Origin of the sequence: Kluyvera sichuanensis, from assembly GCF_014218705.1 — a bacterium.
GTDB lineage: Bacteria > Pseudomonadota > Gammaproteobacteria > Enterobacterales > Enterobacteriaceae > Kluyvera > Kluyvera sichuanensis.
In genome coordinates this window covers 57,672-171,447 of record NZ_JABBJF010000004.1, presented here as the reverse complement: position 1 = coordinate 171,447, position 113,776 = coordinate 57,672, and the positions used below count along the sequence as shown (strand labels likewise).

General features: G+C 55.4%; 110 protein-coding genes, 1 other RNA gene and 1 other annotated feature (2 of these 112 only partly in view). Of the genes, 62 read left to right on the top strand and 49 right to left on the bottom strand.

The annotated features are described in order from the left end of the window. Nucleotides 1-419 carry the 3' end of an amidohydrolase gene (locus HII27_RS06815; protein WP_185667179.1) on the top strand. It extends 1,450 nt beyond the left edge of the window, so the window shows 419 of its 1,869 coding nt (coding positions 1,451-1,869); its start codon lies beyond the left edge, outside the window; it ends in the stop codon at nt 417-419. Between the two features lie 75 nt (nt 420-494). On the opposite strand, the gene HII27_RS06810 is transcribed toward HII27_RS06815, so the two are convergent. Further along, a complete protein-coding gene (locus HII27_RS06810; RefSeq protein ID WP_064547849.1) occupies nt 495-1,097 on the bottom strand; it encodes a peroxiredoxin in 603 nt (200 codons plus the stop codon). Nucleotides 1,098-1,266: 169 nt separating this feature from the next. Then, entirely contained in the window at nt 1,267-1,848 is a 582-nt protein-coding gene (gene acpH, locus HII27_RS06805; protein ID WP_185667178.1) for an ACP phosphodiesterase, read from the bottom strand. A gap of 91 nt (nt 1,849-1,939) precedes the next feature. Here acpH and queA point away from each other — a divergent pair, with 91 nt between their 5' ends. The 7 genes from queA to HII27_RS06770 all read left to right on the top strand — a co-directional run bounded on the left by queA (nt 1,940) and on the right by HII27_RS06770 (nt 8,263). Continuing rightward, nucleotides 1,940-3,010 (top strand): tRNA preQ1(34) S-adenosylmethionine ribosyltransferase-isomerase QueA, encoded by a 1,071-nt coding sequence (gene queA / locus HII27_RS06800; protein ID WP_185667177.1) that lies wholly within the window; start codon nt 1,940-1,942, stop codon nt 3,008-3,010. A gap of 53 nt (nt 3,011-3,063) precedes the next feature. After that, entirely contained in the window at nt 3,064-4,191 is a 1,128-nt protein-coding gene (gene tgt / locus HII27_RS06795) for a tRNA guanosine(34) transglycosylase Tgt (RefSeq protein WP_123649993.1), read from the top strand. 22 nt (nt 4,192-4,213) lie between these two features. Continuing rightward, nucleotides 4,214-4,546 carry a preprotein translocase subunit YajC gene (gene yajC / locus HII27_RS06790; RefSeq protein ID WP_123649994.1) on the top strand — a complete coding sequence of 111 codons (333 nt, stop codon included), beginning with the start codon at nt 4,214-4,216 and terminating at the stop codon, nt 4,544-4,546. Nucleotides 4,547-4,573: 27 nt separating this feature from the next. Beyond that, the gene (secD, locus tag HII27_RS06785) at nt 4,574-6,421 is read left to right on the top strand and encodes a protein translocase subunit SecD (RefSeq protein WP_185667176.1); all 1,848 of its coding nucleotides are present in this window, start codon (nt 4,574-4,576) and stop codon (nt 6,419-6,421) included. Between the two features lie 10 nt (nt 6,422-6,431). Then, entirely contained in the window at nt 6,432-7,403 is a 972-nt protein-coding gene (secF, locus tag HII27_RS06780; protein ID WP_185667175.1) for a protein translocase subunit SecF, read from the top strand. A 116-nt stretch (nt 7,404-7,519) separates the two neighbouring features. After that, a complete protein-coding gene (yajD, locus tag HII27_RS06775; RefSeq protein ID WP_035895149.1) occupies nt 7,520-7,867 on the top strand; it encodes an HNH nuclease YajD in 348 nt (115 codons plus the stop codon). A gap of 288 nt (nt 7,868-8,155) precedes the next feature. Then, a complete protein-coding gene (locus HII27_RS06770) occupies nt 8,156-8,263 on the top strand; it encodes a type I toxin-antitoxin system toxin Ldr family protein (protein ID WP_035895150.1) in 108 nt (35 codons plus the stop codon). A gap of 89 nt (nt 8,264-8,352) precedes the next feature. On the opposite strand, the gene HII27_RS06765 is transcribed toward HII27_RS06770, so the two are convergent. Together HII27_RS06765 and HII27_RS06760 are read right to left on the bottom strand one after the other, a co-directional pair. Next, on the bottom strand, nt 8,353-9,216 hold the full coding sequence (locus HII27_RS06765; RefSeq protein ID WP_185667174.1) for a nucleoside-specific channel-forming protein Tsx: 864 nt from the start codon (nt 9,214-9,216) through the stop codon (nt 8,353-8,355). Between the two features lie 298 nt (nt 9,217-9,514). Further along, nucleotides 9,515-10,057 carry a SadB/YajI family lipoprotein gene (locus tag HII27_RS06760; RefSeq protein ID WP_185667173.1) on the bottom strand — a complete coding sequence of 181 codons (543 nt, stop codon included), beginning with the start codon at nt 10,055-10,057 and terminating at the stop codon, nt 9,515-9,517. A gap of 151 nt (nt 10,058-10,208) precedes the next feature. Between HII27_RS06760 and nrdR the strand changes: the two genes are divergently transcribed. From nrdR to pgpA, 6 genes are all read left to right on the top strand, one after another. Further along, complete coding sequence (gene nrdR / locus HII27_RS06755) at nt 10,209-10,658, top strand: transcriptional regulator NrdR (protein ID WP_052283888.1); 450 nt, start codon at nt 10,209-10,211, stop codon at nt 10,656-10,658. A gap of 3 nt (nt 10,659-10,661) precedes the next feature. Beyond that, on the top strand, nt 10,662-11,765 hold the full coding sequence (gene ribD / locus HII27_RS06750; protein WP_185667172.1) for a bifunctional diaminohydroxyphosphoribosylaminopyrimidine deaminase/5-amino-6-(5-phosphoribosylamino)uracil reductase RibD: 1,104 nt from the start codon (nt 10,662-10,664) through the stop codon (nt 11,763-11,765). Nucleotides 11,766-11,850: 85 nt separating this feature from the next. Further along, nucleotides 11,851-12,321 carry a 6,7-dimethyl-8-ribityllumazine synthase gene (gene ribH / locus HII27_RS06745; protein WP_001021161.1) on the top strand — a complete coding sequence of 157 codons (471 nt, stop codon included), beginning with the start codon at nt 11,851-11,853 and terminating at the stop codon, nt 12,319-12,321. A gap of 19 nt (nt 12,322-12,340) precedes the next feature. Next, nucleotides 12,341-12,760, top strand: coding sequence for a transcription antitermination factor NusB (gene nusB / locus HII27_RS06740; RefSeq protein WP_185667171.1), 420 nt, complete (start codon nt 12,341-12,343; stop codon nt 12,758-12,760). Between the two features lie 76 nt (nt 12,761-12,836). Further along, nucleotides 12,837-13,808 (top strand): thiamine-phosphate kinase, encoded by a 972-nt coding sequence (gene thiL, locus HII27_RS06735; protein WP_185667170.1) that lies wholly within the window; start codon nt 12,837-12,839, stop codon nt 13,806-13,808. Then, entirely contained in the window at nt 13,801-14,292 is a 492-nt protein-coding gene (gene pgpA / locus HII27_RS06730) for a phosphatidylglycerophosphatase A (protein ID WP_223883161.1), read from the top strand. The genes thiL and pgpA overlap by 8 nt, the downstream gene beginning before the upstream one ends. Before the next feature lie 89 nt (nt 14,293-14,381). On the opposite strand, the gene HII27_RS06725 is transcribed toward pgpA, so the two are convergent. From HII27_RS06725 to xseB, 4 genes are all read right to left on the bottom strand, one after another. Continuing rightward, complete coding sequence (locus tag HII27_RS06725) at nt 14,382-15,356, bottom strand: aldo/keto reductase (RefSeq protein WP_185667168.1); 975 nt, start codon at nt 15,354-15,356, stop codon at nt 14,382-14,384. A gap of 63 nt (nt 15,357-15,419) precedes the next feature. After that, on the bottom strand, nt 15,420-17,282 hold the full coding sequence (gene dxs, locus HII27_RS06720; RefSeq protein ID WP_185667167.1) for a 1-deoxy-D-xylulose-5-phosphate synthase: 1,863 nt from the start codon (nt 17,280-17,282) through the stop codon (nt 15,420-15,422). 18 nt (nt 17,283-17,300) lie between these two features. Next, on the bottom strand, nt 17,301-18,200 hold the full coding sequence (ispA, locus tag HII27_RS06715) for a (2E,6E)-farnesyl diphosphate synthase (RefSeq protein ID WP_185667166.1): 900 nt from the start codon (nt 18,198-18,200) through the stop codon (nt 17,301-17,303). Beyond that, nucleotides 18,201-18,443: an exodeoxyribonuclease VII small subunit gene (xseB, locus tag HII27_RS06710; protein ID WP_185667165.1), complete on the bottom strand. Its 243-nt coding sequence runs from the start codon at nt 18,441-18,443 to the stop codon at nt 18,201-18,203. A 200-nt stretch (nt 18,444-18,643) separates the two neighbouring features. Here xseB and thiI point away from each other — a divergent pair, with 200 nt between their 5' ends. Then, nucleotides 18,644-20,092: a tRNA uracil 4-sulfurtransferase ThiI gene (gene thiI / locus HII27_RS06705; protein WP_185667164.1), complete on the top strand. Its 1,449-nt coding sequence runs from the start codon at nt 18,644-18,646 to the stop codon at nt 20,090-20,092. Between the two features lie 73 nt (nt 20,093-20,165). Here thiI and yajL read toward each other — a convergent pair whose 3' ends face one another. Together yajL and panE are read right to left on the bottom strand one after the other, a co-directional pair. Then, nucleotides 20,166-20,759, bottom strand: a complete 594-nt coding sequence (yajL, locus tag HII27_RS06700) for a protein deglycase YajL (protein WP_185667163.1) — start codon at nt 20,757-20,759, stop codon at nt 20,166-20,168. Continuing rightward, nucleotides 20,722-21,633 carry a 2-dehydropantoate 2-reductase gene (gene panE, locus HII27_RS06695; protein ID WP_185667162.1) on the bottom strand — a complete coding sequence of 304 codons (912 nt, stop codon included), beginning with the start codon at nt 21,631-21,633 and terminating at the stop codon, nt 20,722-20,724. Before panE ends, yajL begins: the two co-directional genes overlap by 38 nt. Before the next feature lie 159 nt (nt 21,634-21,792). Here panE and HII27_RS06690 point away from each other — a divergent pair, with 159 nt between their 5' ends. Next, the gene (locus HII27_RS06690; protein ID WP_185667161.1) at nt 21,793-22,290 is read left to right on the top strand and encodes a YajQ family cyclic di-GMP-binding protein; all 498 of its coding nucleotides are present in this window, start codon (nt 21,793-21,795) and stop codon (nt 22,288-22,290) included. Between the two features lie 42 nt (nt 22,291-22,332). Here HII27_RS06690 and HII27_RS06685 read toward each other — a convergent pair whose 3' ends face one another. The 8 genes from HII27_RS06685 to HII27_RS06650 all read right to left on the bottom strand — a co-directional run bounded on the left by HII27_RS06685 (nt 22,333) and on the right by HII27_RS06650 (nt 31,660). After that, nucleotides 22,333-23,697, bottom strand: a complete 1,365-nt coding sequence (locus tag HII27_RS06685) for an MFS transporter (protein ID WP_185667160.1) — start codon at nt 23,695-23,697, stop codon at nt 22,333-22,335. Nucleotides 23,698-23,855: 158 nt separating this feature from the next. After that, a complete protein-coding gene (locus HII27_RS06680; RefSeq protein WP_185667159.1) occupies nt 23,856-24,875 on the bottom strand; it encodes a Gfo/Idh/MocA family protein in 1,020 nt (339 codons plus the stop codon). Next, nucleotides 24,872-26,236 (bottom strand): MFS transporter, encoded by a 1,365-nt coding sequence (locus HII27_RS06675; protein ID WP_185667158.1) that lies wholly within the window; start codon nt 26,234-26,236, stop codon nt 24,872-24,874. The genes HII27_RS06680 and HII27_RS06675 overlap by 4 nt, the downstream gene beginning before the upstream one ends. Nucleotides 26,237-26,249: 13 nt before the next feature. Further along, complete coding sequence (locus HII27_RS06670; protein WP_185667157.1) at nt 26,250-27,053, bottom strand: sugar phosphate isomerase/epimerase family protein; 804 nt, start codon at nt 27,051-27,053, stop codon at nt 26,250-26,252. Between the two features lie 72 nt (nt 27,054-27,125). Beyond that, a complete protein-coding gene (locus HII27_RS06665) occupies nt 27,126-28,820 on the bottom strand; it encodes an FAD-dependent oxidoreductase (protein ID WP_185667156.1) in 1,695 nt (564 codons plus the stop codon). A gap of 10 nt (nt 28,821-28,830) precedes the next feature. Then, the gene (locus HII27_RS06660; RefSeq protein ID WP_035894285.1) at nt 28,831-29,151 is read right to left on the bottom strand and encodes an NIPSNAP family protein; all 321 of its coding nucleotides are present in this window, start codon (nt 29,149-29,151) and stop codon (nt 28,831-28,833) included. Beyond that, on the bottom strand, nt 29,148-30,842 hold the full coding sequence (locus HII27_RS06655) for an FAD-dependent oxidoreductase (protein WP_185667155.1): 1,695 nt from the start codon (nt 30,840-30,842) through the stop codon (nt 29,148-29,150). Before HII27_RS06655 ends, HII27_RS06660 begins: the two co-directional genes overlap by 4 nt. Further along, the gene (locus HII27_RS06650) at nt 30,839-31,660 is read right to left on the bottom strand and encodes a shikimate dehydrogenase family protein (protein ID WP_185667154.1); all 822 of its coding nucleotides are present in this window, start codon (nt 31,658-31,660) and stop codon (nt 30,839-30,841) included. The genes HII27_RS06655 and HII27_RS06650 overlap by 4 nt, the downstream gene beginning before the upstream one ends. A 152-nt stretch (nt 31,661-31,812) precedes the next feature. Between HII27_RS06650 and HII27_RS06645 the strand changes: the two genes are divergently transcribed. Continuing rightward, nucleotides 31,813-32,571 carry an IclR family transcriptional regulator domain-containing protein gene (locus HII27_RS06645; RefSeq protein ID WP_185667153.1) on the top strand — a complete coding sequence of 253 codons (759 nt, stop codon included), beginning with the start codon at nt 31,813-31,815 and terminating at the stop codon, nt 32,569-32,571. 353 nt (nt 32,572-32,924) lie between these two features. Here HII27_RS06645 and cyoE read toward each other — a convergent pair whose 3' ends face one another. From cyoE to HII27_RS06610, 7 genes are all read right to left on the bottom strand, one after another. Beyond that, nucleotides 32,925-33,812 (bottom strand): heme o synthase, encoded by an 888-nt coding sequence (cyoE, locus tag HII27_RS06640; RefSeq protein ID WP_185667152.1) that lies wholly within the window; start codon nt 33,810-33,812, stop codon nt 32,925-32,927. An 11-nt stretch (nt 33,813-33,823) separates the two neighbouring features. After that, nucleotides 33,824-34,153 (bottom strand): cytochrome o ubiquinol oxidase subunit IV, encoded by a 330-nt coding sequence (locus HII27_RS06635; protein ID WP_106927992.1) that lies wholly within the window; start codon nt 34,151-34,153, stop codon nt 33,824-33,826. Next, complete coding sequence (locus HII27_RS06630; RefSeq protein WP_035894295.1) at nt 34,153-34,764, bottom strand: cytochrome o ubiquinol oxidase subunit III; 612 nt, start codon at nt 34,762-34,764, stop codon at nt 34,153-34,155. Before HII27_RS06630 ends, HII27_RS06635 begins: the two co-directional genes overlap by 1 nt. Beyond that, nucleotides 34,754-36,745: a cytochrome o ubiquinol oxidase subunit I gene (cyoB, locus tag HII27_RS06625; protein WP_185667151.1), complete on the bottom strand. Its 1,992-nt coding sequence runs from the start codon at nt 36,743-36,745 to the stop codon at nt 34,754-34,756. The genes HII27_RS06630 and cyoB overlap by 11 nt, the downstream gene beginning before the upstream one ends. Nucleotides 36,746-36,764: 19 nt before the next feature. Further along, nucleotides 36,765-37,712 carry a cytochrome o ubiquinol oxidase subunit II gene (gene cyoA / locus HII27_RS06620; protein ID WP_035894297.1) on the bottom strand — a complete coding sequence of 316 codons (948 nt, stop codon included), beginning with the start codon at nt 37,710-37,712 and terminating at the stop codon, nt 36,765-36,767. A 473-nt stretch (nt 37,713-38,185) separates the two neighbouring features. After that, nucleotides 38,186-39,661 carry a muropeptide MFS transporter AmpG gene (gene ampG / locus HII27_RS06615; RefSeq protein ID WP_185667150.1) on the bottom strand — a complete coding sequence of 492 codons (1,476 nt, stop codon included), beginning with the start codon at nt 39,659-39,661 and terminating at the stop codon, nt 38,186-38,188. 45 nt (nt 39,662-39,706) lie between these two features. Next, nucleotides 39,707-40,285, bottom strand: coding sequence for a lipoprotein (locus HII27_RS06610; protein WP_185667149.1), 579 nt, complete (start codon nt 40,283-40,285; stop codon nt 39,707-39,709). Between the two features lie 297 nt (nt 40,286-40,582). On the opposite strand from HII27_RS06610, the gene bolA reads away from it, so the two are divergent. The 9 genes from bolA (at nt 40,583) to HII27_RS06565 (ending at nt 50,945) form a co-directional block, all read left to right on the top strand. Continuing rightward, complete coding sequence (gene bolA, locus HII27_RS06605) at nt 40,583-40,900, top strand: transcriptional regulator BolA (RefSeq protein ID WP_035894301.1); 318 nt, start codon at nt 40,583-40,585, stop codon at nt 40,898-40,900. Nucleotides 40,901-41,246: 346 nt separating this feature from the next. Further along, nucleotides 41,247-42,545, top strand: a complete 1,299-nt coding sequence (tig, locus tag HII27_RS06600; RefSeq protein WP_185667148.1) for a trigger factor — start codon at nt 41,247-41,249, stop codon at nt 42,543-42,545. A gap of 240 nt (nt 42,546-42,785) precedes the next feature. Beyond that, on the top strand, nt 42,786-43,409 hold the full coding sequence (gene clpP, locus HII27_RS06595) for an ATP-dependent Clp endopeptidase proteolytic subunit ClpP (RefSeq protein WP_185667147.1): 624 nt from the start codon (nt 42,786-42,788) through the stop codon (nt 43,407-43,409). A 134-nt stretch (nt 43,410-43,543) separates the two neighbouring features. After that, nucleotides 43,544-44,818 (top strand): ATP-dependent protease ATP-binding subunit ClpX, encoded by a 1,275-nt coding sequence (gene clpX, locus HII27_RS06590; RefSeq protein WP_185667146.1) that lies wholly within the window; start codon nt 43,544-43,546, stop codon nt 44,816-44,818. Nucleotides 44,819-45,001: 183 nt separating this feature from the next. Continuing rightward, complete coding sequence (gene lon, locus HII27_RS06585; protein WP_185667145.1) at nt 45,002-47,356, top strand: endopeptidase La; 2,355 nt, start codon at nt 45,002-45,004, stop codon at nt 47,354-47,356. A 209-nt stretch (nt 47,357-47,565) separates the two neighbouring features. Further along, a complete protein-coding gene (gene hupB / locus HII27_RS06580) occupies nt 47,566-47,838 on the top strand; it encodes a nucleoid-associated protein HU-beta (protein ID WP_035895161.1) in 273 nt (90 codons plus the stop codon). Nucleotides 47,839-48,036: 198 nt separating this feature from the next. Beyond that, on the top strand, nt 48,037-49,911 hold the full coding sequence (ppiD, locus tag HII27_RS06575) for a peptidylprolyl isomerase (RefSeq protein ID WP_185667144.1): 1,875 nt from the start codon (nt 48,037-48,039) through the stop codon (nt 49,909-49,911). A 148-nt stretch (nt 49,912-50,059) separates the two neighbouring features. Beyond that, complete coding sequence (locus HII27_RS06570) at nt 50,060-50,437, top strand: helix-hairpin-helix domain-containing protein (RefSeq protein WP_185667143.1); 378 nt, start codon at nt 50,060-50,062, stop codon at nt 50,435-50,437. Nucleotides 50,438-50,546: 109 nt separating this feature from the next. Then, on the top strand, nt 50,547-50,945 hold the full coding sequence (locus HII27_RS06565) for a YbgC/FadM family acyl-CoA thioesterase (protein WP_185667142.1): 399 nt from the start codon (nt 50,547-50,549) through the stop codon (nt 50,943-50,945). Between the two features lie 86 nt (nt 50,946-51,031). Here the strand turns inward: HII27_RS06565 and queC are convergent, their stop codons facing one another. After that, nucleotides 51,032-51,727 (bottom strand): 7-cyano-7-deazaguanine synthase QueC, encoded by a 696-nt coding sequence (gene queC / locus HII27_RS06560; protein WP_185667141.1) that lies wholly within the window; start codon nt 51,725-51,727, stop codon nt 51,032-51,034. A 67-nt stretch (nt 51,728-51,794) separates the two neighbouring features. Then, entirely contained in the window at nt 51,795-53,495 is a 1,701-nt protein-coding gene (locus HII27_RS06555; RefSeq protein WP_185667140.1) for an SgrR family transcriptional regulator, read from the bottom strand. Between the two features lie 99 nt (nt 53,496-53,594). Between HII27_RS06555 and cof the strand changes: the two genes are divergently transcribed. After that, the gene (gene cof / locus HII27_RS06550) at nt 53,595-54,413 is read left to right on the top strand and encodes an HMP-PP phosphatase (protein ID WP_185667139.1); all 819 of its coding nucleotides are present in this window, start codon (nt 53,595-53,597) and stop codon (nt 54,411-54,413) included. A 44-nt stretch (nt 54,414-54,457) separates the two neighbouring features. Here cof and HII27_RS06545 read toward each other — a convergent pair whose 3' ends face one another. After that, complete coding sequence (locus tag HII27_RS06545; protein WP_185667317.1) at nt 54,458-55,507, bottom strand: PLP-dependent cysteine synthase family protein; 1,050 nt, start codon at nt 55,505-55,507, stop codon at nt 54,458-54,460. A gap of 115 nt (nt 55,508-55,622) precedes the next feature. On the opposite strand from HII27_RS06545, the gene HII27_RS06540 reads away from it, so the two are divergent. From HII27_RS06540 to HII27_RS06515, 6 genes are all read left to right on the top strand, one after another. Next, the gene (locus HII27_RS06540) at nt 55,623-56,081 is read left to right on the top strand and encodes an Lrp/AsnC family transcriptional regulator (protein ID WP_185667138.1); all 459 of its coding nucleotides are present in this window, start codon (nt 55,623-55,625) and stop codon (nt 56,079-56,081) included. Nucleotides 56,082-56,168: 87 nt separating this feature from the next. Further along, complete coding sequence (locus tag HII27_RS06535; RefSeq protein WP_185667137.1) at nt 56,169-57,944, top strand: SmdA family multidrug ABC transporter permease/ATP-binding protein; 1,776 nt, start codon at nt 56,169-56,171, stop codon at nt 57,942-57,944. Further along, nucleotides 57,937-59,715, top strand: coding sequence for a SmdB family multidrug efflux ABC transporter permease/ATP-binding protein (locus tag HII27_RS06530; RefSeq protein WP_185667136.1), 1,779 nt, complete (start codon nt 57,937-57,939; stop codon nt 59,713-59,715). The genes HII27_RS06535 and HII27_RS06530 overlap by 8 nt, the downstream gene beginning before the upstream one ends. A 209-nt stretch (nt 59,716-59,924) precedes the next feature. Further along, nucleotides 59,925-60,263: a P-II family nitrogen regulator gene (glnK, locus tag HII27_RS06525; RefSeq protein ID WP_004858743.1), complete on the top strand. Its 339-nt coding sequence runs from the start codon at nt 59,925-59,927 to the stop codon at nt 60,261-60,263. A gap of 33 nt (nt 60,264-60,296) precedes the next feature. Then, entirely contained in the window at nt 60,297-61,583 is a 1,287-nt protein-coding gene (gene amtB / locus HII27_RS06520; protein WP_185667316.1) for an ammonium transporter AmtB, read from the top strand. A 358-nt stretch (nt 61,584-61,941) separates the two neighbouring features. Beyond that, complete coding sequence (locus HII27_RS06515) at nt 61,942-62,202, top strand: type II toxin-antitoxin system HicB family antitoxin (RefSeq protein WP_185667135.1); 261 nt, start codon at nt 61,942-61,944, stop codon at nt 62,200-62,202. Nucleotides 62,203-62,256: 54 nt separating this feature from the next. Here the strand turns inward: HII27_RS06515 and tesB are convergent, their stop codons facing one another. Beyond that, entirely contained in the window at nt 62,257-63,117 is an 861-nt protein-coding gene (tesB, locus tag HII27_RS06510) for an acyl-CoA thioesterase II (protein WP_185667134.1), read from the bottom strand. Nucleotides 63,118-63,335: 218 nt separating this feature from the next. Between tesB and HII27_RS06505 the strand changes: the two genes are divergently transcribed. Then, nucleotides 63,336-63,836: a YbaY family lipoprotein gene (locus tag HII27_RS06505; protein ID WP_185667133.1), complete on the top strand. Its 501-nt coding sequence runs from the start codon at nt 63,336-63,338 to the stop codon at nt 63,834-63,836. A gap of 122 nt (nt 63,837-63,958) precedes the next feature. Here the strand turns inward: HII27_RS06505 and HII27_RS06500 are convergent, their stop codons facing one another. Further along, nucleotides 63,959-64,270, bottom strand: a complete 312-nt coding sequence (locus tag HII27_RS06500) for an MGMT family protein (protein ID WP_185667132.1) — start codon at nt 64,268-64,270, stop codon at nt 63,959-63,961. A 165-nt stretch (nt 64,271-64,435) separates the two neighbouring features. On the opposite strand from HII27_RS06500, the gene ffs reads away from it, so the two are divergent. The 3 genes from ffs (at nt 64,436) to HII27_RS06485 (ending at nt 65,331) form a co-directional block, all read left to right on the top strand. Continuing rightward, nucleotides 64,436-64,532, top strand: an RNA gene (gene ffs / locus HII27_RS06495) — signal recognition particle sRNA small type. Between the two features lie 338 nt (nt 64,533-64,870). Beyond that, nucleotides 64,871-65,119, top strand: a complete 249-nt coding sequence (locus HII27_RS06490) for a hypothetical protein (protein ID WP_185667131.1) — start codon at nt 64,871-64,873, stop codon at nt 65,117-65,119. Beyond that, entirely contained in the window at nt 65,116-65,331 is a 216-nt protein-coding gene (locus HII27_RS06485) for a hypothetical protein (protein ID WP_035895186.1), read from the top strand. Before HII27_RS06490 ends, HII27_RS06485 begins: the two co-directional genes overlap by 4 nt. Before the next feature lie 88 nt (nt 65,332-65,419). On the opposite strand, the gene yczR is transcribed toward HII27_RS06485, so the two are convergent. Next, entirely contained in the window at nt 65,420-66,844 is a 1,425-nt protein-coding gene (gene yczR / locus HII27_RS06480) for a MocR-like transcription factor YczR (protein WP_185667130.1), read from the bottom strand. Between the two features lie 89 nt (nt 66,845-66,933). Here yczR and yczE point away from each other — a divergent pair, with 89 nt between their 5' ends. The 3 genes from yczE to HII27_RS06465 all read left to right on the top strand — a co-directional run bounded on the left by yczE (nt 66,934) and on the right by HII27_RS06465 (nt 71,880). After that, nucleotides 66,934-67,548 carry a membrane protein YczE gene (gene yczE / locus HII27_RS06475; RefSeq protein ID WP_185667129.1) on the top strand — a complete coding sequence of 205 codons (615 nt, stop codon included), beginning with the start codon at nt 66,934-66,936 and terminating at the stop codon, nt 67,546-67,548. Nucleotides 67,549-67,623: 75 nt separating this feature from the next. After that, a complete protein-coding gene (locus HII27_RS06470) occupies nt 67,624-68,703 on the top strand; it encodes a LacI family DNA-binding transcriptional regulator (RefSeq protein ID WP_185667128.1) in 1,080 nt (359 codons plus the stop codon). 93 nt (nt 68,704-68,796) lie between these two features. Continuing rightward, nucleotides 68,797-71,880 carry a beta-galactosidase gene (locus HII27_RS06465; RefSeq protein WP_185667127.1) on the top strand — a complete coding sequence of 1,028 codons (3,084 nt, stop codon included), beginning with the start codon at nt 68,797-68,799 and terminating at the stop codon, nt 71,878-71,880. A 15-nt stretch (nt 71,881-71,895) separates the two neighbouring features. Here the strand turns inward: HII27_RS06465 and HII27_RS06460 are convergent, their stop codons facing one another. Then, complete coding sequence (locus HII27_RS06460; RefSeq protein ID WP_185667126.1) at nt 71,896-72,717, bottom strand: nickel/cobalt efflux protein RcnA; 822 nt, start codon at nt 72,715-72,717, stop codon at nt 71,896-71,898. A gap of 135 nt (nt 72,718-72,852) precedes the next feature. Here HII27_RS06460 and HII27_RS06455 point away from each other — a divergent pair, with 135 nt between their 5' ends. Continuing rightward, the gene (locus tag HII27_RS06455) at nt 72,853-73,125 is read left to right on the top strand and encodes a metal-sensing transcriptional repressor (protein ID WP_185667125.1); all 273 of its coding nucleotides are present in this window, start codon (nt 72,853-72,855) and stop codon (nt 73,123-73,125) included. On the opposite strand, the gene HII27_RS06450 is transcribed toward HII27_RS06455, so the two are convergent. The 6 genes from HII27_RS06450 to HII27_RS06425 form a co-directional block, all read right to left on the bottom strand. Beyond that, on the bottom strand, nt 73,106-74,683 hold the full coding sequence (locus HII27_RS06450; protein ID WP_185667124.1) for an EAL domain-containing protein: 1,578 nt from the start codon (nt 74,681-74,683) through the stop codon (nt 73,106-73,108). The genes HII27_RS06455 and HII27_RS06450 overlap by 20 nt on opposite strands. Nucleotides 74,684-74,779: 96 nt before the next feature. Continuing rightward, nucleotides 74,780-75,439: a methionine ABC transporter permease gene (locus HII27_RS06445; protein WP_185667315.1), complete on the bottom strand. Its 660-nt coding sequence runs from the start codon at nt 75,437-75,439 to the stop codon at nt 74,780-74,782. Continuing rightward, complete coding sequence (locus tag HII27_RS06440) at nt 75,436-76,227, bottom strand: methionine ABC transporter ATP-binding protein (RefSeq protein ID WP_185667123.1); 792 nt, start codon at nt 76,225-76,227, stop codon at nt 75,436-75,438. Before HII27_RS06440 ends, HII27_RS06445 begins: the two co-directional genes overlap by 4 nt. After that, entirely contained in the window at nt 76,224-77,030 is an 807-nt protein-coding gene (locus HII27_RS06435; protein ID WP_185667122.1) for a MetQ/NlpA family ABC transporter substrate-binding protein, read from the bottom strand. The genes HII27_RS06440 and HII27_RS06435 overlap by 4 nt, the downstream gene beginning before the upstream one ends. 25 nt (nt 77,031-77,055) lie before the next feature. After that, nucleotides 77,056-78,087 (bottom strand): isopenicillin N synthase family dioxygenase, encoded by a 1,032-nt coding sequence (locus HII27_RS06430; RefSeq protein WP_185667121.1) that lies wholly within the window; start codon nt 78,085-78,087, stop codon nt 77,056-77,058. A gap of 231 nt (nt 78,088-78,318) precedes the next feature. Then, on the bottom strand, nt 78,319-79,428 hold the full coding sequence (locus HII27_RS06425) for an ABC transporter ATP-binding protein (RefSeq protein WP_185667120.1): 1,110 nt from the start codon (nt 79,426-79,428) through the stop codon (nt 78,319-78,321). 346 nt (nt 79,429-79,774) lie between these two features. Between HII27_RS06425 and HII27_RS06420 the strand changes: the two genes are divergently transcribed. The 6 genes from HII27_RS06420 (at nt 79,775) to HII27_RS06395 (ending at nt 86,910) form a co-directional block, all read left to right on the top strand. Beyond that, entirely contained in the window at nt 79,775-81,007 is a 1,233-nt protein-coding gene (locus HII27_RS06420; protein WP_185667119.1) for an extracellular solute-binding protein, read from the top strand. Nucleotides 81,008-81,060: 53 nt separating this feature from the next. Further along, nucleotides 81,061-82,368, top strand: a complete 1,308-nt coding sequence (locus HII27_RS06415; protein WP_185667118.1) for a carbohydrate ABC transporter permease — start codon at nt 81,061-81,063, stop codon at nt 82,366-82,368. 9 nt (nt 82,369-82,377) lie between these two features. Next, nucleotides 82,378-83,229, top strand: coding sequence for a sugar ABC transporter permease (locus tag HII27_RS06410; RefSeq protein WP_035891868.1), 852 nt, complete (start codon nt 82,378-82,380; stop codon nt 83,227-83,229). Between the two features lie 4 nt (nt 83,230-83,233). Continuing rightward, the gene (locus tag HII27_RS06405) at nt 83,234-84,436 is read left to right on the top strand and encodes a glycoside hydrolase family 53 protein (RefSeq protein ID WP_185667117.1); all 1,203 of its coding nucleotides are present in this window, start codon (nt 83,234-83,236) and stop codon (nt 84,434-84,436) included. A gap of 29 nt (nt 84,437-84,465) precedes the next feature. Further along, complete coding sequence (locus HII27_RS06400) at nt 84,466-86,523, top strand: beta-galactosidase (RefSeq protein WP_185667116.1); 2,058 nt, start codon at nt 84,466-84,468, stop codon at nt 86,521-86,523. A 72-nt stretch (nt 86,524-86,595) separates the two neighbouring features. Further along, the gene (locus tag HII27_RS06395; protein WP_185667115.1) at nt 86,596-86,910 is read left to right on the top strand and encodes a glucose PTS transporter subunit EIIB; all 315 of its coding nucleotides are present in this window, start codon (nt 86,596-86,598) and stop codon (nt 86,908-86,910) included. 202 nt (nt 86,911-87,112) lie between these two features. Here HII27_RS06395 and HII27_RS06390 read toward each other — a convergent pair whose 3' ends face one another. After that, nucleotides 87,113-88,378: a maltoporin gene (locus HII27_RS06390; RefSeq protein ID WP_185667114.1), complete on the bottom strand. Its 1,266-nt coding sequence runs from the start codon at nt 88,376-88,378 to the stop codon at nt 87,113-87,115. Between the two features lie 269 nt (nt 88,379-88,647). On the opposite strand from HII27_RS06390, the gene HII27_RS06385 reads away from it, so the two are divergent. From HII27_RS06385 to ykgO, 3 genes are all read left to right on the top strand, one after another. Further along, a complete protein-coding gene (locus HII27_RS06385) occupies nt 88,648-89,721 on the top strand; it encodes a LacI family DNA-binding transcriptional regulator (protein ID WP_185667113.1) in 1,074 nt (357 codons plus the stop codon). Nucleotides 89,722-89,841: 120 nt separating this feature from the next. Further along, a complete protein-coding gene (locus HII27_RS06380) occupies nt 89,842-90,105 on the top strand; it encodes a type B 50S ribosomal protein L31 (protein WP_035891863.1) in 264 nt (87 codons plus the stop codon). Continuing rightward, entirely contained in the window at nt 90,105-90,245 is a 141-nt protein-coding gene (gene ykgO, locus HII27_RS06375; protein WP_003859006.1) for a type B 50S ribosomal protein L36, read from the top strand. Before HII27_RS06380 ends, ykgO begins: the two co-directional genes overlap by 1 nt. Here ykgO and HII27_RS06370 read toward each other — a convergent pair. Then, nucleotides 90,242-90,952, bottom strand: a complete 711-nt coding sequence (locus HII27_RS06370; RefSeq protein WP_185667112.1) for a GNAT family N-acetyltransferase — start codon at nt 90,950-90,952, stop codon at nt 90,242-90,244. The genes ykgO and HII27_RS06370 overlap by 4 nt on opposite strands. Before the next feature lie 104 nt (nt 90,953-91,056). Between HII27_RS06370 and pdxR the strand changes: the two genes are divergently transcribed. Then, a complete protein-coding gene (gene pdxR, locus HII27_RS06365) occupies nt 91,057-92,514 on the top strand; it encodes a MocR-like pyridoxine biosynthesis transcription factor PdxR (protein WP_185667111.1) in 1,458 nt (485 codons plus the stop codon). Here the strand turns inward: pdxR and HII27_RS06360 are convergent. From HII27_RS06360 to acrA, 6 genes are all read right to left on the bottom strand, one after another. Next, nucleotides 92,483-92,953, bottom strand: a complete 471-nt coding sequence (locus HII27_RS06360) for a YlaC family protein (RefSeq protein WP_185667110.1) — start codon at nt 92,951-92,953, stop codon at nt 92,483-92,485. The genes pdxR and HII27_RS06360 overlap by 32 nt on opposite strands. A gap of 105 nt (nt 92,954-93,058) precedes the next feature. Beyond that, on the bottom strand, nt 93,059-93,613 hold the full coding sequence (gene maa / locus HII27_RS06355) for a maltose O-acetyltransferase (RefSeq protein ID WP_185667109.1): 555 nt from the start codon (nt 93,611-93,613) through the stop codon (nt 93,059-93,061). Nucleotides 93,614-93,752: 139 nt separating this feature from the next. After that, nucleotides 93,753-93,971: an HHA domain-containing protein gene (locus HII27_RS06350; protein ID WP_064547995.1), complete on the bottom strand. Its 219-nt coding sequence runs from the start codon at nt 93,969-93,971 to the stop codon at nt 93,753-93,755. A gap of 25 nt (nt 93,972-93,996) precedes the next feature. Next, the gene (gene tomB, locus HII27_RS06345) at nt 93,997-94,371 is read right to left on the bottom strand and encodes an Hha toxicity modulator TomB (protein ID WP_185667108.1); all 375 of its coding nucleotides are present in this window, start codon (nt 94,369-94,371) and stop codon (nt 93,997-93,999) included. A gap of 523 nt (nt 94,372-94,894) precedes the next feature. Then, nucleotides 94,895-98,041 (bottom strand): multidrug efflux RND transporter permease subunit AcrB, encoded by a 3,147-nt coding sequence (gene acrB, locus HII27_RS06340; protein ID WP_185667107.1) that lies wholly within the window; start codon nt 98,039-98,041, stop codon nt 94,895-94,897. 22 nt (nt 98,042-98,063) lie between these two features. Next, nucleotides 98,064-99,260, bottom strand: a complete 1,197-nt coding sequence (acrA, locus tag HII27_RS06335) for a multidrug efflux RND transporter periplasmic adaptor subunit AcrA (RefSeq protein ID WP_185667106.1) — start codon at nt 99,258-99,260, stop codon at nt 98,064-98,066. 142 nt (nt 99,261-99,402) lie between these two features. On the opposite strand from acrA, the gene acrR reads away from it, so the two are divergent. Together acrR and mscK are read left to right on the top strand one after the other, a co-directional pair. Continuing rightward, nucleotides 99,403-100,071: a multidrug efflux transporter transcriptional repressor AcrR gene (gene acrR, locus HII27_RS06330; protein WP_185667105.1), complete on the top strand. Its 669-nt coding sequence runs from the start codon at nt 99,403-99,405 to the stop codon at nt 100,069-100,071. Between the two features lie 102 nt (nt 100,072-100,173). Further along, nucleotides 100,174-103,524, top strand: a complete 3,351-nt coding sequence (mscK, locus tag HII27_RS06325) for a mechanosensitive channel MscK (RefSeq protein ID WP_185667104.1) — start codon at nt 100,174-100,176, stop codon at nt 103,522-103,524. A 30-nt stretch (nt 103,525-103,554) separates the two neighbouring features. Here the strand turns inward: mscK and HII27_RS06320 are convergent, their stop codons facing one another. The 3 genes from HII27_RS06320 to priC form a co-directional block, all read right to left on the bottom strand. Beyond that, nucleotides 103,555-104,490 (bottom strand): Rpn family recombination-promoting nuclease/putative transposase, encoded by a 936-nt coding sequence (locus tag HII27_RS06320; RefSeq protein ID WP_185667103.1) that lies wholly within the window; start codon nt 104,488-104,490, stop codon nt 103,555-103,557. A gap of 81 nt (nt 104,491-104,571) precedes the next feature. Beyond that, complete coding sequence (rsmS, locus tag HII27_RS06315; RefSeq protein ID WP_185667102.1) at nt 104,572-104,730, bottom strand: pleiotropic regulatory protein RsmS; 159 nt, start codon at nt 104,728-104,730, stop codon at nt 104,572-104,574. 12 nt (nt 104,731-104,742) lie between these two features. Beyond that, the gene (gene priC / locus HII27_RS06310) at nt 104,743-105,270 is read right to left on the bottom strand and encodes a primosomal replication protein N'' (protein WP_185667314.1); all 528 of its coding nucleotides are present in this window, start codon (nt 105,268-105,270) and stop codon (nt 104,743-104,745) included. Nucleotides 105,271-105,337: 67 nt separating this feature from the next. Between priC and HII27_RS06305 the strand changes: the two genes are divergently transcribed. The 9 genes from HII27_RS06305 to HII27_RS06265 form a co-directional block, all read left to right on the top strand. After that, nucleotides 105,338-105,715 carry a DUF454 family protein gene (locus HII27_RS06305; protein ID WP_185667101.1) on the top strand — a complete coding sequence of 126 codons (378 nt, stop codon included), beginning with the start codon at nt 105,338-105,340 and terminating at the stop codon, nt 105,713-105,715. Between the two features lie 149 nt (nt 105,716-105,864). Beyond that, a complete protein-coding gene (gene apt / locus HII27_RS06300; RefSeq protein WP_035891847.1) occupies nt 105,865-106,416 on the top strand; it encodes an adenine phosphoribosyltransferase in 552 nt (183 codons plus the stop codon). 92 nt (nt 106,417-106,508) lie between these two features. Next, a complete protein-coding gene (dnaX, locus tag HII27_RS06295; protein WP_185667100.1) occupies nt 106,509-108,446 on the top strand; it encodes a DNA polymerase III subunit gamma/tau in 1,938 nt (645 codons plus the stop codon). Continuing rightward, nucleotides 107,776-107,840, top strand: a sequence feature (DnaX frameshifting element). (Overlaps the previous gene by 65 nt.) A 57-nt stretch (nt 108,447-108,503) precedes the next feature. Continuing rightward, nucleotides 108,504-108,836, top strand: coding sequence for a YbaB/EbfC family nucleoid-associated protein (locus HII27_RS06290; protein ID WP_052283815.1), 333 nt, complete (start codon nt 108,504-108,506; stop codon nt 108,834-108,836). 359 nt (nt 108,837-109,195) lie between these two features. Then, nucleotides 109,196-109,726: a fimbrial protein gene (locus HII27_RS06285; protein WP_185667099.1), complete on the top strand. Its 531-nt coding sequence runs from the start codon at nt 109,196-109,198 to the stop codon at nt 109,724-109,726. Between the two features lie 39 nt (nt 109,727-109,765). Further along, nucleotides 109,766-110,452, top strand: coding sequence for a fimbria/pilus periplasmic chaperone (locus HII27_RS06280; RefSeq protein WP_370631742.1), 687 nt, complete (start codon nt 109,766-109,768; stop codon nt 110,450-110,452). 91 nt (nt 110,453-110,543) lie between these two features. Then, nucleotides 110,544-113,051 carry a fimbria/pilus outer membrane usher protein gene (locus tag HII27_RS06275; RefSeq protein ID WP_223883159.1) on the top strand — a complete coding sequence of 836 codons (2,508 nt, stop codon included), beginning with the start codon at nt 110,544-110,546 and terminating at the stop codon, nt 113,049-113,051. Between the two features lie 142 nt (nt 113,052-113,193). Then, entirely contained in the window at nt 113,194-113,649 is a 456-nt protein-coding gene (locus HII27_RS06270) for a fimbrial protein (protein WP_317983838.1), read from the top strand. Nucleotides 113,650-113,673: 24 nt separating this feature from the next. After that, a protein-coding gene (locus HII27_RS06265; RefSeq protein WP_185667097.1) for a type 1 fimbrial protein crosses the window boundary here: on the top strand, nt 113,674-113,776 show its beginning. It continues 1,001 nt past the right edge of the window; the window shows 103 of its 1,104 coding nt (coding positions 1-103); the start codon lies at nt 113,674-113,676; its stop codon lies off the right edge, out of view.

The following is a 113,776-nucleotide window of genomic DNA, read 5'->3' as shown; positions in this document are numbered from 1 at the left end:
GCGCCTGGTTCTCCAGCGAGCAGGGCAAAAAAGGCCGTATTGCTGCCGGGCAACTGGCGGATCTGGTGGCGTTGTCGAAGGACTACTTCAGCGTGCCGGAAGAAGAGATCAAAGGCATTGAGTCGGTGATGACGATTGTCGATGGCCGCGTGGTCTACGCTGCCGGGCACTTCACGCCGATCGCCCCGCCGTCGATTCCGGTGGTGCCGGATTGGTCGCCAGTGGTGAAAGTACCGGGCCACTATCGCTCCGCGCCTCCGGGTTCTGAGCATATCGGCGCGGTGGTTCAGATGCACCAGTGCTGCGGCAGCTGCGGCGTACACGGGCATCAGCATGACATTGCGCGTCAGTCTGGTATTCCGGTATCTGACGATCGTGCCTTCTGGGGTGCGCTTGGCTGTTCTTGCTTCTCGTTCTAAAACGGCACCGCTGACGCCGGGGAAACAAAAAAGGCTCGCGCAATGCGAGCCTTTTTTTGACGAAACGTCAGCCGATTACAGGCTAGAAACGTTCTCGCTCAGGTACTTAGCAACGCCGTCTGGAGACGCGTTCATGCCTTCTTTCCCTTTTTCCCACTGCGCCGGGCACACTTCGCCGTGCTGCTCGTGGAACTGCAGCGCATCAACCATACGCAGCATTTCGTCGATGTTACGGCCCAGCGGCAGGTCGTTAACCACCTGGTGGCGAACCACGCCGTTAGCGTCGATCAGGAAGGAGCCGCGCAGCGCAACGCCTTCGTCTGGGTGTTCGATGCCGTAAGCTTTCTGAATTTCACGCTTAACGTCGGCAACCATTGCGTATTTCACTGCACCGATGCCGCCTTTGTCGACAGGGGTGTTACGCCATGCGTTGTGAACGAATTCGGAGTCAAAAGAGACGCCAACCACTTCAACGCCGCGCTTCTGGAACTCTTCGTAACGTTTGTCGAAGGCAATCAGCTCGGACGGGCAGACGAAGGTGAAGTCCATCGGCCAGAAGAACAGAACGGTGGCTTTACCCTGGGTGTGCTGTTTGAAATTGAATTTCTCAACGATTTCACCGTTGCCCAGTACCGCTGCTGCGGTGAAGTCAGGCGCTTGACGAGTAACCAGAACCATGGGGTTCTCCTTTGAATTTATAAGGTTAATGGAACGCAACGCGGGCCAGTATAGGGAGGGTAAGCGGGGAACACAAAAAGACTATGACGATTAATAAGATAGGATTCACCTATCAATTATTATTTTACCAAAGGAATAAGCATAGCCGTTCCGTGGCCCGATGCAAGCCCTACAGCGCTTTGTTTTTCGCCTGTGCCATCATCTGCGGATAGAACTGCCAGAAACGCGTTTCCAGCGCATCATAGTGCGCGTCGAGGTCATGCCATGAATCGCGCAGCGCATCGAGCTTCGGGCGACGGCTGGCCATCCCGTTCAGCACCCGCTGGATAAAGTCCATCTCACCGTAGCGCTCCAGCCAGCGTTCAGACCACAGATGTTCGTTCAGCGTCAGAAAGCGTTCTGGCGCGTCCGGAAGGATCGTGGTGACTTCGGCACGGGCGTAGCGGGTAAACTCGGGCAGGGCTATCTCCGGCGAGATTTGTGCCCAGTGGCGCGAAAGGAAATGGTCCCACATGACGTCGAGGGTAATCGGTGCGACGCGGCGCGTTTCGGGACGGAACCATTCGCGCGCTTCTTTTACCTGCGGCAAATTATCGGTCATCACGTCAATGCGGCGATGCATATAGATGCCGTCAACGATGTCGGCCGGGTAATCCTGCTGCGGGTTACCGCGAACAAAATCTGCCAGCAGGTTTCCCGATAGCGAGCTATTGGCCAGGTGCGCGAGATGCAGGTGAGCGAGAAAATTCATTGTTAAACGTTTATCCGGAGGGGTAAGGGTTGCAGGGATGTCTCCCCGGCACTAGACTACCCGCCTCATTATTAAGCCCAGAGTCACAGTCATGCGCGTTGCCGATTTCTCCTTTGAACTACCCGAATCCCTGATTGCCCACTATCCACAAGCTGAGCGTAGCAGCTGTCGCTTGCTCTCTCTGGACGGGCCGACGGGCGCGCTGACGCACGGTACTTTCACCGATTTGCTCGACAAGCTCAACCCTGGCGATCTGCTGGTCTTTAACAATACCCGCGTGATCCCGGCGCGCCTGTTTGGCCGTAAAGCCAGCGGCGGCAAGATTGAAGTACTGGTCGAGCGTATGCTGGATGATAAACGTATTCTGGCACATATTCGCGCCTCTAAGGCGCCGAAGCCGGGTGCGGAACTGCTGCTGGGCGATGATGAAAGCATTAAGGCAACGATGGTTGCGCGTCATGATGCGCTGTTTGAAGTCGAGTTCGACGACGAGCGCAGCGTGCTGGATATTCTGAATGCTATCGGCCACATGCCGCTGCCGCCGTATATCGACCGTCCGGACGAAGACGCTGACCGCGAGCTGTATCAGACCGTGTATAGCGAAAAACCAGGTGCCGTTGCGGCACCGACCGCGGGCCTGCACTTCGACGAACCGCTGCTGGCGAAGCTTCGTGAAAAGGGCATCGAGATGGCGTTTGTCACCCTGCACGTGGGCGCGGGTACCTTCCAGCCGGTGCGCGTTGACAGCATTGAAGACCACATCATGCACTCCGAATACGCGGAAGTGCCGCAGGACGTGGTTGATGCGGTACTGGCGGCGAAAGCGCGCGGCAACCGCGTGATTGCCGTCGGCACCACCTCCGTTCGCTCGCTGGAAAGCGCAGCGCAGGCGGCAAAAGATGAGCTGATTGCGCCGTTCTTCGGCGACACGCAAATCTTTATTTTCCCAGGCTACCAATACCAGGTGATTGATGCGTTGGTGACCAACTTCCACCTGCCAGAATCGACGCTGATTATGCTGGTGTCCGCTTTTGCCGGTTATCAGCACACCATGAACGCCTATAAGGCTGCTGTAGAACAAAAATATCGCTTTTTTAGTTACGGTGATGCCATGTTTATCACGTACAATCCGCAGGCTATTTTTGAGCGTGTCGGGGAGTAAGTTCCCGGCATGAGAATTTAACGTCGGACTGTTTTTCTGACGCAGGAGTAAAGATGAAATTTGAACTGGATACCACAGACGGTCGCGCTCGCCGCGGCCGCCTGGTTTTTGATCGTGGCGTAGTTGAAACGCCTGCCTTTATGCCGGTGGGTACCTACGGCACCGTTAAGGGCATGACGCCGGAAGAAGTAGAAGCGACCGGCGCGCAAATCATTCTTGGCAACACCTTCCACCTGTGGCTGCGCCCGGGTCAGGAAATCATGAAGCTGCACGGCGACCTGCATGATTTCATGCAGTGGAAAGGGCCAATCCTGACCGATTCCGGCGGTTTCCAGGTCTTCAGCCTGGGCGATATCCGTAAAATCACCGAGCAGGGCGTGCACTTCCGCAACCCTATCAACGGCGACCCGATCTTCCTCGATCCGGAAAAATCGATGGAAATTCAGTACGATCTCGGTTCCGATATCGTGATGATTTTCGACGAGTGTACGCCGTACCCGGCGGATTGGGACTACGCCAAGCGCTCGATGGAAATGTCTCTGCGCTGGGCTAAACGCAGCCGCGACCGTTTCGATGGCCTCGGCAACAAAAATGCGCTGTTTGGCATCATTCAGGGCAGCGTTTACGAAGATTTACGTGATATCTCCGTCAAAGGTCTGGTGGAGATTGGCTTTGATGGCTACGCTGTCGGCGGCCTGGCGGTAGGTGAGCCGAAAGAAGACATGCACCGTATCCTGGAGCACGTTTGCCCGCAGATCCCTGCTGACAAACCGCGTTACCTGATGGGCGTTGGCAAACCAGAGGACCTGGTTGAAGGCGTTCGTCGCGGTATCGATATGTTTGACTGCGTTATGCCAACGCGTAACGCCCGTAACGGTCATCTCTTTGTGACCGACGGTGTGGTGAAAATCCGTAATGCTAAACATAAGAGCGATACCAGCACGCTTGATGCCGAGTGTGATTGCTACACCTGTCGCAATTATTCGCGTGCATACTTGCATCATCTTGACCGTTGCAACGAAATATTGGGCGCGCGCCTCAATACCATTCATAATCTTCGCTACTATCAGCGCTTAATGGCTGGTTTACGCAAGGCTATTGAAGAGGGTAAATTAGAGAGCTTCGTGACCGATTTCTACCAACGCCAGGGGCGTACCGTTCCACCTTTGAACGTTGATTAATTTTAATAATGAGGGAATTTGAATGAGCTTTTTTATTTCTGATGCGGTAGCAGCAACCGGGGCTCCATCGCAGGGCAGCCCGATGTCTCTGATTCTGATGCTGGTGGTTTTCGGCCTGATCTTCTATTTCATGATCCTGCGTCCACAGCAAAAACGTACCAAAGAGCATAAAAACCTGATGAGCTCCATCGCGAAAGGCGATGAAGTGCTGACGAACGGTGGCCTGGTGGGTCGTGTGACCAAAGTAGCGGAAACTGGCTACATTGCTATCGCACTGAACGACACCACTGAAGTGGTTATCAAACGTGACTTCGTAGCTGCCGTTCTGCCGAAAGGCACCATGAAGGCGCTGTAATATTTCGTTTTCCCAAAGGGAACTGCCGTGTTAAACCGTTATCCTTTGTGGAAGTATGTCATGCTGATCGTCGTTATTGTCGTCGGTCTGCTGTATGCGCTTCCCAACCTGTATGGTGAGGATCCGGCCGTTCAAATCACTGGCGTGCGCGGCGTCGCCGCCAGTGAGCAAACGCTGATCCAGGTCCAGAAAACGTTACAAGAAGAAAAAATTACCGCTAAGTCTGTGGCACTGGAAGAGGGCGCTATTCTTGCGCGCTTCGACACCACCGACATCCAGCTGCGTGCGCGTGAAGCGCTGGTAAACGTGCTGGGTGACAAATACGTCGTGGCGCTTAACCTTGCTCCGGCAACACCGCGCTGGCTGGCTGCGATTAACGCAGAGCCAATGAAGCTCGGTCTTGACCTGCGTGGTGGTGTGCACTTCCTGATGGAAGTGGATATGGACACTGCGCTGGGCAAACTCCAGGAGCAAAATATCGATAGCCTGCGCAGTGACCTGCGTGAAAAAGGCATTCCTTATACTACCGTTCGCAAAGAAGACAACTACGGTCTGAGCATCACTTTCCGTGATAGCAATGCGCGTGATGAAGCGATCTCTTATCTGAGCAAGCGCCATCAGGATCTGGTGATTTCCAGCCAGGGTAGCACTGCGCTGCGTGCGGTGATGACCGATGCTCGCCTGAGCGAAGCCCGCGAATATGCGGTTCAGCAGAACATCAACATTCTGCGTAACCGTGTTAACCAACTGGGCGTTGCTGAGCCAGTGGTTCAGCGTCAGGGTGCTGACCGCATCGTGGTTGAACTGCCAGGTATTCAGGACACCGCGCGTGCGAAAGAGATTCTGGGTGCGACTGCGACCCTGGAATTCCGTCTGGTAAACACCAACGTTGACCAGGCTGCGGCTGCCTCTGGCCGCGTGCCGGGCGACTCCGAAGTGAAAGATACCCGTGAAGGTCAGCCAGTTGTGCTGTACAAGCGCGTGATTCTGACCGGTGACCATATCACCGACTCCACTTCAAGCCAGGATGAGTACAACCAGCCGCAGGTTAACATCTCGCTCGATAGCGCGGGTGGTAACATCATGTCTAACTTCACTAAGGACAACATCGGTAAGCCGATGGCGACCCTGTTCGTGGAGTACAAAGACAGCGGTAAGAAAGACGCTAACGGTCGCGCTATTCTGGTGAAACAGGAAGAGGTGATTAACATTGCCAACATCCAGTCTCGTCTGGGCAACAGCTTCCGTATTACCGGTATCAGCAACCCGAATGAAGCGCGTCAGCTCTCTCTGCTGCTGCGTGCCGGTGCGCTGATTGCACCGATTCAGATTGTTGAAGAACGTACTATCGGCCCAACCCTGGGTATGCAGAACATCAAGCAAGGTCTGGAAGCGTGTCTGGCCGGTCTGGTGGTCTCTATCCTGTTCATGCTCTTCTTCTATAAGAAGTTCGGTCTGATCGCGACAAGCGCACTGCTGGCTAACCTGGTACTGATCGTCGGTATCATGTCACTGCTGCCGGGCGCGACGTTGAGTATGCCGGGTATCGCGGGGATTGTGTTAACCCTTGCGGTCGCGGTCGATGCTAACGTACTGATCAACGAACGTATTAAAGAAGAACTGAGTAACGGACGTTCGGTACAACAGGCAATCAACGAGGGCTATGCCGGCGCGTTCAGTTCCATCTTCGATGCGAACATTACGACGCTGATTAAAGTCCTGATCCTGTATGCAGTCGGCACCGGGGCAATTAAAGGGTTCGCGATTACTACCGGTATCGGTGTGGCAACGTCGATGTTTACCGCGATTGTCGGTACGCGTGCCATCGTAAACCTGTTGTATGGCGGCAAGCGCGTCAAAAAGCTGTCAATCTGAGGAGTGCGATGTGGCACAGGAATATAGTGTTGAACAATTAAACCACGGCCGTAAAGTCTATGACTTTATGCGCTGGGACTACTGGGCTTTCGGCATCTCAGGTTTCCTGCTGATCGCGGCCATCGTGGTGATGGGCGTACGCGGGTTTAACTGGGGTCTCGATTTCACCGGCGGTACGGTGATTGAAATTACGCTGGAAAAACCGGCGGACATGGACTTAATGCGCGATGCGCTGGAGAAAGCGGGCTTCGTTGATCCGCTTCTGCAGAACTTCGGCAGCAGCCATGACATCATGGTACGTATGCCACCAACCAAAGGTGCGGATGGTGGACAGGTACTGGGTAGCAAAGTGCTGAGTGTGATTAACGAATCCACCAGTCAGAATGCTGCCGTGAAGCGTATTGAATTCGTTGGGCCAAGCGTGGGGGCCGATCTGGCGCAAACCGGTGCGATGGCGCTGATTGTCGCGCTGATCTCTATCCTGGTGTACGTCGGTTTCCGCTTTGAGTGGCGACTGGCGGCAGGTGTGGTTATCGCGCTGGCGCACGACGTTATCATTACGCTCGGGATCCTGTCGTTGTTCCATATCGAGATTGACCTGACCATCGTGGCATCGTTGATGTCGGTCATCGGTTACTCGCTGAACGACAGTATCGTGGTATCTGACCGTATTCGTGAAAACTTCCGCAAGATTCGTCGCGGTACGCCGTACGAAATCTTTAACGTGTCGCTGACCCAGACGCTGCACCGTACGTTGATTACGTCCGGTACCACGTTAGTGGTTATTCTGATGCTGTACCTCTTCGGTGGTCCGGTACTGGAAGGCTTCTCGCTGACTATGCTTATCGGTGTTTCCATCGGTACCGCATCGTCTATCTACGTAGCCTCGGCGCTGGCGCTGAAGCTGGGTATGAAGCGTGAGCATATGCTGCAGCAGAAAGTGGAGAAAGAAGGGGCGGATCAGCCGTCAATTCTGCCGTAATCTGCCGCTCTGAGGGCACGAATAAAAGCCGCAACGCCGTAGGGTGTTGCGGCTTTTTTATTGCCCATTTAGACTGTGCGTATTCCCTTACATTGAACACGACATATCGAGTCATTATGGCCATCATCCCAAAAAACTACGTGCGGCTGGAAAGCGGCTACCGTGAAAAAGCGCTGAAACTGTTTCCGTGGGTCTGCGGGCGCTGTTCGCGCGAGTTCGTCTACTCCAACCTGCGTGAGCTGACGGTTCACCATATGGATCACGACCATACCAACAACCCGGAAGATGGCAGCAACTGGGAGCTCCTGTGCCTGTTCTGTCACGATCACGAACACTCGAAGTACACCGAGGCAGACCAGTACGGTTCTACGGTCGTCGCCGGGGAAGATGCGCAGAAAGACGTGGGCGAGGCGACCTACAACCCGTTCGCTGACCTGAAAGCGATGCTGAACAAAAAGAAATAGCCGACGTGCTGTAACGCGTACATCGTTGCTGGAATCCCGATCGCAAGGTCGGGATTTTTTTGTTTTTACATCATGAAGATAGTGGTGAGCGGAGTAGAATCAGCGGCAAGCCGGGTCTCCCGGTGAGGCGCAGTGTTGCGGGGGCTTGATCCCCGGTGGCCTTGTCGCTGGAAAGAGAAAACCCCCGCACATTGTTCGGTATTCACCGGCAACATAACGGGGGCTAACTTGACTCCAGACAAGTTGAGGATAGCCGCGAACCGTTGCCATTGCAACCAAGGCGGCTGTATGACGCTCACGGAAGTTTGCATTATTGTCTGGCACGATCTGGCCGCACCTACGCTGGTCGGTATTGCGACAGGTCTGTTTTTAGGCTGGTGGCATAGTCAGAGATAAAGCGAGGTGGGCGAACCTGCCGCCCGCGTGGCAGCATGCGCCCGAAACAGGCCAGAGGGAAACCTCTGGCCTTTTTTGCGGTGTCGAACTTAGAAGTTGTAACCTACAACAAAGTAACCACCCCAACCGGTAGACTTAGCGCTGAAATCGCCTTCGCCCCAGTTCAGGGTATTGCCACCTTGCCACTGGCCACCGTTATGGAAGTAACGGGCAACGACGGAGTAGTGCCAGTGATCGTAGTTCAGGGCCAGAACGTGGCTGGATGCGATGGAGTTGCTGGTACGGTTAGGTTCGTCGCCCAGATCGGAACCCCAGTCGAAGTTGGTGAAACCGATATAGCTCAGTTTGCCGCCCCACAGGTCACTGATTGGCACAAAGTATTTCACTTTGAAGCGGTAGCCATCCCACTCGTTTTCGTTCGCGGCACCGTAGTTCTGCCACTGGTATTTGGCATACACGTTCAGGGACAGACCCATCGGCAGACCGGTATCGATATCGGTACCCAGACCCATATACCAGGTGCTCTGGCGGCTGCCTTTGTTGTCACCCATATCGTAGATATAGTTGTTCGCGATATACCACTCTTTGAACGGACCAAAGCTCAGGTCAGCACCGGTCAGCTTGTCGATAGAGAAGCGCGGTTCGATCTCCATAAACAGCGGAGAGCCGTCAGACCATACGCCTTTATCGTTGCCGTTACCCCAGTCAAAGGTCTTAGGAATATCGATGTAGCCGTAGAAGTCGAGCCAGTCTTTTTTGGCAAACGCTTCATATTCCAGGTATACGTCGTTATTCAGCTTTGGCGAGAAGCGGGTGTGATAGCTACCCACCACGTTTACGCTCTGATGCCACCAGTCGGAGACATACTGAGGTTGAGAGTCGCCTGCTGCGTTAGCAGTGAAAGATGCGGAGAGCGCCAGTGCAGCACCGGCTGCTAATAATGTTTTTTTCATATTTGTGCCACTAATAAAAAAAATCGAAAGAGAGTGATTTTTATCACCGAAGTTTTTCTAAATGTTTCGTGTTTCTGCGAGCCTATTATATGAATCCTTGCTCACGAAAATCAGTCACAGTTCACACATTTTTCAAACGCGTAATCGATTGCGTTCACGTTTGCGTAGATTAGACGCCGCGATTGTACTGATGGGGTGAATTATTGCAAATGTTTACATACGAGAAATGTGTTTCAGGCGTGGGAAAGAGAAGGCGAGTTCAGGGGGAGTATTGTTACAACTCCCTCCTGTAGAACGGTTACTGTGCGTTGGCAGGCTGCACGTCGTGAATACGAACAAAGCCGAGCTGATCGGGGGTAACGCCGTTAAGCTGCAGCGGGATATCGACGTCGCTCGGTGCCAGCACGCTTGCCGGCGCGGAGAAGAGCTGATTCTGCACGTTGACCTCTTGATACTGCTCGGTTGTGCCCTGAATCTGACCCCACTCAACGGTGCCGGTGAAGGCCGGGAGCGCCTCGTTCGATTCCCCCTGGATGCGCAGCGTCACCGCCGTGCCCTGAGCGTTAGCGGCGATATTGCGCAATGACATGCGCAGAGTGCCCACCTGGCTGTTCAGACGGGCAGGCGTGTTAGCGCCGGGAAGCAGGTAGACACCGCGCGTAGACTTCGCATTCAGCGCGTTTTGCTGAGTGATTTTTACCGTTTCTTTATTCAGCTGCGTCATCTCGGTACTGAGCGCGCTAATGCTTTGGTGCATCTGCTTAACTTCAGACTGTTGCGCACAGGCGCTCAGGCTGACGAGGCTTCCCAGCAGGGCGATTCTTAGGTAACGTCTTGTCATGCTGTCTGTTTCCTTCTCTTCGGGATAACGCAATGGTAGCGCGCAATACGGCATCTGGCATCGATCCTTTGTCTCAAAAAGCGCTGCGCCTTTGTTGTATCCGCAGTTCAGGGTAAAATAGATTCCCATCACCTCATCGTCAGGACGTCGTATGCACTGCCCATTCTGTTTCGCCGTAGACACTAAAGTCATTGACTCCCGTCTCGTGGGAGAAGGTTCTTCCGTTCGCCGCCGTCGGCAATGCCTGGTGTGCAACGAGCGCTTTACCACCTTTGAAGTGGCAGAACTGGTGATGCCGCGCGTGGTGAAAAGCAACGACGTGCGTGAACCGTTTAATGAAGATAAGCTGCGTAGCGGTATGCTGCGCGCCCTGGAAAAACGCCCGGTTAGTTCCGATGATGTAGAAATGGCGATTAACCATATCAAATCGCATCTTCGCGCGACCGGTGAACGTGAAGTGCCGAGCAAACTGCTGGGTAACCTGGTCATGGAACAGCTGAAAAAGCTCGATAAAGTGGCCTATATCCGCTTTGCGTCGGTATACCGCAGCTTTGAAGATATTAAAGAATTTGGCGAAGAGATCGCCCGCTTACAGGACTAAGCTATGCACGATGAAATGTACATGGCGCGCGCGCTAAAGCTGGCGCAACGCGGTCGCTTCACCACGCATCCCAACCCACGCGTGGGCTGCGTGATTGTCAATCAGGGCGAAATTGTTGGCGAAGGTTTCCACTACCGCGCCGGTGAACCGCATGCGGAAGTGCATGCGCTGCGCATGGCGGGTGATAAAGCGAAAGGCGCTACCGCCTATGTGACGCTCGAACCATGCAGTCACCATGGCCGCACACCACCGTGCTGTGACGCGCTGATTGCCGCGGGCGTTTCCCGCGTCGTCGCCGCTATGCAGGACCCAAACCCGCAGGTTGCAGGGCGCGGACTGTACCGCCTGCAGCAGGCGGGTATTGAAGTCAGCCACGGTCTGATGATGAGCGAAGCCGAAGCGTTGAACAAAGGCTTCCTCAAGCGGATGCGCACCGGTTTCCCGTATATCCAACTGAAGCTTGGCGCGTCGCTCGACGGCCGCACGGCAATGGCCAGCGGTGAAAGCCAATGGATTACCTCGCCGCAGGCGCGACGCGACGTTCAGCGCCTGCGCGCAGAAAGCCACGCGATTCTAACCAGCAGCGCGACGGTGCTGGCGGATGACCCGGCGCTGACCGTGCGTTGGGACGAGCTCAATGCCGAAACGCAGGCGCTCTACCCGCAGGAAAATCTGCGCCAGCCGTTGCGCATCGTTATTGATAGCGGCAACCGCGTCAAGCCGGAGCACCGCATTGTGCAGCAGCCGGGTGAAACGCTGTTTGCGCGCACCGAGGATGATACTCGCGTGTGGCCGGAAGGCGTGCAAACGCTGAAAATACCGGAGCACAATGGTCACCTCGATCTGGTGCTGCTGATGATGCAACTGGGCAAACAGCAGATTAACAGCATCTGGGTGGAGGCGGGGCCAACGCTTGCTGGCGCGCTGATTCAGGCGGGGCTGGTTGACGAGCTTATCGTCTATATCGCGCCTAAACTGTTAGGAAGCGATGCGCGGGGATTATGTGTGCTGCCAGGCCTTGAGAAACTGGCCGACGCCCCCCATTTCAAATTCAACGAGATACGCCAGGTGGGCCCGGATGTGTGCCTGCATTTAACCACTGCGTGAGGCTTTCCGAATTAGAGGAAGCAGCGCCCAGAATATTATGATAAAATCCGCCCCCCTGCGGGGCAAATGAACCCAAAGGAAGAGTATGAACATTATTGAAGCTAACGTTGCTACCCCGGACGCTCGCGTCGCCATCACCATCGCGCGTTTCAACAACTTTATCAATGACAGCCTGCTGGAAGGTGCTATCGACGCCCTGAAGCGCATTGGTCAGGTTAAAGATGAAAACATCACCGTTGTTTGGGTTCCAGGTGCTTATGAACTGCCTCTGGCGGCTGGCGCACTGGCAAAAACCGGTAAATACGATGCGGTGATCGCGCTGGGTACAGTTATCCGTGGCGGTACTGCGCACTTCGAATATGTTGCTGGCGGGGCAAGCAATGGCCTGGCGCACGTCGCTCAGGACAGCGAAATCCCGGTAGCCTTTGGTGTTCTGACCACCGAAAGTATTGAACAAGCCATCGAACGCGCTGGCACAAAAGCCGGTAACAAAGGTGCAGAAGCTGCACTGACCGCGCTTGAAATGATTAATGTATTGAAAGCCATCAAGGCCTGATTTTTGTAAGGGGAAATCCGTGAAACCTGCTGCTCGTCGCCGCGCCCGTGAGTGTGCCGTCCAGGCGCTCTACTCCTGGCAGTTGTCCCAGAACGACATCTCCGATGTTGAATACCAGTTCCTGGCGGAACAAGACGTTAAAGATGTCGACGTCGTGTACTTCCGTGAACTGCTGTCCGGGGTGGCGACTAACAGCGCGTACCTCGACGGATTGATGAAGCCATACCTGTCCCGTATGCTCGAAGAGCTGGGCCAGGTAGAGAAAGCCGTACTGCGCATCGCGCTGTTCGAGCTGTCGAAGCGTGATGATGTGCCATACAAAGTGGCTATCAACGAAGCTATCGAACTGGCAAAAACCTTTGGCGCTGAAGACAGCCACAAGTTTGTCAACGGCGTGCTGGATAAAGCCGCTCCTGCTATTCGTCCCCACAAAAAGTAATCTCCAGGCCGGGTTTTGCCGAATCTCTTTCTGGCGAATCCCGGCCTTGTTTTATCCTTCTGCTGAGGCATAACGTATGGCATGCGGCGAATTCTCCCTGATTGCCCGTTATTTTGACCGAGTACGAAACGCCCGTCTTGATGTAGAAACCGGAATCGGCGACGACTGCGCGTTACTCAATATTCCCGAAAAACAGACCCTGGCTATCAGCACCGACACGCTGGTGGTGGGCAACCATTTCCTTCCTGATATCGACCCGGCTGACCTGGCCCACAAAGCGCTGGCGGTAAACCTTAGCGATTTAGCCGCAATGGGTGCTGACCCAGCCTGGCTGACGCTTGCGTTGACGCTGCCCGCGGTGGATGAAGCCTGGCTGGCGGCGTTTAGTGACAGGCTGTTTGAGCTGTTAAGCTACTACGATATGCAGTTAATTGGCGGCGACACCACCAAAGGGCCGCTGTCGATGACGCTGGGTATTCACGGCTACGTGCCGGTGGGCCGCGCGCTAAAACGTTCGGGTGCAAAACCGGGTGATTGGATCTACGTGACCGGCACGCCCGGTGACAGCGCGGCGGGCCTGGCGTTGATTCTGAATCAACTGACGATTGATAACCCTGAAGATGCAGCCTATCTGCGTCAGCGCCATCTGCGCCCGACGCCGCGTATCCTGCAAGGGCAGGCGCTGCGCGACCTGGCAAACTCGGCTATCGATCTCTCCGACGGTCTGATTTCCGATCTGGGGCATATCCTAAACGCCAGCGGTGTAGGCGCTCGCGTTGATCTCGATCTGCTGCCATATTCCGACGCGCTGCGTCGCCATGTACAGCCGGAGCAGGCGTGCCGTTGGGCACTTTCCGGCGGTGAAGACTATGAGCTCTGCTTTACCGTTCCAGAACTGAACCGCGGCGCGCTGGAAGTGGCGCTGGGTCAACTGGGCACACCGTTTACCTGCATCGGGCAAATCAGCGCCGATGTGGAAGGACTGCATTTCACCCAGGAGGGGAAAGCGGTGCAGCTCGACTGGAAGGGATACGATCATTTTGGCTAAGTACGATGAAGCAAAAAGCCGTCTGAATTTACGCAACCCCTGGCACCTGCTGGCAACGGGATTTGGCAGCGGTCTGAGCCCGGTAATGCCGGGTACGGCTGGCTCGATTGCCGCCATTCCCTTCTGGTACGTGCTGACGTTTCTGCCGCTACAGCTCTATTCGCTGGTGGTGATGTTCGGTATTTGTATCGGTGTTTATATCTGCCGCCGTACGGCGCGTGATATGGGCACGCATGACCACGGTAGCATCGTCTGGGATGAGTTTATCGGCATGTGGATCACGCTGATGGCAATTCCGGTCATCAACTGGCAATGGGTATTGGCGGGGTTTGTGCTGTTCCGTATTTTTGATATGTGGAAGCCCTGGCCTATTCGCTGGTTCGACCGAAACGTCCATGGTGGAATGGGGATTATGGTCGACGATGTTATCGCCGGGGTGATTTCGGCGGGGATACTGTTTGTGGTGGGGCATTATATTCTGTGATGTTACTGTAGCCCGGCCGAGCAGAGCGACGCCGGGGAGGGTACGGAGCCGCCCCGGGGTCGGCGTGACCGCCTCGCCCGGGCTACAGATTATTTGAACCCAACCACCGGATGCGGCTGATACGGCGCTTCCATTGAGGCAATCTGCTCCGGCGTCAGCGTAATATCCACCGCACTCAACAGCTCATCCAACTGCTCCTCGCGCGACGCCCCAATAATCGGTGCCGCCACCCCCGGTTTACTCAGCAGCCATGCCAGCGCCGTCTGCGCTCGGCTGGCTTCAACTTCCTGCGCGACTCGTTCCAGTTCCCCGGCAATCTGCTCATCGTTCTCTTCGGTTGAGCTATACAGCGTTTGCCCAAACTCGTCGGAGACCAGCCTTGCCGTCGTCTCGCCCCACGGGCGCGTCAGGCGACCGCGCGCCAGCGGGCTCCACGGAATCACCGCTACCCCTTCCTGAGTGCAGAGCGGCAGCATATCGCGCTCCTCTTCCCGGTAGATCAGATTGTAGTGATCCTGCATGGTGACGAACGGCGTCCAGCCGTTGGTTTTTTGCAGCGCCAGCGCGTGGGCAAACTGACGAGCGTGCATTGACGAGGCGCCAATAAATCGCGCCTTACCGGATTTCACCACCTCATCCAGTGCTTCCAGCGTCTCTTCAATGGGCGTGCGGTAGTCCCAGCGGTGAATCTGCAGTAGATCGACATAGTCCATCCCGAGGCGCTTTAAGCTATCGTCGATGGAGCGGAGAATTTGCGTGCGGGACAGACCCTCTTCCAGATCCCCCACCTGATGATAAACCTTGGTGGCGACCACCACTTCATCGCGGCGAGCGAAATCGCGCAGCGCACGGCCGACGATCTCTTCGCTGCTGCCGTCAGAATAGCTATTAGCGGTGTCGAAAAAGTTGATGCCGCCTTCGATGGCGCGCTGGATGATGGGGCGGCTGCTGTCTTCCGGAAGCGTCCAGGCGTGTTTACCCCGATCCGGTTCGCCGAAGGTCATACAGCCAAGGCAAAGACGAGAGACCCGAAGGCCGGTGTGTCCTAACGTATCGTATTGCATGAATCAGCTCCTGCTAGCGGGTAAGCGGTTTACCTTTAAGCATAGCAGGAGCGATGGGGAGGATTATGCTAGCCAGCCCGCGATCTTCGCTTCGATACCGGCGGCATCCAGGCCGAGGTCGGCGCGAGCCTCTTCCTGCGTACCCTGCGGGATAAAGAAGTCAGGCAGACCAATATTGAGTACCGGCACCGGTTTACGATGCGCCATCAGCACGTCGTTGACGCCGCTACCCGCGCCGCCGATGATGGCGTTCTCTTCCAGCGTCACCAGCGAGTCGTGGCGCGCGGCCATATCGAGGATCAGGCTTTCATCCAGCGGTTTCACAAAGCGCATATCAACCAGCGTGGCGTTGAGTTTCTCGGCGACGATTTCCGCTTCGGCCAGCAGGGTACCGAAATTGAGGATCGCCAGCTTCTCGCCTTCGCGTTTAATTACGCCTTTGCCGAGCGGCAGTTTTTCCAGCGGCTGAAGCTCAGCGCCGGTACCGCACCCGCGCGGGTAGCGTACCGCGCTTGGGCCATTGCTGTAGTGATAGCCGGTATAGAGCATCTGGCGACATTCGTTTTCATCGCTTGGCGTCATGATGACAAAGTCAGGGATGCAGCGCAGATAGGAGATATCAAACGCGCCCTGGTGCGTCTGCCCGTCGGCGCCGACAATGCCCGCGCGATCGATAGCGAACAGCACCGGCAGCTTCTGGATAGCCACATCGTGGATCACCTGATCGTAGGCGCGCTGCAGGAAGGTAGAGTAGATAGCCACGATCGGTTTATAGCCGCCAATCGCCAGGCCCGCTGCGAAGGTCACCGCGTGCTGCTCGGCAATCGCTACGTCGAAATACTGGTCAGGGTATTTTTTCGAGAACTCTACCATGCCGGAGCCTTCGCGCATCGCTGGCGTCACCGCCATCAGCTTGGCGTCTTTCGCCGCGGTTTCGCACAGCCAGTCACCGAAAATTTTCGAGTATGACGGCAGGCCACCGCTGCTTTTTGGCAGCTTACCGCTGGTGTGATCGAACTTCGGCACCGCGTGGAAGGTGATAGGATCTTTCTCGGCCGGCTCATAGCCACGGCCTTTTTTGGTCATGATGTGCAGGAACTGCGGGCCTTTCAGGTCGCGCATGTTCTTGAGCGTATTCACCAGCCCCAGTACGTCGTGGCCGTCCACCGGCCCGATGTAGTTGAAACCCAGCTCTTCAAACAGCGTGCCCGGTACTACCATGCCTTTGATATGTTCTTCGGTACGCTTGAGCAGCTCTTTAATCGGCGGTACGCCGGAGAAGACTTTCTTGCCGCCTTCACGCAGGGAAGAGTAGAGCTTGCCGGAAAGCAGCTGCGCCAGATGGTTGTTCAGTGCGCCGACGTTCTCGGAGATAGACATCTCGTTGTCGTTCAGCACCACCAGCATATCGGGTTTGATATCGCCCGCGTGGTTCATCGCTTCAAACGCCATACCGGCGGTAATTGCGCCATCGCCAATCACGCAGACGGTACGACGCTGTTTGTTCTCTTTACCCGCTGCAACCGCAATACCAATACCGGCGGAAATCGAGGTCGAGGAGTGACCGACGCTCAGCACGTCGTACTCGCTCTCGCCGCGCCACGGGAACGGGTGCAGACCACCTTTCTGGCGAATGGTGTCAATTTTGTCGCGACGGCCGGTCAGAATTTTGTGCGGATAGGCCTGGTGGCCGACGTCCCAGATAAGCTGGTCGAACGGCGTGTTATAGACGTAGTGCAGCGCCACGGTGAGCTCCACCGTGCCAAGCCCGGAGGCGAAGTGTCCGCTGGAACGGCTCACGCTGTCGAGCAGGTAACGACGCAGCTCGTCACACAGCTTCGGCAGGCTCTCTTTTGGCAGCAGGCGCAATTCCTGAGTGGAATCGACCAGCGCCAGGGTCGGGTATTTGGCAATATCAAAACTCATCTGAGACTCATTTATGGTTTATTTGTCGCGCAGGATGATGTAGTTCGCTAGCGCTTCCAGTGCTGTGGTATCCAGTGATTGTGCGGCCAGCTCGGTAAGAGACTGACGGGCATCGGCAATAAGGTCACTGGCTTTAGTCCGGGCTTGCTCAAGACCCAGTAGTGCAGGATAGGTGCTCTTGCCGAGCTGCTGGTCGGCACCCTGGCGCTTTCCGAGGGTCGCAGTATCGCCCACCACATCCAGAATGTCATCCTGAACCTGGAACGCCAGACCGATGCTTTCGGCATACTTATCCAGCAACGGCAGCGCCCTGCGGCCCTGTTCACCCGCGCTGAGTGCGCCCAGACGTACGGCGGCACGGATGAGTGCACCGGTCTTATGACGGTGAATGCGCTCCAGCATTTCCAGATTAACCTGTTGGCCTTCGGCTTCCAGATCCAGCGCTTGCCCCCCGCACATGCCTGCCACACCGCTGGCGGTTGCCAGCTCGGACAGCATTGCCAGACGATCGCGATCGGAGACCTCGTTCATCGGCGCATCACTCAGTATAGAAAACGCCAGCGTTTGCAGCGCATCCCCGGCCAGAATGGCGCTCGCCTCACCAAATTTAATATGGCAGGTTGGCTGACCACGACGCAGGTCATCATCGTCCATGGCCGGGAGATCGTCATGCATCAATGAATAGGCGTGAATGCACTCGACCGCCGCTGCTGGCGCATCCAGCGTCGCGAGGCTAACGCCGAACATCTGCCCGGTGGCGTACACCAGGAACGGGCGCAGGCGTTTACCGCCTAATAGTGCGCCATACTGCATGGCATCAACCAGTGGAGTGTTCTGAAACGGCAGTGGCGCAATAAAACGGCGCAGCGCGTCGTTTGCCTGCTCAACGCAGGCATTCAGCTGTTGCGAAAAATCCATTTATTCAGCGTCCGGCGTGAAAGGCTCTAGTGGGGAATCTTCATTATCGGCCAGCAGGATCTGCACGCGTTGTTCCGCCTGTTGCAGCTTCGTCTGCCCCTGACGTGCCAGCTGCACGCCACGTTCGAATTCATTCAGCGCCTCTTCCAGAGGAAGGGAGCCGCTTTCCAGACGGTTAACAATGTGCTCCAGCTCGGTTAAAGCGGTCTCGAAACTGGCCGGGGCTTCGTTTTTCTTTGGCATAGTGAATGTTTGGCTCTTGTTATGTCGCGACTGCGTCTATGGTAACGGAGTCTGGGTGTGAAGCAAATAACACGCAATGGTAAGCGGGATGATGGTATACTCCGCGTCCTGGACGCAGGTGCCCTCGCTATGAAACGGTACGCTGCGATACATCTTTTTGCCTAAAGCCCCGTCGGGCTTGCCAACGAACCATTGCCGCCATGAAGTTTATCATTAAATTGTTCCCGGAAATCACCATCAAAAGCCAAACTGTGCGTTTGCGCTTTATTAAAATTTTAACCGGGAACATTCGTAACGTTCTTAAAAACTACGATGAAACGCTTGCCGTCGTTCGCCATTGGGACCACATCGAAGTGCGTTCTAAAGATGAAGACAAACGTCTGGTGCTTCGCGACGCGCTGACCCGTATTCCGGGTATCCACCATATTCTGGAAGTCGAAGACGTTCCGTTTACCTCGCTGCACAATATTTTTGAGCAGACGCTGCCGCTGTGGCGTGAAGCGCTGGAAGGTAAATCGTTCTGCGTACGCGTTAAGCGTCGTGGTAAGCACGAATTCACGTCCATTGAAGTGGAGCGTTACGTTGGCGGCGGCCTGAATCAGCACATCGAGACGGCGCGCGTGAAGCTGACTAATCCAGACGTGACCGTTAACCTCGAAATCGAGAATGACCGTCTGCTACTGGTGAAAGGGCGCTACGAAGGTATTGGCGGCTTCCCGATTGGTACTCAGGAAGACGTGCTGTCGCTGATCTCCGGCGGCTTCGACTCCGGCGTGTCCAGCTATATGCTGATGCGTCGCGGCTGTCGCGTGCACTACTGCTTCTTCAACCTCGGCGGCGCGGCCCATGAAATCGGCGTTCGTCAGGTCGCGCATTATCTGTGGAACCGTTTCGGTAGCTCACACCGCGTGCGTTTCGTGGCGATCAACTTCGAGCCGGTGGTTGGCGAAATTCTCGAGAAAGTGGAAGACGGCCAGATGGGCGTCGTGCTGAAGCGTATGATGGTTCGTGCGGCATCACAAGTGGCTGAGCGCTACGGCGTACAGGCGTTGGTCACCGGCGAAGCGCTGGGCCAGGTATCCAGCCAGACGCTGACCAACCTGCGTCTTATTGATAACGTCTCTGATACCCTGATCCTGCGTCCGCTGATTTCTCACGATAAAGAGCACATCATCAATCTGGCGCGTGAAATCGGCACTGAAGACTTTGCCCGCACCATGCCGGAATACTGCGGCGTGATTTCGAAGAGCCCAACCATCAAAGCGGTGAAGGCGAAAATCGAAGCGGAAGAAGCAAACTTCGATTTTGCGATTCTGGATAAAGTGGTTGCCGAAGCGAATAACGTCGATATCCGCGAAATCGCGCAGCAGACCCAGCAGGACGTGGTGGAAGTTGAAACCGTCAGCGGCTTTAGCGACAACGACGTGATTCTGGATATCCGCTCCATTGACGAGCAGGATGATAAACCGCTGAAGCTGGAAGGCGTGGAAATCGCCTCTCTGCCGTTCTACAAGCTGAGCACCCAGTTCGGCGACCTCGACCAGAGCAAAACCTACCTGCTGTGGTGTGAGCGCGGTGTGATGAGCCGCCTGCAGGCGCTTTATCTGCGTGAGCAGGGCTTTACCAACGTTAAGGTATACCGCCCATAACTAAAAAAACCGGCCTGGCCGGTTTTTTTATATCAGGTAGCCCGGCCGAGCAGAGCGACGCCGGGTTTTGCACCTACTCTTCGTAGAAGTTATAAATCCCCGCCGCCATCACCAACTGCGACGCAATCTCATACGCTTTTTCACGCCCGACCAGCAGGTCGATAATCTTCAGCCCGAAATCAATCGATGTGCCCGGCCCCTGGCTGGTTAGCAGGTTGACGCGCGGGTCCCAGACCACACGCTTATCTTGCCACTGACCTTCAGGGATTTGGTCTTTCAGCGCCGGGAAACCGGTCATATTGCCGATAGGGAAGAGCTCATGGGGCACCAGCACGGTGGCGGCTGCCGCGCAGATAGCGGCGACAATACGCCCGGAGTTGTGAAATTGCCTCACCGTCTCGACCAGCAGAGGGCTATCGCGGAAGCACTCCGCGCCTTTAATACCGCCCGGCAGGATGATGATGTCGAAATCGCCGTCTGCCACTTCGACCAGCGGGGCATCAGCCAGCAGCTTAACGCCGCGGGAGCAGGTAATGGTCAGGTTGCCATCACCGGCGACGCTGGCGGTGGTGACGCTGATCCCGCCACGCACTAACAGATCGATAGTGGTGACGGCTTCCATCTCTTCACTACCAGGAGCGAGGCAAATCAGTGCCGACGCGCTCATATTCACTCTCCTTACGTTTAACCTGTTCATACAGGCGGGTATTTTCCGGCACCGGCATGCCGTGCGCCCGCGCGCGCTTGAGCAGGAAACCGGTGATATAGTCGATTTCCGTATGCCGAAGTGCGCGGATGTCCTGCAGCATGGAGGAGATGTTCTCCGCCGTCAGATCAATCACCTGATTAACATAAAATAACAGACTTTCCGGAGAGGTATGAAATCCTTCCCGCGTCATGGTCATCGCCACTTCATCGCAAATACGCGCCACCTGTTCCTGATGATGACGAAGTTCGCCGTTAGGGCAGTTCATCAGCGCCGTCATCGGGTTAATCACGCAGTTCACGGCGAGCTTACGCCACATGGCGGAGTGAATATTGTCGTGCCAGGCTACGTCCGGCAACACCTCCTGGAGGGTTTCCGCGAGCTGGCTGTAATCGTCATCGTAGTGTTTAGCCGGGCCGATGTGGGTGGTGCCGTTGGCGACGTGAATAATGATATTGCCATCGCGGCGGGCGGCCTGCGTGGTTGCCCCCAGCAGAATCGGCTGGCGCAGGCCGTTAAGCTCCTGCAACGTCCCCATACCGTTATGAATCAGCAAAATGGGCGTCGTTGCCGGAAGCGTCGCCGCCAGGCTTCTGACCGCATCGGAGACCTGCCAGGCTTTGAGGGTCACCAGCAGCAGATCGCTCTGCGCCAGGAAGTCGGGGTCATTGGCAATAAATGAGTGGTTGAATACGCTACCGTCCAATTCCATCACGTTGACGCTACAGTATGGCTGAGGTACGCGTAGCCATCCTTGTACTTCAAATCCTTTTTTATGGAGCGCGGTCATCCAGAGCTGGCCTAGCGCACCACATCCCAAAACGGTAATTTTCAAACATCCTCCTTACCACACCAGATGCTGCTGGTATGTCATACTTCACGCGAGCACTCGAATGAGTATAGCGTTATCAACTAAGCTTCCGGGGATAACAAGTTGAGTTATGCCGTGTTGCAGGTATTATGCAACGCAAAAGAAACTAAGGGAGGGGAAAAGATGCCATCTTTCGATATTGTCTCTGAAGTCGATCTTCAGTTTGCCGATGATGCCGTAAATAACGCTAACCGAGAAGTTGAATCTCGTTTTGATTTTCGAGGTGTAGAAGCATCATTTGAGTTTAATAAAACAAATAAAAGTATCAAAGTTCTGAGTGAATCAGATTTCCAGGTGAATCAACTTCTGAGTATTTTACGTGACAATCTTGATAAACGGGGAATTAAAGGTGGCGCATTAGATATTCCGGAAACCATTACCCACAGCGGTAAAACTTGGTTTGTGGAGGCTAAGCTGAAACAAGGGATTGAAAGTGCAGTGCAGAAAAAAGTCGTAAAGCTGATTAAAGACAGCAAATTGAAGGTACAGGCACAGATTAAAGGTGAGGAGATTCGCGTAACGGGTAAATCCCGTAACGATCTCCAGTCTGTCATGGCTCTGGTGCGTGGCGCGAAAGATGAGCTTGGTCAGCCGTTCCAGTTTAAAAACTTTCTCGACTAACCGTGAAAGTACTGCCCGCACGCTGCTGCGGGCAGTTTCGTCTTACCTGGCGGCTATCGCCTGCTCAACCTCAAAGCGGTTTGTCACTTTGCTGTCAATTTTGATGTAGGCCGAGTGCTCCTGCGCCACCACCAATACTTCTTTCACGCCATCGGTTGCCAGCAGGCGCTCGCGCAGTGCGTCATCGGCATCAATATCATCCGGGATCTGCACGCGCAGGCTGCTAACGTACGGCGGCTCCTGCATCGTCATCGAAACCAGTAGCCAGACCGTTGCCAGTAGTGCACCGGCGAGGAATACCGTTTGTGAGTCGAACAGGCCGTCAATCCAGCCTCCTAGTGAGCCGCCGATAGCGACGCCGAGGAACTGGCTGGTGGAGTAAATCCCCATCGCCGTACCTTTGTAGCCTGCCGGGGCTTCTTTGCTGATAAGCGAAGGCAGCAGCGCTTCCATCAGGTTAAACGCAAGGAAGAAAATCTGTACGCCAGCGACCAGTTCCCAGAAGTAGGTACCGGAGCCCCACAGCACGATTTCGGCAATCAGCAGCAGGGCGATACACAGCACGAACACCCGCTTCATGCGGCGCTTCACTTCGGCGTAGATGATAAAAGGCACAACCGCGACAAACGAGACGACCATGGTCACCAGGTAGATTTTCCAGTGCTCGGAAGCCGGGAAGCCTGCGGACTCCAGTTGGCCAGGCAGCGCCACGAAGGTCGACATCAGCAGGATGTGCAGACACATGATGCCGAAGTTCAGCTTCAGCAGCTTCGGCTCCATCAGCACTTTGCTAAAGCAGCCTTTGACCATCCCTGATTCGCGGTTGAGCACGTGGTTTTTGCTGTCCGGCACCACCCAAAGGGTAAGCAGGATGCCCAGCGTCGCCAGCCCGGCAATCATCCAGAACAACGCGTGCAGGCCGAGCTTGTGGGTGATAATCGGGCCCAGCACCATCGCAATGGCAAAGGTAACGCCAAAGCTGACGCCGATAAACGCCATCGCCTTGGTGCGGTTTTGTTCACGGGTCAGGTCGGAAAGTAGCGCCATGACCGCAGCGGCAATCGCGCCCGAGCCCTGCAGCGCGCGGCCGAGAATAATGCCCCAGATAGAATCCGACATCGCCGCAATCACGCTGCCAAGGACGAAAATGGCCAGCCCGCCGACAATCAGCGGTTTGCGGCCAATGCGATCGGAGATAAGGCCAAAGGGAATCTGGAAAACGGCCTGCGCCAGTCCGTAAATACCGATCGCCAGGCCAATCAGCGCTTCGCTTGCGCCCTGTAATGCCATGCCGTATGTGGTCAGAACCGGGAGGACCATAAACATGCCGAGCATACGCAAAGAAAATACGGTCCCTAAACCCCAGGTGGCGCGTAACTCACCCGGCGTCATTTTGTAATCGTTCATTCCCACCTCTATATAAAAGCTGGGAGTAGTGTAGTGCGGGGAGAGGGCAGGGTAAACAGACGCTTAATTAACAAATATTACATTATTGAATCATTTGTGCGGAATAGAGACAGAAACAATCACCCGGCGGCACCAGGGCCGCCGGAGTTAAAGCCTGGTCAGGCGGCTTTCTGCGATATCTGGCGAATGGCGTCGATCACTTTCAGTGAACGCAAAGCATCTGCCGCATCAATGATTGGCTCGGCCTTACCGGCGATCACCTGCAGGAAATGACGCAACTGCAGGATAAAGGGATCGATAGGCTCGACGGCGAGCGTTTCCTGCAGCAGCGGCGCATGCCAGCCGCTTTGTTCACCGTAGCGCCACCAGCGCATTTGCGGAATAGCCAGCGCCCCTTTGCTGCCGGAAATCAGGTAGCAGTTTTCTGGGGTATGGGCGTAAATCGCATTCTCTGCTGAATTCATCTCCCAGCTCCACGGGCTGACGCCGCAGTCGCTGAGCACCGCGCTGCCGAGTGCTCCGCAAGCAAAGCGCAGGTTGACTACGGCACTGTCTTCGTTGGCGAAACCGCGCCCGGCGTTGCTGGTCATCGCCTGCACTTCCTCAATTTCCCCCAGAAGATAGCGCAGCAGATCGATATCGTGCACCAGATTCACCAGCAGCGGCCCGGCACCCGGTTCACGACGCCAGGCAACGTCGAAGTAGTCATCGGGCTTTTGCAGGATCCAGTGCGCCGAGACCGCCACAATGTTGCCCAGCTCACCGCTGTCGATAAGCGACTTTGCCGCCGCCGTTAGCGCGTTGTGCCGCCGGTGGTGGCCTACCAAAACGGGAACGCCATGCTGCGCCGCGGCGTCGACCAGCGCTTGTGCGCATTCTGGCGATTCGGCGACCGGTTTTTCTACCAGCACCGGAATACCGCGCTCGACGCAGGCAATAGCGCACGGCACGTGCAGGGTGTTTGGCGTGGCGTTAATCACTCCTTGCGGATTGACCTGATCCAGCATGTCGTTGATATCGGCATACCACGCGATGCCCAGCGATGCCGCCAGCGCCTGAGCCTGCGGTGACGGATCGGCCAGCGCGACCAGCTCCGCCTCTGGTGTCAGCTGAATGACCTCAATATGCTTGCGGCCGATAGCGCCCGCGCCGATGATGGCAAGACGGATGCGATTCATGATGGGCTCCTCAGGGTGGTCGTGACGGGTGGTTTCGCGTTAGTCGGGCTTGCCGCCCAGTAGCCTTTGGCGGCCAGACCGATGACGGTCAGCGCTGCGGGAATGCCGAGGATCAGGAACACCGATTTAAAATCGAGCCCCAGCGCCAGCATTTCCGCACCGGCAAAGGCGCTAAGAATGGCACCGATTCGCCCGACACCGTGCATCCAGCTTGAACCGGTCGCACGAGCCTGGGTGGGGTAGAAACGGGCGGAAAGGGCGTTCATTCCGGTATTTGCACCGTTAAGGCAGGCGCCGCTGACAAACGCCAGCAGACAAAGCAGCGGGAAGTTCACCCCCGCGTAGCCAATCGCCATGGTGAACAGACCGCCCACGGCGAAGATAAACCCCAGCGCCCGGTGCGGATCGATACGGTCCATCAACCAGCCCGCGAACAACGAGCCGACGGTGCCGCCAGCCTGGTAAATCGCGGTCATTATCGCCGCCTGGCTGACGGTCAGGCCTATCTCTTTCACTAGCGTCGGTAGCCAGCTGCCGAGGATATAGACCAGAAACAGCCCCATAAAATAGACCAACCAAAGCATCAGCGATCCGAACAGATATTCGCGTGACAGTACAATGCGCATGGCGCTGCTCTTGATAGGCTGCTGGGGAAGAATGAAACTGACATTTTCACTGACCTGGCCGGGGAAAAAACGCTGAAGGATGGCGTGTATTCGCGCGGCGGGAGCCTGCTTTATCACCAGGAAGCGTGCCGATTCTGGCAGTTTCCAGATAAGTACCGGTGCGAATAACAGCGGCAGCACGCCGCCCAGCGCCATCAGTGAGTGCCAGCCAAACTCAGGAATAAGCCATGAGGCGGCAAATCCGCCGATGGCTGCGCCAAAGGTAAAGCCGCAGAAGATAACGGTGATGATAAACGAGCGCTGGCGCTCCGGCGCGTACTCCGAAACCAGCGTGCTCATATTGGGCATTGCAGCACCCAGCCCTAAACCGGTCATAAAGCGGAAAAAGATCATCTGTTCGATGTTCTGGGAGAACGCCGTGGCGATGGTCCAGAATCCGAAGAAGAAGACGCTGTTGATGATGATTTTTTTGCGCCCTAACCAGTCGGCAAGCGGGCCGGAGAAGAGTGCGCCGAGCGCAAGGCCAATCAGCGCCGTGCTAATAACAAAGCCGAGTTCATGGTTACTGACGCCCCATTCCTGCTTCAGCGTTGGGGCAATAAAACCCATAATGGCGATATCAAAACCGTCCAGCGCAATGACGCAAAAACCGAGAAAAATAACCAGTTTCTGGTAGCGGCTGAGCGGGTTGGTGTTAATTAATTCTCTGACATCCAGGCGTTGTGTCTGTGACATGGCAAGCTCCTGTTTACAGGAAGGATTGTGCAGCGTTAAACAGCAGCTGGGCGCGTTGTTGTGCCGGAAGTGCTCCCTGAGCGCCGGCCAGCGGCACTTCTACCGAGACGGGAATGGTCGGCGGGAGCACCGCAAGCAGACCGTGGAGATCCAGCTCACCTTCACCCGGGACACGACGCGCGCTGCGGGCCTGATAAATCAACTCCTGGGTATCCGTGGGAATTCGCGCTGGGGCGTCGCAGAGCTGCATATAGTTCAGTTGCTCTGGTGCGAGCGCACTGAGTGCCTCTAACGACTCGCCTGCTCGCCAGAAGTGAATGGCATCCACCAGAATACCGACGTTGCGCTGCCCGCTGGCGGCAATCAACTTTTGTGCGCTGGCAAGCGTGGGCAGATGGGTCCACGGCATCGGCTCCAGGTTCATGGTCAAGCCGTAGGCTTCCCCCGCCAGTGCCAGTGTCGCCAGGTTCTCCGCGCAGCGAGGAAGGTTATCGTCATTACCGGCGACCAGCACCTGCTGGGCTTCCAGGCGGGCAGCGGTTTCGAGGAACGGACGCAGCGCATCAAGGCTGAAATCCGGCGTCAGGCGCACAATCTCCACGTCTGAGACACGAATACCGGTATCGCGGAGCGCAGCCAGCGTTTCGCGTACCGTACGTGTATCGCCAAGCATGTCGTAATCGGGGTCGTCTGGCGTCGCGGGCAACAGGCGAATGCCAACGTGGCTGTAGCCGGTGAGCGCGGCGATGCGCACCTGTTCCGGCGGTGAAACGTCCAGCACGGTTAGTGCTGCAAGGGAGAGAGAACGCCTATTCATACAGACTCCAGTACAGTTGCAGGTGAGGTTTGTTGTTATGTTTGGCGCCTTTCCCTGGCTAAATGCGTATTTTTAAGATGTTATTTTTGCGGACAGATTTTTCCCCACCAGGTAACCAAAGGTCATGGCGGGGCCCAGCGTGATGCCGCCGCTGGGGTAGAACCCCTGCATCACGCTCGACATATCGTTACCCACGGCGAACAAGCCGGGGATGGGATGTTGCTCGGCATCCAGAACGCGCGCTTGTTCGTCGGTTTTCAGTCCGCTGAATGATCCCAGCGAGCCGGGCAGAATGCGTACCGCGAAGTAAGGCGCCTGTGTTAGCTCGCCCAGCGTCGGGCTGGGCTGGTGGCTGGCATCACCCTGCGCACAGTTATAGGCCGATGCGCCGCGCTGGAAGTCGTCATCGCGCCCCTGTCGGGCGAAGCCATTAAAGCGTTCGACGGTATCGCTAAGCACGGAACCGTCAATGCCGCATTGCTGTGCCAGCGCTTCCAGCGTGTCGGCGCTTTGCAGATAGCCGGTTCGTAGCCAGGCCTTCACCGGGAACGGCGTGGGGCGGGCGTGACCCAGGCCGTAGCGGTGCAGCGCGCGGCTATCGGCAATCAACCAGGCCACCGGTTTTTCGCCTTTTGGCGTGGCGTCCAGCAGCGCGGCGATAAAGTCGTGGTAGGAGTCGGCCTCATTGACGAAACGCTTGCCGTTACTGCGTACCGCGAGAAACCCCGGTTTAGCACGCTCAACAAGGTGCGGAAACGCCAGCTGTAGCCCGCTGGAAAGCGAGACGCGGGAGACCGGCGCCCACGCCATCGGGTGCTTAAGCGAGCCGTCAAACTGACCGCCTGCGGTTTCGCCAAGACGAATGCCATCGCCCTGATTTCCCGGTGGCGCAGCGGAGAAGTGGCCGTAACCCTGCGCTGCGTGTGGAACCTGCTCGGCCAGTCGCTGTTTATCATGCGGAAAACCGCCGCAGGCCAGTACCACCGCGCGGGCCGTAACCTGGATCTCGCCATCATCGCTACTAAGAATGGCGCCGGTCACGCCGTGGGCATCCCTTAATAAACGAGTGACCGGGGCGTTGAGTTGGAAACTCACGTTAGCGTCGAGCGCTGAGCGCAGAAGACGCGCGACCAGCGCATTGCCGTTGACCAGATGGCGGCCGCGTCCGTGGCGCAGGCGTTGCCAGCCGTGACGCGCCAGGCGACGAGAGGCGTACAGCGCCGAACGCGGTGAGCGCGTCGCGTTAAAGAAGTGCGCCATATCCGTACCGCCCGCAATGCCCATGCCGGCAAGGCTGATGGTCTCCAGCGGTGGACGCAGGCGGTGAAGCCAGTCACCTAGTCCGCGGGCATCGTACGGTTGGGCGGTGACGGAGCGACCACCGGTGGCAAAGCCTGTGTTGTTATGAAAGTCAGGCATTTTGCTACCGGACAGAAACTGCACGGCGGTGTTTTGCCGGAAAAAATTCACCATTTCCGGGCCGTAGCGTAAAAAGGTGCGCAGGCGTGCATCGGCAGGAAGGCCTTCCATCTCGGACTGCAGATAGCTCAGCGGGGCGGCATCGTCTTCTATGATGCCTTCCTCACGGGCCAGCGGGTTTTGCGGGATCCACAGCCAACCGCCCGACCAGGCGCTGGTGCCGCCGATCGTTGACTCTTTTTCGGCAACCAGCACTCGTGCACCGTGCAGTGCGGCGGTGACGGCGGCAGAAAGCCCAGCGGCGCCGGAGCCAATCACCAGCATATCTACCTCTACATGCCTGCTCATGGGAAACTCCTTATTGCAGCGGCGAGAAATCGGTAGGGCGCATCAGCACCGACTCCAGGCGTTCAACCGCCGCCAGTTCGCGGTTTTTCCGTGAGAAGGTCAGCCAGCGCTCGTCCTGGGACATGCGCGCGCGGCGCACCAGACGGTCGTCCAGACTCTCGTAAGCCCAGATATGCACCACCTGATTGACCACGCCGATTTCAGTAAAGAAAAAGCCAATCAGCTTGCCGAGGTGTTCGGTTTGCACCGCAAAGGCGTCGCTTTTGTACAGCGCCAGCCAGTCGGCCATTTTCAGAGGATTGATGGTGTAGGTGCGTTTTTCGTAGATCATGCTGCTTCTCCTGAAGTGAGTGAGGATGCTTGTGTCATATGCATGGCGGCCAGATAGCCGAAGGTGAGCGCTGGGCCGAGGGTGATGCCTGGGCCGGGGTAGGTGCCCGCCATCATCGAATCCATATCGTTACCGACCGCATACAGACCGCCAATAGGCTGGCCTTGCTGGTTGATGACCTGCGCGTCGGCGGTAGTGACCAGCCCGCGTGAAGTGCCTAAGTCACCGGTAAAGAGCTTGATGGCATAGAACGGTGCGCTTAACAGCGGCGCGTTGCAGGCGTTCGGACTGTGCGCCGCATCGCCCATCGCGCGGTTATAGCTGTTACCGCCTTTATGACATTCCGGATCGCTGCCGCTTGCTGCATGCTGGTTGTAGCGGGAAACGGTGTGCTCAAGCTGCTGCTGGTCTATACCTAACTGCTGCGCCAGTTCGCTCAGACTTTCGGCCTGATGCAGATAACCGGCGTTCACCAACGCGTCGTTGTTAACCGGCGCCGGGCGCGCCAGCCCCAGGCCATAGCGCTTCATCGCCCGGGCATCGCACAACAGGTAGCATGGGGCGTTTTCCGGCTGCTGCTGCATGGCGCTGGCGAAATGGTGGTAAGAGTTTGATTCGTTGACGAAGCGTACGCCGCGTTGGTTAACCGCGATCACCCCCGGTTTGGCACGGTCGGTCACCAGGTGCGGGAAGCGCTCCTCGCTGCCGTCCGGACGTCGCAGTACGGAGACCGGAGCCCAGAAAAAATTCGACGGTAGATCTACGCCTTGTCGAGCATCAACGCCAAGTCCCAACTGGAATGCTGCGCCGTCGTTGGTGGCGGGAGACATGGTGTAGTGCTGCTGCGTCGCCGGGCGAAACTGGGGAGCGATGCGCCCGGCGGCAAACCCTCCGGCGGCAAGTACGACGCCACGACGAGCGTGTAATGGCAGCGTTTGGCCATCGCGTTCGATTTCAACCCCGGTCACTCGACCGTTCTGTTCGACCAGCGATTTCACCGTCACGTTAAGTTCCAGCTCCATCCCTTTACGCAGCGCCAGCGTTGCCATGCGGGCAATCAGCGCGTTGCCCATCGCCAGACGGGTTCCTCGGTGATGCCGCAGACGGTCCCGCCCGTAACGGAGTAGTAGCCTGGCGCAGTGACGGAACGAACACCACGAGCGGCGCATATCGAGGAAGTGCTGAATATCGACGCGGTTTACCATCATGCCGCCAAACAGCAGCATCCCCGGCGGCGGCGAACGCAGGGTGGTAAAGTGTTGGCCCAGCTCGCGGCCATCATATTCCACCACTTCCAGCGCGCGGCCAACGTCCACACCGCCAGGTTCATCCGGATAGTAGTCCGGCGACAGCGGGCGCAGGCTGTATTTCACCGCGCCTTCCTGTTCGAGAAAGGCCAGCGCTTCGCGCCCGGCATGAACGAAGGCGTCAACCATGTCTGGGCGGTAGTTCGCTTCGCCAATGATGGTGCGCAGGTAGGTTTTTATTGCCTCCGGCGAGCCGCTTTTTCCAAGACGACGGGCCTGGTCGGTGTCGTTAATCCACACCGCGCCGCCGGAGATTGCTGATGTCCCGCCAAAATGCGGGGCCTTTTCCAGCATCAGTACCGAGAGACCTTTGCAGCAGGCGGTAACAGCGGCGGCAAAACCCGCCGCGCCGCTGCCAATCACGATCACATCCCAGCTTTTCATGCTGCGGCCTCGTCTGGTTGTTCAATAGCACCTATGAATTGCCCCATCAGCTGCATTTGCGCCAGCGCCATTTCCGGGCCGGTTTGTGTACGGCAACCACGCGCATTGGCAAAGGCCAGCAGAGGGGTGATAACCGGCGCGGTGACGACGTCGGCGACGTGAGTGGCCGCCGTTAATGTCTCCAGCAGATTTTGACTTAGCGGCAGTGCGTCGAAGCCCGCCATGCCAGCGGGAGAACCGTTGACCAGCAGATCAATCTCCGAGAGCGAGTCGGGAAGGGGAGTGATATGTACGGTAGGGAAATGGGTGGCTAAACGGTTTTCCAGACGCTGACGACTGGCGTCATCGCGGTCATACAGTGCGAGATGGCTGATACCCGCTTCGCACAGTCCCCAGGCGATAGCGCTGCCGACGCCGCCACAACCGGAAAGCAGGGCGCGTTTACCCGCAGGGTTAAAACCGTGAGCTTCTGCTGCGCGCTGGAAACCCACGCCGTCCAGCATGTCACCCTCTAAACGGCCGTCTGCCAGCTTGCGCACCACGTTAACGGCGTTGAGATGGCGAGCGCGAGACGTGAGGGTATCAAGCAGCCCGGCAACACGCTGTTTATGCGGTACGGTAACCAGAATGCCGCTCATATTCTGCCATCCGCGCAGGGCATTCAGGTAATCGACGACGGCTTCCGGCACGATATCGACCGGGATCATCACCTTGTCCATGCCCTGAGTGGCAAAGTAGTGGTTAAAGTTGTCCGGTGATTTCACCTGGGTAATGGGATGCCCGATAACGGCGACGACCTGAGTAAATCCGCTGACCATTGCTCACCTCGTTTGTTAATAAACTGTTTCTTGAGTATTTCAATGGAAGCAGTGAGCGACAACGCAGAATTCGGACAGGTTGGTTGTTAATCGCACCGGCAGTGCGATAATCGCAGTAATCGACTCCCTCTGTTGCAAAAGTGTGAACAGCTATGCAAAACGAGATTCATCAGCGCGATTTGATCGTCGGGTTGCAAAAAGGGCTGGCGTTGATCCAGCTTTTTTCGAAGGCGAACCCGCGGCTGACGGTGCCGCAGGCGGCGAAAATGAGCGGGTTGACGCAGAGCGCCGCCCGCCGATTTTTCCTGACGCTGGTGCATGACGGCTATCTGGATACCGACGGACGCTACTATTGGCTGATGGCGAAGACGCTGCGCCTGGGGCAGGCTTATGTTGATTCCGCACAGTTTCCGCGCATGGTGCGGCCTATCGTGGAGTACGTGGCTAGCCGCAGCGAAGAACACGCGTCAGTTGGGGTGATTGATGACAACGAGCTGGTCTATATCGCCCGCAGCAAACACACGCCGTTTAACTCAACCTCTGTGCGATTGGGTGAGCGGGTGCCTATTCACTGCACAGCAGGCGGCAGGTTATGGCTGGCTTCGTTGCCGGAAGCGGAGTGTGAAGCGGTACTGCAGCGCGTGACCCGCGAGCAGCGAACGCCTTACACGGTGACGGATGTACCAACATTGATGGAGCGTATCGCGCAGGTACGCCGTCAGGGATACGCCTCTATTGAGCAGGAGTTTGAGATAGGCATGCTGGTGATAGCCGTACCGCTTGCTGATAGGGAAGGGCTGTACTGGGGAGCGTTGAGTTTGACCAGTCACCAGTCGCGCACCTCGCTGGAGGCGCTGTGCCGGGATCATCTGGATCTGCTGTATAGCGCCCGGGCGATGCTGGTGGGTTAGTCAGATGAAAAAAATTGGAATGCCTGTCAACAGTACCGTTTCATAGGCTACTTCTCCTTGACCCGAAGGTCGGTAAGAGGCTAACCTAATGCTGTTGTGTATTAGGGGCCTCAGATTAATGTTAAGCGTCTTGCCGGACGCTGAATGTTATCTGGGGCTTTTGTCTATCTGCCTTTCACATTATGCTCAAGACAAACAGTCTCAAGCACCCGCCGCGATTCTATACCTCTTCTCCTCGAATGAACTGCCTAAACGCTGACCTCGCCGCTATTTAGGAAAACATCAATATTGGGCGCTTTTCTTCAGGCAATAAAAAACCCCGCCGAAGCGAGGTTTTTTCAAACGGTGTCTCTTTACCAGACGTAAGTCAGCAGGTTCTGAGAATTCGGCACCATAAAATCAACGGACATCATCACGGAGAGCGCGGTAATGGCGATGATGGAGAAGCCGAACAGCTTGCGCGCCCAGACCTTATCATCTTCCACTTTGTAACCGCGCAGCGCCATGCCAAGCCACCAGACGCTCACTGCGGCGGCAACGATCAGGTATTTATACCCAGCGTAGCCCCCCAGGGAGAGCATCAATGTGGCCAGAGCAAACGCCACGATGTACAGCGTGATGTGGTTTTTCGCCACTGCAATGCCTTTCACCACCGGAAGAACCGGAATGTTCGCTGCCTGATAATCCTTGAAGCGGAAAATCGCGATAGCGTAGGAGTGAGGCATCTGCCACAGGCTGAAGATCGCCAGCAGAATCAGTGCGCCGCTGTCGAAATCACCGGTCACTGCGCAGTAGCCAATCACCGGCGGCGCAGCGCCGGAGAGTGAACCAATCAGCGTGCCGTAAACGGAGTGGCGTTTCATGTACAGGCTGTAAACGCCGACATAAACCACAAACCCCATTACCCCCAGCCAGCAGGCGAGGGGATTGGCGCCGAACCACAGCAGCATGAAGCCAGCGAGACCCAGCAAGGTGGCGTAGACCAGTGACGTTTTTGGCGCAATCAGTCCCTTAACCAGCACTCGGTTCTTCGTTCGCTCCATCTTACGGTCGATGTCACGATCGATATAGTTGTTGAAAACACAACCCGAGGCGACCACCAGGGACACGCCGATCAACGTCCAGGCGAACAGCGGATAGTCGATGTGACCTTTGGAGGCCAGCAGGAAACCGCCGATCACGGAGATCAGGTTGCCAAAAATGATGCCAGGCTTCGTTACTTGCAGGTATCGCTTAAACATACTCGCCGCTCTTAGTGAACCATCATGTTGTAGTTCAGGTTCCACATAATCCAGATGGAGCCCACCACCACGATGGCAATGATTATCACGGTAAAGACAAACGCGGTCAGGTTCCAGCCTTCGTCAGACTTGCTGTTCATGTGCAGGAAGTACACCAGGTGCACCACAATCTGCACGACAGCGGTGACCAGAATGGTCCCCAGAATCGCCGCATGCGACGCGCTGCCGGTCATCACCATCCAGAACGGGATCACCGTCAGGATGATAGACAGGATGAAACCTGTCATGTACGACTTCACGCTGCCGTGGGATGCGCCGCTGTGATCGTTAGAATGACTCATTACATTGCCCCCATCAGGTAAACAACGGAGAACACACAGATCCACACTACGTCCAGGAAGTGCCAGAACAGGCTCAGGCACAGGATACGAGTACGGTTAGTGCTGGTCAGGCCGCGGCGGGAAATCTGCACCATCAGCACGGCCATCCAGATAAGACCGGAGGTGACGTGCAGACCGTGAGTCCCTACCAGTGCGAAGAACGCTGACAGGAAGCCGCTGCGATCCGGGCCCATACCTTCAACAATCAGGTGATGGAATTCATAGATTTCCATCGCGATGAACCCTGCACCAAAGAGGAAGGTCAGGGCGAGCCAGGAAACAACCTGGCTCTTGTTGTTTTTGTACATGGCGATAGCCGCCATGCCGTAGGTGATGGAGCTGAACAGCAGCAGTGCGGTTTCAACCAGAACGAACGGCAGCTCGAAGATATCTTTACCTGCCGGGCCGCCAGCCGTGCCGTTCACCAGAACGGCATAGGTAGCGAACAGGGTGGCGAAGATGATGCAGTCGCTCATCAGGTAGATCCAGAAGCCGAAGATCTTCATCGGCCCTGTATCGTGGTGCCCGTGTTCGTGCGCGTGGGCGTTATGCGCCAGAGTATCAGTTGCCATTTTTCAGCCCTGCCTTAGAAATCTCATCGAAATGCTGATTTTCCAGTTTTTCGACTTCTGCAACCGGCACGTAGTAATCCACGTCCTCGTCAAAGCTTTTGATAATCCAGGTGATCACGATGCCTGCGAAGCCGACAATCGCCAACCACCAGATATGCCAGATCATGGCGAAACCAAAGATGGTTGCGAAGGCGGCAATCACAATGCCCGCGCCGCTGTTTTTCGGCATATGAATTTCTTCATAGTGAGCCGGCTGCTTGTACGCTTCACCTTTCTCTTTCATTTCCCAGAATGCATCGCGTTCGTGAATCTGCGGCACAATGGCAAAGTTGTAGAACGGAGGAGGAGAAGAGGTTGCCCACTCCAGCGTACGGCCGCCCCATGGGTCACCGGTCAGGTCGCGGTTCTGCTCGCGGTCGCGAATAGAGACGTAGAACTGAATCAGCTGGCACAGGATACCGCAGGCAATCAGCGCCGCACCGCATGCTGCAACAACCAGCATTGGGTGGAACTGCGGGTCAATCTGCTGGCTCAGGCGACGGGTCATACCCATGAAGCCCAGCACGTACAGCGGCATGAAGGCGACGAAGAAGCCGATGATCCAGAACCAGAAAGCACGGATGCCCCAGGTTTCGTTCAGCGTGAAGCCAAAGGCTTTCGGCCACCAGTAGGTCAGACCTGCGAAGCAACCAAATACGACGCCGCCGATGATAACGTTATGGAAGTGCGCAATCAGGAACAGGCTGTTGTGCAGCACGAAGTCCGCGCCCGGCACTGCCAGCAGAACGCCGGTCATACCGCCGACCGAGAAGGTCACGATAAAGCCGATGGTCCACAGCATCGCAGAGTTGAAGACGATGCGACCCTGATACATGGTGAACAGCCAGTTGAAGATCTTCACCCCGGTAGGGATGGCGATAATCATCGTGGTAATACCGAAGAAGGCGTTTACGTTCGCGCCCGCACCCATGGTGAAGAAGTGGTGCAGCCAAACGATGAACGACAGGATGGTAATACACACGGTCGCCCACACCAGTGAGGTGTAACCGAACAGGCGTTTACGCGAGAAGGTTGCTGCAACTTCAGAGAACACACCGAAGACAGGCAGAACCAGAATGTACACTTCCGGGTGACCCCAGGCCCAAATCAGGTTGATGTACATCATCATGTTGCCGCCCATATCATTGGTAAAGAAATGGGTGCCCAGATAGCGATCCAGGGTCAGCAGCGCGATGGTAACCGTCAGAATTGGGAAGGAGGCGATAATCAGGATGTTGGCGCACAGAGATGCCCAGGTAAATACCGGCATCTTGAACATCGTCATTCCTGGTGCACGCATCTTGATGATGGTCACGAAGAAGTTAATACCGGTCAGCGTTGTACCAATACCGGAGAGCTGCAGCGCCCAAATCCAGTAATCGACACCTACGCCCGGACTGTACTCAATTCCCGAGAGCGGCGGATAGGCCAGCCAACCGGTCTGAGCAAATTCACCAACGCCCAGGGACAGGTTAACCAGAACCACACCGACAACGGTGAACCAGAAGCTCAGGTTGTTCAGGAATGGGAACGCTACGTCGCGCGCACCGATCTGCAGTGGAACCACCAGGTTCATCAGACCGATAACGAACGGCATCGCCACGAAGAAGATCATGATGACGCCGTGGGCGGTAAAGATCTGGTCGTAGTGATGCGGTGGTAGGAACCCAGCTTCCCCGGCCGAGGCCAGAACCTGCTGGCTACGCATCATCACGGCATCGGCAAAGCCACGCAGCAGCATGACGATAGCAACGATGACATACATGATGCCCAGCTTTTTGTGGTCGACGGAGGTCAGCCACTCGTTCCATAGATAGGACCACTTACCGAAGTAAGTGATGGCCGCCAGGAGAGCGAGTCCCCCGACGATAATGGCAGCCACCGTAACCACGATAATGGGTTCGTGGTAGGGCACTGCATCCAGTGTCAGTTTTCCGAACATCGTATTCTTCCTCGGCCCCTTAGTGAGCGGATTCCGCGTGGCTCATGTCCATGCCTTCCATTCCTTCGTGCGATGCGTGTTCGCCTTCTGGTTTGGTCATGTCCATGCTCTTGCCGTGATCCATGAATTTGCTGGTCACTGCTTTAAACAAATCAGGTTTCACGCTGGAGAAGTACTCCACCTTGTTATATTCGCTCGGTGCAGCCAATTTCTCGAAGGTAGCCATGTCATCCATGGTGTTCGGAGATTGTTTCGCTTTCGCGACCCACTGATCGAATGCGGCACGATCCGGCGTAGCAATGGCTTTGAACTTCATTCCAGAGAAGCCCTGGCCGCTATAGCTAGCAGAGATACCGTCGTAGATACCTGCTTCGTTAGCGATCAGATGCAGGTTGGTCTGCATACCGGCCATCGCGTAAATCTGGCTGCCCAGACGCGGGATAAAGAAGGAGTTCATCACGGAGTTAGAGGTCACTTTGAACTGCACCGGAACGTTCGCCGGGAAGGCGATTTCGTTAACGGTAGCAATGCCCTGCTCCGGGTAGATGAAGAACCATTTCCAGTCCATGGAAACCACTTCGATAGTGATTGGTTTCTCATCATGAGCCAGTGGTTTGCTCGGTTCTAAAGCGTGAGTGGTTTTCCAGGTCAGTACGGCGAGGAAGATGATGATAAGAATTGGCACGGTCCAGACCACAGCTTCCACTTTATTGGAGTGTGACCAGTTCGGGCTATACTTCGCATCTTTATTGCTCGCACGATACTTCCAGGCGAAACCAACGGCCATTAAGACGGCCGGGATTACGACGATCATCATCAGGCCGAAAGCCGTCAGAATCAGCGAACGCTGCTCCAGTCCAATCTGTCCTTTGGGGTCAAGAAGTGCAGAATCACAACCACTGAGTAATACAGTGCCGGCGATTAATGACAACCATCCCAAGTTTTTATTGTATTTCCTGAGTCTCATGTAACGACCTCAATTCCACGGGGTGTTGGTGGCGTTTAAAGTGTGGGGTCATTTTACGGGAAGGTTACATTACTGTAAACATCATTAGGGCTCTGTCAGTTATGTGTTACCGGGTTCTGCCGCACCTGTCACAGATGTTGCTAAATGTGTCTATTTTCCGAGCGGAAAGCCCATCTGGCGGGCGTTATAACGAAAGGGGGTATGAGGAGGTGGGGGAGATGGCAATTGGTATAACCATTGCCAAAAATACACAAATAATTAACAATTAATCATCAAAAAATAGACAACTCAAAAACGAAAAATTAATTGTTCTGGTGCTGAATCGGTTAAAGAAATAAAGCACATTTTAGACGTTCCAATAATTTCCAGAATTCTAAAGCGCACAAAAGCACAAATATTTTTTTTTACATACGATGTAAGCGTTATTATTACGCGTCGTGATTACAACGTAGACTTCACATTTTCCGCTTATTTTATTGGAACTGCGTTTTACGCAGGGCAAGGTAGTCCAGCAGGCAGCCGTAAATAATGCCGATAAAGGCAATCACGACGCCTATCTCGAGTACGATTTCGGACCATTGAATGGCGGTGAGGTTCAGGGCATTTGCCAGCAGCATCACCAGCCAGACTCCCAGCAGCACGGCACCCAGCATCAGCAGACGTAGCGCGAATCGGTAGGCGCCCGCATAGCTATCACGCGGCATAAATTGTTCGGTTCGCTGAGTATATTCCAGGGTCTGACGGCAGATAAGCAGCAACAGAATGCCCGGTATGGCGGCAAACACCGAGAAAAGATAGAACGTCGGCCAACCGTGCGCTTCGACAAACCAGCCCGCAATTGGCCCTACGTAGACACGGCCGACGGCGGACAGCGCCGACAGCAGCGCAAACTGGGTGGCAGAAAACGATTTATTACACAGCGTCATCAACAGTGCGACGAATGCCGCCGTACCCATGCCGCCGCACAGGTTTTCAAAGAAGACCGCAGCCGCCATCGAATAAATATGCTTATCCGTGACCGAAAGCGCCCAGTAGCCAGCGTTTGACACGCCCTGCAAAATGCCAAAGATCAGCAGCGCGCGGAACAGCGTCAGGCGCTGCATTAACACGCCGCCGTACAGCGCGCCGACAATGGTGGCAAACAGGCCGAGGGTTTTATTCACCATCCCGACCTGGCCGGCGTCAAACCCCACGCCGCGGATCAAGAAGGTGGTAGTCAGGCTCATGGCGAAGGCGTCGCCGAGCTTATACATCACGATTAGCAGCAGAATGAGCCAGGCGTTGTTGCGGCCGAAGAAATCTTTAAGCGGTTGTACCACCGCTTGCTCAAGGCTTTTCGGAACCGGAATAACGTCGCTCGGTTCAGGGGCCAGCAGCGTGGCGATAATGCACGGCACTAGCAGCGCCGCCATTAGCCAGTACATGCCCTGCCAGCCCAGCCATTTATCGGCCAGCCATAGCGCCAGCCCGCCGGAAACCAACATCCCCAGACGATAGCCCAACACGCTAATCGCCGCGCCCGCGCCGCGCTCTTCCGCTGGAAGCACATCGGTTTTCCAGGCGTCGAAAACGATATCCTGCGAGGCGGAGCAGAACGCGATAATCACCGCCAGCGCCGCCATCCAGCGTAGCTGCGTGGAGGGCTCAAGGAAGCCCATCGCAGCAATGGCGATAAGCAGCAAACATTGTGTCGTCAACAGCCAGCCGCGACGACGCCCTAAAAACGGCGGCGTGTAGCGGTCCATGACCGGTGACCAGAGAAACTTAAAGACGTATGCCTGGCCGACAAGCGAGAAAAAGCCGATGGTTTTCAGATCGATATTTTCGACCGTCATCCACGCCTGCATCGTCCCTGAGGTCAGGGCGAGCGGTAAGCCGGAAGCAAAGCCAAGAATCAGCAGAATGGCTGATTTCGGTTGCTGAAAAATGCGGAGATAGTGACCAGACATAGTGTTATACGTTCAGACCCGGCCTAAGCCGGGTCTGTGACGGGATTAGCGAGCGTTCTGCTTGATGAAATCGTGGATAGAGGTGTCCTGTGCCATATCGGCGATGGTATCGCCCAGCACGCTATCAACGGTATCGGAAATGTTTTTGTTGGAAGCCTGGAACGCGCCTTCAACGGAGTAGTTAGAACGGTAGTTTTTGGTCATCTTGTTACCGTTAGCGGCGGTCGCGATGATAGCGATATCGGCTTTGGTAGAGATGTTGTAACGCACGTTACCCTGGGAAACGTCGGCATACAGCTGATTAACGATAATCTGCAGATTTACCGCACCGTTCGGGCCAATCATATAGCCGCGCGCGGTCATCTGTTTTTCCAGCACTTCCTGCATCAGGAAACGCAGGTCGCGGGAAGCGGTCAGGGTAACCAACTGGTTGTTACGGGTGACTTTGGCCAGCGCCTGATCCTGACGCTGGTCAGCGCCGGTGATGCTAACGGTCACGCCCATCAGGCTTGGATCCTGCTGAGGCAGGGTGATTTTTGGTGACACTTCAACCGTGGTCGGAGGCGTTGCGCATCCTGCCAGCATAAACAGTGCTACCAGTGGGAAGAGGATTTTTTTTAACATGTTAGGGGTCTCAAACGCATTGTTTACTGAAAATTCCCGCCATCATAACATCGCCATCGGTCAGGGGAAGTAGGCAATGCATGTAATTTCATCGTGTTGGTGTTTTTCTGCGCTCGCGAACAATCTGCGGCAGGATTTCAGATGAGAAGCGATTGTAAAAGACGTTAACTTCATCTACTTGACAAATAAAAGGGTGCGAACGCTAATTTTTTGTTGCCTTTGTGTAATGTAATCAGTAAAAGCGGCTAACATTTAAAGGGATAGGCGGCATCTTAACGTTGTCGGAGGAGTAATATCATGATGATGCGTGAACAAATCGAAGAAAAACTGAGGGCAGCGTTTGAACCTGTTTTCCTGGAAGTCGTAGACGAAAGCTACCGCCACAACGTACCGGCCGGTTCTGAGAGCCACTTTAAAGTTGTGCTGGTGAGCGATAAGTTTACCGGGGAACGTTTTCTGAATCGTCATCGGATGATCTACGGAACGTTAACAGAGGAGTTTGCGTCCACCGTCCATGCGCTGGCATTGCATACTTATACGCGAAAAGAGTGGGAAGGTTTGCAAGATACCGTCATTACCTCACCGCCATGCCGCGGAGCGGGTACTATCGCGTAGAAAAGGCATTTGCAACACGGAACTTTTCCAGTATGTTGCGTACAGATTATGAGAAAACGGCCTGCGGGCCGTTTTGTTTTGTCTGAATTTTGAGCTATTTCGACAGCGTTCAGACAAAAATTAGCCGGGAATTGTGAAAAATGCCGCAGCAACGCGTGATAACCGTTCTCGACTCATAAAAGTGATGCCGCTATAATGCTGCGTCTTATTTTTCGGAATGTCTTCGGGATGATTCTGACGACAGGGAATGTGATTGATTACGAGAGCATCCCAGGTCCGCAACGCCAGCTTTTCGAGCTTGCGGAGTAGAGTTGACCGAGCACTGTGATTTTTTTGAGGTAACAAGATGCAAGTTTCAGTTGAAACCACTCAGGGCCTTGGCCGCCGTGTAACGATTACTATCGCTGCTGACAGCATCGAGACCGCTGTAAAAAGCGAGCTGGTCAACGTAGCGAAAAAAGTACGCATTGACGGTTTCCGTAAAGGTAAAGTACCGATGAATGTTGTTGCTCAGCGTTATGGCGCTTCCGTGCGTCAGGACGTTCTGGGTGACCTGATGAGCCGCAACTTCGTTGACGCGATCATCAAAGAGAAGATCAATCCAGCTGGCGCGCCTAACTACGTTCCAGGTGAATACAAGCTGGGTGAAGATTTCACCTACGCAGTAGAATTCGAAGTGTACCCAGAAGTTGAACTGCAGGGTCTGGACGCTATCGAAGTTGAAAAACCAGTCGTTGAAGTGACCGAAGCTGACGTTGACGGCATGCTGGACACTCTGCGTAAGCAGCAGGCAACCTGGAAAGACAAAGACGGCGTTGTTGACGCTGAAGACCGCGTTACCGTTGACTTCTCCGGCTCTGTAGACGGCGAAGAATTCGAAGGCGGCAAAGCGACTGATTTCGTACTGGCAATGGGCCAGGGTCGTATGATCCCAGGCTTTGAAGACGGTATCAAAGGTCACAAAGCAGGCGAAGAGTTCGTTATCGACGTTACCTTCCCAGAAGAATACCACGCTGAAAACCTGAAAGGTAAAGCGGCTAAATTCGCGATTACCCTGAAGAAAGTTGAAGAGCGTGAACTGCCAGAACTGACTGCAGAATTCATCAAACGTTTCGGCGTTGAAGATGGTTCCGTTGAAGGCCTGCGCGCTGAAGTGCGTAAAAACATGGAACGCGAACTGAAAGGCGCGGTACGTAACCGCGTTAAATCTCAGGCAATCGAAGGTCTGGTAAAAGCGAACGAAATCGACGTTCCTGCTGCCCTGATCGACAGCGAAATCGACGTTCTGCGCCGTCAGGCTGCACAGCGTTTCGGTGGCAACCAGCAGCAAGCGATGGAACTGCCTCGCGAACTGTTCGAAGAGCAGGCTAAACGCCGCGTAGTTGTTGGCCTGCTGCTGGGCGAAGTGATTCGTACCCACGAGCTGAAAGCTGACGAAGCACGCGTTGCTACCCTGATCGAAGAAATGGCTTCCGCCTACGAAGATCCGAAAGAAGTTATTGAATTCTACAGCAAAAACAAAGAGCTGATGGAAAACATGCGCAGTGTCGCTCTGGAAGAACAGGCTGTTGAAGCGGTTCTGGAAAAAGCGAAAGTGACTGAAAAAGCAACTTCCTTCAATGAACTGATGAACCAGCAGGCGTAATTTCGCTTACCGGTTTACGGTTTTGAGAAAAACCCGTTGCCTTTTGGTGACGGGTTTTTTTATTGCAGTAATAACCAAAGCTTGCGTGATAAAACGGCTTTTCGGTGTTAGCGTATCAACAAAATATTGTTATGCTTGAAATAGGGTAAGATCGTACCCATTACTGAGGGAACGAATCACTCGCCGCATCTCTATAATTAGCAGGCTGTGGCTATTTTATTTATTATCCAGGAGACGGAAATGTCATACAGTGGCGAACGAGATAATTTTGCACCCCACATGGCCCTGGTGCCGATGGTCATTGAACAGACCTCACGTGGCGAACGTTCTTTTGATATCTACTCCCGTCTACTTAAAGAGCGCGTAATCTTTCTGACCGGTCAGGTCGAAGACCACATGGCAAACCTGATTGTGGCGCAAATGCTGTTTCTGGAAGCGGAAAACCCGGAAAAAGACATTTATCTGTACATCAACTCCCCTGGCGGCGTGATCACTGCAGGGATGTCTATTTATGACACCATGCAGTTTATCAAGCCGGATGTCAGCACCATCTGTATGGGGCAAGCGGCATCGATGGGCGCGTTCCTGCTGACGGCAGGCGCAAAAGGTAAGCGCTTCTGCTTACCAAACTCCCGCGTAATGATTCACCAGCCGCTGGGCGGTTATCAGGGCCAGGCGACGGATATCGAAATCCACGCCCGTGAGATCCTGAAGGTGAAAGGACGCATGAATGAGCTTATGGCGCACCATACTGGCAAATCTCTGGAGCAGATTGAGAGCGACACTGAACGTGACCGCTTCCTGTCCGCTTCTGAAGCCGTCGAGTATGGCCTGGTTGACTCAATTTTGAGCAAACGTAACTAATGTCATGACGGCACGTGCCGCTGCACGGTATATACTACTAAGGGCGGCACAACGCTTGCGTAGCAGCTTGCGCTTAAGAATGGCATTTGCGTCGTCATATGCGGCACAAAGAACTTAAAAAGAGGTTTTGACTCATGACAGATAAACGCAAAGATGGCTCGGGCAAACTGTTGTACTGCTCTTTTTGCGGCAAAAGCCAGCACGAAGTGCGTAAGCTCATCGCCGGCCCATCCGTGTATATCTGCGACGAATGCGTCGACTTATGTAACGACATCATTCGCGAAGAGATTAAAGAAGTGGCGCCGCATCGTGAACGCAGTGCTCTGCCGACGCCACACGAAATTCGCCACCACTTAGATGACTATGTTATCGGTCAGGAACAGGCGAAAAAGGTGCTGGCCGTTGCGGTCTACAACCACTACAAACGTCTGCGTAACGGTGATACCAACAACGGTGTTGAGCTCGGCAAAAGTAACATTCTGCTGATTGGCCCAACCGGTTCCGGTAAAACCCTGCTGGCCGAAACGCTGGCACGCCTGCTGGACGTTCCGTTCACCATGGCTGATGCAACCACCCTGACCGAAGCTGGTTACGTGGGTGAAGACGTTGAAAACATTATTCAAAAACTGCTGCAGAAGTGCGACTACGACGTACAGAAAGCCCAGCGCGGTATTGTTTACATCGATGAAATCGACAAGATTTCTCGTAAGTCTGACAACCCGTCGATTACTCGTGACGTGTCCGGCGAAGGCGTACAGCAGGCGCTGCTGAAGCTGATTGAAGGCACCGTGGCAGCCGTTCCGCCGCAGGGTGGCCGTAAACATCCGCAGCAGGAGTTCCTGCAGGTTGATACTTCGAAGATCCTCTTTATCTGCGGCGGCGCGTTTGCCGGTCTGGATAAAGTGATCGGTAACCGCGTTGAAACCGGTTCGGGTATTGGCTTTGGCGCAACGGTGAAATCTAAAACGGATAAAGCCAGCGAAGGCGAACTGCTGACCCAGGTTGAGCCAGAAGATCTGATCAAATTTGGTCTGATCCCTGAGTTCATCGGCCGTCTGCCGGTGGTTGCAACCCTGACTGAACTGAGCGAAGACGCGCTGATTCAGATCCTCAAAGAGCCGAAAAACGCCCTGACCAAGCAGTATCAGGCGCTGTTTAACCTCGAAGGTGTGGATCTGGAATTCCGTGACGAAGCGCTGGACGCTATCGCCAAGAAAGCAATGGCGCGTAAAACCGGTGCTCGTGGTCTGCGTTCTATCGTTGAAGCCGCACTGCTCGAAACCATGTACGATCTGCCTTCTATGGAAGACGTCGAAAAAGTGGTTATCGACGAGTCGGTGATTGCCGGTCAAAGCGAACCGCTGCTGATTTACGGCAAGCCGGAAGCGCAGCAGGCATCTGGCGAATAATTCACCAGATCATACAATCAGTTAATCAAAAAGGGGGGATTTTATCTCCCCTTTTATTTTTCCGTATTCATGGCGTTGAATGTGTGGAATACATCCCCATATACTGGTTACATGTTAATGGTTGTGTGAAGCACAGTCGCATGACCAGTTTACCTGGCGGACACTAAACTAAGAGAGAGCTCTATGAATCCTGAGCGTTCTGAACGCATTGAAATCCCCGTATTGCCGTTGCGCGATGTGGTGGTTTATCCGCACATGGTCATCCCCTTATTTGTAGGGCGGGAAAAATCTATCCGTTGTCTGGAAGCGGCCATGGATCATGATAAAAAAATCATGCTGGTCGCGCAGAAAGATGCTTCAACGGATGAGCCGGGTGTAAACGATCTTTTCACCGTCGGGACCGTGGCCTCTATTTTACAAATGCTGAAGCTGCCTGACGGTACGGTCAAAGTACTGGTTGAAGGGCTGCAGCGTGCGCGTATCTCTACGCTCTCTGATAACGGCGAACACTTCTCCGCGAAAGCAGAGTACCTGGAATCGCCGGCGATTGAAGAGCGCGAGCAGGAAGTGCTGGTACGCACCGCAATCGGTCAGTTTGAAGGCTATATCAAGCTGAACAAAAAAATCCCACCAGAAGTGCTGACGTCGCTGAACAGCATCGACGATCCTGCACGCCTGGCGGATACCATCGCGGCCCACATGCCGTTGAAGCTGGCAGATAAACAGTCCGTACTCGAGATGTCCGACATCAATGAGCGCCTGGAATATCTGATGGCGATGATGGAGTCAGAAATCGATCTGCTGCAGGTTGAGAAACGTATTCGCAACCGCGTGAAAAAGCAGATGGAAAAATCTCAGCGTGAGTACTATCTGAACGAGCAAATGAAAGCCATTCAGAAAGAACTCGGCGAGATGGACGAAGTTCCTGACGAAAACGAAGCGCTGAAGCGTAAGATCGACGCGGCGAAGATGCCGAAAGAGGCGAAAGAGAAAACCGAAGCCGAACTGCAAAAGCTGAAAATGATGTCGCCGATGTCAGCAGAAGCGACCGTGGTTCGTGGTTATATCGACTGGATGGTGCAGGTGCCGTGGAATACGCGCAGCAAGGTTAAAAAAGACCTTCGCCAGGCGCAGGAAATCCTCGATACCGACCATTACGGCCTCGAGCGCGTCAAAGACCGTATTCTTGAGTATCTCGCGGTTCAAAGCCGTGTGAACAAGCTGAAAGGGCCAATCCTGTGCCTGGTAGGGCCTCCTGGTGTGGGTAAAACCTCTCTGGGGCAGTCTATTGCTCAGGCGACCGGACGTAAATACGTTCGTATGGCGCTGGGCGGCGTGCGTGACGAAGCGGAAATCCGCGGTCACCGTCGCACCTACATCGGCTCTATGCCGGGTAAACTGATTCAGAAAATGGCCAAAGTGGGCGTTAAAAACCCGCTGTTCCTGCTCGATGAAATCGACAAAATGTCTTCGGACATGCGCGGTGACCCGGCCTCCGCTCTGCTGGAAGTGCTTGATCCAGAACAGAACGTAGCGTTCAGCGATCACTACCTGGAAGTGGATTACGATCTCAGCGACGTGATGTTCGTGGCGACCTCGAACTCCATGAACATTCCAGCGCCTCTGCTGGATCGTATGGAAGTGATCCGTCTGTCCGGTTATACCGAAGACGAGAAGCTGAACATTGCTAAACGTCACTTGCTGCCGAAGCAGATCGAACGTAACGCCCTGAAAAAAGGCGAGCTGACGGTAGACGATAGCGCGATTGTTGGCATCATTCGTTACTACACCCGTGAAGCGGGCGTTCGTAGCCTGGAACGTGAAATTTCGAAACTGTGCCGTAAAGCGGTTAAACAGCTGCTGCTGGATAAAGAGCTGAAGCACATCGATATTAACGGCGACAACCTTCACGACTATCTCGGCATTCAGCGCTTCGACTATGGTCGCGCGGATGAAGAAAACCGCGTTGGTCAGGTTACCGGCCTGGCGTGGACGGAAGTGGGCGGCGATCTGCTGACCATCGAAACCGCCTGTGTACCGGGTAAAGGCAAACTGACCTACACCGGCTCTTTAGGTGAAGTGATGCAGGAGTCCATTCAGGCTGCGCTGACCGTGGTGCGCGCGCGCGCAGAAAAACTGGGCATCAACCCAGATTTCTACGAAAAACGCGACATTCACGTTCACGTACCGGAAGGGGCTACGCCGAAAGACGGTCCTAGTGCGGGTATCGCGATGTGTACCGCGCTGGTTTCCTGCCTGACCGGTAACCCGGTGCGTGCAGACGTGGCGATGACAGGGGAAATTACCCTGCGCGGCCTGGTGCTGCCAATCGGTGGCCTGAAGGAAAAACTGCTCGCAGCACACCGTGGCGGCATTAAGACTGTTCTGATTCCTGATGAGAACAAACGCGATCTGGAAGAGATTCCGGACAACGTTCTGGCCGATCTGGAGATTCATCCGGTTAAGCGCATCGAGGAAGTTCTGGCGCTAGCGCTGCAAAATGAGCCGTCTGGCATGCAGGTTGTAAGCGCAAAATAGTGACCTCGCGCAAAGAGCGTTAATAAAAACAAGGCTGGCAAGCGTAAACTGACTTGCCAGCCTTTTTTTGTCTCGCTAATTTAGACGGCTGGCAGGTGTGTCGATGACGACGGGTGTTGTAAGGGCATGGGAGTCCTGATATAACTGCTCCGCGATTGCATCGTGAAGGATTCAGGTGCGATATAAATAATAAAGAGAGGAAGAGAACAGTGAATAAATCTCAACTGATTGACAAGATTGCTGCTGGCGCGGATATCTCCAAAGCTGCAGCTGGACGTGCGTTAGATGCTTTAATTGCTTCTGTTACTGAATCTCTGCAGGCAGGGGATGATGTTGCACTGGTAGGTTTTGGTACCTTTGCTGTTAAAGAGCGTGCTGCCCGTACTGGCCGTAACCCTCAGACTGGTAAAGAGATCACTATCGCCGCTGCTAAAGTACCAGCGTTCCGTGCAGGTAAAGCACTGAAAGACGCGGTAAACTGATCGCTTTCCCGCGTAGGGAATGTGGCACAGTACAAGGGCGCATCATCTGATGTGCCTTTTTTTATGGCTTATTGTGTACTTTTAAGCGTTTATATTCGGTGTCATGCTGACAAGCGCCCTGGTTTCTTGTCAAAATAGCGGCCACACGTGCTATGCTGCACGAGGTATTTGTCACCTACAGCGGAGTGTTGTTACACCATGATGGACAATTTACGCACGGCAGCCAACAGCGTCGTGATCAAAGTCATTTTCGGGCTCATTATCGTGTCGTTCATTTTGACCGGCGTGAGTGGTTACCTGATCGGCGGTAACAATAATTTTGCCGCAAAAGTGAATGGCCAGGAAATTGGCCGCGGCCAGTTTGAAAATGCCGTTGCTAGCGAGCGTAACCGCATGCAGCAGCAGCTTGGCGACCAGTACTCAGAGCTGGCGGCCAACGAAAACTACATCAAAACGATGCGTCAGCAGGTGCTGAACCGCCTGATCGACGAATCGCTGCTGGATCAGTACGCGAAGACTTTAGGTCTTAGCATCAGCGATGAGCAGGTGCGTAAAGCGATTTTCGCCACCCCCGCTTTCCAGACCGACGGCAAATTTGATAACACCCGCTACAACGCGCTGGTGAATCAGATGGGCATGACGGCGGATCAATACGCGCAGGCGCTACGTAACCAACTGACGACCCAACAGCTGATTAACGCCGTTGCCGGTACCGACTTTATGCTGCCGGGCGAAACCGACCAGTTGGCCGAACTGGTTGCGCAGCAGCGTCTGGTTCGCGAAGCAACGATCGACGTGAATGCGCTGGCGGCGAAGCAGCAGGTTTCCGATCAGGAAGTTTCTAGCTACTACGAGCAGAACAAGAGCCAGTTTGTGGCGCCGGAGCAGTTCCGCGTGAGCTACATCAAGCTGGACGCTACCTCCATGAGCGAGCCTGTTTCTGACAACGACATTCAGTCTTACTACGACCAGCATCAGGATCAGTTCACTCAGCCGCAGCGTGACCGCTACAGCGTGATTCAGACCAAAACTGAAGCGGATGCGAAAGCGGTACTGGACGCCCTGAACAAAGGCGCTGACTTCGCTGCTCTGGCAAAAGAGAAATCTGCTGACATCATCTCCGCACGCAACGGCGGCGATATGGGCTGGCTGGAAGCTTCCACCACGCCTGACGAGCTGAAAAATGCCGGTCTGAAAGAAAAAGGCCAACTGTCTGGCGTGATCAAATCCTCCGTGGGCTTCCTGGTCGCGCGTCTTGACGACGTACAGGCTGCACAGGTGAAACCGCTGGCTGACGTGCGCAAAGAGATTGCGGACAAAGTGAAGCAGGAAAAATCACTCGACGCTTACTATGCACTGCAGCAGAAGGTGAGCGATGCGGCGAGCAACGACAACGACTCTCTGGCGGGTGCAGAGCAGGCGGCTGGCGTGAAAGCGGTTGAGACCGGTTGGTTTGACCGTAACAGCCTGCCGGCCGAGCTGAACTTCAAGCCGGTATCTGAGGCTATCTTCAACGGTGGTCTGGTTGGCGAGAACGGCATGCCGGGCAGCAACTCAGACATCATCACCGTTGACGGCGACCGCGCCTTCGTCATTCGCGTGAGCGAGCACAAAGCCGAAGCGGTGAAACCGCTGGCGGAAGTGAAAGCGCAGGTGACCGATATCGTTAAGCACAACAAAGCAGAACAGCAGGCCAAACTGGATGCTGAAAAACTGCTGGTGGCGCTGAAAGACGGTAAAGGCGACGACGCGATGAAAGCGGCAGGCCTGACCTTTAGCGCCAGCAAAACCCTGAGCCGTGCCGGTCAGGATCCGCTGAGCCAGGCTGCCTTCGCACTGCCGCTGCCGCAGAAAGACAAACCAAGCTACGGTATCGGCAACGATATGCAGGGCAACGTGGTTCTGCTGGCGCTGGACGAAGTGAAAGCGGGCGAAATGCCGGAAGCGCAGAAGAAAGCGATGGTTCAGGGTATTACCCAGAACAACGCGCAAATCGCCTTCGAAGCGATGATGAACAACCTGCGTAAATCCGCGAAGATTAAGCTCGGCGACATCATCGACCAGCAGCAATAATCGGAATTCGCTTCGCATAATTTTGTAATGCGATGTACATATCAAAGGCCGCTTTCGCGGCCTTTTCCACATTTGAAATCTGCCTTTTGAACCGTTGCGCGCTAACCGTTATGGTGCTTTCGCTATCAATCAACAAGGAGAAATCAAGATGAAACGTGGAATCAAAATGTCTGTTATGGCGGCGGTACTGGCGTGTACGGGGATGAGCTTTAGCGTTCAGGCGGCAGCGCCTGCTGCGGCGAAAACGCAGGCGGCGCAGACAAAAGCCAGTGCGGATACCGGAGAGCAGGTGAAGGCCGCGCCTGCCGCTAAAACGGCGGAAGATGAAGGGACCAGGGTTAGCATCAATACCGCGTCGGCCGAGGCGTTAGCGCAGGCGATGAACGGCGTAGGGTTGAAAAAGGCGCAGGCCATCGTTAGCTATCGTGAAGAGTATGGCCCGTTCAAAACGGTGGACGATCTCAAGCAGGTGCCGGGAATGGGTAGCTCGCTCGTTGAGCGTAATCTGGCACACCTCACGCTTTAATTTGCATCAAGTGTTTGCACTCGTCTGAAAATTTGCCAGACTAAAGAGGTCATACCAGTGGTGTGACCTCTGACTCTATGTAAAAACAAAATAATAAGGCTATGGCGCTATGCAGACACAAATCAAAGTTCGCGGTTATCACCTGGACGTCTATCAGCACGTTAACAACGCTCGCTATCTGGAGTTTCTTGAAGAGGCCCGCTGGGATGGGCTGGAGAGCAGCGCGGGGTTCCAGTGGATGAGTGCGAACCACATCGCCTTTGTGGTGGTGAATATCAATATTAATTACCGTCGTCCGGCGGTGCTGGGCGATCTGCTGACGGTGACCAGCAAGGTGCAGCAATTGAACGGTAAAAGCGGCGTATTAAGCCAGGTGGTCACGCTGGAGCCCGAAGGGCAGGTAGTTGCCGACGCGCTGATTACCTTCGTCTGTATCGACTTAAAAACCCAGAAGGCGTTGGCGCTGGAAGGGGAATTGCGGGAGCATCTGGAAGCGATGGTTGAGTAATGTGCTTGTCCCGGGGGCGGCGTAAACGCCTTGCCCGGAACAGGTAGCCCGGGCGAGCGCAAGCGACCCCGGGAACGTCTCCAGACCTATTTCAGCCCGGTTTTCTGCTTCATCGCTGCCATCACCCCTGGCTTATCCGCCAGATAATGATTCAGGCCATTTGCGCGCAGATTACAGGCCGCGCAGTGGCCGCAGCCATTGCCTTTGATGCCGTTGTAGCAGGTGAGCGTTTCGGTACGGACCAGTTCCAGCTTGTCCCAGTAGTCCGCCAGCGCCCAGGTCTGCGCTTTATCGAGCCACATCAGCGGCGTTTCAAAGCGAATGTCTTTTGCCATGCCCAGGCTAACCGCATGGTTCAGCGCCTTCACGAACTCGTCACGACAGTCTGGATACCCGGAGAAGTCGGTCTCGCAGACGCCGGTGATGACGGCTTCTGCCTTCACCTGATAAGCATAAATAGCCGCCAGCGTCAGGAACAGAATGTTGCGCCCCGGCACGAAAGTATTGGGAATACCGTTGGCATCCGGTTCGTAGTCCGGCACGGGAATGCTGTCGCGGGTCAGGCTGCTGACTGCCAGTTCATTGAGCAGGGTAACGTCCAGCACCTTGTGCGCGCGAGCGCCCAGCGTTAAGGCCAGTTCACGGGCGACGTCAATTTCAGCGCGATGGCGCTGGCCATAATCAAACGTGACGCAGTGAACTTCATCATATTGATGCAGCGCCTGCACCAGGCATGTTGTGGAATCTTGTCCACCGCTAAAGACGACAACGGCACGTTTCATGGCTTTTCCTGTCAGTGACTCTAAAAGCCGCTATGGTAACGCCTGCACGCCGTGGCGACCAGCTTCTTCACCGCGTTGTTGGTGGCAGCCAGGCGGCGGAAAAGTCAAACCAGCCGCGTGCGTTCAGGCGAATACCGTTGACTCCCGGCGGTGCGCTGACCTGGTATTGATAGTTAAACAGCGGCGTCAGCATCGCTTCACTCATCAGGTGAGTAAAGATGTGCTTTAGCGCGGCGATTCGCTGACTATCGTTTGGCAACGCCTGAGCGTCGTCTAATGCCTGGCGAACGCGGCTGGCCTGCTGTTCGGTAAAGAGCGCGGGCCATAGCGCATCGCAGCGTAGCCACTGCTCCAGGGCGTACTCCGGCATCTCGCCAATCAGACGGTCGCCCATAAACAGGTCGGCTTTTGGCAGGTCCGGACAGCCGGTCCAGCTTTTAGCATCATAAAAAATCACCGTCAGCTCGCAGCCCAGTTTCGCCAGGGCTGTTTTTAGCTCTTCGGCCATGGTGTGCAGTTCTACCGGCAAATGGTAGAGAAGCGTCAGGTGGGGCGGTAGGGCAACATCGGGCGCGTCTTTCGGCAGCGGGATATCCCAGCCGGGCAGCATCTCTTCGCTGGGGGTAATCAGGTTTTCCCCCAGCGGTAGGCTTTGCAGCAGGCCGGAGCGGTGAATCAGCCCGATGACCCTCTGTGCCTGTGCGCTGCTCAGACGCGGGCTCTGGCGCAGTGCCAGATAGCAAAATCCCAGGCTGATGCTGTGGCTGACGAGCCGCAGTTCGCCAAGTTCCTCAGGTTTACCAATGGCAATTTGCACCGGGTGCTGACAGCTGGTCCCCAGCCCCTGCTCGAAAAGCTGCGGGGTGATCCAGTATTCAATAGCCTGCAGCAGCGGGTGGCCCTGGTGATAGCGATGATGGCTCTCAATGCGCACCAGTTCTGGCTCAAAAATTTTCAGCATAAACGGGCCGGTGCCCTGCGACGGTTCGTCCGGATGTGCCAGCACGCTACAGTAGCTTGCCAGCCGATGCGGGAGCCAATAATCCGGATGATGCAGCGTGAAGGTCAGACACTGCGGATGCGTCTGCGTAATGGCTTTCACGCTGGAAAAGAGCTTCGCCAGTTCGGGCAGTTCCAGCAGCATCAGCAATCGTCGGCGAAGCTGCTCGGTCTCAACGGCATCGCCGTTGTGCCAGTGCAGGGTCGAACGAATATAAAACTGCCAGCACAACCCGTCGTCGGAAACCGACCAGTGGTGCGCCAGATCGCCCTGCGGCTGTGAGGCTTCATGGTTAAACCGGGTCAGGCCAGAGTAAATCTGCCCGGCAAGGTGCTGCTCGGCACGACCGGCAAGGAAGCCAGGATGCAGTGGCTCTAGCGGGCGGTAGTAAGGAATACGCAGCGTCGGCGTATTGTTTTGCCACTGGCCGCCGAGAAACGGGTGCAGCAGCGCCCTCAGCTCAACCGGGGCAATCTGCGCCAGCTCCAGCGCATTATGCTGCTCGCCGCGATTCAGTGCGCTTTCCATCATCTCATTGCGCAGCGTCTCCGGCGCGGTGTGGAATCGTAACCGCCCGCGCTTGCCACGCCCGGACTGCGCTTGCCAGCTCAGCCAGCCCGCCTCTTGTGCCTGGCGCAGCAGAGTACGCACGTGCCGCTCGCTGCAAAAACAGCGGGCGGCCAGTTCGGCGATGGTGACCTGCTGATCTTCTCCCTGCGACGGTAGCCACAGGCGCTGGAACTGATTTAAACGATTTAACTGGCGCATAGAAACCCGGAACAATAAATATTAACTATTCAGTATTACTTCCGTATATCCCAGCAGATACTGGGTGGCAAGAGAGAACGATCACAGGCGGGATAAAAGATGGCAAGACTGGCAGCATTTGATATGGATGGCACCCTTTTGATGCCAGACCATCGTTTAGGTGAGAGAACCGTGGCGGTGCTGAAGCGCCTGCGCGAACGGAACATCACGCTGACCTTTGCCACTGGTCGTCACGTGCTGGAAATGCGCCCGCTGGTGGAGAAACTGTCGCTGAATGCCTTCCTGATAACCGGCAACGGTACGCGTATTCATACCCAGCAGGGTGAAGTGCTGCACCGTAGCGATCTCTCCCCGGACGTAGCGGAAGAGGTGCTGCACACCCGCTGGGATACGCAGGCTAGCGTCCATGTCTTTAACGACGGCGGCTGGTTTACCGGGCGCGAAATACCGGAAATGTTAAAAGCGCACGTGTATAGCGGTTTCCGCTATCAGCTTCGTGACCTGCGCATGATGCCGGCGCATCAGGTGACAAAGATCTGCTTCTGCGGCGATCACGACGATCTCTGCCGTCTGCGGGTGCAATTAGTCGAGGCGTTCGATAAGCGCGCAGATATCTGTTTCTCCGCCGTCGACTGCCTGGAAGTGTTGCCGCTCGGCAGCAATAAAGGGGCGGCGCTGTCGGTGCTGAGTCGCCATCTGGGCGTGAGTATGGATGAATGCATGGCCTTTGGCGATGCGATGAATGACCGTGAAATGCTGGGACTCGTAGGGCGCGGCGTGATCATGGGGAATGCAATGGGGCAGCTTAAAGCGGCGCTCCCCCATCTACCGATTATCGGAAACTGCAAAAACCAGGCGGTTTCTCACTATTTAACGCATTGGCTGGACACACCTAATCTTCCTTATTCCCCCGAATAGAGAGACCTTCCAGCAAGCCAGGCTCAGTTGATGCCTGGCTTTTTTTATTTCCCAATCATGGTGTTAATAGCCTGTAGCCACGGTGCCGTGTCGCCGATGTTATTCGCCACCCATTCGGCGTTGTAGTAGGTGTCGAGGTAGCGCTCACCGCTGTCGCACAGCAGCGTCACGATCGAGCCGGTTTTCCCTTCATCTCGCATCTGTGCGGCTAACTGCAGCGCGCCCCACATATTCGTCCCGGTAGATGCGCCAACCTTACGGCCAAGCTGCGTTTCCAGCCATTGAGCGGTGGCTACGCTTGCGGCATCCGGCACGCGCAGCATGCTATCAACCACATCAGGAATAAACGACGGCTCGACGCGAGGGCGACCAATGCCTTCAATTTTACTGCCGACGCTGCCGCGAAGATTCACATCGCGGTGCTGCCAGTAGTCCATAAACACGGAGTTCTCCGGGTCGACCACCATCAGCTGGGTTTCATAGCCCTGGCAGCGAATGTAGCGGCCAATGGTAGCTGAGGTGCCGCCGGTGCCCGCGCTCATCACTATCCACGTCGGTACCGGGTTGGGTTCGTGCGACATCTGACGGAAAATGCTGTCGGCAATGTTGTTGTTGCCGCGCCAGTCGGTGGCGCGCTCGGCGTAGGTGAACTGATCCATATAGTGGCCGTTCAGCTCGCGGGCCAGGGTTTCCGAAGCGGCGTAGATTTCACACGCGCTCTCGACGAAGTGGCAGCGGCCGCCGTAAAACTCAATCTGTTCAACCTTACGTTTCGCCGTGCAGGAGGGCATCACCGCGATAAACGGCAGGCCAAGCAGGCGGGCGAAATAGGCTTCGGAAACCGCCGTTGAGCCGGACGACGATTCAATAATGGTGGTGCTTTCTTTGATCCAGCCGTTGCAAAGGCCGTAAAGGAACAGCGAACGCGCCAGACGGTGTTTGAGACTGCCGGTCGGGTGCGTGCTTTCATCTTTCAGGTAGAGCTGGATGCCGGGAAAAGCGGGTAGCGCCAGGCGGATTAAATGCGTGTCGGCGCTGCGTTGGTAATCGGCGTTAATTTCGCTGATGGCGTGTTTGACCCAGGTGCTATTCATCATTATTTTCCGTTTGTCATTTTGTGCCCAGCTTAGCGAAAAGTGCAGAAAAATTTGTTGCTATCTGACCTTTAAAATAGAATTAAGAGAGAAAAATTTTCTCCCGGTGACCGAAATGTTAGATAAAATTGACCGAAAGCTGCTGGCCCTACTACAAAATGACTGCACGCTCTCTTTGCAGGCGTTAGCAGATGCCGTTAATCTGACCACCACACCGTGCTGGAAACGACTAAAACGTCTGGAAGATGACGGTATACTGCTTGGCCGCGTCGCCTTACTGGATGCGGAAAAGCTTGGGCTTGGGTTAACGGCATTTGTGCTGATAAAGACCCAGCACCACAGCAGCGATTGGTACAGCCTTTTTGTGAGCGAAGTGACGCAAATGCCCGAAGTGTTGGGCTTCTGGCGCATGGCCGGGGAGTATGACTACCTGATGCGCGTCCAGGTGGCGGACATGAAACGCTACGATGATTTTTATAAAAGCCTGGTGAACCGCGTCCCCGGACTGTCGGATGTCACCTCAAGCTTTGCGATGGAACAGATTAAATACACCACTGCTCTCCCCATCGAATAATACTTTTTCTGGGATTTTCTCTTTGCCCATCGAGCTGCCAGGGCGGCAGCGCAGGACGAAGAGAATCGACGTTCAGGATTTTACCGCGTGCGATTATTTGCTCAACTAAGTTGGTACTTCCGCCGGGAATGGCGGCGCTATCTCGGCGCTGTCGCCTTGCTGATTATCATCGCCATACTCCAGCTCATCCCGCCGAAAGTGGTCGGGATCGTGGTGGATGGCGTCACACAACACCATTTCACCACCGGGAAGGTGATGATGTGGCTTGGCACCATGGTACTGATTGCCGTGGTGGTCTACCTGCTGCGCTACGTCTGGCGCGTATTGTTGTTCGGTGCCTCCTACCAGTTGGCGGTTGAACTGCGTGAAGATTTCTACCGGCAGCTAAGCCGCCAGCATCCGGAATTCTATTTACGTCACCGCACTGGGGACCTGATGGCCCGCGCCACCAACGATGTAGACCGCGTGGTATTTGCCGCCGGGGAAGGGGTGCTGACGCTGGTGGACTCGCTGGTCATGGGCTGCGCGGTGCTGATTGTGATGTCCACACAACTGAGCTGGCAGTTAACTCTGCTGGCGCTGCTGCCGATGCCCATTATGGCGTTGGTGATTAAACGCTATGGCGATCTGCTGCACGAACGCTTCAAAGTGGCGCAGGCAGCGTTCTCCAGTCTGAACGACCGAACCCAGGAGAGTCTGACCAGCATCCGTATGATCAAAGCCTTCGGCCTTGAGGACCGGCAGTCCGCCCAGTTTGCCGCCGATGCGGCTGACACCGGGGTGAAAAACATGCGCGTGGCGCGCATCGATGCCCGCTTTGACCCGACGATTTACATCGCTATCGGGATGGCAAACCTGCTGGCGATTGCCGGCGGCAGCTGGATGGTGATGCAGGGTGGTCTGACCCTCGGCCAGCTCACCAGCTTTATGATGTACCTCGGGTTGATGATCTGGCCCATGCTAGCGCTGGCCTGGATGTTCAACATCGTCGAGCGCGGCAGCGCCGCCTATAGCCGTATTCGCACCCTGCTGGCGGAAGCGCCAGTGGTGGATGACGGCACGCAGCCGGTGCCCAAAGGGCGCGGTACGCTGGAACTGGCGATTGGTCGCTTTAGCTACCCGCAAACCGACAAGCCAACGCTCTGCGACGTCAGCGTGACCCTGAAACCGGGCCATATGCTCGGCATTTGCGGGCCGACGGGGTCGGGGAAATCCACCATTCTGTCGCTTATCCAGCGCCATTTTGACGTTGATGAAGGTGAGATCCGCTTCCACGATATTCCCCTGCGTCAATTGCAGCTGGACGCCTGGCGCAGCCGCCTGGCGGTGGTCAGCCAGACGCCGTTCCTTTTTTCCGACACCGTTGCCAGCAACATTGCGCTGGGCCATCCGAGCGCGACGCAGGAAGAGATTGAGCATGCGGCGCGGCTGGCCTGTGTGCATGAAGATATTCTACGCCTGCCGCAGGGTTACGATACCGAAGTCGGCGAGCGCGGCGTGATGCTCTCCGGCGGGCAGAAGCAGCGTATTTCCATTGCGCGCGCGCTGCTGCTGGAGGCGGAAATTCTGATCCTCGACGACGCGCTATCGGCGGTTGATGGCCGCACCGAACATCAGATTCTGCACAACCTGCGTCAGTGGGGCGAAGGCCGCACGGTGATTATCAGCGCGCACCGTCTCTCGGCGCTGTCGGATGCCAGCGAAATCATAGTGATGCAGCACGGGCATATTGCCCAACGCGGCCAGCATGACCAACTGGCAGCAGAGCAGGGCTGGTATCGCGATATGCACCGTTATCAACAGCTGGAGGCCGCGCTGAACGATGTGACGGAAGAAGAGAAATCGGAGGTGGCCGATGCGTAGTTTTGGGCAACTGTGGCCAACCCTGAAGCGGCTGCTGGCCTACGGCTCGCCGTGGCGTAAACCGCTGTCGATTGCGGTGGTGATGCTGTGGGTGGCCGCTGCCGCCGAAGTGAGTGGGCCGCTGCTAATTAGCTATTTTATCGACAACATGGTGGCGAAAAATAGTCTGCCGATGGGGACGGTCGCCGGGCTGGCGGCTGCTTATATCGGGCTGCAACTGCTGGCTGCTTCGCTGCACTACAGTCAGTCGCTACTGTTTAACCGCGCGGCGGTCGGCGTGGTGCAACAGCTGCGCAGTGACGTGATGGACGCTGCGCTGCGCCAGCCGCTGAGCGAGTTTGACACGCAGCCGGTAGGCCAGCTTATCTCCCGCGTCACCAACGATACGGAAGTGATCCGCGATCTGTACGTGACGGTGGTGGCGACGGTGTTGCGTAGTGCGGCGTTGATCGGCGCGATGCTGGTGGCGATGTTCAGTCTCGACTGGCGCATGGCGCTGGTGGCGATCGCTATCTTCCCGGCGGTGATGATCGTGATGGTGATTTATCAACGCTACAGCACGCCTATCGTGCGCCGCGTTCGCGCCTATCTGGCGGATATTAACGATGGCTTCAACGAAGTCATCAACGGCATGAGCGTTATTCAGCAGTTCCGCCAGCAGGTACGCTTCGGCGAGCGGATCGGTGACGTGAGCCGCTCACACTATCTGGCGCGCATGCAAACGCTGCGTCTGGACGGCTTCCTGCTGCGCCCGCTGCTGAGCCTGTTCTCTTCGCTGGTGCTGTGCGGCCTACTGATGCTATTCGGCTTTAGCGCGCAGGGCTCCATTGAGGTCGGCGTACTGTACGCGTTTATCAGCTATCTGGGGCGTCTGAACGAGCCGTTGATTGAACTCACCACTCAGCAGTCGATGTTACAGCAGGCGGTGGTGGCCGGTGAGCGCGTGTTTGAACTGATGGACCGCCCGCGCCAGCAGTACGGAACCGATATGGCACCGTTGGCGCGCGGCGATATTGATATCGACGATGTTACATTTGCCTATCGTGATGACAAGATGGTGCTGCAAAACATTTCGCTGTCGATTCCAGCACGCAGCTTTGTGGCGCTGGTGGGGCACACCGGTAGCGGAAAAAGTACGCTTGCCAGCCTGCTGATGGGCTATTACCCGCCCAATTCCGGCGAAATTCGCCTCGGCGGCCGTCCGCTACAAAGCCTGAGTCATCAGGTGCTGCGACAGGGCATCGCCGTGGTGCAACAGGATCCGGTGGTGCTGGCCGACTCCTTCTTTGCCAACGTCACGCTGGGGCGCGATATCAGCGAAGCACAGGTCTGGCAGGTGCTGGAAACCGTACAGCTGGCCGAGCTGGCGCGAGGGATGAGTGAGGGTATCTATACTCATCTGGGCGAGCAGGGTAACAACCTGTCGGTCGGGCAGAAGCAGCTACTGGCGCTGGCCCGTGTGCTGGTTGAGACCCCGCAGGTGCTGATCCTGGACGAAGCCACCGCGAATATTGACTCCGGCACCGAGCGTGCGATTCAACATGCGTTGGCCGCCGTACGTCAGCGCACGACGCTGGTGGTGATCGCTCACCGTCTGTCGACCATCGTGGACGCGGATACCATTATGGTGCTTCACCGTGGACAGGCCGTCGAGCAGGGGACTCACCAGCAACTGCTTGAAGCCAAAGGGCGTTACTGGCAGATGTATCAGCTACAGCTGGCCGGTGAAGAGCTGGCGGCCAGCACCCAGGAGGATGTGCTTACCGCGTAATGCACCACCGTCAGGCATTTTTCTAACAGATTGCTGTTGTGACACGCATCATGCACCCGCATGGTGCGTTTTTCTTTTAACGCCCGCCATCTTGCCGCCATAAACCCTGATTTTTACCGCAGAGCAGGGTGGTTTTCATTTCTGGCATGACCCTTGCTTTACCTCTTACGTGTTCGTAGCCATTACCGAATTCTGACTGGAGGGGATCTATGAAGCTGGTTACCGTGGTAATTAAACCATTCAAACTCGAAGACGTTCGCGAAGCGCTGTCTTCCATTGGCATTCAGGGCTTAACGGTGACGGAAGTGAAAGGCTTCGGTCGTCAGAAAGGTCATGCAGAGCTTTATCGCGGCGCGGAATACAGCGTCAACTTCCTGCCGAAAGTAAAAATTGATGTGGCTATCGCCGACGATCAGCTTGATGAGGTTGTCGATGTGATTAGCAAAGCCGCTTACACCGGAAAAATTGGCGACGGTAAGATTTTTGTCGCCGAACTGCAGCGCGTAATCCGTATTCGTACCGGCGAAGCCGACGAAGCGGCGCTGTAATTCCCAGCCAGCACAGTGATAGGGATCGAGATGATGAAAAAAACAATGGTAAAAACGGGGTTGAGCGCACTGGCGCTGCTGCCGGGTCTGGCGATGGCGGCACCGGCGGTGGTCGATAAAGCCGATAACGCCTTTATGATGCTGTGTACTGCACTGGTGCTGTTTATGACCATCCCGGGGATTGCGCTGTTTTACGGCGGCCTGATCCGCGGCAAGAACGTGCTCTCCATGCTGACCCAGGTCGCGGTGACCTTTGCGGTAGTCTGTGTGCTGTGGGTGGTTTACGGCTACTCTCTGGCCTTCGGCACCGGCGGCAGCTTCTTCGGCAGCTTCGACTGGGTGATGCTGAAAAATATCAAGATTACTGATCTGATGGGCTCGTTCTATCAGTACATCCACGTGGCATTCCAGGGCTCCTTTGCCTGTATCACCGTGGGCCTGATCGTTGGCGCGCTGGCGGAGCGTATTCGCTTCTCCGCAGTGCTGATTTTCGTGGTGATTTGGCTGACCCTCTCCTACGTGCCGATTGCGCACATGGTCTGGGGCGGCGGTCTGCTGGCGAGCCACGGTGCGCTCGACTTTGCGGGCGGTACAGTGGTGCACATTAACGCCGCGGTGGCAGGCCTGGTGGGTGCTTACCTGATTGGCAAACGCGTGGGCTTCGGTAAAGAAGCGTTCAAACCGCACAACCTGCCGATGGTATTTATCGGTACCGCGATCCTCTACTTTGGCTGGTTTGGCTTCAACGCCGGTTCCGCCAGTGCGGCGAACGAAATTGCCGGTCTGGCCTTCGTGAACACCGTGGTGGCAACCGCTGCGGCGATCCTTGGCTGGGTATTCGGTGAGTGGGCACTGCGCGGTAAGCCTTCTCTGCTGGGCGCGTGTTCTGGTGCGATTGCGGGCCTGGTCGGTATCACCCCAGCCTGTGGCTATATCGGGGTCGGCGGTGCGTTGATTCTGGGTATCGTGGTCGGTCTGGCGGGTCTGTGGGGCGTGACCTCTCTGAAACGCTGGCTGCGCGTGGATGACCCATGTGACGTGTTCGGTGTTCACGGCGTGTGCGGCATCATCGGCTGTATCCTGACCGGTATCTTTGCTTCTACGGCGCTGGGCGGCGTGGGTTATGCAGAAGGCGTGACCATGAGCCATCAGGTGCTGGTGCAGCTTGAAAGTATCGCCATCACCATCGTCTGGTCCGGCATCGTAGCCTTCATCGGCTATAAAGTGGCAGATTTAACCGTCGGTCTGCGCGTACCGGAAGACCAGGAGCGCGAAGGTCTGGACGTAAACAGCCACGGCGAGAATGCTTACAACGCCTGATATCGGTAACCCGGGCGAGGCGTTTACGCCGACCCCGGGGAATGCTTCAGACGTTGAAAAACAAAAGATTTATTTTGACCGTTATTTAACCCGCCCTGGTGCGGGTTTCTTGTTTATGCGGTGGCGCCAATGATTTTTGTGATCGTTATCACAATGGTTGCTGGTATGGTGTCTGTAAAACCTTACGAACCGTAAGTAATTACATACGTTTGCGTAAAAGCATTTTACTTAAAACGGCTTTTTATCTTTTACGCTGAGGAGTATTCTTCCACCCCGCCGATGTGATCGGTAAAGATTTGCGGGCAAAGCCAGCTTTTACCCGCGCCAGGATGGCACAACACTTCAAGGAACGTTTCAAATGCATACCAGCACATTATTTATCGATGGTCACAAAGCCCGCGTTAAATACGACCCCATTATTGAAATGTTTCGCGGTGAGTTTTTAAACACCGACCGCAGGGCAACGTTTATCGCCGGAGACGCGAAAGAGTTGACCATTGCCGCCCGCGACGCGTTCGATTGCTACTGCAATAACTGCCGTGCAACCGGCGTGAAGCCGTTTGACAAGAAGAAACGCCTGCCTGGAATTAGCTCCCTGCTGAGCCGTATCATCCATTAATTACCCAGCTGCAACTGTACGCCCGCGCGATATCGCGGGCGTGGTTGATATCACCTAGTTGCGGTTACGCATAACCCCTTCCTGCACTGTCGACGCCACCAGAATACCATCCTGAGTGTAGAACTCGCCGCGTACAAAACCGCGGGCGCTGGAGGCGGAGGTGCTCTCGACGCTGTACAGCAGCCATTCGTTCATATCGAACGGACGGTGGAACCACATTGAATGGTCGATGGTCGCAACCTGCATACCGGGTTCGAGGAAGCCCACGCCGTGTGGCTGCAGGGCAACCGGCAGGAAGTTGAAGTCAGAGGCATAGCCGAGCAGGTACTGATGAATATGCAGTGAATCCGGTACGGTGCCGTTGGCGCGCATCCACACCTGACGGCGAGGCTCAGCCACGTGTCCTTTCAGCGGGTTGTGGAACTCCACCGGACGAATTTCCAGCGGCTTATCGCAAAGAAACTTCTCTTTGGCCTGGGGCGGCAGCAGGTGTGCCAGCGAGCGGGCGATGTCGGTTTCCGACGGCAGGCCGTCCGGTGACGGCGCGGCGGGCATGGTTTTTTGATGCTCGTAGCCGGATTCCGGGCCCTGGAAGGAGGCGGTCATATAGAAAATCGGTTTCCCGTTCTGGATAGCCGCCACGCGACGCGCGCTGAAACTGTTGCCATCGCGCAGTACTTCAACGTCATAGACGATAGGCTTCTGGCTGTCGCCCGGGCGCAGGAAGTAGCTGTGGAAGGAGTGCACCAGACGGTCGGCAGGGACGGTCTCTTTTGCCGCATACAGCGCCTGGCCGACAACCTGGCCGCCAAAGACCTGACGCAGCCCCAGATCTTCACTCTGGCCACGGAACAGTCCTTCTTCAATTCTTTCCAGATTTAATAATGTCAGCAGATTAGAAAGCGCTTGGCTCATTGATACCCTCTACAATTTTACGGTCGCAACATCAGGTGAATGCTCTCATTATAACGTAGTTTCGCGAGTGGTCCGATGGGTTCAATTGTCTGAATAATGGGGTGTTTGCAGGTAATCATGTGAATTATATGCCACACTAAAGCGGTTACGTTTGTTAATGCATTGTCACTCAAATGAGAAAACAGCCTCAGAATGGGTGAGCAATAAGGAGAATGCTAATGAAACTCGTGCCGATCTTAAGCGGTTTGGCGATTGCACTGGCCCTGGCGGGCTGTGCGAAGACGCACCAGCAAAGTCAGAATCAGACACCTGCGCCAGAAGCAGCAGCGGCCACTCAGGCCGTGTCGGGACCGAATGTCTCCGGTAACGTGTGGATCCGCCAGAAAGTGGCGCTGCCGCCGGATGCCGTACTGACCGTAACGCTGTCCGATGCGTCGTTGGCCGATGCACCATCGAAAGTGCTGTCGCAGAAAGTGACGCGTACCGAAGGGAAACAGGCGCCGTTTAGCTTTGCCCTGCCGTACAACCCGGCAGATATTCAGCCTAACGCCCGTATCCTGCTGAGCGCGGCGGTGACCATTAACGATAAACTGGTCTTTATTACTGATACCGTGCAGGAAGTGATTAACCACGGCGGCACTAAAGCTGACCTGACGCTGGTTCCCGTGCAGCAAACGCCGGTGCCGGTTCAGGATACCTCGCCGGTTCAGGTTCCATAAATGCGAATGCCCTCCACGTGAGGGCATTTTTTTGCCGTGAACTCAGGGTAGCCCGGGCGAAGCGCTTTAGCGCTGACCCCGGGATTTTCCCAGCGTCGTTTTGCTCGGCCGGGCTACAGCTGCTAGTAGTTCCAGCGATACTTCTGCATATCAATCTGCCCGCTGCCCGACACCTGTACCCCTTCGGAAAGCAGCGCCTGGCGTTGACGCTGGAGATCCGGGCCGGTCAGGGATATCACGCCGTGCCGATTCACCACGCGATGCCACGGCAGCGTGGAGCCCTCCGGCAGGCGTTTCAATACGCCGCCGACCTGACGCGCAGCGCGCGGAGAGCCAGCCAGCCGGGCAATATCGCCGTAGGTAGTGACGTAGCCTTCCGGGATGGAAGCGATGATTTGCCAAACGCGCTGAGGGAAAGAGCCAAAATCGTCCATAGTGAGTTCCTTAAAGCAGAACCTTCAGCATAATCAGCCTGATGCCCCCTGTGAAGGGTGGATTGCGCAAGAATCCAGCAGGCAGTAGCGGATAGCTTGCAATTGCCCGTCTCAGCAGTGATAATGCGCCAGCGCGTTGGATAACAACGCTCTCAATGGGGGCCCTGTTGGTTCTCCCGCAACGCTACTCTGTTCACCAGGTCAGGTCCGGAAGGAAGCAGCCAGGGCAGATGACGCGTGTGCCGGGATGTAGCTGTCAGGGCCCCCACCCATTTCTATCGCCGTAAAATCCCCCCCGCTAAGACCAATCTAATCCCTGTATTAATTGTGGCTATTTGTCGTCAACAACCTTTTGCGTTCAAATAACATTCATCTGCTTGTAATATTATTGTCATTTATGTGTCATAAATTGCCTTTAGATTAACATTGGGTATTTATATTACCCTTTGTGTTATAAATATATTTCTGGAATGTGCTGTTGGTTTCATGTATTAGTTATTACAGAAATAATACAGAAACCATTTTTGCCGCGCCGCTTTACGGGTTTTGTTAACACAAACTCGCCTACGAGACGGCGCGTCTTTACGGGAAGGGGTTTATATGACAGTCGCAGTGCTTAACGTAAAAATTGATGAAGCGGTAAAAGAGAGACTTCGCCACTTTGCTGAAGTCCACGGCCTGACTTTAGGCGCTGCGGCAGAAAAGCTGCTGCTGCTGGGGTTTGTAGCAGAAGAAGAGGCGGGCGTGTGTGAAGATGACATCGACAGCCAGCATACGGAAGAAGATGTTGCTCCATTCACACCTAAAGAAATCAAAGCATTACGTAAAATCCTGAAGAAGAGAAAATGAAACAGCAAACGTCGATAGCGTGTAACTATAGCGAAGCCTGCGACCTGTTACGTTCAGGCTACGTGAAGCATGTTCTTCTCAACTGGAATGTAGGCAGCGATGAATTCTTTCGTATTGCCTCTGACTGGTGCGATACCGGTGCTAAGATTAAAAAAGAGGGAGAATCTTTCGTTATTTCCCTGAAAGGCTTTCCGATCCCTCCACAGCACTAATATATTCTTTAGCCGCACTTTATAACGTTAAAGAATATAATGTTTCAGGCCGGTTATGTTATTGGGGGCGTTCTCCCCTTGCGCGCGGTTAAATTATTTTCCGCACTTTGTTTGCGCCATGCTGGCCTGCTAACGTTGCCCAAATCGGCTGTAATGTCGAAAAGGCGCGACGCAGAGTTTCATCGTCCAGTGTAAACGGAATGCGTAAATTGCGCTCTCCGCTGCCCGCCAGACCAAATCGTGTTCCCACGCCAAGATGAATCGCGCTGGCTTCCGCTCGTGCAGCAAACCGCGTTGCCATCATTTCCGGCAGCTCAACCCAGAACGACAGTCCTCCCTCCGGCAGCACAAATTTCCACTGCGGAAAGTATTCATGCATTAACGCCGCGCACATATCCCGCCGCGCCGTCAGCAGTCGACGCCGTTCGGGTAGCAACTGATGCTCATTGTCCAGTAGCCAGCACGTGGCCAGTTGTTCCAGCAGCGGCGAACCTAAATCAAGGGTATCGCGGGTCTGGACCAGTGCTGCAATGGTGCGCGATGAAGCGCGGATCCAACCCAGGCGCAGCCCACCCCAGAAGCTTTTCCCGGTTGAACCTACTGTGATGATCGGCGCATCGCGATTAAATGCGGCCAGCGGCGGTGGCGGCGGGGCGTTGTACCACAAATCCACCATCGTTTCGTCGACGACCAGCGTCGTACAGGTTCGTGCCGCCAGGTCCGCCACTATCTGCCGGGTGGTGCTGTCCATGCACTGGCCGGTAGGGTTTTGAAAATCGGGCATCAGATACGCTAGCCGTGGTGCGGTCTGGGCGATAACCGCCGCCAGGCCGTCGGTGTCCCAGCCTTTATCGGGCAATGGTAGCGCCACCGGGCGGCAGGATGCGCCCTCAATAGCGGAAATCGCGAGTGGATAGGTCGGTGTTTCAACCACCACCCGGTCGCCCGGCCCGGTGAGGTTACGCAGAATCAGCGCCAGCCCGCTGACTGCGCCGTTTACCAGCATAATCTCGTCGGCCCGCGTTGGCAGCCCGCGCGCGCTATAGCGCTGGGCAATGGCTTCGCGCAGGGCGGGGAGTCCCTGCTGATCGTAGCCGGTATTGCTGAGGTAGCTGGGCAGCGCCGCCAGCGCATGGTTGTAGGCCTGATGGATTTCCGCGCCGGCCGCCAGCGCGGCGGTAGACATATCCAGCGTCGGCGAGGTCGGCATGCGCGGCACGCGCTGGTAGCCTTCGGCGCTGAGTGTGACCGTCGAGCCGCTACCCTGCTTGCTCTGCACATAGCCTTCGTCGCGCAGTTGGGCCAACGCGCTGGCGATGGTGGTGCGGCTGACCCCTAGTGCATTGGCAAACTCCCGTTCTCCTGGCAGACGCGTGCCGAGCGGCAGGCGGCCATCGAGAATCAGCAGCCGCAGTGCATCGGTGAGCTGTCGCCACAGCGGCGTCGGGGAGGGGCCGTCCTGCCAGTGGCCCAGCAGGCGAACTAACGATTGGGTGGCGGAGCGTCGAATCATGGGATCAGTCCACTTTTTAAAAACTGGTCATTAATCATAATGCCATTTTTACCGATGATGGAAGCCTCATTCTACAGGCCGAGGTCTCTATGCTACGCCGACTGATTCAGCTCTACATTGGGTTAATACTCTACGGAGTTTCGACCGCCGTCTATGTTCGTGCCAATCTCGGGGCTGACCCGTGGAACGTGTTCCACCTTGGCGTATCCGGGTTAACCTCCCTTGATATTGGGATGGTGATGATCCTCACCGGCGCAGCCGTACTGCTGTTATGGATTCCACTGCGTCAGCGTCCGGGACTCGGCACCATCAGCAACGTTATCGTGCTGGGACTGGCGGCCGATGCCACGCTCTCGCTGATGCCGCCGCTGGAATCGCTCTGGCTTCGCGCTGTGTTGCTGCTGCTGGCGGTGGTGCTAAATGGGATGGCGACCGGTATGTATATCGGTGCCGGTTTTGGCGCCGGGCCGCGCGATGGCCTGATGACCGGCATTCACGCCCGTACCGGTTGGCCAATCCGCCGCATTCGTACCACCATCGAACTCTCGGTACTGGTTATCGGTATGCTGCTGGGTGGCACCTTCGGCGTGGGCACCGTGCTGTATGCGCTGGCGATTGGCCCGTTGATTCAGATTTTCCTGCCGTGGTTCCAGTTGCCTCGTGTGGCGCAGCGTCGCACGGCTGAGGTGGAGCAAGTTTCCTGATTTTACGAAGCGCTCACAGCATGATGTTCGTTTTCCGGTTACACTGCACCTGGTACGCCAGTTAAACGGAAAAGTATGAAAACAATCACGCTGTATGATGTGGCCCGCGTCGCCGGTGTCTCCTACCAGACCGTGTCGCGGGTGATAAACCAGGCCGCGCACGTGTCGCCGCGCACGCGGGAAAAGGTGCAGGCCGCGATGCAGGAACTGCACTATGTTCCCAATCGCGGCGCGCAGCAGTTGGCCGGAAAGGCCACGCGCGCGCTGGGCTTGCTGACCACTGACCTGGCGCTGCACGCGCCTTCGCAAATTGCCTCGGCGGTGAAACGCCGTGCTGGAGAAGTGGGCTTTTCCGTGCTGATTTCGATGGTGGAAAGCCACGACCGGGAAGCCTGCTTCAACGCCTTGCATGAGCTTCAGGCGCAGCGTGTGGAAGGGCTGCTGGTGAATGTGCCGCTGGAGCGTGAGGATGCGCAAGCGCTGGCCGCCGCTTCGCCGGTGCCGATACTGTTTCTCGACGTGGGGCGTGATGCCGAGGTGAATAGCCTCGTGTTTGACGCCGAGCAGGGCGCTCGCCTTGGCGTTGAACATCTGCTCGCGCTGGGGCATCGACAGATTGCGCTGTTGGCAGGCCCGCAAAGCTCTGTCTCCGCCCGTGCCCGACTCGCGGGCTGGCAGCATGCCTTACAACAGGCAGCGGTACAGCCGGTTTCCGTGGCCTATGGCGACTGGAGCGCGGCCTCTGGCTATGAAAAAGCGCACCTTTTACTGAGTGAAAAACCCTACCCTGATGCACTGCTGGTGGCCAACGATCAGATGGCATTGGGCGCGCTGCGCGCCTGCGCAGAGAAAGGCATTCGCGTGCCGGGTCAGCTATCGGTAGTGGGTTATGACGATACCACCGACAGCGCCTGGTTCACGCCGCCGCTGACCACCATCCGCCAGCGCTTTAAAGAGGCCGGGCGGATGAGCGTAGATTGGCTTATTGCGCAGGAGGGCAGCGTACCGGCACAGAGCCAGACTTGCCTGGAGGTTGAGCTGATTGCCCGTAGTTCCAGTGCCGAACGGCAACCGGAGAGTCTTCAGGATGATGATCTGGCGCATTGCTTGCAGGAGCTAGCGACCCGGATAGCCAGACGATCGCGCGAATTGTGATCTGACTCGCTTACTCTCGATCCGATCCTTTACCTCGTGGTGAGATCCGTGCACTCTCATTAAAAATTGTGAGCGCTTCGCAACGAGGTTTCCATGCCGCATTCTTCTCTGACGCTGTCTGCTTTACTCTCCCGTCGTGACTGGGAAAATCCCCAGCTTACCCAGTGGCACCGACTGCCCGCCCACGCGCCGTTTAACAGTTGGCGTGAAGCGAGCGCAGCGCGGCTGGATAGCGCATCGGCCTCGCGCCTGTCGTTAAACGGTAACTGGCGCTTCAACTTCTTTTCTGCCCCCGAAGCCGTACCGGAGGGGTGGGTTGAGCAGGATCTTCACGATGCTGTCGCCATGCCGGTGCCGTCTAACTGGCAGATGCACGGTTTTGATACGCCTATCTACACCAACGTGACGTATCCGATTCCGGTGACGCCGCCACAGGTGCCCGTAGAGAACCCGACGGGCTGCTACTCGTACACCTTTACCGTAGAAGATGAATGGCTGACGCAGGGACAAACGCGGATTATTTTTGACGGCGTGAACTCGGCATTTCATCTGTGGTGCAATGGTCAGTGGATGGGCTACTCCCAGGATAGCCGCCTGCCCGCCGAGTTTGACTTGAGTGCGGTGCTGAAACCTGGCGAGAACCGGCTGGCGGTGATGGTGCTGCGCTGGTGCGATGGCAGCTACCTGGAAGATCAGGATATGTGGCGCATGAGCGGTATTTTCCGCGATGTGACGCTGCTGCATAAACCGGCAACCCGCATTGCCGACTATCAGGTTACGCCTCGGCTGTCTGAGCGTTTTACCTTCGGTGAACTGGATATTCAGGTGACCGTCGAAGGCTCTGCCGCTGCCGCAACCGACGTGGAAGCCGTGCTGTGGTGGGGTGACAACGCCGTTGCCAGCCTGCAACAGGCCGTGGGCATTCCGTTTGTGGATGAACGCGGCGGCTGGGCAGAGCGCCTGAAGGTGACGCTGCCGCTGGAGCAGCCCGCGTTATGGAGCGCCGAAACGCCAAACCTTTATCGGCTGGTGCTCACGCTGCGTGATGCAGACGGTAAGCCGCTGGAGTCGGAAGCATGCGATGTTGGTTTCCGTCAGGTGGCGATAGAGGGCGGGTTGCTGACGCTGAACGGTAAACCGCTGCTGATCCGCGGCGTTAACCGCCATGAACATCACCCGGAAACCGGGCAGGCGGTGGATGAAGCCACCATGCGCCGCGATATTGAACTGATGAAGCAGCACAACTTTAACGCCGTGCGCTGCTCCCACTATCCGAACCATCCGCTGTGGTACCGTCTGTGCGACCGCTACGGGCTGTACGTAGTGGATGAAGCCAATATTGAAACCCATGGCATGGTGCCGATGAGCCGCCTGGCGGACGACCCGCGCTGGCTACCGGCGATGAGCGAGCGCGTGACCCGAATGGTTGCACGCGACCGCAACCATCCCTCCATTATCATCTGGTCGCTGGGCAATGAATCCGGGCACGGCGCGAACCACGACGCGCTCTACCGTTGGATAAAAACGGCCGATCCGTCACGCCCGGTGCAGTATGAGGGCGGCGGCGCGAATACGGCGGCGACGGATATCGTCTGCCCGATGTACGCTCGCGTCGATGCCGATCAGCCGCACCCGACGGTGCCGAAGTGGAGCATCAAAAAGTGGATTGCGCTGCCGGAAGAGACGCGTCCGCTGATCCTCTGCGAGTACGCTCACGCGATGGGCAACAGCTTTGGCGGTTTTGCGAAATACTGGCAGGCGTTTCGCGACAACCCACGCCTGCAGGGCGGCTTTGTCTGGGACTGGGTTGACCAGGCGTTGAGCAAAACCAATGAGCAGGGCGAGCGCTTTTGGGCCTACGGCGGCGATTTTGGCGATACGCCAAACGATCGTCAGTTCTGCATGAACGGCCTGGTGTTCCCGGATCGTACGCCGCACCCAGCGCTGTTTGAGGCGCAAAGGGCACAGCAGTTCTTCCAGTTCAGATTGGTGGGGCGCGCGCCGCTGGAAATAGAAGTGAGCAGTGAATTCCTGTTCCGTCACACGGATAACGAGTGTCTGCGCTGGTCGATTACCGTTGATGGCAAAACGCTGACGCAGGGCGAGGAAGCGCTTGATATCGACCCGCAGGGGCAGCAACGAATCGTGCTGCCGTTCACCGATAGCGCCGCGCTCAGCGAAAATAGCTGGCTTAATGTTGAGGTATATCAGCCGCAGGCGACCGGGTGGTCGGCGGCTAACCATCTGTGCGCCTGGGATCAGTGGCCGCTGCCCGCCGCGCTGTCGCTGCCGGTACGACAAGAGACAGGCACCGCCCCGCAGCTGCACGTTGAGGCGCTGGCGTTTGTGATCGCCCACGGTAGTCAGCGTTGGCAGTTTAGCCGTGAGAGTGGCGATTTGACGCAGTGGTGGCGCAACGACAAACCGGAGCTGCTGACGCCGCTGCGCGATAATTTCACCCGCGCGCCGCTGGATAACGATATCGGCGTGAGTGAAGTGACCCGGATCGACCCGAACGCCTGGGTAGAGCGCTGGAAGGCGGCGGGGATGTACGCCATGACGCCGCGGCTGTTACTGTGCCGGGCCGCGTCGCAGGAACAGGGCGTTGAGGTCGAGACGCAGCAGAGCTGGGAATTTCAGGGGAAAATTCTGTTTATCAGCCACAAACGCTGGCGCATTGACGATTACGGCGTGTTGCATGGCGATGTGACGGTGCAGGTGGCGGAAGATATTCCGCACCCGGCGCGAATTGGTCTGCATTGCCAGTTGGCCACCGTGGAAGAACAGGTGAGCTGGCTGGGGTTGGGGCCGCATGAAAACTATCCAGACCGTCGTCTGGCGGCGCGCCAGGGATTGTGGACTCTGCCGCTGTCGGCGCTGCATACGCCGTATATCTACCCGACGGAAAATGGGCTGCGCTGCGACACCCGACAGCTTGAATATGGCGCGCACTGCTGGCGCGGTGAGTTCCACTTTGGCCTCAGCCGCTACAGTCAGCGTCAGTTGCATGAAACCACCCATCACCATCTGCTGCACGAGGAGCCGGGCTGCTGGCTGAACCTCGATGCCTTCCATATGGGTGTGGGCGGCGACGACTCCTGGAGCCCGAGCGTGGGGCCAGAGTTTTTACTGCCCGCCCGCCGGGTTCGCTACCAGTTTAGCTGGCAGCTAGCCTAAGCTCTGCACACGGCATCAGATCAGTGCGCTGATGCCGTGTCCCATCATGTAAAGCCCCACCAGAATAATCAGTGCGCCGGAGAACCACGGCGCTTTTCGCGATAGCTCCCCAAACCCGCTCCAGCGTTTGCTCACATGCTTCAGGCCAATGGCGGCAATGGCCCCGGAGGCGACCAGCGTGAGCGCCAGCCCGACGCTAAAGCTCAGCACCAGCGTCGCCCCCAGCGCCACGTGTTTAAGCTGCAGGCAGATAAGCAGAATGGTGATCGAGGCCGGGCAGGGGATGAGCCCGCCGGTCAGGCCGAACACCACAATTTGCCCGGTGGTGACCTCCTGGCCTTTGAAACGTCGGTTGATCTCTTCGGCATGAGCGCGCTGGTGGGCATCCTGCCAGTCGGCTTCCACCAGATCGTGGTGATGATCGTGGCCATGATGATGTTCATGTTCATGATCGTGGTGGTGGTGATCATGGTCGTGATGATGATCGTGCGCCCCGCGCGACTCACGCCAGGTGCGCCATAGCATCCACAGCGCGATAACAATAATGATTATCCCGGAAAGCAGCTGAAACCACGGCTCGGCGGTTTGTGCATCCCACCCGCGACCAAACCACATCCCGGCCATGGCGATGACCCACACCACCACCGTGTGCGACAGCGTCGCCGCCAGCCCCAGTAATATCGCCTGTTTTAGCGTACCGCGGATCGCCACGATAAACGCCGCCATCATGGTTTTGGAATGGCCAGGCTCCAGGCCGTGCAGCGCCCCAAGCAGAATGGCGCCGGGGATAAAGAACCAGGCATTGCCCTGTTGTAAGAGTGTCGTGAAGTCGTTCATCGCGAAGGATCCTTGCAAAAAAGTGAAATCACTATACTCCCACCCAGTATTATAATACTACCCCCTAGTATAAAAATGCGCAGTCAGAGCCGCGCGTGGTATGCTTGCGCAGGAGTTAAGAACAGGATCCCGGCCATGTCACATACCGTTCGTCACAAGAAGATGTTATTGACGCGTCTGAAGAAAATTCAGGGGCAGAGCGTTGCGCTTGAGAAAATGCTCAATCGCGAGCACGAGTGTGCGGAGGTGCTACAGCAGCTGGCGGCGATTCGCGGCGCGGTCAACGGCATGATGCTGCAGGTGATTCAGGGCCATCTGACCGATCACGTGGTCAAAGAGCCCGAAGAGGGTCAGCGCGAAGCCGACCTCGAGGTGGTGATGCAGGTGATTAAGTCCTATCTGAAGTAGCGTGCGCCCGCAGGTTGCTTTCCGCCCAGAGAATAAACGCCTCTTTCGGCAGGGCCTTGCTGTAAAGCCAGCCCTGTCCAAACTGCACGCCGTGCTCGCGCAGCCACTTCTCCTGGCAGGGACTCTCAATCCCTTCCGCCACTACGTTCAGCTGCAGGGTTTTTGCCATTTCAATGATGTATGGCGTTACCTGCGCGTACTCCAGCGCATCAACGAAGGATTTATCGAGTTTTAAGGTATCGACCTCAAGGTCCTGCAGGTAGCGCAGGCTGGAGTAGCCGGTGCCGAAGTCGTCGATATAGATGGCGTGCCCGGCTTTACGGTAAGCGGTCATCGCCGGCAGCGTGGTTTTCGGGTCAGCAAAGCCGCGCTCGGTTAATTCAAGGGCAATTTGCTGCGGCTGCACGTGCCAGATGCGCATCTGCTGGTGCAACAGCGTTTGCAGTACGACAGAGTGGAAATCGGCGACGGAGAGGTTGATGGAGACATGCTGATCCGGATGCAGGCTGAGCCATTTACCGAGATCGCGGAAAACGGATTTCACCACGTTTTCCGTCAGGTTGGTAATGAGCCCGGTCTGCTCGGCAAGTGGAATAAAAATCTCTGGCGACAGGTAGCTGCCGTCCGGCTGCTTCCAGCGTGCCAGCGCTTCACATCCCACCACTTTGCCATCGGTAAGCGACACGATGGGCTGGTAGTAGACGGTAATCGCGGCATTGTTCAGCGCATCAAGCATACGCTGGCGTGGCGACTGCAAACGGCGCAGCACCTGGAAAATCAACCAGCTTGCCAGCAGGCTCATGAGTATACCGACCGGTAACCACAGCATCAGCTGGTGACGCAGGCGTTCTGACAACGGCAGAGTCGAAGACCAGGTCATGATCGACACCTGCAGATCGGGATACTGGCGTACCGTATAAACGATATTGTCTTTGGTCAGCGTTTCCAGATGCTGTAGCTGAATTTGCTGCCAGGCCTGCTGATCCAGCGGCGCGCTGCTGGCGAGCACCCGGCTGTTATGGGTGCTGATAAGCGCCACCTGGGTTTTCGAGTTGCTGAACGGGATAACGTCGATAAACGAGACGGGGTCGATAATCACCATATGGTGATCGGAAGCGAAGGCGGCCATATAGCGACGGATGCCGAGATCGTTGCGTTCGGTGTACCAGGCGCGATAGCCGGATGGGATGATGCGATCCGGCTCCGGGAAGGTGAACGGCTTACCGCTGTTCTCGAGCGAGGAGCACCTGGCTGTCAGCCCATCGAGATAGAGCACTTCCTGAATATAGCGCCACGAGTAGGAGAGACGGCGCATCTCCTGGAGATGCGCAGGGCTGCAGCCCGCATCCTTCAGAGCATCCATCTGCAGTAGTGCCCCTTTGGCCTGGTCCATGACCTGCTCGGTACGTATGAGGACCCGCGACGCGTAGGTTTCCTGCTCGGTGATAAATTGCCGATGCGCTTCCCGCTGGGCAAGCCAGACGCTCAGCAAAATAGGCAGGAGTATCGCTATAATCAGTACGCCGGTTATCAGACCGATCAGGTGTCGAGTTGTCACTGCCAGTCCTTTTCCGGGGCTAAGTAGTGCAAGTATACCCGACATTTCCTACGCTTATTACGCGAAATCGTCCCCCCTGCCAGAATTAGCGCGGATTCAGCGGCGATGCGCCAGCGCGCGAACCAGGCGGTCACCGCCCATCTGCACGCCCTGCACCATCAGTACCAAAATGAGCACCGTGCCGATCATTATCTGATCATTAAACCGTTGATAGCCGTAGCGAATCGCTAAATCACCCAGCCCGCCACCGCCGATGACGCCCGCCATCGACGAAAAGCCAATCAGCATGACGATAGTCAGCGTGGTGCCTGCCAGCAGCGCCGGGAGCGCTTCGGGCAGCAGCGCTTTGCTTACCACATGCCAGGCGTTACCGCCCATCGACAGCACCGCTTCAATGCGCCCGTAGTCCACCTCATCCAGCGCGCTTTCGGTCAGGCGAGCAAAGAAAGGAAACGCCCCGATGGTAATCGGCACAATGGCTGCCGTGCTACCGAGCGTGGTGCCAACCAGCAGACGGGTGAAGGGGATAAGGGCAATCAGCAGCACAATAAACGGCAGCGAGCGCCCGGTGTTGATAATCGCCCCCAGCACCGCATTCAGGCGCGGCATGGGGACAATCCCCTGGCGGCGGGAGAGAAACAGCAGCACGCCCAGCGGCAGGCCGATTAAGACGGTAAACAGGGTGGCGAATCCCACCATGTAAAGCGTATCCAGCGTGCCGCCGACCAGCAGCGGCCATAAATCTTCCCAGCTCATGCGACTATGCATAGGTGTCTCCCTTCAATGCCGTGGCGGGCGAGGAAGCGGCGTTCTTCATCGCCGTCTCCCAGTAAAATGTCCCGCAGGCGTGACCAGGGTGAAGCCAGCAGGTCGGCGATTTTCCCGCTCTCCTGCAATTCCCCACCTTCCAGCAGCGCCGCGTGATCGCAAAGGTTCTTGACCACTTCAAGCTGATGGGTGATCAGCACAATGGTCAGCCCCAGCTGGCGGTTTATCGTTTCCAGCAGCGCCAGTACGCTGGCGGTGGTTTCGGCATCCAGCGCGCTGGTGGCCTCATCGCACAGCAACACATCGGGTTCAGCGGCCAGCGCGCGGGCAATGCCTACGCGCTGCTTTTGCCCGCCGGAAAGCTGGGAGGGGAAGGCGTCGGCTTTGTCGCCAAGCCCGACCAGTGCGAGCAGTTCCGTTACGCGCTGTTGACGCTGCGCTTTCGGGATGCCGGCTATCTCCAGCGGCACGGCGACGTTGTCGGCTACACTTCGGGCGTGCAGCAGATTGAAGTGCTGAAAAATCATGCCGGTACGCAGACGATGGGCGCGGAGTTGCGCCTTATCGTACTGCACGATATTTTCCCCGTTGAACAGGATACGGCCCGCGCTGGGCCGCTCCAGTAAGTTCAGACAGCGAATCAGGGTGCTTTTACCCGCGCCGCTCCGCCCAAGAATGCCGTAAATGGCGCCTTTGGGAACGGTAAACGAAACGTCGTTGAGTGCCGGGTGGCCGCTTCCGGCATACTGCTTGCTCAGCCCTTCGATGACGATCATGACTGCGGTGCGCTAACCGGGATCACCGAGCCGTTATAGTGCTGGTGAATAAATTCTGCGACCTGCGGCGAAGTCAGATCTTTTGCCAGTTCTTTGATGCGCGGATCGTTGGCCAGCTGCGGGGTGGTGACCAGAATATTGGCGTACGGGTTATGCGTGGCGCTCTCCAGCCCCAGCGAATCTTTGGCCGGGTTGAGCCCTGCTTCCAGCGCGTAGTTGCCGTTGATCACCGCCAGGTCGACGTCGTCCAGCGAGCGAGGGATCTGCGGGGATTCCACCTCGAGGATCTTCAGCTTATGCGGGTTTTCGGCGATATCTTTCGGTGTGGCAAGCGTTGTCGCCGGGTCAGTAAACTTTGCCGCCAGCTTAATCAGCCCTTTGCTCTGCAGCAGGAACAGCGCGCGGCTCAGGTTGGTGGTGTTATTCGGCACCGCCACGGTGGCCCCTTCGGGCAGCGATTGCAGATCTTTATGTTTATGCGAATAGATGCCCAGCGGCTCGATATGTACCGTGGCGGCAACGGCAAAGGTTTTGCCCAGCGCTTTTTCCTGGTCTTTCAGGTACGGCACGTGCTGGAAATAGTTGGCATCGACGTCGCCGTTGGCCAGTAGTTCGTTGGCGTTAACGCCGCTGGTCAGTTCGACAATTTTCAGATCCAGCTTCGGGTCCTGCTTTTTAATAAAGTTGAGAATTTCTGCGTGCGGCACCGGGTCAGCGGCGATACGCAGCGGCGCGGCAGACGCGCTCCAGGCCAGAGAAAGAGACAGTGCAACCCCTGCCAGTTTGAATGCGGCATGTTTCATGGTGTGTTCCTTGTTTTAATGGTTATCAGGCAATCAGCTGTTCACTGCGCGCGCGCAGTACATCGCGGTAATAGCGTTCCGCCACGTCCGGGTGGGAGCGCAGGCGGCCTTTTAGATAGTTCCAGCCTACGTCGCGCAGCAGTGGATTCTGCGGGTCGCTTTGCGGGCCGTTGGCTTCTCGCGCCAGTGATTCAGGCAGGGAGTAAACCGGCACCACGGCGTCAAGCTGTGCGCCTAAGAAGAAGGCGATGGAGAGGCGCTGCTTGTTGGCCGGTGGTGAGATCACGCGGTGAACGGTGGCACGCAGGTAGCCGTTGGTTGCCAGCTCAAGCAACTCGCCAATATTGACCACAAAGCTGCCGGGCAGCGGTTTGGCGTCAATCCACTGGCCGTCGCTGACTTCCACCTGCAGCCCTTGCTGATCGTCCTGCAACAGGAAGCTCAGGAAGCCGGAGTCTTTATGCGCTCCCACGCCCTGGGTGCTGTTTTGCGTCTCCTGCTGGCCGGGATAGCGGATCAGCTTAATATGTTCGTTGGGTTTTTGGCCGTACAGGGTGTCAAACGCCTCGGGCGGTAGCTGCAGCGCCTCAGCAAAGGCGCGCAGCAGCGTCATCGCCATCTCGGTCATTGACCGCTGCCACTGCAGCAGGACCGGGCGCAGGGAAGGCAGCGCTTCAGGCCACAGGTTAGGGCCCTGTAGCTGAAGCCAGCGCGGGTCGTGCTCTCGCAGCGAAACGGCCTGACGCTCGGCCCCAATATCAAACTGTTCCCGCCAGTCCGGCTGGCCGCGCGTCAGTTCGGCTGCGCTGCGGTTGTAGCCGCGAAAGTGCGGGGAGTGGATCATCGCCACCTGCTGTTTTTGTTCGTCGGACAGGGCGAAGAAGCGGCGTGATTCCGACTGCAGCGACTGCTGCAGGGCATCGTTGATACCGTGATCGGTCAGGTAGAAAAAGCCGACGTCGCGGGCGGCGTGGCGAAGCGCTAGCAGAAACTCAGCGCGTTCAGACGGCTGGTGGTAGCGCGCCAGGCTGAGAATAGGCAGGGTGGTCAGACTCATTGAACTCTCCATTTTGCAGATGAATGCCGTAATGTTGGGGTGGTGCAAATGCGGGGTGACAACAACAGCGCTGCATGGGATATCTCCGTCGGGTTGATAACGACAGCCTGCCTGATGGCGAAGGGCGCGACCAATAACGTTATTTTCTAATTTATGACGGAGTGGGGGTCTGAGCTTTTGCGAAAATTAGCTAAAGCGCACGGCGGCAGGCCGTGCGCGGAAGGCTGGGGATTAATGCTGGTTAGGGGCGGCAATATCGGCGCTGATGCGCAGGCCGTGTTCGTCGAAGATCATGCAGTGCTGCGGGTCGAAGGCGAGATCAATTTGCTGCCACGGGCGAAAATGGACATCCCCCGGCAGCAGGATTTTCACGTTGTCGTGGCCGTAGCACTGACCGAAGAGATAGGTGTTGTTGCCAAGACGCTCAACCACTTCACAGTTAAAGGCCAGTACCGTACCGCGGCGGGTATCGGTAGAGAGGTGTTCCGGGCGAATACCCAGGGTCACGGTGGCACCCGGGGTGAGCGGGGCGGTCTCTATCGCCAGGGTCAGCGTATGCTGCTGAGCCAGGTTCACGGTCAAGGAACCTGGCTGCCACTCGGCGACGGTGGCCGGCAGGAAGTTCATTTTCGGTGAGCCGATAAACCCGGCGACGAATTTGTTGATCGGGTTGTAGTAGAGATCCATCGGTGAGCCCATTTGCTCCACCTTACCGTAGTTCATCACCACGATTTTATCGGCCAGCGTCATCGCTTCGACCTGATCGTGGGTAACATACACCATGGTGGTTTTCAGCTCCTGGTGCAGGCGCGCAATGTGCAGGCGCATATCCACGCGCAGTTCGGCATCGAGGTTTGACAGCGGTTCATCGAACATAAAGACGCGCGGGTTACGCACAATGGCACGGCCAATAGCCACACGCTGACGCTGGCCGCCGGAAAGCTGCTTTGGCTTGCGGTCCAGCAGGTGCGAAAGCTGCAGCGTTTTGGCCACCATCTCTACCTGTCGGCGGATCTCCTCTTTCGGCACTTTGTTGACCTTCAGGCCGTAGCCCATGTTCTCCGCAACCGTCATATGTGGGTAGAGCGCATACGACTGGAACACCATCGCCACGCCGCGATGGGACGGCGCAACATCGTTCATGACCTCGTCACCAATCAGCACTTCGCCGTCGCTGACCTCTTCCAGCCCGGCAATCATGCGTAGCAGTGTCGACTTACCGCAGCCGGATGGGCCAACAAACACGGCAAACTCGCCGTCTTCAATATCGAGATTGACATTATGCAGCGTGACGGTGCTGCCAAAGCGTTTCGTGACATTCCTCAGTCGGATATTAGACATCGACGTTCCCCGAAGTTATTAACCTTTGCCTGCCGTTGGGATGAGGGCCGCTGAATGTCATTTGTGTATTACGTATGACAATTTGGCTAAGCGATGCTCAACAGCGTGAAAATCATGATGCGACTATAACTTCCGCTATTTATGCGCCCTATATCGATGTTTCATTTCTGCAATGACGATCACACAACTCGCAGTTGTCAGTGGTTTTATCATCACTCAAAGCGTAGCGTATAACAAAATGTAAGAAACCAGTAATACGGTGCAAATCAAGCATTGTAAGCGTTAAAATATGCTGTGCCTTGTAGTTAAAAACGATAAATTGTTACACCTTCACATGAGGTTGATAATGAAAAAGAACACCATTGCCGCACTTATCCTTACGACTCTGGCCGCGGGGCAGTTGATTAGCCTGCAGGCTCATGCGGCTACGCAGCTTAACGTCTGGGAAGACATAAAGAAATCCGCCGGAATTAAGGATGCCATCGCTGATTTCGAAAAACAGTACGACGTTAAGGTCAACGTGCAGGAGATGCCTTACGCGCAGCAGCTGGAAAAGCTGCGTCTTGATGGCCCGGCGGGGATTGGCCCGGACGTACTGGTCATTCCAAACGATCAGCTCGGTGGGGCGGTGGTTCAGGGGCTGCTGACGCCGATTAAGCTCGACCAGAAGCAGATTGATGAGTTTACGCCTGCGTCAATTAATGCTTTTCGTATGGACAACGCTCTGTATGGCGTGCCGAAGGCGGTCGAAACGCTGGTGCTGATTTACAACAAAGAGTTAATCGACAAGCCGTTAGCCAGCCTGCCGGAATGGTATGACTTCTCCAAAGCTCAGCGCGCGCAGAACAAGTACGGGCTGCTCGCCAAGTTCGACCAGATTTACTACAGCTGGGGGGCGATTGGCCCGATGGGCGGCTACATCTTTGGCGATAACGGCAAAGGTGGTTACAACGCTCAGGACGTTGGCCTGAACAAGCCGGGTGCGGTAGAAGCGGTCACTTATCTGAAGAAATTCTATGCCGATAAGATCTTCCCGGCGGGGATTATCGGTGACAACGGGCTGAATGCTATCGACTCGCTGTTCACCGAGAAGAAAGCCGCGGCGGTGATCAACGGGCCATGGGCCTTCCAGCCGTATGAAGCGGCGGGCATCAACTACGGCGTGGCACCGTTGCCAAACCTGCCGGACGGCAAACCGATGAGCTCCTTCCTTGGCGTGAAGGGCTACGTGGTGTCGACCTGGAGCAAAGATAAAGCGATGGCGCAGAAGTTCATCGAATTTATCAACCAGCCGCAGTATGTGAAAACGCGCTATATCGCGACGCGTGAAATCCCGCCGCAGAAGGCGATGATTGACGATCCGATTATCAAGAACGATGAGAAAGCTAGCGCCGTTGCGGTGCAGGCCGCCCGCGCCACGGCGATGCCGGGGATCCCAGAGATGGGCGAAGTGTGGGGCCCTGCCAACGCAGCGCTTGAACTGAGCCTGACCGGTAAGCAAGAGCCGAAGGCCGCGCTCGATAACGCCGAAAAACAGATCAAAATGCAGATCGAAGCCATGCAGGCGAGTAACCAGTAAGCACTGACGTCACGGACGGGAGGGGGACCTCCCGTTTTCAGAAGGAGCCGTGTGTGATTATCAATCCCAGCGAAAATGTAAACAGAGCACAGGGGGCCGGACGCCATGCGTGGTGCGGCCTGCTGTTGGCCATTGTGCCTGGCTTTGGCCAGTTTTATCACCGCCAGTGGCTGAAGGGACTTATCTTCCTGGTGCTGCTTAGCAGCTTTATGGGCGTGTTTTACGACTTCCTGAGCGAAGGACTGTGGGGGCTGTACACGCTGGGAGAAGAGGTCCCGCGCGATAACTCTATCTTCCTGTTAGCGGAAGGGATCATCAGCGTGCTGATTATCGGCTTTGGCGTCACGATTTATTATCTCTCCCTGCGCGATGCGTGGGCGAACGGTAAGAAGCGTGATGAGGGCCAGCAGCTGAACAGCGTGCGTAAACAGTATCAGATGCTGCTGAGCGATGGCTTTCCCTATTTAATGATCACCCCAGGATTCATCCTGCTGGTGTTCGTGGTGATTTTCCCGATTCTGTTTGGGTTCTCTATCGCCTTTACCAACTACAACCTTTACCACACCCCTCCGGCGAAGCTGGTGGACTGGGTTGGGCTGAAGAACTTCGTCAATATTTTCACGCTCTCCATCTGGCGCTCGACCTTCTTCGACGTGCTGCAGTGGACGGTGGTCTGGACGCTGCTGGCCACCACGCTGCAGTGCACTGTGGGCGTGCTGCTGGCGATTCTGGTGAACCAGAAAGATCTGCGCTTTAAACCGCTGATCCGCACTATCTTCATTCTGCCATGGGCGGTGCCGGGCTTTGTCACCATTCTGGTATTTGCCGGGATGTTCAACGACTCGTTTGGCGTCATTAACAATGCCATTCTGTCGTTCTTTGGGATCAGCCCAAAAGCGTGGATGACCGACCCATTCTGGACCAAAACCGCGCTGATTATGATGCAGACCTGGCTTGGTTTCCCGTTTGTGTTTGCGATGACCACGGGGGTATTGCAGGCGATTCCTGACGATCTCTACGAGGCGGCAACGATGGACGGTGCCAGCACGACGACCAAGCTACGCACGATTACGCTGCCGCTGGTGCTCTACTCGATTGCGCCCATCATCATCACGCAATACACCTTCAACTTTAACAACTTCAACATCATCTACCTGTTTAACAACGGTGGGCCGGCGGTGGCCGGATCGAACGCGGGCGGTACGGATATTCTGGTGTCGTGGATCTATAAGCTGACCATGTCCTCTTCCCAGTACGCCATTGCGGCGACCATTACCATCCTGCTGTCGATTTTTGTCGTCGGTCTGGCGCTGTGGCAGTTCCGCGCCACGAAATCTTTCAAAAACGACGATATGGCGTAAGGGAATCACATGGCTAAATCACAAAGTATTAAGCGTGAAAAATGGGTGCGGCTGTCGCTCTCCTGGCTGGTTATCGTGCTGGTTTCCACCATCATTATTTACCCACTGATCTGGACCATTGGCGCGTCGCTCAACGCTGGGAACAGCCTGCTGAGTACGTCGATTATTCCGGAAAACCTGTCGTTCCAGCACTACGCCGACCTGTTTAACGGCCAGGTGAACTACATGACTTGGTACTGGAACTCGATGAAAATCAGCTTCCTGACCATGGTGCTAACGCTGATTAGCGTCAGCTTTACCGCCTATGCGTTTTCACGCTTTCGTTTTAAAGGGCGTCAGAATGGGCTGATGCTGTTTTTACTGCTGCAGATGATCCCGCAGTTTTCCGCGCTGATTGCTATTTTCGTGCTCTCCCAACTGCTGGGATTGATCAATAGCCACTTCGCACTGGTGCTGATCTACGTGGCAGGGATGATCCCGATGAATACCTATCTGATGAAGGGCTATCTCGACGCGATCCCTAAAGATCTCGATGAGTCCGCCCGCATGGACGGGGCCAGCAACTTCCGCATCTTCATTGAAATCATCATGCCGCTGTCGAAGCCGATTGTGGCGGTGGTGGCGCTGTTCTCCTTCACCGGCCCGCTGGGGGATTTCATTCTCTCCAGCACCATCCTGCGTACGCCGGATAAATACACGCTGCCTATCGGGTTGTACAACCTGGTGGCGCAAAAAATGGGCGCCAGCTACACCACCTACGCGGCAGGAGCCGTACTGATTGCCGTACCGGTGGCGATTCTCTATCTGGCATTACAGAAATACTTCGTGTCCGGCCTGACCTCCGGCAGCACCAAAGGATAACCACATGAAAAGATTTGCACCCGCTCTGCTTGCTGTTTGTCTCTCCTGTAGTTTTTCCGCCTCTTCGCTGGCGGCCGAGACGCTGCAAACGAAGCCGTTTAACGCTATGCCAGCGGATTTTATTAAAGGGGCCGATATCTCGACGCTGCTGGATGCTGAGAAGCACGGCGCCCGTTTCTACAACGAACAAAACCAGCAGCAGGACGCGCTGGCGATTCTCAAAGCCAACGGCGTGAACTATGTTCGTCTGCGCCTGTGGGTTGACCCGAAAGATGCCGACGGTAAGGCTTACGGCGGCGGTGATAACGATCTTGCCAGCACGCTGGCGCTGGCGAAGCGGGCAAAAGCGCAGGGCATGAAGCTGCTGCTGGACTTCCACTACAGCGATTTCTGGACTGACCCAGGCAAACAGTACAAACCCAAAGCGTGGGAGAAGATGGATTACCCGCAGCTGAAAACCGTGATTCACGACTATACCCGTGACACCATCGCCCGCTTCAAGCAGGAGGGCGTGCTGCCGGATATGGTGCAGATTGGCAACGAAATTAACGGCGGGATTCTCTGGCCGGAAGGCAAAAGCTGGGGGCAGGGCGGCGGCGAGTTTGACCGTTTAGCCGGCCTGCTGAATGCGGCGATTTCCGGGCTGAAAGAGAATCTGAAGGGCGGTGAGCAGGTGAAAATTATGCTCCATCTGGCCGAAGGCACCAAAAATGACACCTTCCGTTGGTGGTTTGATGAAATCAGCAAACGCAATGTGCCGTATGACGTGATTGGCCTGTCGATGTACACCTACTGGAACGGCCCTATCAGCGCGCTGAAGGCCAACATGGATGACATCAGCAAACGCTACAACAAAGATGTCATTGTGGTCGAAGCCGCTTATGGCTACACGCTGGAAAACTGCGATAACGCGGAAAACAGCTTCCAGGCGAAAGAAGAGAAAGACGGCGGCTATCCGGGCACGGTTCAGGGGCAATATAACTATATTCATGACTTAATGCAGGCCGTTATTGATGTTCCGGACCGTCGTGGCAAAGGGATATTTTATTGGGAACCGACCTGGATTGCCGTTCCGGGAAATACCTGGGCCACGAAAGCGGGTATGAAATATATCCATGACGAATGGAAAGAAGGTAATGCCCGCGAGAATCAGGCCTTATTTGACTGCAAAGGAAAAGTCCTGCCGTCGGTAAAAGTATTTAATTAATTAGCAACACTCTTTTTCAGGATTTTATTATGCAAAAATTTCCGCCTTTGAGCCCAAAGGTTAATGCGTTATTGCATGGCGCAGATTATAACCCGGAACAGTGGGAGAATTATCCCGGTATTATCGACCAGGATATTACGATGATGCAGCAGGCAAATTGTAATGTCATGTCGGTGGGGATATTTAGCTGGGCCAAACTTGAACCGCAAGAGGGCGTATTTGAGTTTGGCTGGTTGGATGAGGTTATCGATAAACTGTATGCCGCAGGGATCCACGTCTTTTTAGCGACGCCGAGCGGCGCGCGGCCTGCATGGATGTCAAAAGCCTACCCGGAAGTGCTGCGCGTAGGGCGCGATCGGGTGCCTGCGCTGCACGGTGGCCGACATAACCACTGCATGACCTCGCCGGTTTACCGTGAAAAAACGCTGAAAATCAACACGCTGTTGGCGGAGCGTTATTCACAGCACCCGGCGGTGCTGGGCTGGCATATCTCTAACGAATACGGCGGTGAATGCCATTGCCCACGCTGCCAGGTGAAGTTCCGCGACTGGCTGAAGGCGCGCTACAAGACGCTGGATAACCTGAACCATGCCTGGTGGAGCACTTTCTGGAGCCATACTTACACCGACTGGCAGCAGATTGAGTCGCCGTCGCCGCAGGGTGAAGTCTCAATTCATGGTCTGAATCTTGACTGGCGGCGCTTTAACACCGCGCAGGTGACCGAATTTTGTCGTCATGAAATCGCGCCATTAAAGGCGGTGAACCCGGATCTGCCGGTGACCACCAACTTTATGGAGTATTTCTACGACTACGATTATTCACAGCTCGCCGAACCGCTGGACTTTATCTCCTGGGATAGCTACCCGATGTGGCATCGCGATAAAGACGAGACCACGCTGGCCTGCTATACCGCGATGTACCACGACATGATGCGCACCCTGAAGGGCGGCAAGCCGTTCGTGCTGATGGAGTCGACGCCGAGCGTGACGAACTGGCAGCCGACCAGCAAGCTGAAAAAACCGGGCATGCACATCCTCTCTTCGCTGCAGGCGGTGGCCCACGGTGCGGATTCGGTGCAGTACTTCCAGTGGCGTAAGAGCCGCGGTTCGGTGGAGAAATTCCACGGCGCGATTATTGACCACGTGGGGCATCTTGATACCCGCGTGGGCCGCGAGGTCAGCAAGCTGGGGAGTATTCTGAGCCAGTTGCCGGGCGTTGTCGGTTGTCGCACTGATGCGAAGGTCGCCATTATCTTTGACCAGCAGAGCCGCTGGGCGATGGATGATGCGCAGGGGCCGCGCAACAAGGGCATGGAGTATGAGCAGACGGTGAATGAGCACTACCGTCCGTTCTGGGAGCAGGGGGTTGCGGTCGATGTCATTGATGCTGACGGTGATCTGAGCGCCTATAAGCTGGTGATTGCACCGATGCTGTATATGGTACGCGACGGTTTTGCCGAGCGTGCCGAAGCCTTTGTCGCGAACGGCGGCCATCTGGTGACCACCTACTGGACGGGGATCGTGAATGAGAGCGATCTGTGCCACCTCGGCGGTTTCCCTGGCCCGTTGCGTAAGCTGTTGGGTATCTGGGCGGAAGAGATTGATTGCCTCGACGACGGCGAACGTAATCAGATTCAGGGGCTGGCGGGGAATATGGCCGGGCTGCAGGGGCCATACCAAGTGCGACACCTGTGCGAGCTGATTCACACCGAGACGGCGCAGGCGTTGGCCTCCTATCGTGATGATTTCTACGCAGGTCGCCCGGCGGTGACGGTGAATAGCGTTGGTAAGGGGAAAGCGTGGCATATTGCGTCTCGCAACGATCTGGCCTTCCAGCGTGATTTCTTCACTTCACTGATGGATGACCTGGCGCTGCCGCGAGCGGTGGCAAGCGACTTCCCGCCGGGGGTGGTCGCGACGGCGCGAACCGACGGTGAAAGCGCCTTTGTCTTTGTGCAGAACTTTACCGCGCAGACGCAGACTATCTCGCTGCCGGAAGGTTATGAACTTGCCGCTACGGGTGCCGATGCCAGCGGTGCACAGGTGCTTCAGCCCTGGGACTGCCGTATCGTTCGCCGTAAAGCTTAATCCGCTGTAATCCATAGCCTGCTCAACCGAGCAGGCTTTTTTACCTCTGTAGATAATTAAGGAGCGTCGAAGATGGTCAGCCTTAAATCTTTCCTGCACTACTTCTCCCAACCCAAGCCATCGGTGCCGTTAAGCGAGGGGGAGCAGCAGCAAATTCAGCGTCTGATTAACGCCTTTGGCGGTCAGAATAATATTGAGAATGTCGATGCCTGTATTACCCGCCTGCGCGTCACGGTAAAAGATTTGGCGGTGGTTGATTCTCAGGCGTTACAGAATGAAGGTGCGCTGGGGGTGATTATTCTGGGGCAGCAGGTGCACGCGATATTTGGCAAACAGTCTGATACGTTACGCCAGTTATTAGATGAGCATTTCGCTGGAAATAATTAACGGTACGGTCTGTTGTATTAATAACCCCGGTTTGATGCTGGGGTTTTTATTGCCTGAAATATAAAAAAAGGGATAACCCAATAATAGCGTTATCCCAAAGGCCAGATGATAGAAACAATGATGGAGTGGCAAATAGTAAAATTGTTGCCAATAACAGAAGATAGAATTAATGCAAAAATAATGACTCAGTCAGATAAACACATTACCACCAGGCTTCCACCTGCACACCGAAGTTCCAGGTATCGCTGGCAGTACCATCGTTAAACGCATTGCCCTGCTCAGAATCATTCAGATAAGAGGCAAATACGCGCAGCTCCGGACGAGACATAAAGTCTGGGCCGTCCGCCAGGCCTAATGCGATGGTGTATTTCTCGCCGCTCTGCTTATAGCTGGTGCCGTTGGTGTAAGAATCTTTCTGGTAGAAACCACCCACTTCACCGATTAAGCGTACGTACTCGGTGAACTGATACTGCGCACGACCAACCAGTGACACCAGACGTGATTTATCGGTGTATTCGGTGGTGTCATCCGCTGAACCATAAGTCAGCACATGGTTTAAGGAGAACTTGTCGGTAATCGGAATCAGGCCGGTGTTGATAACGCGGTAACCGGTGGCATCGTTGACGTTGTTCCACATGTCGTACCAACCGCCGCCCTGGGAGACCATGTTCTGCGCCAGGCCCTTATTCGCATACTGCAGCACCAGTTTGTTGTAGCCGCCGAACATATCCTGGCTGATTTCGCCGGTCAGCATCACGCCGTTGTCGGCATCATACAGGCCACCGTAATCTTTCTGCTTCTTGGTTGGGTTTGGCATGGCGTAGTCGATACCGAACTCAGTCCAGGCACCGCTCCATGGCTTCCAGCCCGCGTAGCGAAGGTCGATGTAGTTGATGTTGACATCGTTATCGCCATCTACGCGATAGTCGACATCGTTGGCGTCGCCGCGGATCCAGGCCAATGACACTGCGCCAGGGCCGACCGTGTAGTTTTCGATCCCGGCGCCGGAGCCGGAAATATTCCAGTATTTAGTATCAATGATGTGCAGATCGTGACGCTGGTAGTAGCGTTTACCGCCCCAAATCACCGCGTTCGGATCGCCTGGTACAAGCCCTTTGATCTGCAGGTTCAACTGGCGTAAACCAAACTGCGCATCGTCGTCTAACGTGGTTTCGTTATCGTTTGATCCATCGGAGACCATGCTGACCATCGAATCGAGGTAGAAGCTGACATCATTTTTCTTATACACCTCAGAACCGAGTTCCAGCTCACCGTAGGTGTCGGCTTCGTTCCCCAGACGACCCAGTTTATTTTTTTGCCATTCCTGCATTCCACCATCGCTAGAAACCCCCACGCCGGAGCGGAGGTAGCCGTGGAAATCAATCGGTACTGACGTTGCTGCCAGCAGTGAAGGTGAAGTCAGCGCAGTAGCCAACGCAATAGAAAGCGTGCGTAGGGTAGTTTTCATTGTTATCCTCATTTTGTTTTGTAGTACGTTCACATAACTTGTGTAATAAAATGCCTAAATGTAAAAACAGGCAAACATTTGATTCGCGATGTGTGATTAACTGCAAATAAATTAGCCATTTCTGACTGGTTGTGTAAGAGGGTTCTTATTGTGTTGGTGTGTGAGCGTATATCTTTTTTGTGTTATCGTATGCCATAAGTCAGGTCGGTAGACGTTTTTTGGGGTGACCCCTGTTACAATCTAGCGATAACAACATAAGGAACCGGACGATGAAGTCTAAAAGCGCAACTTTGGAAGATGTTGCTCGCCATGCGGGCGTCTCCTACCAGACTGTGTCCAGGGTACTCAATAAATCTGCCAATGTATCCGAAGCCACACGCCACAAGGTGGAGAAATCCATTGAGGTCCTCCGCTATGTCCCAAATAGACTGGCACAACAGCTGGTTGGAAAGACCAGTCAGACGCTTGGACTGGTCACCACTTCTCTGGCGCTGCACGCGCCTTCTCAGGTCGCAGCTGCGGTGAAACGCTATGCAAATCTGGAGGGGTATCAGGTACTGATTTCGATGATTGATGAGAGCGTCAATCATAGTATTCAGGATTCAATCAATGAGCTGAAATCGCAGCTGGTCAGCAAAGTGATTATCAACGTGCCGCTGGAGACCGAAACGGCGCAAAAAATCGCGGATGATAATGATGACATCGTCTGTCTTTTCCTCGACGTTGACCCCTACAGCTCCGTGTATAACGTTTCGTTTAACCCAGCGGATGGCACCCGTGCCAGCGTGAAATATTTGTATGAGTCCGGGCATCGTGAGATGGCTATCCTGGCCGGGCCGGTGAGTTCCGTTTCGGCTAATCTGCGTCTGAGGAGCTGGCTGGATACGCTGAACAGTTACGGCCTGAAGCCCGTCACCGTACTTCACGGTAACTGGGATGCGCAAAGCGGCTACGCCTGCGCGCTGCAGATGCTGCGCGAGACGCCAGATTTTTCAGCGGTGCTGGTGGGCAACGATCAGATGGCGCTGGGGGTATTGAGTGCGTTCCATCAGCATCAGGTGGCGATCCCCGGTGAAAAGTCGGTGATTGGCTACGATGACACCTATGAAAGTTCGTTCTTCTATCCGGCATTGACCACCGTCTCGCTTGACCTTGATTTGCAGGGTAAAGAGGCGGTGCGTCGTATTCTGGAGAGTGACGATAACGCCTCGTCGCGCACCTCATCCATTCTTCCGGCTCGCCTGGTCGTTCGCCACTCCACCGGGGCAAAAGTGGAGCAGGGCAAAGATCTGCAGGCGATTGCGGAGCAGTTGCGCGCCATCGCGCATCAGCTTAGCCGCTAACCTCTTTGTCCGGAGCGTGTTCTGCGCTCCGGCTATCCCCCTTTAATTTGTAGGGTTGCAAAGACTGGTTTCGCGGCGTATCGTAATTGTTATGTTATAACATATGATATCGAGGGTCAGATGAAAGCCAATATCCATCCCCATTACCGCACCGTGGTGTTTCATGACACCAGTGCCAACGAGTATTTCAAAGTAGGTTCGACCATAAAAACCGACCGGGAGATTGAGCTGGAAGGTGTGACATATCCGTATGTCACCATTGATGTGTCGTCCAAATCGCACCCGTACTACACCGGGAAACAGAGAACGGCCTCTACCGAGGGTAGCGTGGCGCGCTTCAGCCAGCGTTTTGGCCGCTTTATTGATGTGAAAAGAGGTTCATGATGCAGGTACTTAACTCATTGCGCAGCGCCAAACAGCGCCACCCGGATTGTCAGATAGTGAAACGCAAAGGGCGACTGTACGTTATCTGCAAGTCAAATCCTCGCTTTAAGGCCGTTCAGGGGCGTAAGAAGCGCCGTTAAGCGGACAACTGTCGCAGCGACTCCAGGGTGTGGCGTTGCTTGCCGTCGGCGGTAAAATTGTCGGCGGCAAGCCATTTCTGGAAGGCAGCGTTCAGCGCTGACCACTCACCGTCGATAATTGAAAACCAATCGGTATCGCGGTTATGACCTTTAATCACCAGCGCCTGGCGAAAATGACCTTCAAACTGGAAACCTAAACGCAGCGCGGCTTTGCGTGAGGGGTCATTGAAGCTGTTGCATTTCCACTCATAGCGGCGATAGCCCAGGGTATCGAACGCATAGCGCATCAGCAGCCATTGGGCTTCCGTAGACGCAGGCGTTCTGCTTAACAGCGGTGAGAAGTGGACGTGGCCGACTTCCATTACTCCATTATTCGGGTCGATGCGCATTAATGCCAGCGAACCGACCGGCAGATTGGTTTGCCTGTCGATGACCGCAAAATGAACCGGATCCTGCAGGTTTTCCACGCTCGCTACCCACCGACGATATTCCTCTACCGAACTTTCCGGCTCGCGCAGCAGCCACGTCCAGTTACGGGTATCCGTTGCCTGCTGGTGGGCGGCAAACAGCGCATCGGCGTGCACAAGGCTCAGCGGTTCAAGGCGGCAAAACTTCCCTTCCAGCACCACGCGCTCAGGACGTGGACGTGGCTGCCAGTCCGGCAGTGCATCGCCAATTAACTGACCAAATTGATTAAGCTGACTCATAACCTCTCCTTGGGGGAAATAAACAATACGCTGAGCGTAGGGGTTTACTGGTTCCATAAGAAGTGCCACCAGGTTATCTTTTGATGGTACCACGAGGAGCTGAGATGAATATTCCTGACGATCCCTTTTTTGCCCTGCTTTCCCGCGCGCTGCAGTCGCGTGGAACAGAGACGCTTCAGCGCAGCCTGTATGCTGCGCTGCGAGAGGCCATTATGCAGGGGCAACTCCAGGCGCAGAGTTGGCTGCCGGGTTCGCGAGCGATCGCCGAGCGGCTGCAGGTATCGCGTAATACAGTCAATGCTGCGCTGGAGCAGTTGACGATGGAAGGCTACCTGCGGCGAGACCGTCGGGGTTCGCGGGTGGCCGCGCTGCCGCAGCCGGAAAACCACAAGGCGTCGATACCGGCACCCGTCAAGCTTCCGTCACGGTTACAGCGGCTGCCGCAGGTGATGCCACGCGATACGCCGCCATTGTTGTTCACCCCCGGCACACCGGCCATTAACTATTTTCCCTTGCCGCTCTGGCGACGATTGCTTGACCGCGTCATGCGTGAAGAGGGGAGCTCGTTGCTTGGCTATGGCGATGCGGCAGGTGAGTGGCCGTTGCGGGTGGCGATAGCCCGCCATCTTGCGTTATCGCGCGGCATCGACTGCGATGCCCGGCAAATTGTCATCACTGAAGGAGCGCTGGAAGGCGTAAACCTGTGCACGCAGCTGCTTAGTGAACCGGGACAAACCGCCTGGGTAGAAGAGCCGGGTTATTTTGGTGCCAAAAGTGCATTTCTGGCGGCGGGATTAGCGCTGGAAACGGTACCGGTGGATGAAGAAGGCATGCAGATTGCCGTCAATCTGCCACCACCGACGATGATCTTTACCTCTCCCTCTCACCAGTATCCCATTGGCAGCGTGCTCAGCGCGACGCGGCGTCTTGCGCTGCTGGACTATGCCCGTCAGCATGGGGCGTGGATCGTTGAGGATGACTACGACAGTGAATTTCGCTTTAGCGGCGAGCCGATTCCGGCTATGCGCGGAATGGTCGATAACGCCCCAGTGGTCTACCTGGGGACTTTCAGTAAGACGCTGTTCCCGTCGCTGCGCATTGGGTTTATGGTGCTGCCATCAATGCTGGTTGAGGTGGCGCAGCCTGCCATACGTGCTCTATTGCGCGGTGGACACCGTGCCGAGCAGCGTGCGCTGGCCTGTTTTATTGAAGAGGGGCACTATGCGCGCCATCTGGCGGCGATGCGTCGTCTTTATCGTAAACGCCAGGCGCAGCTGCATGATGCGTTGGAGCAGGAACTGACCGTTCCGCATCAACTGATGGCAGGAGAAGGGGGGCTACATATGACGGTAGCTATTGACGGGATTGATGACGTGGCTCTGGTGCGTCAGGCGCGGCTGCATCAGATGGCGCCCAGTGCGCTCAGCAGCTTTTATCTTAACCGCCAACAGGCGCAAACCGGGCTGGTGCTGGGCTATGGCAATACGTCCGCATCGCAGTTTACGACGGCGATACGGACGTTACAGCGGCTTATTCTGCCGCTTCGGCGCGGGCAAGGGTGAAGACATCGTAGAACGACAGTTCGCCCTTGGTGGAGACCATTTTCTGTAGTTGGGCCTTCGCCTGGCCGTCTACGCGGGCGGAGTTCAGGATCCGCTCGACCAGCTGTTTGGGGACAAAGCGGGTGTTGTACCACTCGCCGTTGTAGCAGACGCGGAAATCCAGGACGTCAATATCTTCATAGCGGTAGCGCGGATAGACGTCGAAAAAGAAGAAGCCGTTCAACAGCGCAAACAGCAGCCATAGCAGCCAGACGGTATCGGCCAGGGTTTCAGAGCGCATCATCACTACGAGCGTTGCGAAGAACGCAAGGTACATGGCGATGAATAGACCTGGGTGGTTGCGGATAAAGCTGATGCTAAAGCGCGGCCGGTTGTCGCGCTTTTCAGTCACGTTTAGTTCATCAATGGTTTGCGTGAGTAATCGCTGGATCTCTGACATCTTTTGCTCGGCAACGAAGGGCGGAATAGCCTATTGTATGTTGCGTCAATCAATACAGAAAGTAACAGATCGGTTGCAAAAAAGCATAACAGTCCGTGTCTGTTATCAGGCTAACATTTTGATGACGTTAGCGGGATTACCACCGACGACGGCATTTGCTGGCACATCTTTAACCACAACTGCACCAGAAGCTATAACCGCGTTATCACCAATGGTCACGCCGGGATTAATCACCGCTCGTCCACCAATCCACACATTATGACCAATCTTCACCGGTTTGCCATATTCAATGCCGCTGTTGCGTTCGGTCGCATCAAGCGGATGGGTGGCGGTGTAGATATGGACGCCAGGGGCCAGCATACAGTTATCGCCGATATAAATTGGGCAGACATCGAGCATCACGCAGTCGAAATTTGCGTAGAAGTTGGTACCGAGATGGATATTGTAGCCGTAGTCGCAGCGGAATGTCGGTTCGATATAGGCATCATGGGGTTTGCCTAATAGCTCCGTCAACAACGCTGCCCGTTCAGATTTCTCGTCCGGCTCGGTATGGTTATACCGATGGATAAGGTGCCGGGCGTGTAGCCGGTCCATTCTCAGCGTGTCATCAGCCGGGCGATAATATTCACCCGCAATCATCTTACGTTTTTCTTCACTCATAGGGCCTCCTGTACGGGAAGCCATCACCATAAAAGGCGAACAGATATTTGGGAACGTTCCCGATTCATCGTTGTGATACAAATCACAGAGATTCGACAAAATACACGGAGTGGGATACGTGCCTGTAAATGAATAAAAATTAACGAATATACTTCCAGACGGTTGAAGGAATTTTGTCGTACAGTTTATTCATGGTCAATTCAGCCAGACGATGATCGGCCGCTGAGTAAAATACCGCCAGTTCGTTATCGGACAGTTCATATTTATTTTTTTCAATGACACGTTCTAACGTATCAATTGACTGACAGCGTCGTAGACGCATCAAATAATCAGTTTTAGTTAATGGTTTATCAGACATAATTCACCCATTGATTGTAATAATTTTAACAAGAGAGGCTAACAGGGTTAGCTCGGCTAGCGTTGACGAAACAGCGGAAAAGTTTGTTCCCTGACTTACGCCATTTTTGCAGGTCGCTGCTATTAATGCCGTAGTTACCGAACAACATGAAAGTATCATCCAGATATTCGTCGATCTGCGCAATCAGTTTATTATCTTCGTCGTACTTAATTTTATAATTAAGTGCAAACGTTGCAATATGTTCAATCAGCTCATTAAGCTGCAGGTTAACCGCCGAGGTAGGGTCATTCACCCAACCATGGTTGCTCTCTTCAAGCGTGACAAGACAGTCATGATACAGGGTTTCACAAAGAAACTTAAGCTGTGCGATATCGTGTCTTTTTGGTGAGTATTCGTCCATAACGCATCCCCCTGATTGCAGTTCAAACAACGAGTAACAAATACCGGTGTGGGATGGGTACTACTGATTAACCTGAAACATGCACGTGTTCCCGATCTGCAGTAACTATAATCTACTCCGCAAAAGATTTCACCGAGCTATTACGAAAAATTACAATTAAGTCTCAAATGGTTAGTTTTTTTATAAACAATGACCGGGCAGGGCGGGCATAGACCCCGCGATATCATACTTTCGCATGATAAAGATAACATTCATAGACTTAGACCGTTGGTGCTGCGATGTCGTTCGATTAAATATTATAGGATTATTCTTAATTTGTTTCTGTCGTCGGGGGAGCTACAGATTATTCAAAATGAATTAAAGACAAATCTCAATAAAGCGAGATAGGAGAGGGGACTATATTTTAATATATAGGGTAACCACAATATCTATTTTTTTATGATTGATTAAAAAACAGACACTCGTGCTGCTGGCGTAAGGATAAAAAAAGGGCCGCAATAGCGGCCCTTTCGATAGCATAGCTTTAGTGATGCTCTACTTTATGGCTGTGCTCGAGGTCTTCGTTTTTACGGCTGAAACGACGACGTACAACCACGAAGAACACCGGTACGAAGAAGATAGCCAGAACGGTTGCTGTCACCATCCCGCCCATTACGCCGGTACCAACGGCGTTCTGCGCACCGGAGCCTGCACCAGAGCTGATAACCAGCGGCATTACGCCGAGGATAAACGCCAGCGAGGTCATCAGGATTGGGCGCAGACGCATACGTACGGCTTCCAGCGTCGCTTCAATCAGCCCTTTGCCTTCTTTATCCATCAGGTCTTTGGCGAATTCAACGATCAGTATCGCGTTCTTCGCCGACAGGCCAATGGTGGTCAACAGGCCCACCTGGAAGTAAACGTCGTTAGTTAACCCGCGAAGCGTTGCTGCCAACAGCGCACCAACCACCCCCAGTGGAACAACCAGCATAACCGAGAACGGAATAGACCAGCTCTCATACAACGCTGCCAGACACAGGAAGACGACAATCAGCGAGATGGCGTACAGGGCAGGGGCCTGGTTACCAGACAGACGTTCCTGGTAGGACATCCCCGTCCAGTCGTAGCCGATACCCGCAGGCAGTTTACCCGCCAGTTCTTCCATCAGGTTCATGGCTTCACCGGTACTCTTACCTTCAGCCGCCTGACCCAGAATTTCCATGGATGGCAGACCGTTGTAACGTTCCAGACGCGGTGAACCGTATTCCCAACGTGAGGTAGAGAAGGCGGAGAACGGCACCATCTGACCATCGCTACCGCGAACGTACCATTTGCCAATATCTTCCGGCAGCATACGGTATTTCGCTTCGGACATCAGGTACACCTTCTTCACACGACCGCGGTCGATGAAGTCGTTGACGTAGCTACCGCCCCAGGCCGTGCCGAGAGTGGTATTGATGTCGCTGATGGAAACGCCCAGCGCCTGCGCTTTTTCCTGATCGATATCGATCTTGAACTGCGGCGTATCTTCCAGGCCGTTAGGACGCACGCCGGTCAGCACGTCAGGGTGCTGGGCAATCATCCCGAACAGCTGGTTACGCGCCTGGGTCAGTTTTTCGTGGCCCAGACCCGCCTGGTCGATCAGCTGGAAGTCGAAGCCGGTAGCGGTACCCAGTTCTACGATAGCTGGCAGGTTAAAGGCGAACACCATCGCATCTTTAATCGTCGAGAAGTAGCCCATCGCACGGCCGGTAATCGCTTCAACTTTGTTTTCGGCGCCCGGACGTTCACTCCAGTCTTTCAGCGACACGAAGGCGATACCGGTGTTCTGGCCGCGACCCGCGAAGCCGAAGCCGTTTACGGCAAAGACGGATTCAACGTTGTTCTTCTCTTTGGTGAGATAGTAATTGGTCATCTCATCCAGCACTTTCTGCGTACGTTCCTGGGTCGCACCGGCAGGCAGCTGCGCCATGCTCAGGAATACGCCCTGGTCTTCGTCTGGCAGGAAGGAGCTTGGCAGACGCACGAACAGGTATGCCATGCCAACCACGATGATCAGATACAGCAGCAGGTAACGACCGGTGCTGCGCAGGATGTTGCCTACGCTATCGGTGTAATGGTGCGTGCTCTTCTCGAACATGTTGTTGAACCAACCGAAGAAGCCTTTGGTAGAACCGTGGCTGCCTTTGGCGATTGGCTTCAGCATCGTGGCACACAGTGCCGGCGTCAGGATCAACGCCACCAGTACCGACAGCGCCATCGCGGAAACGATGGTGATGGAGAACTGGCGATAGATTGCCCCGGTGGAACCACCGAAGAAGGCCATCGGGATAAATACCGCTGACAGCACCATCGCGATACCCACCAGTGCGCCCTGAATCTGGCCCATGGATTTACGCGTTGCTTCTTTCGGCGGCAGCCCCTCTTCGGCCATCACACGCTCGACGTTCTCGACCACCACGATGGCGTCATCCACCAGAAGGCCGATGGCGAGCACCATCCCGAACATCGTTAGGGTGTTTATCGAGAAGCCAAACGCGGCAAGTACCGCAAAGGTCCCGAGCAGTACCACCGGCACCGCGATAGTTGGGATCAGCGTTGCACGGAAGTTCTGCAGGAACAGATACATCACCAGGAACACCAGGATGATCGCCTCGACCAGCGTTTTCACCACTTCGTGAATTGAGATCTTAACGAACGGGGTGGTGTCGTATGGGTAAACGATTTTCAGGCCTGACGGGAAGAACGGCTCCATTTTCGCCAGTTCAGCGCGAATCGCGTTCGCGGTGTCCAGGGCGTTTGCGCCGGTCGCCAGTTTAATACCCAGACCGGAAGCCGGCTGGCCGTTAAACTTCGCTACCACGTCATAGCTTTCGCCGCCGAGCTCAATTTTCGCCACGTCGCGCAGGCGAACCTGCGAACCGTCCTGGTTAACCTTCAGCAGAATGTTGCCAAACTCTTCGGTATTCGTCAGACGGGTCTGCGCCACGATAGAGGCGTTCAACTGCTGGCCAGGTACAGGCGGCGTACCACCTAATTGGCCTGCCGCCACCTGGGCGTTCTGTGCTTTCAGCGCGCTAATAACATCCACTGGCGTCAACTGGAAGTTATTCAGTTTGTTCGGGTCCATCCAGATACGCATCGCGTACTGGGAACCGAACAGCTGAACGTCGCCCACGCCGCTAGTACGGCTGATGGCGTCCTTCATGTTGGCCGCAACGTAGTCGGAAATATCGTCCTGGTTCATGGTGCCGTTGGTGTTGATAACACCAACAACCATCAGGAAGCTGCTGGAGGCTTTTTCAACGCTGATGCCCTGCTGCTGAACTTCCTGCGGCAGAAGCGGCGTCGCCAGAGCGAGCTTGTTCTGTACCTGTACCTGAGCGATGTCCGGATCGGTACCGGATTCGAAGGTCAGGGTAATGGTTGCGGTACCGGTGGAGTCGCCGTTGGAGGACATGTACATCAGGTGATCGATACCGTTCATGTTCTGTTCGATAACCTGAGTAACAGTGTTCTGCACCGTTTCGGCGTCAGCACCGGGATACATGGCCGTGATCGAAATCGCAGGCGGCGCAATCGTTGGATATTGCGCTACCGGCAATTTGAGGATCGATAGCCCCCCAGCCAGCATGATAATAATGGCGATCACCCACGCAAATATGGGGCGATCGATAAAGAAATTAGGCATGTCTTAACGGCTCCTGTTTAAGTTAAGACTTGGTTTGTTCTGACTGAGCGGCGCCAGCGGCAGCTTGCTGTTTATCGTCAGAAGTGACTTCCTGGGCTTTAACCTGCACGCCCGGTTTCACTTTTTGCAGACCGCTGATAATCACGCGATCGCCGTCTTTCAAACCACCCGTCACCAGCCATTTGTCGCCAATCGCCTGGCTTGCAACGATCTGACGAACTTCGACTTTATCGCCTTCACCCACAACCATGGCGCTCGCATCGCCACGCGGCGTACGGGTTACACCCTGCTGGGGAACCAGCAGCGCGGTTGGGTTGGTCCCTTCTTCCAGACGTGCGCGAACAAACATGCCCGGCAGCAGCGTATGGTCAGGGTTAGGGAAGATGGCGCGCAGCGTGATAGAACCGGTGGTCTGGTCAACGGTGACGTCAGAGAACTCTAACGTCCCGCTCTGCGGATACTTGATGCCGTCGTTGGTCACCAGGTCCACTTTCGCTTTCCCGTTTTCCTGTTTCAGTTTGCCGTCTGCCAACTCCTGCTTCAGACGCAGGAAATCATTGCTGGACTGGGTCACATCAACATAGATAGGGGCGAGCTGCTGAACGGTAGCCAGTGCGGTCGCTTGACCGTTCTGGACCAGCGCGCCTTCGGTGACCGACGATTTACCAATGCGACCGCTGATAGGCGAAGTCACTTTGGTATAGGCCAGGTTGATACGCGCGGTTTCAACGGCGGCTTTTGCGGCCAGAACGGCGGCGTTAGCCTGCTGAGCATCCGCAACGGCAGTATCGTAATCCTGACGGCTGATGTACTGAGTACCCAGCAGTTTGGAGTAACGATTGACGGTCAGTTTGGCGATATTGGCAGCCGCTTCCGCTTTCGCTAAGTCACCTTTCGCGCTTTCATAGGATGCCTGATAGGTTGCCGGATCAATCTGATAGAGCGACTCGCCCGCCTTGATGTCGCCACCTTCGATAAAGTTGCGCTTCAGAATAATCCCGCTGACCTGCGGGCGAACTTCTGCGACACGATAGGCGTTGGTGCGGCCTGGCAGTTCCGTCGTGATTACAAGAGGTTCAGATTTGAGCGTCACCACGCCCACTTCTGGCATGTGTTGCGCTCCTTGCTGAGCTGGTTTGTCGTCACATCCTGTTAGCGCTAAGCTGCCTGAGAGCATCAGAACGACCGCCAGAGGCGTTAACCCTCTGTTTTTGTTCATATGTAAACCTCGAGTGTCCGATTTCAAATTGATCAATGGAACAAGCGTCCACAAACCCATTGCTGCGTTTGTATTATCGTCATACTATGGTACATACATTCATAAATGTATGTAAATCTAACCCCTGCAAATTCACCGACCTATGGCACGAAAAACCAAAGAAGAAGCGCTGGCTACGCGTCAGCACATACTGGATGTCGCCCTACGGTTGTTCTCACAGCAGGGGGTATCATCCACCTCACTCGCCGAGATTGCAAAAGCGGCAGGGGTGACGCGTGGCGCAATTTACTGGCATTTTAAGGATAAGTCGGATCTCTTTAATGAAATCTGGGCGTTATCAGAGTCCAGCATCGGCGATCTTGAAATTGAGTATCGGGCAAAATTCCCCGGTGATCCACTCTCAGTTTTGAGAGAAATCTTAGTTTATATTCTAGTTGCCACGGTTATCGAAGAGCGCCGACGATTGATGATGGAAATCATTTTTCACAAATGTGAGTTTGTCGGTGAAATGGCCGTAGTGCAACAGGCCCAGCGTAATTTATGTTTAGAAAGTTACGATCGGATTGAACAGACGTTAAATGACTGTGTCACGGCGAAGGTTTTACCGGCAAATTTGTTAAGTCGCCGGGCGGCGATTTTAACCCGCAGCTATATTTCAGGGTTAATGGAAAACTGGCTGTTTGCCCCGACCTCCTTCGATCTGAGGGCCGAGGCTGAGTCCTACGTGGCTATCCTGCTTGAGATGTACCAATTTTGTCCAACGTTACGCGACGAAAAAGACCTCCCTTGTTCTAAGGATTACCAGGAATAATCCTGGCTGCCCTGGCTATTCGCCTGTAGCCAGAAGTGCTATTCTGCGCCGGTATTTATCTCCGGCATGCCGCCGGCTTTAGCCACCACACATGTTAAGATTATGCTGCATAACATCCGCCCTCGGGCCACGATCTCTGCATTTCTCATTATTGCTGTCTGTTTTGTGCTATCTATCGCCGCGGTACAAGCCCGTGCGCTGAACGGCACCGATATTCCTGACCGTTCTGACGTCCAGGATCAGCTTAACGCGCTGAACAATAAAAAAGACCTGACTCCTCAGGAAAAGCTGGTTCAGCAGGATCTGACGGAAACGCTGCAGTTGCTCGATAAAATCGACAGCGTTAAGGCGGAAAGTACCCAGCTACAAAAGCAGATTGATCAGGCGCCCATTAAGCTGCGCCAGGCTACCGACAATCTGAATGACATCAGCGATGTCGATAACGATGATGAGACGCGTAAAACACTGAGCACCCTGTCGCTGCGCCAGCTTGAAGCCCGCGTGTCCCAAGCGGTGGACGATTTACAAAATGCGCAAAACGACCTGGCCACCTATAACAGCCAGCTCGTCTCCCTGCAAACCCAGCCTGAACGCGTACAGAACGCGATGAACTCTGCCTCTCAGCAACTGCTGCAGGTGCGTAACAGCCTGAATGGCAGCACCGTCGGCGATGGTCTGCGTCCTACCCAGCAGACGATGCTGCAGGTGCAAAAAACGTTACTCGACGCGGAGATTGAGCTTCAGCGTAAGAGCCTGGCTGGCAATACGGTATTGCAGGACTCCCTGCAGAAGCAGCGCGACTACGTGACCGCCTACAGTACCCGGCTTGAGCATCAGCTTCAGCTGCTGCAGGAGGCGGTCAACAGTAAGCGCCTGATGTTGTCGGAAAAAACAGCCGCCGAGAACGCCACACCGGAAGAGACCGCCCGTATCCAGGGCAACCCGCTGGTAAAGCAAGAGCTCGAAATCAACCATCAGCTGAGCCAGAAATTGATTACCGCAACCGAAAGCGGCAACCAGTTGGTGCAGCAGAATATTAAGGTAAAAACCTGGCTCGACCGTGCGCTGCAGTCCGAACGTAACGTCAAAGAGCAGATTGCGGTACTGAAGGGCAGCCTGCTGCTGTCGCGTATTCTTTATCAGCAGCAGCAGACGTTACCGTCGGCGGATGAGCTGGAGGACATGACCACCCGGATCGCCGACCTGCGTCTTGAGCAGTTCGAGATTAACCAGCAACGCGACACCCTGTTCCAGAGCGATGATTTTGTCGCCAAGCTGGAAGAGGGACACAGTAACGAAGTTGACAGCGAAGTGCATGATGCGCTGCTGCAAATCGTCGACGCTCGTCGCGAAATGCTGGACCTGATCAACAAACAATTGGGTAACCAGCTGATGATGGCTATCAACCTGCAGGTTAACCAGCAGCAGTTGATGAGCGTCTCCAAAAGCCTGAAATCGATTCTGACCCAGCAAATTTTCTGGGTGAACAGCAACCGTCCGATGGACTGGGACTGGATTAAATCGTTCCCTGAAGCGCTGAAGAGCCAGTTCAAATCGATGAAAATCACCGTGAACTGGGAAAAAGCGTGGCCTGCCGTGTTCATTGCTTTCCTCGCCGGGCTTCCGCTGCTGCTGATTGCCGGGCTGATTCGCTGGCGACTACAGTGGCTGCGCAGCTATCAGGATAAGCTCGGCGATCAGGTGGGTAATCTGCGTAATGACAGCCAACTGCATACGCCGAAGGCGATTCTCATCGATCTCATCCGTGCGCTGCCGGTGGTGCTGATCATTCTGGCGATAGGCCTGATTCTGCTGACCATGCAGCTCAATATCAGCGCGCTGTTGTGGGCGTTCAGTAAAAAACTGGCGATTTACTGGCTGGTCTTCGGCCTGTGCTGGAAAGTGCTGGAGAAAAACGGCGTTGCCGTCCGCCACTTCAATATGCCGGAACACCTCACCAGCCACTGGCGTCGCCAGATTGTGCGCATCAGCATCGCGCTGCTGCCGCTGCACTTCTGGTCGGTGGTGTCGGAACTTTCCCCGCTCAACTTGATGGACGACGTGCTGGGGCAGTTTGTTATTCTGCTAAACCTGTTGGTGATTGCGGTGCTGACGTGGCCGATGTGTCGCGAAAGCTGGCGTGATAAAGAGTCGCACAGCCTGCGACTGCTGACGGTGACGGTGCTGTCGCTGGTGCCGGTGGGGCTGATGGTGCTCACCGCGACCGGTTACTTCTATACCACGCTGCGTCTTTCCGGCCGCTGGATTGAAACGGTCTATCTGGTTATTTTCTGGAACCTACTGTACCAGACGGTACTGCGCGGTTTGAGCGTGGCGGCTCGCCGCATTGCCTATCGTCGTGCGGTTGCCCGTCGCCAGAATCTGGTGAAAGAGGGGGCAGAAGGGGCCGAACCGCAGGAAGAGCCGACGATTGCGCTGGAGCAGATCAACCAGCAGACGCTGCGTATTACCATGCTGGTGATGGTCGCGCTGTTTGGCCTGATGTTCTGGGCTATCTGGTCTGATTTAATCACCGTATTCAGCTACCTCGACAGCATTACGCTCTGGCACTACACCGGCACCGAAGCGGGGACCAGCGTGGTGAAAGACGTCACCATGGGCAGCCTGCTGTTTGCCATTATTGCCTCGATGGTGGCCTGGGCGCTGATTCGCAACCTGCCGGGTCTGCTGGAAGTGCTGGTGCTCTCAAGGCTCAATATGCGCCAGGGGGCCTCGTATGCCATCACCACCGTGCTGAACTACGCCATTATCGCCGTGGGGGCGATGACCGTGTTTGGTTCGCTCGGAGTATCGTGGGATAAACTGCAGTGGCTTGCCGCCGCGCTGTCGGTTGGTCTGGGCTTTGGCTTACAGGAAATTTTCGGTAATTTCGTCTCCGGCCTGATTATTCTGTTCGAACGCCCGGTACGCATTGGCGATACGGTGACCATTGGCACTTTCTCGGGGACGGTCAGCAAGATCCGTATCCGTGCAACCACCATCACCGATTTTGACCGCAAAGAGGTGATCATCCCGAACAAAGCGTTCGTTACCGAGCGCCTGATCAACTGGTCATTGAGTGATACCACCACCCGCGTGGTGATCCGCCTCGGCGTGGCCTATGGGTCCGATCTCGACAAGGTGAAAAAGGTGCTGCTGCAGGCGGCAACCAGCCACCCGAAAGTGATGCACGATCCGGAACCGTCAGTTTTCTTCACCACCTTCGGTGCCAGCACGCTGGATCACGAGTTGCGTTTGTATGTGCGCGAACTGCGTGACCGTAGCTATACCGTGGATGAACTGAACAGGACTATCGATCGTCTGTGTCGCGAAAACGACATCAATATCGCCTTCAACCAACTCGAAGTGCATCTGCACAATGAGAAGGGGGATGTGGTGACGGAAGTGAAACGTGACGCTAAAACCGACGGCCAGGATTTGGTTGCGGATTAAAGCATTAAGGGCGGCGGGAGCCGCCCTTTACTATTCTGCTTGTGCCGTAAGGTCGTCGGCGTTTAATCCGGTCAACTGCTGAACCAGCGCGGCGGAGAGTCCGGCATTCAGCATGTTTCGCGCAATCTTCTGCGCTTCATCGCGCCGCCCCAGCGCTTCGCCTTGCTCCATTCCTTGCTCTATTCCCTGAACAATCCCTTTCTTCCGTCCCTCTTCGGCTAGCCATTCGGCAATGGTCATCAGCTGCTCCTTATGCTGTGGTGAATATTGCGCCAGTGTGCAGAGTAACGCTTCCGGGTGAGATGCACTACCCGCTTGTAGCATATAGGCGATCAGCGCTTCCAACTGTGAGGGCGTTAGCCAATTCTCTATCAGTAAGGCACCCAGTTGTTCTTGTAAAGAGGCCAGATCGCGCTGGCGGATGTGCTTAAACAACAGTTTCAGCATCGCCATGCGCTGATGGGCCATGATTTCGCTGTCCGGTATCACGGTGATATCGACCAGGGGAAAATCCTGGGTGTAGAGGCGATGTGCCAGCGTGGCGTTGTCGAACAGTTCAAGCCAGTTCATACGATACGGCCAGGGGCTGATACTGCCGTGATAAAACAGCATGGGGATGACCAGTGGCAGAGTGCTATGCCCGGCGTCCAGATGCTGCTGCATGGCCGCGAGGGTATAGCGCATCAGGCGAAAGGGCATCAGTTTATCCGGCGTGCTTTGATGTTCAATCAGCACGTAGATATAGCCCGGCCCGTCGCGGGTTTGCAGCGCGTAGAGAATATCGGAATAGCTGGCGCGCAGGTTTTCTTCAACAAAGCTGCCGGAGGCGAGCTGAAGTGTCTCAAGATGACATTGCGCGAGCAGTTCGCAGGGAAGGTGCGCCTGTAAGAAATCTCGCGCTATCGCTTTATGGCGTAAAAACTGCTTAAAAATGGCGTCGTGCGGCGTCGCCGAATAGATTTTCATGATGTTCCGTCATCCCCTGTCCTGGAATGGCTGAGAAGATGCCACAGGTAATGACGGTGATGCAGTCCATCGTTTTGCGTTTTACGCGCCGCCTTCCGCGTTTTTCAGCTTATTGATGTAATCGTTGCGCACCATCTCCAGCGCGCTTAGCACTATCTCCGGGGCGATCTCGTTGCTCTCCAGCAGTTCAATCAGATCCACCGCCAGTTTGACATCATCGGGGGCGCTTTCCAGCGACATAGCTTCTCCTTGTTAGCGCGTGATGCGCGCCAGTATGCGTTCAATATCTTCCAGCGCTTCGCGGCAGCGGGTGAGGCGGCCATCAAAGGCGGTGATTTCGCGGGCCAGACGCTGCTGATCCTCAAGCGTTGTAGCCTGTTGGTACTGTTGCTGACGCTGTTGTTTCATCTCCAGTAGACGGCGTTCAAAATCTTGCGTTTCCAGCCGTTTGCGCTGCCAGCGGCGCAGGCCGGGCGAGGGGCTATCCCAGACGCGCAGCGACCAGGCTTCACTTTCACGGCTGATGGCCTCAATCTGGGCCGCCAGACGTTCAGCAAGCCAGGCTACCTGCGGCAGCTGCTGCTGTTCCACTGCGTGTTTTAGCTCCTCAAAATGGGCGTATGCCTCGTCGAGATAGCCCTGCATTTTGGTGCTGCGGGTCTGGAAAAGCTGACGGTCAAAGCGTGCGCTCAGCGTGGCATGGGCTGCCAGCGGCGTAATCTGCGTCTGAAGCCGTGTAAGCTGTTGTTCCAGCGTTTGTAAAAGCCGCGCCGTTTTCACCGGATTCTCCCCTTGATGGTTATCGGCTATGCTAGAGTAGCAGACCCACTTGATAACGATTCGCATTATGCAGCGTACTATTTTAATCATTATTGGCTGGCTGGCGGTAGTCCTTGGCACCATTGGCGTGGTATTGCCTCTGCTGCCAACCACGCCGTTTATTCTGCTTGCCGCCTGGTGCTTTGCGCGCTCTTCGCCGCGCTTTCATCATTGGCTGCTGTATCGTTCCTGGTTTGGCGGCTATTTACGCCACTGGCAGCGCTATAAAGCCATGCCACCGGGGGCAAAACCGCGGGCGATTATCGTGATTTTACTGACCTTTGGCGTTTCGCTGTGGTTGGTCGATATGGTATGGGTTCGGCTGCTCCTGCTGACGATTCTCTGCGGGTTACTGATTTTCCTCTGGCGCATTCCGGTGGTTGATGCAGAACAACAAAACGGATGAACCGCATTTATGGTGTTGCAATTCTACGAGCTAGCCAGTAAATTCTGGCGTTTTCGAGCACAGGCGCGCCCGGTTAAAAATTGAGCAGTATCCGTTTTTAACCCGTTTTGCTCGCCTTGAGTAACACTGTTTTAATCAGGCACAAACCTATGACCGCAACTGCACAGCAGCTTGAATATCTGAAGAACAGCATCCAGAGCATCCAGGATTATCCAAAACCTGGCATTCTTTTCCGAGATGTCACCAGCTTACTGGAAGACCCGAAAGCCTACGCGCTCAGCATTGAACTGCTGGTCGAAAAGTACAAAGACGCCGGTATTACCAAAGTCGTGGGTACCGAAGCGCGTGGTTTCCTGTTTGGCGCGCCGGTCGCGCTGGCGATGGGCGTAGGTTTTGTCCCGGTGCGTAAACCGCGCAAACTGCCGCGTGAAACGATCGCCGAAAGCTACGAGCTGGAGTACGGTACCGATCAACTGGAGATCCACGTTGATGCGATCAAAGCTGGCGATAAAGTGCTGGTGGTCGACGATCTGCTGGCAACCGGCGGGACTATTGAAGCGACGGTTAAACTGATCCGTCGTCTGGGTGGCGAAGTGCACGATGCGGCCTTCATCATCAACCTGTTCGATCTGGGCGGCGAACAGCGCCTGGAAAAACAGGGTATCACCAGCTATAGCCTGGTGAATTTCCCGGGTCACTAAGCATTTCCCGATACATAGCCTCGCCGATCCGGCGGGGCTGTGGTAGCATTACCCCCTCGTGAATCCACCTTCCAGCGTTTCAGAGCCTGCCAATGAGTTATCAGGTCTTAGCCCGAAAATGGCGCCCACAAACCTTTGCTGACGTCGTCGGCCAGGAACATGTGCTGACCGCACTGGCGAACGGCTTATCGTTAGGGCGCATTCATCACGCATACCTTTTTTCCGGCACCCGTGGGGTGGGGAAAACCTCTATCGCCCGTCTGCTGGCGAAGGGGCTTAACTGCGAAACCGGCATCACCGCCACGCCGTGCGGCGTGTGTGATAACTGCCGCGAAATAGAACAGGGGCGCTTTGTCGATCTGATTGAGATCGATGCTGCCTCGCGAACCAAAGTCGAAGATACCCGAGATCTACTGGATAACGTCCAGTACGCGCCCGCACGCGGTCGCTTTAAGGTCTATCTGATCGACGAAGTGCACATGCTCTCGCGCCATAGCTTTAATGCGCTGTTAAAGACGCTTGAAGAGCCGCCTGCGCACGTCAAATTCCTGCTGGCCACGACCGATCCGCAAAAGCTGCCGGTCACCATTCTGTCGCGCTGCTTGCAGTTCCACCTGAAGGCGCTGGACGTTGAGCAAATTCGTCATCAACTGGAACATATCCTTGATGAGGAGCATATCGCTCACGAACCTCGCGCCCTGCAGCTGTTGGCGCGTGCGGCGGACGGCAGCCTGCGCGATGCGTTAAGTCTGACCGATCAGGCAATTGCCAGCGGTGAAGGCCAATTGACCGCCGTGTCGGTCAGTGAAATGCTTGGTACCCTTGATGACGATCAGGCGCTGTCGCTGATTGAAGCCCTGGTGGTGGCCAACGGCGAACGCGTGATGGAGCTGGTCAACGATGCTGCGCTGCGCGGCGTTGACTGGGAAGCCTTGTTGGTTGAGATGCAAAGCCTGCTGCATCGTATTGCGATGGTTCAGCTGTCGCCTGCGGCGCTCGGCAGCGATATGGCCGCCGTGGAGCAGCGGATGCGCAATCTTGCGCGCACCGTGCCGCCAACTGACGTGCAATTGTACTATCAGACGATGCTGATTGGCCGTAAAGAGCTGCCGTATGCACCGGACCGTCGGATGGGCATTGAGATGACGCTGCTGCGCGCACTGGCGTTCCATCCCAATGCGCCACTGCCGGAGCCGGAAAGGCCGCCGCAGACCTTTGCGCCGGCTGCTGCGCCAATGACGCAACAGCAGCCACCGATGCAGACCTCTGCGCCGATGACGCCGCCACCTGCCGCTCCGCTTCCTGATTCAACCAATCAGGTGCTGGCTGCGCGTCGTCAGCTGCAACAGCAGCAGGGCAATCAGGGAGTAAACACCCCAAAAAAGAGTGAACCGGCAGCCGCTTCCCGCGCGCGGCCGGTGAACAGTGCTGCGCTGGAAAGACTGGCCTCGGTAACGGAACGCGTTCAGGCGCGTCCGGCTCCGGCCGCATTGACCCAGCCGGCGGCGAAGAAAGAGGCATACCGCTGGAAAGCGACCACGCCTGCTGATGAAGTGAAAAAAGAGGAAGTCGCCACGCCGAAAGCGCTGAAGAAAGCGCTGGAGCATGAGAAAACGCCAGAACTGGCGGCCAAGTTGGCGGTGGAATCTTTAGAACGCGACCCGTGGGCGGCCGAGGTGAGTCAGATGGCGCTGCCGAAGCTCGTCGAACAGGTGGCGCTCAACGCGTGGAAAGAGCAGAACGGTAACGCGGTGTGCCTGCATTTGCGTCCTACGCAGCGGCATCTGAATTCGCCCGGTGCGCAGCAAAAGCTGACCGAGGCGTTAAGCACTTTATATGGCGCGCCTGTTGAATTGACCATCGTGGAAGATGATAATCCGGCGGTGCGCACGCCGCTGGAGTGGCGACAGGCCATCTATGAAGAGAAGCTCGCGCAGGCGCGCGAGTCGATTATCGCGGATAATAACATTCAGACGCTGCGCCGATTCTTCGACGCGGACCTGGATGAAGAGAGTATCCGCCCCATTTGACCGCAAGCGCTGCTTACGGTCGTTATTGTTTAACGTGACCTACTGAGAGAGAAGCCTATGTTTGGTGGTAAAGGCGGTCTGGGTAACCTGATGAAACAGGCCCAGCAGATGCAAGACAAAATGCAGAAAATGCAGGAAGAAATCGCCCAGCTGGAAGTAACCGGTGAATCTGGCGCAGGTCTGGTCAAAGTGACCATCAACGGTGCACACAACTGCCGTCGCGTGGAAATCGATCCAAGCCTGCTGGAAGACGACAAAGACATGCTGGAAGATCTGGTCGCTGCAGCGTTCAACGATGCGGCACGTCGCATTGATGAAACTCAGAAAGAGAAAATGGCTTCTGTATCCTCCGGTATGCAGCTGCCACCAGGCTTCAAGATGCCGTTCTGATGTTCCCGGTAAGCGGGGCAATAGCGCCGCTTACCGACTACTCCCAGTCTTTTTGATAAATATTCCCCTTTTTTTCTATAATCTCTGCATTATAAATCGCTCAAGCATTAATGTAATGAATTAAATTTACCACTTCTATATATTCGATATTTTCGCGCCGCCATTGCCTCCTGAATAATAAAAACCTATCAGCCTTACATGGTTTTGATGAATTGTGCGTAAAAAAATATTATCGTATGTACACGAACGAATGCGTTGTACTACCATTTTGTTGTTCCAACAGGAACGATGTATTACATCATGTCGTAAAAGTTAATTATCAAATATCGATATAATTTATTGGAAGGATTCATATTGTAATGGATATTAATACACTAAATCGTTCAGCATGCCTTTTTATTGCGGTCATGAGTTTATCCTCGCAGGCATTCGCCGCTGATAATGAGGTCACCTTTACCGGTTCCATCCTTGATTCAACCTGTACGGTGAATGTTAACGGTGGCCAAAGTATAATTGATCTGGGCGGTGAGCCTAAGTCAAGCTTCACGCAACAGGGCGATGTCGGCGCCGCTAAAATATTTAACATCGTATTAGAGTCCTGTCCGGCAGATGGCCCAACAAAAGCCTATATTAAATTTTCTGGCCAAACGGATACGAATAGCTACTGGTTTAAAAACACCGCCACGGATTCCCCGGCATCCAATATTGCGGTGATGGTGAAACAGGGTGAGACCGTTGTCGCAGCGGATGATGGTAACGACGCAGTCGATTTGCCAACAACCGGTGGTGACGTCACGGTGAACTACTCTGCGCAGTTTGTTGCCACCGCAACGGGCGTTACCTCAGGGGCGGTTTCAAGCACCCTGACCTATAACGTCTCCTATCAGTAAAAGTGAGGGAGGGGGAAACCCCTCCATAATAAGATGATGATGAATCTATCCAGGTTTATGCTGTGCCTATGCTTGTCCCTTCTCCCTTGTTTGCCAGCGCTGGCCGGGCTACAAATTGGCGGCACGAGAGTGTTGTTTGATGGTACGCGTCAGGCGGCGACGATATCTATTACGAATAAGGATAAAGTCACCAATCTCGTTCAGTCCTGGCTTAGTGCCATTGATGGAAACTCACCGGAGAAAGACAGCTTTATTGTCACCCCACCGTTATTTCGCCTTGAAGCGGACGGTCAGGCGACAATTCGAATTGTGCGTTCTGGTAAGCCATTACCTGAAGATCGGGAATCGATGCTCTGGCTTAATATAAAAGGCATTCCAGCAACGACGGAGGAGAGCGGAAAAAACACATTACAGATTGCCATTAACTCACAAATAAAACTGATATATCGTCCAGCATCTTTAAAAGGGAGTGTGCCGGAGCATTATGCGGGTAAATTACGCTGGAACAGCATTGGGGGAAATATTGAGGTGACTAATCCTACTCCCCACTATATGAACTTATCAACGGCTAGCGTTGGTGGAAAAAACCTGGTGGGCCCTTATTACGTGGCGCCATACTCGAAGACGGTGATTTCGGAAAAAGGTCTTCCGGAACACGGTAAGGCAATATGGCAGGTATTGAATGATTTTGGCATGAGAGGAGAGGTTCAATCTCAGGCGTACTGAAACACCGGCAGGCTTATTTTTATGGATGAGAATGATGATATCAGCATACGGAAACAGCATCTGCCGTTGGTTAAACGCAGGGATCATCCTTTTGGCATTTCAGGATGCGGCATCGGCTAAAGAGTATTTCAACCCACAACTTCTGGACACCTCAAGCACCGCCGTTCCCCAATTAGATCTCTCCCTCTTTGCGCAAGAAGATGTTCCGCCAGGAGAATATAATATTGATATCTATATTAACGGAAAATATATCGATACCCGTACGCTCACCTTTCAGCAGGATGAAGACGAACACCCACCGAGGCTGCGGGCCTGCCTTAGCACCTCATTGCTAAAACAGTGGGGCATACGTGTTGAGCAGTATCCGAAACTGCAAAAAAATGACGACCACTGCGCTGCGCTTAAGGCAATTCCGGAGGCGACCGAGAAGCTGGATATTATGACCCAGCGCTATGTACTTTCGGTGCCGCAGATAGCGATGCTGAACGTGGCCCGAGGTTACGTTGCGGAAAGCCGCTGGGACGACGGCATCACTGCGGGGTTGCTCAACTACAGCCTGACGGGGCAGCAGACGACCTCCAGAACCGGCGGTGACGATGACCGCAGCCAGTTTCTCAGCGTCCAACCGGGGGTTAACATAGGAGCCTGGCGGTTACGAAACTATTCGACCTACAGCCACGATGGCGACGAGCAGCGTTGGGAGTCGATGTATACCTCGGTTTCTCGCGATATTCGTTTCCTGAAAAGCCAACTGGTGATGGGCGAGGCCAATACGCGCGCCGATATTTTTGACAGCATCAGCTTTACCGGTGCACTGCTTTACTCCGATACGGAGATGCTGCCGGACAGTCGACAGGGATTTGCCCCCGTCATTCGGGGAATTGCGCAGAGCAACGCGGAAGTCTCGGTCCTGCAAAATGGCTACGTGATCTATAAAACGACGGTGTCTCCGGGCTCCTTTGAAATAAAAGATATCTATCCAACCGGGAGTTCGGGGGATCTGTATGTCAATGTGAAGGAGTCGGACGGCAGCGAGCGGCGTTTTATCGTTCCCTACGCCTCTTTGGCCATTATGCAGCGAGAAGGGCAGGGGAATTACTCCGTCGCAGCAGGGAAGACTCGGCACCAGGAAAATCGCGCCCATGAGTTTAACTTTGTGCAGGGTGCGGGAGCTTGGGGGTTGCGCGGCGGGTTTACCGCCTATGCCGGCTTTATTCAGGCCGAGGATCAATACAGCAACGTGCTGGTTGGAACGGGGATGAACATTGGCGGGCTGGGGGCGCTTTCTTTCGATCTCTCTCAGTCGTGGGCCCAGTTGCCGCGCGAGGATAATTCTGCCGCCATCTCGCGTGAGTCCGGGCAATCTTACCGTCTGCGCTATAGCAAAATGCTCCAGCAAACGGACACGTCGCTATCGATTGCCGGCTACCGCTACTCGACGGGAGGGTATTATGCTTTCTCTGATTTCACCGATGCCTGGAATACGGAGTATCAGCGCAGTTATGACGGTGGTCGAATGCGGGATCGTGTGGATATTTCTATTTCACAAAATCTACCGCTGGGCTCCCTGGTGCTGTCGTTGGTAAGTGAATCCTACTGGGATACTTCGCGAACGGATTCACTGAGTCTGGGGTACAGCGGCGCTATCGGCGGCATCTCCTATTTTGCTAACTATGCCTATAGCAAAAATGTTTCTGATGACGATGAAGGGCGTCAGTCCACCCGCGATAACGTATTTTCCCTTTCGTTCCGACTGCCGTTTAGCGTCTTTAGCCAGGACGATAAATGGCGGTCGGTATCGGCAAGCTATGCCATCAACCATAGTGACGGTGGCAGCACGTCACATAATCTGGGGCTTTCCGGCAGCCTGCTGCGTGACAACGCCTTAAACTGGCAGCTGTCAGAAGGCTATGACGCTGAGGCCCGAGCAACGAGCGGCAATCTTAACGTTGGCTACCAAAGCCGCTATGCGGATCTCGCCGCGGGCTACGGTTACGATGAGTATAGCCACCGTTATAGCTATGGCATCAGAGGCGGCGCGGTGGCGCATTCGAAGGGGCTCACGCTTTCCCGTTCATTAAACGAAAGCGTCGCGCTGGTACAGGCGCCTGGCGTTGCAGGCGTTCCCATTAGCGGCCAGACCAATGTCTACACCGACGGTTCAGGCAATGCCGTCATTCCTTACGCTCGTCCTTACCACCTGAATAACGTCAGACTGGATAGCCGCGATATGGCCATCGCTGAGGTGGATATCGATAACCAGGATAAAAACGTGGTGCCCACCCGCGGCGCTGTGGTGGTTGCAAAATACAAAACCTGGGTGGGCTATAAGGCCATGATGACGCTTCGTTATCGAGGGCGTGCGGTGCCGTTTGGGGCGGTGGTGTCATTGTCGAACCAGGAAGACGATGCCACGCGAACCAATATCGTGGGCGATGACGGGCAGGTTTACCTGGTTGGTCTGGGGAGCAAAGGTTCGCTGCAGGTGAAGTGGGGAGAAAGTGCGGACAAAAGGTGCCAGGTAGACTACGTCCTTCCTGAACCTGACGTGGATAGCCCGATCCTTTTTTATACCGGGGAATGTCGCCCGGTTTCGTGATGGCATGCTTCATGGAGGGAAGTCGATGGTAAAGGAATACAGGGCCAGGAGGCAAAGGGACGCCGTTTCTGCGCTAAGTATTGCGCCTCTGGTTTTGCTGCTGCTGGCTAAACCAATAGGGGCATATAACAGTCAGGATCTGGTGAATTTTTCCGTTAGCGGAACGATTGTCCAGAGTCTCTGCACGGTAAACGTACCGTCGCAGGTCGCATTGGGAGAGTTTGCCCGCGATACGTTGTCCGTGGCCGGTGCGAGCAGCGCCTCTGTGCCGTTCACGATCGAACTTATTAACTGTACGCCGGGGCTGACGAGCGCACAGGTCACGTTTTCTGGAACACCTTATGATGACGGCTCCTGGGGAAGCGTCATCTACGCTAATCAGGCGGCCGATGGCGCAAAGTACGTCGGCTTGCAGTTGATGAATGCGGACGGCAACCCCGCGGTCAATCTGGCAAATGGCGTGAGCTATACCTTTCCGGTAAGCGCGCAAACGCGCAGTGGAGCGCTGGATATCGTGGCTCGCCTCTACTCGCCGGAAGGGGCGACGACCGCCGGTAAATTTCAATCTTCCGTCACGCTCAACTTTAAATATCAATAAATTATTGCCTATGGGAGAAGGGTTATGTCTGCCTTGCATTGGCTTCTGGCCGTATTATTTCTGGCCTCATTTTCAAGCAGCGCAAACTGTCGACGAGACAGCAATGACAGCGTATCGATTTCGACAA

Excerpts from the sequence above, each read along its gene's own strand:
- nrdR (WP_052283888.1), top strand. The coding sequence starts at position 10,209 with ATGCACTGCCCATTCTGTTTCGCCGTAGACACTAAAGTCATTGACTCC.
- HII27_RS06400 (WP_185667116.1), top strand. The coding sequence starts at position 84,466 with ATGCAAAAATTTCCGCCTTTGAGCCCAAAGGTTAATGCGTTATTGCAT.
- queA (WP_185667177.1), top strand. The coding sequence starts at position 1,940 with ATGCGCGTTGCCGATTTCTCCTTTGAACTACCCGAATCCCTGATTGCC.
- HII27_RS06630 (WP_035894295.1), bottom strand. The coding sequence starts at position 34,764 with ATGGCAACTGATACTCTGGCGCATAACGCCCACGCGCACGAACACGGG.
- HII27_RS06320 (WP_185667103.1), bottom strand. The coding sequence starts at position 104,490 with ATGAAAATCTATTCGGCGACGCCGCACGACGCCATTTTTAAGCAGTTT.
- thiL (WP_185667170.1), top strand. The coding sequence starts at position 12,837 with ATGGCATGCGGCGAATTCTCCCTGATTGCCCGTTATTTTGACCGAGTA.
- HII27_RS06530 (WP_185667136.1), top strand. The coding sequence starts at position 57,937 with ATGCGTAGTTTTGGGCAACTGTGGCCAACCCTGAAGCGGCTGCTGGCC.
- HII27_RS06515 (WP_185667135.1), top strand. The coding sequence starts at position 61,942 with ATGCATACCAGCACATTATTTATCGATGGTCACAAAGCCCGCGTTAAA.
- HII27_RS06360 (WP_185667110.1), bottom strand. The coding sequence starts at position 92,953 with ATGTCAGAGATCCAGCGATTACTCACGCAAACCATTGATGAACTAAAC.
- yczR (WP_185667130.1), bottom strand. The coding sequence starts at position 66,844 with ATGATTCGACGCTCCGCCACCCAATCGTTAGTTCGCCTGCTGGGCCAC.
- HII27_RS06465 (WP_185667127.1), top strand. The coding sequence starts at position 68,797 with ATGCCGCATTCTTCTCTGACGCTGTCTGCTTTACTCTCCCGTCGTGAC.
- HII27_RS06410 (WP_035891868.1), top strand. The coding sequence starts at position 82,378 with ATGGCTAAATCACAAAGTATTAAGCGTGAAAAATGGGTGCGGCTGTCG.
- ykgO (WP_003859006.1), top strand. The coding sequence starts at position 90,105 with ATGCAGGTACTTAACTCATTGCGCAGCGCCAAACAGCGCCACCCGGAT.
- acrA (WP_185667106.1), bottom strand. The coding sequence starts at position 99,260 with ATGAACAAAAACAGAGGGTTAACGCCTCTGGCGGTCGTTCTGATGCTC.
- lon (WP_185667145.1), top strand. The coding sequence starts at position 45,002 with ATGAATCCTGAGCGTTCTGAACGCATTGAAATCCCCGTATTGCCGTTG.
- bolA (WP_035894301.1), top strand. The coding sequence starts at position 40,583 with ATGATGATGCGTGAACAAATCGAAGAAAAACTGAGGGCAGCGTTTGAA.
- dxs (WP_185667167.1), bottom strand. The coding sequence starts at position 17,282 with ATGAGTTTTGATATTGCCAAATACCCGACCCTGGCGCTGGTCGATTCC.
- HII27_RS06645 (WP_185667153.1), top strand. The coding sequence starts at position 31,813 with ATGCAAAACGAGATTCATCAGCGCGATTTGATCGTCGGGTTGCAAAAA.
- ribD (WP_185667172.1), top strand. The coding sequence starts at position 10,662 with ATGCACGATGAAATGTACATGGCGCGCGCGCTAAAGCTGGCGCAACGC.
- queC (WP_185667141.1), bottom strand. The coding sequence starts at position 51,727 with ATGAAACGTGCCGTTGTCGTCTTTAGCGGTGGACAAGATTCCACAACA.
- thiI (WP_185667164.1), top strand. The coding sequence starts at position 18,644 with ATGAAGTTTATCATTAAATTGTTCCCGGAAATCACCATCAAAAGCCAA.
- clpP (WP_185667147.1), top strand. The coding sequence starts at position 42,786 with ATGTCATACAGTGGCGAACGAGATAATTTTGCACCCCACATGGCCCTG.
- acrB (WP_185667107.1), bottom strand. The coding sequence starts at position 98,041 with ATGCCTAATTTCTTTATCGATCGCCCCATATTTGCGTGGGTGATCGCC.
- HII27_RS06540 (WP_185667138.1), top strand. The coding sequence starts at position 55,623 with ATGTTAGATAAAATTGACCGAAAGCTGCTGGCCCTACTACAAAATGAC.
- tomB (WP_185667108.1), bottom strand. The coding sequence starts at position 94,371 with ATGGACGAATACTCACCAAAAAGACACGATATCGCACAGCTTAAGTTT.
- yczE (WP_185667129.1), top strand. The coding sequence starts at position 66,934 with ATGCTACGCCGACTGATTCAGCTCTACATTGGGTTAATACTCTACGGA.
- HII27_RS06440 (WP_185667123.1), bottom strand. The coding sequence starts at position 76,227 with ATGATCGTCATCGAAGGGCTGAGCAAGCAGTATGCCGGAAGCGGCCAC.
- HII27_RS06610 (WP_185667149.1), bottom strand. The coding sequence starts at position 40,285 with ATGTTAAAAAAAATCCTCTTCCCACTGGTAGCACTGTTTATGCTGGCA.
- cyoE (WP_185667152.1), bottom strand. The coding sequence starts at position 33,812 with ATGTTTAAGCGATACCTGCAAGTAACGAAGCCTGGCATCATTTTTGGC.
- HII27_RS06555 (WP_185667140.1), bottom strand. The coding sequence starts at position 53,495 with ATGCGCCAGTTAAATCGTTTAAATCAGTTCCAGCGCCTGTGGCTACCG.
- tesB (WP_185667134.1), bottom strand. The coding sequence starts at position 63,117 with ATGAGCCAAGCGCTTTCTAATCTGCTGACATTATTAAATCTGGAAAGA.
- HII27_RS06485 (WP_035895186.1), top strand. The coding sequence starts at position 65,116 with ATGAAACAGCAAACGTCGATAGCGTGTAACTATAGCGAAGCCTGCGAC.
- HII27_RS06425 (WP_185667120.1), bottom strand. The coding sequence starts at position 79,428 with ATGTCTAATATCCGACTGAGGAATGTCACGAAACGCTTTGGCAGCACC.
- HII27_RS06650 (WP_185667154.1), bottom strand. The coding sequence starts at position 31,660 with ATGGTCAGCGGATTTACTCAGGTCGTCGCCGTTATCGGGCATCCCATT.
- HII27_RS06350 (WP_064547995.1), bottom strand. The coding sequence starts at position 93,971 with ATGTCTGATAAACCATTAACTAAAACTGATTATTTGATGCGTCTACGA.
- ampG (WP_185667150.1), bottom strand. The coding sequence starts at position 39,661 with ATGTCTGGTCACTATCTCCGCATTTTTCAGCAACCGAAATCAGCCATT.
- glnK (WP_004858743.1), top strand. The coding sequence starts at position 59,925 with ATGAAGCTGGTTACCGTGGTAATTAAACCATTCAAACTCGAAGACGTT.
- HII27_RS06390 (WP_185667114.1), bottom strand. The coding sequence starts at position 88,378 with ATGAAAACTACCCTACGCACGCTTTCTATTGCGTTGGCTACTGCGCTG.
- HII27_RS06490 (WP_185667131.1), top strand. The coding sequence starts at position 64,871 with ATGACAGTCGCAGTGCTTAACGTAAAAATTGATGAAGCGGTAAAAGAG.
- HII27_RS06435 (WP_185667122.1), bottom strand. The coding sequence starts at position 77,030 with ATGAAACATGCCGCATTCAAACTGGCAGGGGTTGCACTGTCTCTTTCT.
- tig (WP_185667148.1), top strand. The coding sequence starts at position 41,247 with ATGCAAGTTTCAGTTGAAACCACTCAGGGCCTTGGCCGCCGTGTAACG.
- HII27_RS06765 (WP_185667174.1), bottom strand. The coding sequence starts at position 9,216 with ATGAAAAAAACATTATTAGCAGCCGGTGCTGCACTGGCGCTCTCCGCA.
- pdxR (WP_185667111.1), top strand. The coding sequence starts at position 91,057 with ATGAATATTCCTGACGATCCCTTTTTTGCCCTGCTTTCCCGCGCGCTG.
- HII27_RS06565 (WP_185667142.1), top strand. The coding sequence starts at position 50,547 with ATGCAGACACAAATCAAAGTTCGCGGTTATCACCTGGACGTCTATCAG.
- HII27_RS06285 (WP_185667099.1), top strand. The coding sequence starts at position 109,196 with ATGGATATTAATACACTAAATCGTTCAGCATGCCTTTTTATTGCGGTC.
- HII27_RS06680 (WP_185667159.1), bottom strand. The coding sequence starts at position 24,875 with ATGAATCGCATCCGTCTTGCCATCATCGGCGCGGGCGCTATCGGCCGC.
- tgt (WP_123649993.1), top strand. The coding sequence starts at position 3,064 with ATGAAATTTGAACTGGATACCACAGACGGTCGCGCTCGCCGCGGCCGC.
- yajL (WP_185667163.1), bottom strand. The coding sequence starts at position 20,759 with ATGAGCGCGTCGGCACTGATTTGCCTCGCTCCTGGTAGTGAAGAGATG.
- HII27_RS06770 (WP_035895150.1), top strand. The coding sequence starts at position 8,156 with ATGACGCTCACGGAAGTTTGCATTATTGTCTGGCACGATCTGGCCGCA.
- ppiD (WP_185667144.1), top strand. The coding sequence starts at position 48,037 with ATGATGGACAATTTACGCACGGCAGCCAACAGCGTCGTGATCAAAGTC.
- HII27_RS06445 (WP_185667315.1), bottom strand. The coding sequence starts at position 75,439 with ATGAGCTGGGAAGATTTATGGCCGCTGCTGGTCGGCGGCACGCTGGAT.
- HII27_RS06405 (WP_185667117.1), top strand. The coding sequence starts at position 83,234 with ATGAAAAGATTTGCACCCGCTCTGCTTGCTGTTTGTCTCTCCTGTAGT.
- mscK (WP_185667104.1), top strand. The coding sequence starts at position 100,174 with ATGCTGCATAACATCCGCCCTCGGGCCACGATCTCTGCATTTCTCATT.
- dnaX (WP_185667100.1), top strand. The coding sequence starts at position 106,509 with ATGAGTTATCAGGTCTTAGCCCGAAAATGGCGCCCACAAACCTTTGCT.
- HII27_RS06570 (WP_185667143.1), top strand. The coding sequence starts at position 50,060 with ATGAAACGTGGAATCAAAATGTCTGTTATGGCGGCGGTACTGGCGTGT.
- yajD (WP_035895149.1), top strand. The coding sequence starts at position 7,520 with ATGGCCATCATCCCAAAAAACTACGTGCGGCTGGAAAGCGGCTACCGT.
- HII27_RS06455 (WP_185667125.1), top strand. The coding sequence starts at position 72,853 with ATGTCACATACCGTTCGTCACAAGAAGATGTTATTGACGCGTCTGAAG.
- HII27_RS06385 (WP_185667113.1), top strand. The coding sequence starts at position 88,648 with ATGAAGTCTAAAAGCGCAACTTTGGAAGATGTTGCTCGCCATGCGGGC.
- HII27_RS06380 (WP_035891863.1), top strand. The coding sequence starts at position 89,842 with ATGAAAGCCAATATCCATCCCCATTACCGCACCGTGGTGTTTCATGAC.
- HII27_RS06685 (WP_185667160.1), bottom strand. The coding sequence starts at position 23,697 with ATGAACGATTACAAAATGACGCCGGGTGAGTTACGCGCCACCTGGGGT.
- HII27_RS06655 (WP_185667155.1), bottom strand. The coding sequence starts at position 30,842 with ATGAAAAGCTGGGATGTGATCGTGATTGGCAGCGGCGCGGCGGGTTTT.
- HII27_RS06370 (WP_185667112.1), bottom strand. The coding sequence starts at position 90,952 with ATGAGTCAGCTTAATCAATTTGGTCAGTTAATTGGCGATGCACTGCCG.
- cyoB (WP_185667151.1), bottom strand. The coding sequence starts at position 36,745 with ATGTTCGGAAAACTGACACTGGATGCAGTGCCCTACCACGAACCCATT.
- HII27_RS06460 (WP_185667126.1), bottom strand. The coding sequence starts at position 72,717 with ATGAACGACTTCACGACACTCTTACAACAGGGCAATGCCTGGTTCTTT.
- ribH (WP_001021161.1), top strand. The coding sequence starts at position 11,851 with ATGAACATTATTGAAGCTAACGTTGCTACCCCGGACGCTCGCGTCGCC.
- acpH (WP_185667178.1), bottom strand. The coding sequence starts at position 1,848 with ATGAATTTTCTCGCTCACCTGCATCTCGCGCACCTGGCCAATAGCTCG.
- HII27_RS06545 (WP_185667317.1), bottom strand. The coding sequence starts at position 55,507 with ATGAATAGCACCTGGGTCAAACACGCCATCAGCGAAATTAACGCCGAT.
- HII27_RS06420 (WP_185667119.1), top strand. The coding sequence starts at position 79,775 with ATGAAAAAGAACACCATTGCCGCACTTATCCTTACGACTCTGGCCGCG.
- HII27_RS06690 (WP_185667161.1), top strand. The coding sequence starts at position 21,793 with ATGCCATCTTTCGATATTGTCTCTGAAGTCGATCTTCAGTTTGCCGAT.
- HII27_RS06430 (WP_185667121.1), bottom strand. The coding sequence starts at position 78,087 with ATGAGTCTGACCACCCTGCCTATTCTCAGCCTGGCGCGCTACCACCAG.
- cof (WP_185667139.1), top strand. The coding sequence starts at position 53,595 with ATGGCAAGACTGGCAGCATTTGATATGGATGGCACCCTTTTGATGCCA.
- maa (WP_185667109.1), bottom strand. The coding sequence starts at position 93,613 with ATGAGTGAAGAAAAACGTAAGATGATTGCGGGTGAATATTATCGCCCG.
- HII27_RS06635 (WP_106927992.1), bottom strand. The coding sequence starts at position 34,153 with ATGAGTCATTCTAACGATCACAGCGGCGCATCCCACGGCAGCGTGAAG.
- cyoA (WP_035894297.1), bottom strand. The coding sequence starts at position 37,712 with ATGAGACTCAGGAAATACAATAAAAACTTGGGATGGTTGTCATTAATC.
- ispA (WP_185667166.1), bottom strand. The coding sequence starts at position 18,200 with ATGGATTTTTCGCAACAGCTGAATGCCTGCGTTGAGCAGGCAAACGAC.
- HII27_RS06470 (WP_185667128.1), top strand. The coding sequence starts at position 67,624 with ATGAAAACAATCACGCTGTATGATGTGGCCCGCGTCGCCGGTGTCTCC.
- HII27_RS06290 (WP_052283815.1), top strand. The coding sequence starts at position 108,504 with ATGTTTGGTGGTAAAGGCGGTCTGGGTAACCTGATGAAACAGGCCCAG.
- HII27_RS06665 (WP_185667156.1), bottom strand. The coding sequence starts at position 28,820 with ATGAGCAGGCATGTAGAGGTAGATATGCTGGTGATTGGCTCCGGCGCC.
- xseB (WP_185667165.1), bottom strand. The coding sequence starts at position 18,443 with ATGCCAAAGAAAAACGAAGCCCCGGCCAGTTTCGAGACCGCTTTAACC.
- HII27_RS06305 (WP_185667101.1), top strand. The coding sequence starts at position 105,338 with ATGCAGCGTACTATTTTAATCATTATTGGCTGGCTGGCGGTAGTCCTT.
- HII27_RS06395 (WP_185667115.1), top strand. The coding sequence starts at position 86,596 with ATGGTCAGCCTTAAATCTTTCCTGCACTACTTCTCCCAACCCAAGCCA.
- HII27_RS06670 (WP_185667157.1), bottom strand. The coding sequence starts at position 27,053 with ATGAATAGGCGTTCTCTCTCCCTTGCAGCACTAACCGTGCTGGACGTT.
- HII27_RS06280 (WP_370631742.1), top strand. The coding sequence starts at position 109,766 with ATGAATCTATCCAGGTTTATGCTGTGCCTATGCTTGTCCCTTCTCCCT.
- HII27_RS06725 (WP_185667168.1), bottom strand. The coding sequence starts at position 15,356 with ATGCAATACGATACGTTAGGACACACCGGCCTTCGGGTCTCTCGTCTT.
- HII27_RS06505 (WP_185667133.1), top strand. The coding sequence starts at position 63,336 with ATGAAACTCGTGCCGATCTTAAGCGGTTTGGCGATTGCACTGGCCCTG.
- acrR (WP_185667105.1), top strand. The coding sequence starts at position 99,403 with ATGGCACGAAAAACCAAAGAAGAAGCGCTGGCTACGCGTCAGCACATA.
- HII27_RS06660 (WP_035894285.1), bottom strand. The coding sequence starts at position 29,151 with ATGATCTACGAAAAACGCACCTACACCATCAATCCTCTGAAAATGGCC.
- rsmS (WP_185667102.1), bottom strand. The coding sequence starts at position 104,730 with ATGTCGCTGGAAAGCGCCCCCGATGATGTCAAACTGGCGGTGGATCTG.
- apt (WP_035891847.1), top strand. The coding sequence starts at position 105,865 with ATGACCGCAACTGCACAGCAGCTTGAATATCTGAAGAACAGCATCCAG.
- amtB (WP_185667316.1), top strand. The coding sequence starts at position 60,297 with ATGAAAAAAACAATGGTAAAAACGGGGTTGAGCGCACTGGCGCTGCTG.
- HII27_RS06675 (WP_185667158.1), bottom strand. The coding sequence starts at position 26,236 with ATGTCACAGACACAACGCCTGGATGTCAGAGAATTAATTAACACCAAC.
- HII27_RS06810 (WP_064547849.1), bottom strand. The coding sequence starts at position 1,097 with ATGGTTCTGGTTACTCGTCAAGCGCCTGACTTCACCGCAGCAGCGGTA.
- clpX (WP_185667146.1), top strand. The coding sequence starts at position 43,544 with ATGACAGATAAACGCAAAGATGGCTCGGGCAAACTGTTGTACTGCTCT.
- HII27_RS06500 (WP_185667132.1), bottom strand. The coding sequence starts at position 64,270 with ATGGACGATTTTGGCTCTTTCCCTCAGCGCGTTTGGCAAATCATCGCT.
- HII27_RS06760 (WP_185667173.1), bottom strand. The coding sequence starts at position 10,057 with ATGACAAGACGTTACCTAAGAATCGCCCTGCTGGGAAGCCTCGTCAGC.
- yajC (WP_123649994.1), top strand. The coding sequence starts at position 4,214 with ATGAGCTTTTTTATTTCTGATGCGGTAGCAGCAACCGGGGCTCCATCG.